Source organism: Clostridium felsineum DSM 794 (assembly GCF_002006355.2).
Lineage (GTDB): Bacteria > Bacillota > Clostridia > Clostridiales > Clostridiaceae > Clostridium_S > Clostridium_S felsineum.
Window position 1 is genome coordinate 4,440,703 of record NZ_CP096980.1, and the last position, 115,343, is coordinate 4,556,045.

Consider the following 115,343-nt stretch of genomic DNA (forward strand, 5'->3'; position numbering starts at 1 on the left):
TTCCTTATCTAAATTCCAGTCTGTATTACACAATATAATGCTATAGCCGTATTTCGCAGCTTCACTCTCTACAGATTTTATTATATCTGAAAAAAACGGATTTGATATATCCGTTATTATCACTCCTATAAGCAACGATTTATTCTTAACAAGACTTTGAGCAATGATATTAGGTTTATAATCAAGTTTTCTAACCCATTCCATAACTTTTCTTTTTATTTCAGGATTTACGGATACATTTCCACTTATTACTCTTGAAACTGTAGCCTGAGATACACCTGACTTTTTAGCTATATCTTTCATTGTAACCATTTGGGTTCCCCCTTAGCATTGAATACGTATTCACAATTCATGATTTTATTCTAGCATTGGCAATATTTTTTGTCAATAATATCCTACCATTATTTCATGACCTTAAAAAGAGTAACTAGCTTAAACTAAAATATATTTTTTTATTGACTCTGCTACTCCATCTTCATCATTACACAATGTTATTTCATCAGCACATTGTTTTACTTCGCTTGGAGCATTACCCATAGCAATTCCAATACCTGCAAATTCTATCATGCTAATATCATTATAGTTATCACCAATTGCAATTATTTCTGATCTTTCTATACCAAACTTTCTAGATAAAATTTCAATAGCAGAAGTTTTCGATGCATTTTGTGGCATTATTTCCAAATAGGTTGGTTTTGAATTATATACGTTTAATTCATTAAAATGATGTTCACTGATTTTTGTATACAATAATTTTAGTTCATTTGGTTCTGCCATACATAAAATTTTGTTTGGTCCTGAATCTTTTTGCTTCCAAGCATGAAACAGATTATGAAAGTCTATTATGCTAGGTGAAATATTCGTTATTTCACTTTCCTGTTTAGCCCATTTATCCATTTTTTCTATATACCATTCGTCATTTCTATATAAACTTACGTGTATGCCTATTTCTTTAGCAAATTTAAATACTGCCTCTACATCTATAATAGGAATAGTTACATTTGATATAATATTAGTTTTATCATCCATAACTAGAGCACCACTATAACAAATAATTGGCTGACTAACATTAAGTTCTTTAAGCAAAAATATTATTCCCTTTGGCATTCTAGCTGAAACTAATATTACTGGTATATTCTTTTCGTTTATGGCTATCCTAATTGCTTCTTTTGTATTCTGTGAAATTTTATGTTCTGAATTTAACAATGTGCCATCAATGTCTAAACATATCATTTTAAATTTATTCATTATTTACGTTTGATGGTTTTCTCTGCAAGTACAAACCATCAAACTTTTCACCTCATTTCATAAATTTTTTATATTAACGGTTTATTATACAAATTTAAATAGTAATTAAATCAATATCATATCTTTGTATAATATCAATATAAAAGTCAGGTGGAAGTCTATCCGTAATGATTGTATTAATTTGATCCCAATCTACTCCTTTATAATAAGCAGTTTTTCCATATTTTTGAAAATCAGCAAGAACAATTATTTTATCAGATTGTCTCACCACTGCCTGTTTAATAAGTGCATCTTCATAATCTGCAAAATAAATTCCATCTTCAGTTATGGCAGCAGCACCTATAAACGCAGCATCAAAATGAATGTCTGTAATTGAATTTTTATAATCTAAATTATAAAAAAAACGATTTTCTTTATTCAAACATCCTCCTATAGAATACACAGTTACATCTTTGTTTCCTGAAAGTATCTCTAAATTATCAAGTGAATGAGTAAATACTGTAACTTTCTTATTTAACTTCTTAGCAAGATGGCTAACAGTTGTGGAAACATCAAAAAAATAATGTTCATGTTCTTTTATAAACGTTAATGCCTTATCTGCAATCTCTTCTTTTTCTTGTGAATGTGATTCAAGTCTTTCTCTATAGGATTGAATTGTATCAATAAATCCAGTAAGAGTAATCCCTCCATGAGTACGAACTGCAGTACCTTCTTCTACAAGTTTCACTATATCTCTTCGCGCTGTATCACGCGATATGTTAAACATTTTACATATCTCATGAACAGATAAAGAGTGATTTGATTGATTTAAATATTCTAGTATTTTTAAAAGCCTTTCCTCTTGGTACACTTTACCACCCCTCAAATTAATTATAAGTATTTATAAGTAATTTGTCAATATGATAAGTATTTATAAGTAATAAAGCTATATATAATCATTGGCTGCTTTTCCTAAGAGTTTCCCTATTTGTTCCTCTAATTGTGAATTTTCAAATAAAAGTCTACTTACTTCATTTATATTTTCTTCATTTCTACCTTTTTTCATTATTTTTAAGGATTTATTGTAATTTTCACTTGCTTCTTTAAACAATTCAGATGCTTTTTTTAAATTACTATTATTTTCAAAAAACTGTTCAAGAAATTTGGCATTATCACTTCTTGAATATTTTAATGTTTCAAGTATCCATTCATTATTAAAAGTTTTTGTTTCTTTAATATATTCTGCAAACTCGCCTATTGCTTGTGCTCCTGTAGCCGTCTTATTTTTCTTTTCTCCAATAAGGCTGTTACCATTTCTTTTAATTACATCATTAATGTGTTCATTTTTTTCCACAACTGTAAATACACAAAAACCATATTTCCATGGCTTTTTAAATTTTTTATTCAATCTATTTGTAGCAGTAATAAGCTTTTCCATTTTAATGTATTTTTTTTCTTCATTTTGCTTTCCAATTGTTTCATAATAGAAAAATCCTTTTTTATCATAGCCTACAAAAAGTTCACTATGTGGATAAAAGCCTGCCTTATTCAAAAAACTACACATATCTAGTTGTACTAATACTGGATATCCTTTTGAAATGTAATATTTTACAGCATCTACAAATAACTTAACACTAAAAGTTGTATAATAATCCATCTTTAATCCTATAAATGGAGCGGAAATTCTTAATCCTTCAATTGGTTCTGAAAATGGAATAAAATTTTTATTTACTAAATTAAAACTAGTTCCATAAGTGTATCCCATAAGAAAATTAATATGTTCTATAGATAATTTTTCTTCTGGATAAACTACATCACTAATCATTTTTAAAGCTGAAGATTCCTGATATTGCTTGTCATTTGATACATTAGTTATACCCTTAATCATAAATTGTTCTGGATATTTTGAAATTTTACGAAATTTTATAATTTGGGGTTTATAAGCGTTTTCATAATACTTTTTTTGATAGAAATTAAAAATTTCAAAATAAGCAGATATACTTAGTACTATTACTACTACAACAATAATCATAATATTATTTATCACAGCTTACATCTCCTATACCTAATATATAAAGTTAAGGCTATCCCAAATTTAAGAGACAGCCCTACTTATTTAAAAAATCATTTAAGAATTATTTTAAGAATCCACATATATAACCAACTATACCTAAAGCGAACATTCCAAATATTATTACCATTGGATTAACTTTCTTCTTTAGTAGCTTCATGCAACCGAAAGTTATTAATAATGCAAGTAAGCCTGGAACGAATGAATCTAAAGTACTTTGAACAGTTGTAGTAATCATTTTACCAGTTTGGTCCTTATATTGTGCAATTACTAATGGAACATTAATACTAGTCCATTTGTTAACTAATACTCCCATTATAAACAATCCCACTATCGATGCACCTTCAGTTATTTTCTGTAGTGTATTTCCAGATGCTTCTGTTACCATTGATGTTCCTTTTTCATATCCTAATTTAAGTCCATACCATAATATCAATATTCTACAAATATTAAATGGTATAAAGAAAAGTAGTGGTCCCAAAATACTTCCACTAGCAGCAATTGAGGCACCAAGTGCAGCAAACATCGGTCTTAATGTTCCCCAAAATATAGGGTCACCCACACCAGCAAGTGGTCCTATAAGTCCAATTTTCACACCACTAATAGCTGCATCATCAATTTCTGCTCCATTAGCTTTTTGTTCTTCCATAGCAGCTGTAACACCCATAATAGGTGCAGCCATATATGGAGTAGTGTTAAAGAATTCCAAGTGCCTTTTTAATGCTGCTTTTTGATCTGCTTTATCCTTATAAAATCTCTTTATAGCTGGAATCATAGATACACAAAAACCCATACTTTGCATTCTTTCAAAGTTATATGAACCTAATATAAACCATGAACGCCAAAACATACTTCTTAAATCGCCTTTAGTTAACTTATTCTCACTCATATTATATCCTCCTTCTACAAATCATCTAATTCATCAGCTGCTTGAACTTTGGTGTATCTAGGATTCAATTGAATAAATAATAGTGCTGCGCATACACCAATTATACCGAAACCAACAAGAGTAAATGTTGTAAATGCAGCAACTACAAAACCAATAAAGAAGAATGGCATTAAGTATTTTGCTTCCATCATATTAATTACCATAGCATAACCAACACAAACTATCATTCCTCCAGCAATCTGTAATCCCCTTGTTACAGGTACAGGTATACTTGCCAACATTGAGTTAACTCCACTAGTACCAGCCACAGCTGCCACTAATGCCACTGGTATAGCTATACGAAGTCCTTGTAATATAAGTGCTCCAAAGTGAGCTATTTCTATCGCTCTAAAATTACCTTCTTCAGCATATTTATCCGAAAGATGTTGGAAAAATACTGCTATAGTTCTAACAAATATGGTTAAAACCTGTCCAGCTGCTGCAATTGGAATTGCAACTGCTATACCTGATGCTATCGGTTGATGAGCTGTAATTACCAATATAGCTGCAACAACACTAGCAAGTGCACTATCTGGTCCCATTGCTGCTCCAACATTCATCCAACCTAGAGCTAAAAGTTCCAATTCACCACCTAAAATAATTCCTGTTTTTAAATCCCCTAGTACTAGTCCTATTAAAGTACATGCAATAAGTGGTCTGTGTGTTTGCATACTGTCAAGTACACTTCCCATACCGGTTATCATAGCAACGACAATTACTAGAACAAATTGAATAGTTGACATGTGTAATCCCCCTCTATAAAATATATTATTTTTGTTCTCCTAACTTCAAAACCTTTACATTTTTATAAAATCACTTAAGTTATATTACAAAAGATTTTTTACATATACAAAATTCATTTGAATCTTGCATATTGTAAAATATCTTTTATAAGCAAACTTTCATTAGTAGATTATAAATCTTTTATTTTACTCATTACGTCAACTTTTGAATCACTGGCAATTTTTCTTAGTTCAAGTTCTATTCCAAGTTCATGCATCTTTTTTAAGGCTGCAACATCTTCTGGTCCAAGAGATACTGCGCTGCTAATTTGAGTTCTTCCTTGTTTATAGCACATTCCTCCAAGATTAATAGATTTTATATCCATACCGCCTTCAACTAGTCTTAAAGCATCTACTGGGTTTGTACATAATATTAATGCTTTAAAAGAATCGTATTTAGGATTTTTATAAACCTCAAGTGCTTTAGCAATAGGCAAAACATAGGCCTTTACTCCTGGAGGTGCTACCTGTAAAAGCAATGTTTTTCTTAACGTATCTTTAGCTACATCATCACTACAAACTAATATCTTATTACATTTTGTTTCTTTTACCCAAATACTTGCAACTTGACCATGAATCAATCTATCATCGATTCTTACAAAATTAATATTCATTTATAATTCCTCCATTTAACTTTTATTATAGTATTTCATTTTCTTCTTGTTGTGAAAAAACTTCTTTAAATGATTTTATTCCTTCATTTCCTGCTTTTTTACTTATACTCACTAGTTCTTCAACGTTCGAAAAATTTCTAGCTCCATATACCTCAAGTAACATTGGTAAATTAATACCAGTAACAATATCCATATTTTTGTTTTCTTCTTCTGTTACTATTCTACTTGCTGCATTAAATGGGCTACCTCCAAATAAATCTACTAGAAAAAGTACTCCATCTTTACAATCTAATTTTTCTAATTCTGTTTTATATTTTTCTACAAGATCATCAGGTCCCTCACCTGGATGAAAAGTAACTGATGAGACATTTTCTTGTTTTCCAAATATCATTTCAGATGATTTTAATATTTGTTCTGAAAAATCTCCATGAGTTCCAATAATAATAGCTACCATAATCTCACCTCCAATTTATAACACCATGTTGCCTATACATATATACAGCAAATATCATGCCAAAGAAGTATATTATAAATTGTATTTTATTCTAATACCATGAAATAGCAGTTTAATACATTAAAAAAAATACTGATTTAAAAGTAAATTATACACTTTTATAATTTTTAATACTTTTAATACTAAATTTCAGCTTAAATAATACTAATATGGTTTGGAATTATACACTATATAAAATTCATAACACTTTCATTGCTGATTATGTATTTTTAAATAATTGCAATAAAAAGAGGCTTTTTATAAGCCCCTTACTTTTCATATTAAAATATACAGTTTAAATTCAAATCATTTCTGATAAATAAAATATCTCATCTTCTGTTAATGATATATTTAAATTTTTTTTAAATATTTTGCTTGCATCTTTAATAATATTAACCTTGTTATTATCTAACTTTTCCTCATCCCCTTTATATTTTATCCCATCATTAATAACCATCCTTTCAAGAGCACATCCCAAGTGCACCATCACTCGTATTTTCGTTGAATTATTAAATTCAGAATTGAATTTTTCCTCTAATTCACTTACAAATTGATACAACATACTTGTTATTTTTGCTGGATTTAAATAAGTTAAAAATTGATTTAAACTATCTTCACATAAGTCCTTAGTAACTATACTTTCATGTTTCACTTCCACAGGAAAATCATGATTTTTTATTATGCTCATAAGTATATTTTCTCCATTACCACCAATCAATTTTTCAATGGAAATGAAGGGTGCTTCAATTTTAGGATTTATAATACCAACAGAAGCAATTATATTGTACTTCTTCATAATATTTTTTATATTATCATCTATATCTCTAACACTTACAGGAAAAACTTGAATTTTTTCTTCTGTAATATTTGAAACAATATTTTCTACCAATTCCTTTAATTTAATTGCTGTTCCTTCACCAGTAGAACATATTGTAATAATTACATTTTCCTTACCATCCTTACTGGTACTTACTTCCTCTTCAAAAGTATTGTAACCTCTGAAATCTTTTAAGGATCTGTATATACTTTCTAAATCCATATCTAAAATAGTTGCTTTTCTTATTGCTTCTAATACTAATGAGGTTGTAACCATATCCAGTGTCTTAACTTTTATATCAGTTTTTTCGGTTATTATAGGCTCAAAATTTGCAAGAGATCCCATATCAACAAGTAGTAAAACTCCTTTGCCCATATCTATTTCTTTAGTTTTTTCTATAATTTCATTTAAAGTCTGAGTAGGATTAACTTCCAAAGGCATATCTATTGCCTCAATTATGCTATCACCTAAAAGTTGTTTTGCCACATTAACCATACTACTTGCTGTACTACTACCGTGTGCTGCTACAATTATAGCAACATGCTGATTTGTTTGTTCCTCAGTAATTGAACTAATTAACAAGGTAAGATAAATAACCTCAATCTTTGGAACAACTACATTATATTTCTTTTCAATCATTCCTTTTAAATCTACAGCAATGTTGAATTCTGTACGTTTATCATTTATTAGTCCTTCTATATTTGTATACTTAAGGTTTTGATGATTACTTAATCTGTTTAAAAATGAACTTAGATGTAGACTAAGGGCATACAGAAATCTATCTGTTAGTTTTTTATTAAGCTTTCTTTCAACCATTTCTATTACTTCTTCTGTAAATTTAAGAATATCCTCATCTACTATCTTTAATATTTTATTTCTCCCATCCTCATCATTTTTTACCTTATTGTAAAAGGATTTAATATGTACATTAATGTCCGTTGTTATAAATTTATTTATATATTCCTCATCTACACCTCCGTCTTTTAAAATTGCAGCTTTATCTTCTATTATTTTATACAAATTAAATGGTGGATCATAAGGATCCCTTTCAATTAATACATCATGTCCTTCTGGCGTTATTATTAACTGTGAATCCAAGTAACTAGATATTGCTTCCATTTCTTTACGTTTACCACTTAAATAAAACAATCCGCTCTTAATATCTGATGGCAGAGATTTAAAATCTATCTCTATGAAATCTTTATTATTGATACTTTTCAAAAAACCATTAGCACATATAAGTTGAATATTTGATTTCATCTGACCAATATTCCCATAGGATGTGCTTCCAATAATAGCTTTTACAGCCTCATCTTCAATTTTTATTAACTTATTTACTCTATGGGCCTCATTAGAAAATAGAAATTTAATAAAGTCCACCTTATCTTTTGCTGTTCTTTTCTCAAAATTGGGGATATTTATAATTATGGGTATTCTTCTTACAAATGTTTTTAATAGTGATGAACTTGGATCTTCAGTAGTAGCCCCAATTATTAAAACACAGGCTTCTCTGTTCCTCTCTGTTTCACCTAATCTATTAAATTTTCCCGTATCCATAAAGTAAAACAACATTTCTTGACCTTCTGGTGGCAATCTGTGTATTTCATCTAAAAATAATATACCCGTATCTGCTTTATCAACAATCCCAGCTTTTTCAGTATCAGCACCTGTATATGCTCCTTTAACATGTCCAAACAAATGGGAAATTAAGAGTTGAGGATTGTTATAATAATCAGCACAGTTGAATACTATAAATGGAGCATCCTTCTGTAGCTTCTTCACATACTTTGCATGATTATACATCATATTAGCAAACAAGGTTTTACCTACTCCTGTTTGACCTACAATTAATGAGTGTAAACCATTAGGTGGATAAAGTATAGCTGCCTTTGCCTGTTCAATTTGATTTTTAAGACTAGTTCGTGCTCCAATAAGTTTATCAAAAGGAGATTGCTCCTGGTTTACCTGATTTTTTTCCAATAACAACTCATTTAATTCTTTTATTTCTATAGGGCCTGTTTTTAACTTTTTATCTAAAATTCTTTCAACACAAACTCTATCAACATATAAGACCGGTCTAGATTTTATTTTTATTATCTTGTCCTGTCTAAGTAATTCATTTAATTCCATGCTTACATTGTTTCTTAAGGCACCTAAACTTTCAGCTATCTCACCTGCACTAAAACCTATTTTCTCATTTAAAGTTTCAAAATTAAAATTTTCTGTTCTCTGAATAATATATTCATATATTTTTTCAATTCTCTTCAAATTCTTCAAGTTACCACCTCCTAAAACTAATACATTTACCATATCTAATTTTCTATTATTAGCTAGACAATTTTTTGTAATATAAAATTGTCAAGTTCTACATGTGCGTATATAGGATTATATAGCAATTACCATACCACAACAGTATATTAAAAATGATATTTCATTGTAGTACTGTGAAATACAAGTTCAATGGATGGGAAAAGTGTTAATTTAAAAATAAATTATACACTTTTATTTTTATTTATACACTTCTATCCTAAAGTTTGATATAAATAATACAAATCATGTGAAAAATTATACACTGTGTATCATGTATAAATTTATTTCTGAAGGTACTAAGAATATTAAAGAATTGATGAATACGTATTCATAAGCCATGGATTTATTCTAACATTTGTCATATCCATTGTCAATATTTTCACTAAATGATAACATAACATTACTTAAGAAGTAGCTTTTGAACTCATATTATATTCTTCAAAAGCTACTTCTTAAGTGATTAAATTTATTTAATATTGAAGTTAATTAATCTTTATGTTTCTAACATTTATATGTCCCCAGTTATCCCAATTGTAATCTACAACTTTCATATACAAAACCTTTCCTAAATATTTTGAAGCATCCCATTGAACTTTTTGAAATATTTCATTATTATTACCTGTTGCCTCAAATAATTCTCTATCAGTAGCACCATCACATAAAGCCACATACTCTCTATCAGATGCATTTCCTCCAGCAACTGATAAACTAATTTGTCCATTTCCACTAAGTTTAAAGTAGTTAGATTGTAGTACACCTGTATTAGTGTTACCGTTTTCACCACTGCTGATGAAATATTTATCATTTGGATCGCATGTTGATTCATCACTTGACACTGTAAATGTATTGACCCCACCTGAAGTTTGTGTCCAACCATTAAGCTTCCCTGACTCAAAATTACCGTTTAGAATATTTCTTGGAACAGTATTAGGATTGTAAGCCAAAGGTTTTATATAAGGAGTAAATTTTGCTGATTTTAAAGGATACACCACTAAAGAATCCAAGTGAGTTCCTCCACCTGTGCTATATAACTCCATACCCTTGCTTGAATCAGCGGAGAATATTTGATCTGTAATTGAAACCAGTCCATTATTTCCAAAAACCTCCACAGATCCTTTATCTACAAAAATCTGAATTTCCACATTACCATTTGAATCTGGTTTCAGTGGTGCTTGTTGTTTTAGTGGCATATACTCTGGATAATTAAAACTATCAGACTTGGAACGATCTAAAAACAATGTTGAAGTCTCTGGATTATATCCAATAGTTGTTTCCTGCTTGTCTGATTCTCTTACTTTAAATCCAAATTCCTTTGCAGTAGTTGAATTAACATTAAATTTTGATGTAATTTCATAGCTATCTTCTGATATACCAGAAAGCAAGTTACTTCCTGATTGAACCTTAGTATTAGTTAAAATTTTTGCTGGAGCTTTACGAAGACTTTTAAGGTTTTCTACAGGTTGCTGAAGAATCTTATATCCATCAGATGTATCTACTAATTTCTCTTCTCTTGGAATAGAATCAGAACCTCTCCAAGTTGATGTAGGAGTATTACCTGCATATTCCCAATTACTCATCCAACCTAATAAGATTCGTCTTCCATCTGGAACATGATTTCCATACTTAAACCTAGAAACATCATCTTGAAGTATAGTATCATTCCAAGTAACTCCTGCATAAAAATCTGGTCCATAATCAACCCAATTTATTGGATACAAATCTGTTGAACTTTGTACATGATTTTTTGTATTATATACATGGAAATCATCTACATTGATGTGTCCCCAACCACCAGTAGATTTATCTACCACTTTTATACGAAGCTTCTGACCTATATATGCTGATGCATCCCATACTACCCTTCTATATGATTCTGAATTTGTACCTGATGCCTTAAATTGATTTAATTCTTTACCGTCAGCAGTTTCTAACGTAACATATAAGTTTTTCATGTCATCGCCGCCGCCAACTAAAAAATTAATTTCTCCACTTCCACCTAAATTAAATTGAGAAGATTCTAATATACCTGTTCCCGCATCTCCAGAACCTCCTATTGCAGGATCAGCAAATCCCCAACAATGATACTTTCCAGATTGATTAAACACTCCTCCCCACCATGTAGTATTATCTGTTACATTCTTATTTGTCCATTCATTCCCTGTAGCTGCCCATCCAGATAAATTACCTGTTTCAAATCCTGGATTGAGAATATCCTTGCCTGATGCTGCTTGCGTGTTGGAAGTTGTTTCTGTATTTTCTCCAAGATAATGGATTTCTTGCCTACTTCCCGGTACTCCATTTCTCACTAGAGATATCCATACCTTTCCATCACCAGAACTTAATTTTTTATTTAATTGAATATTGACAGAAGATTTACCAGCTGGTACTGTGGCTTCTCCTAGTTCATTTCCACCAGTTCGTGAATGATAAACTTTAATGGTATCTCCTGGAAGTAAATAATATCCACTAATAGAATCATTGTTTCCAACGTTATTATTTGCTATATATTTAGGATCAGCCACAAATTTATTGCCATCAAAATCTCCAACAACATACATCATTCCTGAACCCTTTGCTGGTGGGGAATCAATAGTTGCAGATGCTCCCATATTTATAGATAATACCCATTTTGATTTACCATTTTCCCCAGATACGGGCATCTGATATAAATCTGGGCACTCCCAAACACCTGCATGCGATGCTTCTCCTTCAGCTCCAAATTCTCCTGTATAAGTCCATTCTTTTAAATTTGAAGATGAATAAAATTGTATCTTATTACCTGCTGCAACAGTCATAACCCATTTATTGTGTACATTATCCCAAGATACCTTTGGATCTCTAAAATCAGGTGTGTTTGCTGGTTGGGGTATTACTGGATTATTGCCATACTCTGTCCATGTTTTTCCCTCATCTGTACTATAAGCCATGCTCTCACATTGAGTAGCACCATTATTAGTAAAGAATGCAACCAATCCTGTGTGATCTGGCGTATTATTAAATAACCCACTCCTATTATTCCAATCTACAACTACACTGCCTGAAAAAATATCTCCATTCTTATCTGGTGCAAGCGCTATAGGCTCCTGTTTCCAATTTACCAAATCCTTACTAACTGCATGCCCCCAGTGCATAGGTCCCCATACTGTGGATTGGGGATTATATTGATAGAATAAATGATATTGTCCATGATAATACACCATACCATTTGGATCATTCATCCATCCGTTATCTGGAGTATAATGATATTGAGGACGTAACTCCTCTGTTCTATATGTTGTCGTACTTGATGATGTAGCATTTGCTTTTGTTATAGTCACATTCCCTAGAACAAAAAAAATACTAATACTAAGTGTTAATGCAATAAGTCTTTTAGATTTCATTGATTTTCCTCCTTATTTTTTACATTATAGTTTTACTTATACCTCCAAAATAATCATAGATTTACATGGAGTAAAAATAGTTAGTTAAACGTTTACTTGTTTGGTAAACATTCTTTCAGATAATTTGAATATTCGCTCTAAAATCCCCCTATGAGTTGCAATAATAATATCTACCATGTTCATCCATTGAATTATTTACTTTTATAAATAGCAATTATCGTGCCAATTTAGTGTATTTTTTATGTAAAATATGGCTTAAATCATAGAAAATATAATAATTCAAAAAAAGTGAATTATACAGTTTTATTCCTTTTTATACAGTTTTATTCCTTTTTATACACTTTTATCATTCTATTGCTAAATCTCAGTGTAAATAATACAGTATACCTTCAAAATCATACAGTATTTTTAATAGTCAGCTTATAATAATATTAAATTTTCAAAAAAATAAATCTCTCACTAAAAAAAGTGAAAGATTTATGCTAAATTAACATATGACCAAATAAGTTAATTCACATCAAAATTGTACTCTATTTTATAGCAATAACTTCTATTCATCAAGAAAAATAGAGCAGAACTTCTATAAAAATATAGATTTCATGTATCTTTTAGAGAGTTTTCTAGTAACTAATAATTCTAATATTTGAAGATTTTAAAGTCTTAAAATCCTCTTTATTTTAAAAATATTTATCTAAACATTCTCTATACTCTTTTTTATAAGCTTATCAACATTGTTTTCTATATCCCCATCTTTAAAAGCAGATGAACCAACAGCAAAAACATTTGCTCCCAACTTTGATATTTCTTCAATATTATTTATATCTATCCCACCATCTACTTCTATCAATAAATTTTCATTGCTTTTGTTAGCTAGTTTCTTTAACTCTTCAATCTTATTCTTACAATATGGAATAAACTTTTGACCACCAAAGCCTGGATTTACAGTCATAATTAAAACCATATCAACCTCTGATATTAAATTTTCTATCAAATTAACGGGAGTTCCTGGATTAAGGGCAATTGATGATTTTGCGCCAAGACTTCTGATTAAATTTATTGTTCTATCAATATGTACGTCTGCCTCATAATGCACTGTAACTATATCTGCTCCAGCTTCTATAAACTCTTTTACATATTTAGACGGATTTTCAATCATTAAATGAACATCTATTGTTAATGAAGTAAGACTTCTAATAGTCTTTACTATTGGAAAGCCAAAAGATATATTAGGTACAAAATGGCCATCCATAACATCTATATGAATATATTCAGCCTTTGATTTTTCAATTTGTTTTATTTGTTTTTTAAGCTTAGAAAAATCTGCGCTTAAAACTGAAGGGGCTATTTTAATCATAACTACTCTCCTTTATAAAAAAAGAAAATTGCTAAGCAATTTTCTTTTTACGTTTTTATTTTACATCTAAAGCTTCTTTTATTTTTTCTTCTATCTCAGCCTCTGATAATAGATTTTTTAACCCTATTACCTTTGTTTTTTGTGAAGAATTCTTAAAGTTTGGTGCTAATGCGTGTGATACAAATATCATGTCATAATTTCCTGCAACTGATTTTGCCTCTCCAACACTTAAATGATCTACTGACGCTTGCACATTTAATTTTTTAAAAACCTTAGTTATTTTCATCTTTATAAGTTGGCTTGAGCCCATTCCATTTCCACATGCTGCTAATACTTTCATTTTTCATTTCCCCTTTACATATAATTTTTATTTAAAACGATTACACACGAGCTATTATTTTATTCTTCTTCCATATGCGCAAAGTAATTTTCTTTATGTCTTCTATATTGAAGATGTGGTATTACTAGCATAAACACTAAACATAATACTATTCCTGGTATTGCTAAGTATTTCATCGCCATTCCCATTACTGGCCACAATGTATCAAAATCTATATTTCCATGCCAACCACCGAATTTGTATAAGCCAAACATTGATGCTGCGATAGCTCCGCCTAATACTTGAATAACACCTTGTGCGAAGGTTAAAATAGCTGCTGCTTTTACTCCACCTCTTTTATTTGCGAACACTGCTATTGTTGCATTATCAAAGAATAGTGGAACGAAGCCTGGTATTATCATTATTGGTGACTTAAATATTAATAATCCTGCTACTGCTATAAATTGTCCTATAGCTCCACATAAGAAACCAAAAGTTACTGCATTAGGTGATGTAAATCCATATGTAGCTGCACAATCAACTCCTGGCATAGCACCTGGAAGTAATTTATCAGAAATACCTCTAAAGGATTCTGTTAATTCAGCAACGAACATTCTAACACCTGTCATTAATACAACCATATATACTGAAAAAGATAATGCCTTAGAGAAAATATATGTTGGGAATGCTAACGTTAATGGGAAATTTACTTTATCTATCTTTCTTAAATATGGCTCACCAAGTACTACCATTATTATTCCAAAGAACACTAACATTAGTATACTTGTTGCAACCACGTTATCATTGAATATTGCAAGCCAACCTGGAAGCTTTTTATTTTCAACTGAATCTTCTGGTTTTCCTAACTTACCAGCTAATTTATCTGCTACCCATACTCCAATCATTTGTTGATGCCCTATTGCAAAACCAGCGTTTTCAGTTAAGTTTTGAGTAGCTTCAACAGTTAAGTTAGAGAACACTGCCCAATAAGTTCCTGAAAGTAAACCAATTATTATTGCACCAGTTGTATTTCTAAATTGAGGGAAAGCCATAAATACAATCCATGTTATTGTTGTTGCTTGTTGTACCATAATGTGACCAGTTACAAAAAGAGTTCTGATTTTTGTCTGTTTTCTGAATAATACTAAAACAATATTCCAAACAAATCCTATCAATAAAGAAATCATTGTAAATGAAACTGCAATATTAAGAGTTTTTAACCCTTCATTAACTGCATTAAGTCCAAAATAAGGATCAATAACCGCAGCGTTTAAGTGAAATCTATCATTAAGACCTGCAAGCAATGGTCTAAAAGTACTTACAAGACCTCCTGCTCCAACATTTAAAAGCATGTATCCTACGATCGCTTTTAAAAAACCACTAAGCGTTTCATGAAAAGGTTTTCTTAAAAGTAAGTAACCAATTAATACGATTAAACCAACGAAAAATTCTGGATGCGTTAATATGTTATTTGAAAAGATTGTAAAACCTTGCATAAAAACATTCATAATTTATCCCCCACGTTTAATTTATTTTTTTAAAATTCCACTTCGTATTCGTTTATTTCCTTTGCTAATTCCCCTGGATTTGTACAATTACGAATCCTATCCATTTTTCCATCTTCTGAAAGATAACAGCTTAATTTTTGAAGTAAATTCAAATGATCATCATCACTTGTAGATGCTAGGGTTAAAACAATATCTACTGGATCATTTTCACTATTAAAATTCAATGGTTCAGTTAGCGTTATTAAACTCAAGCCAGTTTTTAAAACGGTTTCATCAGGCCTATAGTGTGAAAGTGCAAGTCCTGGTGCTATTACAATATATGGTCCATTTTCCTCAACATTTTTAATTGTTAGATCAATGTAACCTTCTTTAATAAATCCTGAATTAACTAGTAATTTACCAGACTTTTTCATAGAATCAATCCAGTCTTTTGCTTCTACCTTAAGCTTAATATTTTCCTCCAAAATAACATTACTATTAATCTTAAACACCACCTTAATTTTATTATTTTATGATTCCCATTTCTTTATCTTCTATATGTATAGCATAACAATTTATTAATCATAAGTCAACATTTGCTTACGCTTTGCACATTTGTGCACGTGGGGTATTTGACTTACCATTTTTATCAATTCTGATTCCTTCTATTACATTAATTCTATTGTCCTCACACAGTTTAACTCCGTAACAATAAAAATTCCCTCTTTGTATATTAAAATGCGGTTTACAACTACAAATAAAATACAAAGGGAGAATCTTCCCTAAACGGTACAACTAGTTTATCACACAGTAAATAGTTTTGTAAATATTCTTTAGTATTTACAAAACTATAGTAGCTTGTTATTTTTAAAGCCTACTTTTGATTATCAATCTGTAGTACCTTTAAAGCAGCAGTATCATCAATAATTAAAGTATCAATATAGCCACCTCTAATAGCCCCTAAAATGGCGGCACCCTTTTCAGCTGATCCAGCTATACATATTACGTTAGGCACCTTCTGAAAGTCTTTTAAATCTATACCTATAATATTATCATCTAACTGTGCATCTACTTCTTTTCCTTCTATATCGTAGAAATGCCCTCCTATATGACCTACAGCGCCATTAGATTGAAGCGTATATTGTGTATAGCTACTTATATAGTTATTCCAAGCTTGATTTGAAATTGTTGAATCAACTGAACCTACACTTGTTAAAACTACCGTGGATTTTTTTGCTAAAGATAGCGTATCTGATATGTAAGGATCTTGTATTAAGCTATCTCTCATACTTTTATCCTTTACAAAAAGTGGGGCATATATATAGTGATATTTGCCTCCGTAAACGCTTGCAAAACGCTTAGCAAGATCTATACCATCTATTTCTGGCTTATCCTTTAATGCAGCACCCATTATCTGAACTACTGTAATAGGTATATTTTTATTAGTTTTCAGGCTATTAACCGTATGATAAATAGTATTTCCCCAGGACATTCCCAAGATAATATTTTTATTCATAACACCATCAATATAATATGCGGCAATTTCCCCAAGCTTTTTTAATGTTTCTATATAAGGAATCCCTCTTGTGTTTAACACTCTTATATCTTTCAATTTAAATCTAGTTAGAAATTCATTTTCTATTTCTAGCATCCTTTCCCAAGGCTCTTTTATAATTATCTCTACAATCTTCTTCTCTCTAGCTTCTTTTAATAGTCTTGAAATTTTAGATCGAGAGGTAAACAAACGTTCAGCAATTTCTGATTGAGTCATCTCTCTCTCATAATATAGTGTTGCTACACTGGCCAAAAGATTAATTTTCTCGTTTTCATTTAAACTATCATACTCATTCATAAATACTACCTCCATTTAATAATTTTACATAACCACAACCCATTTCCGATGCTTGAACATTTGTTTATGATATAATTATAATATCATCAAATTTGCTATTCAATACAATTATATTAACTGAACATTCGTGCAAAATTTTAATATTAGTCATTATCCCCTTGCACTATTAAAATATTCTGTTTTATAGATAGAAAAAAAGTGCCTAAAATTATAAAGACACTTTCTACTACATTTTAAAAAGACTTATTTAATGAGTAGATAATATTTAAACTCAAACTAGCCTTTTGTATTATTTTTTATCTCCAAAAGCCTTATCATAATCTTTCAAAAACTTCTCAATTCCTTGATCTGTTAAGGTATGCTTTGTCATTTGTATAATTACTCCGTATGGAATTGTTGCAATATGTGAACCTGCCATTGCTACATCTAAAACATGCATTGGATTTCTCACACTTGCAGATATTACTTCTGTTTTTATATTATGTATTTCAAATATATCTACAATTTGTCTTACTACTTCTATTCCTGGATTTCCTATATCATCTAGTCTTCCAAGAAAAGGACTTACAAAAGACGCACCAGCTCTTGCTGCTAGTAAAGCTTGAAGTGGTGAAAATATTAATGTTACGTTTGTCTTTATTCCTTCTTTGGATAAAACACTTACTGCTTCTAAACCATCTGCGCACATTGGAACCTTTATTACTATATTTTCATGCAGCTTAGCCAACTCTCTAGCTTCAGCAATCATTTTACAAGCTTCTAAGCTAATAACCTCAGCACTTATAGGTCCATTTACTATAGAACAGATTTCCTCTATAACTTCCTTCAAGTCTCTGCCTTCCTTAGCAATTAATGAAGGGTTTGTAGTTACACCTGATAACACACCTAGTTTGCTTGCCGCTTTTATTTCTTCTACATTAGCTGTATCTATAAATATTTTCATAAATAACTCTCTCCAATCTTAATCTAATAATTCATGAACCGTCTTAACAATATTATTCTCTGTCAATCCGTATTTCTCCATAAGCTCATTTGGAGTTCCTGATTGTCCAAACACGTCAGCTATTCCTATTTTTTTAACTTTAGTAGGACATTTTTCACAGACAACACTGGAAACCATAGCTCCAAGTCCACCTATAACAGAATGTTCTTCCACTGTAACAATTCCTTTTGTTTCCTTAGCTGCCCTTAAAATTATTTCTTCATCAATTGGTTTAATAGTTGAAATATTTATAACCCTTGCTTTGATATTTTCTTTTTCTAGGATTTCTGCTGCCTTTATTGCCCTTTGAACCATCATTCCTGTTGCTATTATTGCTACATCCTTACCTTCTTTTATTTGAACACCTTTTCCAATTTCAAACTTATAACTTTCATCAAAAATATCCTCTGTATTGCATCTTCCAAACCTTAAATAAACCGGTCCATTTACTTTAGCTGCTGCAAGTACCGCTTCTGTAGCTTCTCTATCATCTGCAGGTACAATTACAGTCATATTGGGAAGAGATGTCATGAGAGCTATATCTTCAATGGATTGATGAGAACCCCCATCTTCACCTACTGTTATTCCCGCATGGGTAGCCGCAATCTTAACATTCAATTTAGGATAACATATTGAATTTCTTATTATTTCAAAGGCTCTGCCTGATGCAAATACAGCAAAAGTGCTGGCAAAAGGTATTTTATTTACAGTGGCTAAGCCTGCTGCAACGCCCATCAAATTTTGTTCTGCTATTCCCATGTTAAAAAATCTATCTTTATACTCATTTTTAAAATCATTCGTTTTTGTTGACTTTGACAAATCTGCATCTAAAACGATTACATCTTTGTTTTCTTTCCCTAGCTTAACTAAGGCTTTACCATATGATTCTCTTGTTGCCTTTCCCATGATCTTCCTCCCCTAAACTAATTCAGACAATGCTTTTTCTTTTTGTTCTAAATTTGGCGCCTGACCGTGCCAACCAGCTTGATTTTCCATAAAGGATACTCCCTTTCCCTTTACAGTTTTGCATATTACCAGGGTTGGTTTTCCTTCAACTATATTTTCTTCATCAAAAGCCTCATGTAATGCAGCATAATCATGTCCGTCACATTCAATAACATTAAAACCAAAGCTTTGCCATTTTTCCTTTAGTGGATATATGTTCATAACCTCTTCATTCTTACCATCTATTTGCAAACCGTTATTATCAATGATGGCAATAAGATTATCTAATTTATAATGAGCAGCACACATACTAGCTTCCCAAACCAATCCTTCTTGCAATTCACCATCACCTAATAGAACATAAACCTTTCCTTTTCTACTATCCATTTTTAGTCCTAAAGCAACTCCTACTGCATTTGAGATTCCTTGTCCTAAAGATCCTGTAGAAACATCTACTCCAGGGATTTTCTTTGAATCAGGATGACCTTGAAGCATTGCTCCTAGCTTTCTTAATTTTAATAATTCTTCTTTATTAAAAAAGCCCTTTTCAGCCAAGGTTGAATATAGGGCTGGAGCTGCATGTCCCTTACTTAAAACAAAACGATCTCTATTAAAATCATCATAATTATCTTTAGTTATGTTCATCTTCTCAAAATATAAATAATTCATTATATCTATGCAAGATAAGGAGCCACCTGGATGTCCAGATTTTGATTCATATAGCATTTCAATTATATGTTTTCTCAAGGTTTTTGAATTCTGTATTAAAAATTGTTTATTCATGACTTCCTCCTAACCTTGTCCGTAATAGGCATTTTCACCATGTTTTCTTAAAAAATGCTTTGTGACTAACGCTTCATCTGCACCATTATCTTTAGGAGAAAGCATCTTTGCCCTAAATGCCATCTTTACAACCTCTTCCATTACTACTGCATTATGAACCGCTTCATTTGAATCTTTTCCCCAGTTAAAAGGACCATGATCATTTACAATTACTCCAGGAGTGTACATTGGATTTCTATCCTTAAAAGTCTCAATTATAACCAAACCTGTTTGTTTTTCGTATTCACCCATTATTTCTTCTTCTGACAATTTTCTAGTACATGGAATTTCTCCATAAAAATAATCTGCATGAGTAGTTCCCATTACTGGTATTGATTTTCCTGATTGTGCCCAGCTTGTTGCCCAAGATGAATGGGTGTGCACAATTCCCCCAATGTCAGGGTATTTTTTATATAATTCAATATGTGTTGGCGTATCCGAAGAAGGTCTTAATTTTCCCTCAACTACATTTCCTTGTAAATCCACTACTACCATATCTTCTGCTGTCATTTCATCGTAATCAACACCACTTGGTTTAATTACAATGAGCTTAGACTCTCTATCAATTTCACTTACGTTTCCCCACGTATAAGTTACTAAGTTTCTTTTTGGCAATTCAAGATTTGCTTTTAAAACTTTTTCTTTTAATTTTTCAAGCACTCCTGTCTCCCCTTTCTTCTATTATTTTATTTATTTTTTCACTCATAAACCTATTAGCAAATTTTATTTCTTCTCTCCAATTTTCACTGCCAACGTACCAGAATTCTGCAACGTATTTTCTTACTCCAAGTGACCATGCTGTTTCTATAATTTTTTCAAAATCTACATGACCTGTGCCAAAAGGAATTTCTCTAAACTTTCCAGGTACAGTTTCCTTTAAATGAAATGCAGCAATGTGTCCTTTACCACTTTTAATATCCTCCAAAACACTATTATTGTATGCTATTGCTGCATTGGTTAAATTTCCCGAATCCGGATATACGCCTAAATAAGGAGAATCAACGCTTTTTACATATTTCATAGCTTTTCCTACTGTGTTCATAAACTCTGTTTCCATTGTTTCAAACGCTAATATAATCCCTCTTTTCGCTGCATATTCCACTGCCTTTATAAGGTTTTTATTAAATAATTCTCTTGTTTCCTCAGTTGAATTTTCATAGTATACGTCATATCCTGCAAGTTGAATTATCCTTATTCCTAAATCCATAGCAAAATCTATTGCTTTTTTCATTATTTCCATGCCACTATTTCTAACATTTTCATCTAAGCTTCCCAAAGGATATTTTCGGTGTCCACTTAAACACATGGTACTTATAGGAATCCCTACTTCATAACTTGTTTTAAGTATCTCAATTCTTTCTTCTTTTGAACTGTCAAGTCTAGCAAGCTTTTCATCTGTTTCATCTATGCTTATTTCAACGAAATCATATCCTGCTTCTTTTGCACAGATCAATTTTTCACGCCAGCTTAGATCCTTTGGCATTGCTTTTTCATAGAGCCCTAAATCATACTTTTCCATGAATTCATCCCCTATTTTTTTCTAATCTGTAACAAAATAAAGAGCCGCTTCTCCAATTTCTCTATTAGCAGAAATAATAATGTCTCTATCCTTTTTATTTAATACTGCCACATTGCTTGGTCCAACTCCTGCTTCAATTACCTCTGTCTTGAACTTCAAAGGATTTGTGCTCTCACATTGTATATAGAACAATTCTTTTGCAACTCTTCTGTATCCACCAATAATGGTAGGAACTCCACGTAATTTTCCTCCCCATACTACGTGTCCAAAATCCATTTCCTTTGGATATTTATAAACCTGTTCATATTTATCGCCAATTTTTTTATTGATAACAAAGTCTCCACCGTGGAAAGGTTCTATAGTAACAATTTCATCTACACCGTCATTATCAATATCAACTAATGCAACATCACTAACTGGTCTATCAATAATTTTTTCAATGCTCCATTCTCCATTTATGCTGTCGGGTGGTGTAACAACAAAAACACCTTCTTCACAAGTTACAAAACCAACATTTTTACTTTTCCAAACACCACGACAATAACCATGATTTTTAGTAAGATTTTCTTTTATTACTTTTAATTCAATTGGCTGAGTTAAATCCTCTGGCAATATTCCTACATAAATTTTGCCTGGATTTGACCAATCTTCTTTAAATTCTTTTGTTGTACATAAGGTAGCACCTAAAAAATAATTAACTCCATTTACAGTTAAAATATCAAATCTATGAACATATGGTAATTTAAATAAGGCTTTAGTAGTCCAACTTCCATCCTTTTCAGGTTTAGACCATACTATTGTTGCATTTTCAGATTGAAAGGTAGGAAAAAAGTTTTGAACCGCTAAAAAGTCTCCGTTTTTTCCTGGTATAGGAATCATGGACATAGTTCCGCCTGGTCCATCCCAAACTGTTGATTGTTTTAAATCTTCCGAATATTCGAAACAACTACCTTCTCCTTCCGTTGCTAAAAGGATCTTTTGTTTCCCATCCACTACAGTACTGCTTGTAGCATAGCATCTAGTTAAGTTTGTCAAGAATTTCTTTTCAAATTTCATATTTAAAACGCCTCCTATAGCAATGATTTAAATGGTAGATCTGGTTCTATCTCAAATGCATCATGGAAACCTCTATCGTGATGATATTCCATTCTGTCTTTATCTTGAGGGTATACAAATTTTCCTCCAACTTCCCAAATAAATGGTTTGAATTTATATTGTAATCTATTTTTTCTCATATTCCATAAAACTAAAATTTCATTAGTATCTGCCATAAAATTAGTCCAGATATCGTGATGGAAGGGTATTATAACCTTTGTATTCAAGCATTCTGCCATTCTTAATATATCAATGGAGGTGATTTTATCTGTCATTCCTCTAGGGTTTTCTCCAAAAGATCCTAAAGCAACATCTATTTTGTAGTCGTTTCCATGTTTCGCAAAGTAGTTTGAATAATGTGAATCTCCACTATGATAAATATTGCCGCCTGGAGTTTTAATAACATAATTAACTGCTAATTTATCCATATCCTGTGGCATTTTATCTTTTAATATAACCCCTTTAGGTGCAGTAACGAGTTCCGTTCTATCAAAAGATTCAAGAGCAACAATTTCTGTATCCTTTACTTTTATTACATCTCCTGGTTTAACTACTACGCATCTTTCCTCTGGTACTCCCCAGCTAATCCAAAGATCAACACAAGCCTTAGGTCCGATAAATTTCACATCAGATGAACAATTCTGCATTACCGCTGCAGCTACATTTGGGTCTATGTGATCGCTATGATCATGAGTTGCCAAAATAGCATCTACTTCTTTTATTTTAAAAGGATCAATTACGCAAACTGAGTTTCTTAAGTTTGGCTGCATAGCAACGCATCCAATCATTCTTTGATGTTGATGCTGTTTTTTCATTAAAGGATTAGCTTTTGTCTTCTTTCCGCTGTTAACCCATAAATCAATGCACAAATTTGCATTTCCCTCAGATTTTACCCAAATACCCGTACATCCTAGCCACCACATTGCAAAAGTTTCAGGCTTTACTTCTTCTTGTTCTATTTCTTCATTTAACCATGTACCCCATTCTGGAAATGTGTTTAGTATCCATGATTCTCTTGTTATTTCTTGAATTTTGCTCATTTTAAATTCATCCTTTCTTTAATTGTTTATCAGGTAAATTTATTTCTTCTTTTGAATCCTTAACTTATATTATTATAATAACATCATAGGATTACAAAATCGACATTATTTCATACATTGCACATATGTGCACAATGTTTTTTTGACCAACGGCTTTTTAGAAAAACAAAGAACCGCTATAACAGCATTTTTTATGCTATTCAGCGGCTCTTTGTGTGTGTTTTATGTTAAAAAATCATGCAAAAGAAATGTATTACTCTAAATTACTATGATTTTTTATAGCTATATCATTATCTATTTTATCCTTATAGCTCAATTTTAAACATAGGGCATCCATAACTATATGAACACTTTGATCAAATAAAGAGCTTAAAAGTTGAATTGACTTTACATTTTGTGCCTTATCACTTTTTACTGCTCCAGGCACAATTATATTTTTAGAAGAATCCTTTGCAAGAGTTGAACCCTCTCTGCTTGTTATTCCGATTATATGCGCTCCCTTTGCCTTAGACTTTTGTAGTAAATTTAAAACCATGGAAGTTTCACCAGACCCTGATATTAAAAACACTACATCCTCAGCTTGAACCGAAGGAGTTATAGTTTCACCCACCACATAAACCGTATATCCAATATGCATGAGCCTCATTGCAAAGCATTTTCCTATTAGTCCAGAACGTCCTTGTCCGTATACAAAAAATCTCTTGTCCTTTGTAATAAATTCCACAACTTCATCCATTTTGCTTTCATCCACATTATTAATTACCTGTTGAACCTCTTTTAATATATCATCAAGCACCTTCATGGATATCATCTCCCACTTTGTAATTTTTCACAAATTCTTTTAGCTGTATACGCTGCATTCTTTGACTTTGTTATCAATGACCCCACAACAACTATTTCAGGATTAATAACCTCTATATCAGCAATAATCTTTTTATTAATGCCCCCACCTACAGCAAGTCTATTTATATCCTTATAAAGTTGTTTTTTACTTTGAAACATGTCTATTAAACTTTTATTTTCACTATCTTTAGGAAGATGAACAAATAAAATAGCATCTTCATATGTTTTTATTGTCTCAATTTTAGAATCATCCGTTTCCATCAAATCAATCATAATATGTTTTTTATACTTTTTTGAAACCTCATAACATATTTTTATTGTTTCAATAGGGGAATTTCCCATAACAGTTGCAATATCTGCCCCTGCCTCATATGCGGCTTTAAATTCATATTCACCTTCATCACAGGTTTTTATATCTGCTAATATCACTTTATCTTTAAATTCACTTCTTATAAATTGTATAGATTTTTTTCCATAGTCCTTTATAAGTGATGTCCCTACCTCGATTATGTCAATATAATCATGTACTTCTTCTACAATACTTTTAGCCTCACTTAAAGTCATCCTATCCAAAGCTAACTGTATTTTCAATTAAATCACCTCTCGAGGAATTTTTCTAACTCTTCGTGTGTAGGATAGCCGTCATTGTCCCCCTCGGACATTACTGCTAAAGCACCTACCGCATTTCCCCTTCTAACCGCATCTTTTATGCTTAAGCCTTCAAGAATTGCGCTTATAACTCCAACTGCAAATCCATCTCCTGCTCCGACTGTGTCAACCACATGTTCAACCTTGAAGCCATCAACTGTATAAGCTTCTCCGTCCTTTGTTTTTACATATGCACCTTTGGAACCAAGTTTTACGATTACGATTTTCACACCCTTGCTAAGATAAAAATCTGCAATTTCTTCTGGATTATCACTACCCATAAGCACTAAACCTTCATTTATTCCTGGAAGTAAAATATCACTTTTGAAAGCTATATCATTTATTGTACTAATCATGTCTTCCTTGCTGCTCCAAATTTGTGGTCTCAAATTAGTATCAAAAGTAGTTGTGATATTGTTTTCCTTTGCAAGCTCCAGTAATTTATAAGATGCTTCTTTTGTGCTTTCTGATAAGCCTGGGAAAATTCCTGTAAGATGAATGTGTTTAACACCATCTAAGTTTACTTTATTTAAATCCTCTACTGTAAAGTTAGCAGCAGCAGAATTTTTTCTAAAATAAAATATACTAGGATCTCCTTCACTCACCTTTGATTTTAATTGAAATCCAGTAAATTTTTCTTTAGTTGTTGTTACATAATCTGTACCTACATTTTCTTCATTAAGTCTTCTATTTATAAATTCACCAAATGGATCTTCTCCAAGCTTTGTTATATACTGAACTGAATGTCCTAATCTTGATACACCAACTGAAACATTAACTTCAGCTCCTGCTAAGAATTTTTTAAAGCGGTCAATCTCACTTATTTCTTTATCTATTTCACTTTCACCTTCAGCTGCAAATAGTGCCAAAGGTTCTCCAATTGTTATAAATTCACTCATTTTATCATTCTCCTAAAATCTTATTTTAAACAATTTACTTTTGTAACAATCGAAGGATCTTATGGGGATATTCAAGACCATCTTCAATACTTTTAAATTTAACTTGCTCAGTACTATTGTCTGCCTTTATGATATTTTAATGCACATAAGGCTTATGTCTATTTCCTTTGGATTGTCTTTAGTTTATTTTGCTACTTTGAAACTTTGTAAACCGGTTTCTAAAACCTGAATACTAGCTTTTTTTATCTTTAAGTGCATTTTTATGTTTATATTTACTGTAGGAAAATTACAATAAGTTAATTTTCCCACAGATAAATCTTACCTAATTATTTAATGGTATTGTTGAGCCTCTTATTTCAAGCTTTGAATTAAGCACTCTACTAACTGCATCCTTTGGTAATTTTTCTTCAATTCTATCTATTAATATTTTTGCTGCTTCAAATCCCATTTCATAGGATGGTTGTGATATTGTTGTGATGCCTGGTGGTATTAGTGATGCCCACCCCCAGTTATCATAGCCGCAAACTCCTAAGTCCTTTGGAACATTTATATTTAATTTATTAATTGCACTTAAAGTATTTAAGAGTACAACACCATTGACCGCAAATATAGCTTTTTTACCACTATAATTGTTTAAGAATTTGTATATATTTACTTCTATATTTCCGCCTTCATTATGATCTATAACTGAGATATTGTAATTTTCTTTTTTAAGTCTTTTACTGCAAACATCAAGAAAAGCTCTTTCTCTCTCTATTCTAGGTTTTACATTGTTAAGTCTTTCCGTAAAAAAGCACAAGCTGTTGAATCCTGCATCAATAAGATAATTTATAGTTTCAACTGTGATTTCATAGTTGTTACTTTTAACAGAATCAATTTTGTCTTCACAAAAGGTTCTATCTAGCATTGAAATTGGTATTCCTCTTTCTTTCATGCTAACTATAAGCTCCTCGTTGTGGCCTGTACTATTGACTATAATGCCCTCAACCCTTTGATCTAAAAGCGATTTTATATATTCCGCTTCTTCCTTTGCATCGTTATCTGAATTTGCGATGACCATGTTGTAGCCTCTAGCCTTGCACTCGTCTCCGATTCCTTTGATTATTATTGATGAAAAAGGATTTGTAAGATCTGCTATTACAACACCTATTAGCCTGCTTTTATTGGATTTTAGACTTCTCGCTATATTATTAGGTCTATAATTAAGTTCTTTTATGGCTTCTTTTATTCTGTCTTTAGTTTTTTCTGACATATATTCAAACTTACCATTTAGGTATCTTGATATAGTTGCCTTAGAAACCCCTGCTAATTTAGCTACGTCGTCTATTATTACCTTCTTCTTGTTATCCATTTTTCACCATCCTTTAGTAACCGGTTTCCTAAATACATCATACTACTAAGAAAGCTCAATTGCAATAAGGAAAATGAAATTTTTTGTTGGTTGATAGTTCAAGTATAGTACACAATACTATCCAGACTTAAATCAAATATATAATAAATTTTAAGTATACTTTTTTATTCATTATAATACAGTAAGTAATGTTTTTCAAACTTACAGCTGTAAATGTAATTTAAGTATGTTACACTTATTCTAATTTCCTCACTATATGTAATATTTTACAATATAATATGCTTAAATACAGCATTTTACATTTAATCCTTTTAATTGTATATCGTACTTGTATCAAAAATAAATTTTAGGAGGATTTAAAAATGAAAAGTTTAAAAATGAAAGCTTTATCTTTAGGAATTGTGTCTACTGTTTTACTTTCTTCAACTGCTTTTGCTGCTACTAATACTAAAATACAGGTAAATAAATCTACCAAGAATATAACTACCCAATCATCTGCTAACCCTTCAAGAAACTATAAGACTTATTATAATTCACGTGCAGACCAAGTAATAGCTGGAGGCGGACTTATAAAATTAGGTGATACCGGAGATGCTGTTAAAGATGTTCAAGCATGTTTAGTCAATGGTGGCTTTTTATCTGGTGGTCAAAGTAGTATTGATGGAATATTTGGACAAAGTACCTATAATGCAGTTGTGTACTTCCAAAATTACTATCACTATCAATATGGTTTAAGTGTAGATGGTATTGTTGGACCAGCTACTTGGAACTTATTACGTGGTGATCTTTAATAAAAAATCACCTATAAAAAGTAGAACCCTAGAATAAAGTTTATACTATTCTAAGGTTCTACTTTTTATAAGCAACTTTCTGTGTTTTATTTGATTTATTGCTTAAAAATCAAATTTTTTATAAATTCCTTCTCTTTTTTCATTAAATTTATTATTGGTTAGTTTTATCTAATTAAAATAATACAATTCTGTATTCAAAAATTCACATGATAATGTTGATTGTTTTAATTCTTTTTTTAATGTTTTCGCTATTCTAATTACAGCATTTTTCCATTCAATAATATCATTAATAAACTCGCTATTAGCCACTCCTGTTATTACAAATGTATACTCTCCACCTTTTGGGCATCCTAATTCTTCATTGTAAACAGTTTTGCTTTTCTTAATTACCGCTGATACATATATTCCACTAAACTTGAATTCTCTTTTGGCAATATCCTGCCATAATTCACTTATAAAATCAAACATAAAATCCTGCTGATTATTGTTAAAATATCCTTTATTTATTCCTGTAACCATCTCAAATCTCAAAGTATTTTCCATTATTATTCCCCCATTATCTCTCACTAAAAAAACTACACACACAAAAGAATTATTTCCACTAATTTCAACTGCTATTGCTATAAATTGCAGCTTTTTAATAATCTTCGTTTAATTTATTTTTATATAGCTTGTATTTATCAATAGAATAAGAGTATTAAAAACTTAACTTTCAATAACTGTTTATATTAATTCAAAATATTTCATATTATTCTTCTCGTTTGAAACTAAATTAACTTTATGTATATTATGCCATTATTATCTTTTATCACTTCATTAACAAAACCTATATTTTTAATAATATATTAGTATTTTTAACATTAGATTTCTATGTGGTTCAAGAGGAATTATATTAGTATGATGTTTTTTATGGGATAAGAATTTATTGGTGAAATTAATACATAAAAGGATTAATTGTTTTGGTTTATGTTATGGTGAGTTCTTTAAAACCTCTGATATTGCTTTTTATTTTGCTATTTGCTGATTTTTTACCTTTTAGAGATTGATTATTTAGGATTAGTAATTTCTTTCAGTTCATGATTCTAATGGGCTCCCCCCAAACCCCGTGTATGAGATTTTGCATTTTTCCTACTTTATATTATTTTTTGAGAAAGTGATTTTTCTGAGTTATAGAAGGATAATGGGCTCCGCCCAAACCCCGTGTATTAGATTTTGCCTTTTTCCTACTTTATATTATTTCTTGAGAAAATGATTTTTCTGAGTTATAGAAGGATAATGGGCTCCGCCCAAACCCCGTGTATTAGATTTTGCCTTTTTCCTACTTTATATTATTTCTTGAGAAAATGATTTTTCTGAGTTATAGAAGGATAATGGGCTCCGCCCAAACCCCGTGTATGATTACTTTCCATATACCAACTATTAAAGATAATGCATTTCTGCATCTAAAAATTCACATATCACTACAGATTGTTTTAGTTCTTCTTTTAACTTTTGAGCTAATCTTATCACCATGGCCTTCCATTCATCAATATCAATTACAACTTCCTTATTAGCTGCTCCTGTTATTACAAATGTGTTTTCTCCACCTTTTGGGCAACCTTTTTCTTCGCTGTACACGGCTTTGCTCTTCATAATTACGGCAGATACATATATTCCTGTGTGATCAAATTCTTTTTTTGCAATGTCCTGCCATAGTTCGCTTATAAAATCAAACATAAAATCTTGCTGATTATTATTTTCATATTCCTTATTCATTCCTGAAACTGAAACTATTTCAAATCTTAAAGTATTTTGCATTATTATTTCTCCTTTTTATCTCCCTCTACAAAAGCCAGCACCTACAACTGAATTTTTCTCTCCTAATCCAACTGCCATTGCTACAAATGCAGCTTTTTGAGCATTTTCATTGTCTTCAATTTCTAATGACACTTTATTTCCTAAGAGTTTTATTCCACCTTTGTAATTGAAGTACATAGGGAATCTATTTTTAAATTGAATCTTTTCTATAAATGTTCCGCTTAAATCTATATCATCGTTAAAAAGATTTTTGTATTTCTTTTCTAGGTTTGCCTCTATCCTAGTCATAAATATATTCAGCTTGTCACTTTGAAGCCAAGGTTCATCATTTACTGTGATTATTACAGGATTAATAGTATATAGTTCCTTTATTTTTTTCATTTGAACTTCATTAAAGGAAATTGATATAACTTCAAAGTCATAATTTATTAGATTAATCATGCAGTTTTGCAGCTTTTGCATAAGCCCTTGTTCAATGCCTCTTATTCTGAAAACATACAGCCTACCTTTTTTGTAAACTTTGTCTTTTTCCAGAGGATATAAATTGTCAAAGACATAATTTTTAAACTGGTTTTTAGGATGTATTTCCTTTAATTCTTCATCTAAAATCATAGACTTATCTATATTTCTACCAATAATATACCCACTGTCTGCATAAAATATATCTTTTTTCAGCATTACTGTTACTATTAGTTCAAAATATTTCATTATAAACTCCTTACTTGTAATTAAATGAATTTTATGTATATACTGCCGTTAACATTTTTATTATTTATTTTTTGTCATTTTGTATATAAAAATACCCATATCTTTTAAAAATATGGGTACTTTTAATATATTTCTTATTTATTATTCCAATGCTATCTTAAAATTTTCAATTAAATCCTCTAAATCTTCAAGTCCTACGGAGACTCTTATTAGGTTATCTCCTATTCCAAGCTTAATTCTTTCATTGTGTGGAATTTCTGCGTGGGACATTTTGGCTGGATATGAGATTATTGTTTCTACACCGCCAAGGCTTACTCCAACTGCAGCACATTTTATTTTTTTCATGAAGCTTTTAGCCTTTTCGGTGCTGCTGGCTTCAAAAGATAGTACAGCTCCTGCGCCTGAGGCTTGTGAAAAGTGTATTTCTCTTCCTATATGACTTGGCATTCCTGGATAATACACTCTATCTACAAATTTGTTTAGTAATAGCCATTTTGCTAGTTCTGTGGCGTTATTTTGCTGATAGTTAAGTCTAATCTTTAGGGTCTTTATTCCTCTTAATAATAGCCAGGAGTCCTGTGGGCTTAGTACTGCTCCAAATGCATTTTGAACGAAATATATTTTATCTGCTAGTTCTTTTGTTTTTGCAACAACTAATCCTGCTATTATATCACTGTGTCCATTTAAAAACTTTGTAGCGCTGTGAACTACTATGTCTACTCCAAGCTCTAGTGGTCGCTGAAGATATGGGGACATAAAGGTGTTGTCTGCAATTACTAAAAGGTTAAATTCTTTAGCAAGCTTTACGATTTCTCTTATGTCAGTTACCTTCATTAATGGGTTAGACGGTGTTTCTATATAAATAGCTTTTGTGTTGTCTTTTATTGAGTATCTTACTTCTTCTATGTTGGTTGTATCAACGAATTCACATTCTACTTCAAATTTCGAAAAAAATTCTGTTGTTATTCTATATGTTCCTCCATAAACATCCTTAGGTACAATTATGTGGTCATGAGCTGAAAAAATGCTTAATACAGAAGATATTGCAGCCATACCTGATGAAAATGCAAAGCCTTTATAGCCACCTTCTAATAGTGCTATAGTTTTTTCCAATGCTTCACGTGTTGGATTTCCTGATCTTGAATAGTCATAAACTATATTTCCATCTATGTTTTCTTGGTGAAAGGTAGAGGTTTGATATATAGGTGTTGTGATTGCTCCTGTTCTTTTATCTCCTTCAAATCCACTGTGTATAAGTTTAGTTCCGAATTTCATTTAAATTTCCCCCTTATTTTGTGCCGATAGCTCTTTTCAAATCTTTTATTAAATCCTGTGCGTTTTCAATTCCTACTGAAAGTCTTAAAAGTTTATCTGTTACTCCTAAGCGCTGTCTTATATCGTCTGGTATATCTGCATGGGTTTGTGTGTATGGATAGGTTATTAAACTCTCTACCCCTCCAAGGCTTTCAGCAAATATTATGACTTTTACTCTTTCAAGAATTTTTTCTACAGTTTCCTTACTGTCTACATAAAATGAGATCATACCTCCAAAACCAGATGCTTCATTTTTTAAAATGTCATGACCTTCATGCTCTTCTAGACCTGGATACAAAACCTTGATCACCTTTTCCTGCTTTTTTAAAAAATCTGCTATTTTGATGGCGTTTTCCTGCTGCCTATCAAGTCTTATATGAAGAGTTTTTATTCCTCTTAAAATTAGCCAACTGTCAAAGGGTGCTAGCACTGCTCCAATGGAATTTTGTATAAACCTCAATTTTTCAGTTAACTTCTCATCATTTAAAATAACAAAACCAGCTAGGGCATCATTATGTCCACAAAGATATTTAGTTCCACTATGAATAACTATGTCTGCTCCTAAGTTAAGAGGTTTTTGATAGTATGGTGTCATAAATGTATTGTCTACTATTAGTAGTGCATTGTGTTTTTTAGAAAGTTTGCTAACCTCTTTAATATCCGTAATTTTCATAAGTGGATTTGTTGGCGTTTCTAAATATATAGCTTTTGTGTTGTTTTTTATTTCTTTTTCTATGTTTGAAATATTCGTTGTATCTGTATATGTGACTTCAATACCATAATTTTTATAAATTTCTTCAAATATTCTATAGGTTCCACCGTACAAATCATCTGATACAATTATGTGATCTCCACTTGCAAATATAGTGAGTATACCTGATATTGCAGCCATTCCAGAAGAATATGCAAGACACGCTTTTCCGTTTTCAAGGTCTGCAACAGTTTTTTCAACTTCATCTCTAGTTGGATTTGCTGTTCTTGAGTAGTCATATCCTGTGCTTTTATTTAAGCCCTCATGTCTAAAGGTTGAGCTTTGGTATATTGGATAACTTATAGACCCAGTTCTAATCTCAAAACCACTTCTACCGTGAACAGCTTTTGTTTCAAATTTTGTACACTCTATATCTTCCATAATTTTTTTCCTCCCATTTTATAAAAAATAAAACTGCTCCTTATCCATAAAAAATAAGAAGCAGTTTTAAAAACATTCTCATCTCTCAGGATAAACCTGTAGGAATTAGCACATTTCCAAATACATGGATGTTGCCGGACTTCATAGGGCCTATCCCTCCGTCACTCTTGATAAGAAACAATTTATTTAGTTTTCGTATTTGTTTAGTATGATTATTATATACCTTATTTATAAGAATGTCTAGTATTTTTGTATTGTATAATTCTATAATTTAAAAATTGCTGTCTCAAAGGTCTTCCTTTGGCATTTTTTTTATGTATTTCCTCTTGACTCCTATATTTCTGCAAATTATAATATGTTTTATACATAAAATTTAATGTTGTTTATAATCTTTTTAAATAATGTTGGTGAAAATATGTATTTTTTTACAGTAGTTACAAAGGATGTGTGGTTACATTGAAGAAAAAGAAAAAGATATTAATCGCAGCTGCAACCTTGTTAGTTTTATTAACTACAGGATGTTCAAGTAAAAAACAAACTTCTGACAACACTTCAACCGTAAAAGCCGCTACCAAAGCCAAGCAAAAATGGGTTCTTAGCGATACTACCGCTGACCTAAAATCAAAATATAGTATATCCCAAACAGAATTTGTATCTAATGGTCAGGATATTATAAATATATTAAAAGATTTGTGCGATAAAGAAGGAATTACTTATACAACCAATTACAAGTATTCTAAGGGTCATTGGTTATCTTTCGATACTGGAAACATCAAATTAAAAAGTGAAAAGGGACATTCTTATACTATTTCATATACAGGAGATATTATAACTGCCTCCAACACTTCAAATGCTTTTAACAATGTTGAAATTGACGTCTCACAAAAAGATACGGGTAAACCCTTTGATGCTGACTCTTGCAAATTTCTAAAAAAAATCATAGTAAAATTAACTGATAATAACGATTATAATTTTAAAAGCTTTAATGATGCTGTTAAACAGGTGGATAAGGATTGTACTAAGAAAGTTTTATCAGACAGGTTAAAAACCAATTCAAAATCCTTTGAAACTGTACGAATTGTTAAATATAGCGAAAATAAAGATACTTTAGAATATAAATTTGTTACAGGAAAAATGAATTTAAAATAATTTAATAAGACACATTCTAACAAAATATTAGAACGTGTCTTTATATAAAAAACCTTAGATAGTATTGTATGGCCTATTTAAAAAACGCTTTTAAGTTTTTATGCTATCATTCTTTTTACAAATTCATTAACATCTTCAATTTTTAAAAGCTCTTTCTTTTGGAATGCTCTATCTGCTACTCCATTTGACATTTTTAATTTTATATTTAATGGTTGAGGTCCACCGTTTTTCTTTAAATCTTCATAAAATTGAGTATATCTTTCTTGTTCTGTTCCTTCATAAGTGCAATCATTGTAGTTAAAGTAATCTGTTGAAAAAGAATATTCAATTTTAAAATCCTCTGGACTCCCTGTTATTTTTATCTTAAATAATTTCATTTCTAATCCTCCTAATATACTATATTTACTATGTATAACTTGAATTTAATTGTAGGATTAGCCCAAAGAAAGCTTGAGCTAATCCACCAATTAATAATTAATTTTTTACTCTTCTGCCTCTCCAGATATTTCTTCCTGGAAGTATTCTTTGTCAAGTGCCTTAAAGAATGGGAAGTAAACTATAGCTGCTATTGCTATTATTACAAGCTGAAGAACTGCTCCTCGCCAACCTGCTACTATAAGTCCTGATAGTATAGGTGGTGTAGTCCATATCGCTTGAACAGCTGTAAAGCAAGGTACCAAACCAGTATATATTGCAAAGTAAGTTAATATTCCTGAAACAAGAGGGCAAACTAAAAATGGTATAAACATAAGTGGATTCAAAACTATTGGAAGACCGAAAAGAACTGGCTCGTTTATATTAAAACAACCTGGAACTAATGCAAGTCTACCTAACTGTTTAAGACGTTGTGATCTAGCAAATAAGAAACATGCTGCAACAAGTCCTAATGTTATTCCTGAACCTCCTAATGTTATAAAGTTATCTTGGAACTGCTGACATACTATGTGAGCATTTTTTCCAGCTCCTGAAGCTACTAATGCATGACCAGCTTTAAAAACATCCTGGTTTGCTAAAGTGTTTGCTTGGTATATTGATCCCATAACACCACCTATAAGAGTAGCACCATGAACACCAAAGAACCAGAAGAAAGATATAACAAATGGTATTGCTATTGCTCCACCTAATGAGTCCGTTATTCCTTGTAGTGGAATTTGTAATACTTTATAAATCCATTCAAGTGCAGTTTGACCTGTAACAACATTAAAGAATATGAATATACACATTGCACCTGTTATAATAACAGCACCTGGAATTAGTGCTGAGAAAGCATTTGCAACACCTGATGGTACACTTTCTGGAAGCTTAATTCTTATGTCACGTTTTAAGAACCATGAATAAATAAATCCTGTAAGTACTCCAATAATTATGGCAGCAATCATTCCTTTACCGCCAGTCCAGCCCTTAGGTATAACTGCTGAAACTTTATCTGCATGTTTCATTACAACTCCGCCAACTTTATCACCTATGTTAATTGGTGAATAACTTGGCATAACTATTAGAAATGCTACCGCACCCAAAAGTCCTGATGTTACAGGATCTTGGCCTTCATTTTTAGCATATTGAGCAGCTATTCCTATTACTGCTGCAATTGCCATAATATCGAAGGTTGAACCTGAAACTTGACTTAATGGCACTGCCCAGTTTGGCCCAAATATTCCTGTCATCCAGCCTCCCCATGACTTAATTGGGAAATTAGCTATCAACAAAAATATTGATCCAACTAGAGTAAGTGGCATCGTGATTATAACACCGTCTTTTATGGCAGTTATAATTTTTGAATTAGCAAATTTCATTATCGGTGGCAAAATCTTCTCTTGAATGGTATCTACTTTACTCATTATTATAATTCCTCCTCGTATTTTTATATGATATATAGATATTATTAAGTCCTATAAATTATATATTTTCACCTCTCTCTTCTATTACTTTTTTATACCAATAAAATGATAATTTCTTTTTTCTATCTAAGTTATGCTTCTGATCTATATATATAAAACCATACTGCTTTTTATATCCATTAAGCCAACTTAGAAGGTCAATTGCTGACCAAGCATAATATCCCTTAAGATTTATTCCCCTACTTATAGCTTCTTTTATTGCTTTTAAGTGTGCTTCTATAAACTTTATTCTAGGCATATCAAGGATCTCGTCCTCTATTATTGGGTCCTGATCTCCTAAACCGTTTTCAGTAATATAGATTTTTATATCACCATAATCTTTCTTTAATGCCTCAAGTCCAATGATTAGCGATTCAGGTGATATTTCCCATCCCCATTTAGTGTAAACTTTATCGTCCATCTTTACTGTCTTATAGAAGCCATCAAAAGATGCATTTCCAGGTGCCCCTGTTGAGTTTTCTCTTGTTCTTTCTACTTTTTCCCCTGTGTCATAATTTTTTATTACTCTTTGAGGTTGATAATAGTTAAGTCCTATAAAATCATTTAGTGGTGCTGCTTCTTTTAATATATTTAATTCTTCATCTGTCCAATCTGGTAAAAATCCATTTTTCTCTATATTTTTAATTACATACTCCGGATATTTACCCTTTAATATTGGATCGTAATACCATGTAATTTCATATTGATTTGCATGGTAAGCAGCTTTTTTGTTTTCTTCTTTGTCATCAACACTGAAGGCTGGTGAGAAAACATGAGTAATACCAATTTCCCCATATTGGTTTAATTTCTTATATTCAATGACAGATTTTGCATGAGCTGTAAACACATTATGTGTTGCCTGAAAATATTTTTTCACATCTCCTGATATACCAGGTGGATGAGCTCCTGTTAAGTATCCATTACTACAAAATACTATAGTTTCATTGAAGGTAATCCAATGCTTTACCCTATCTCCAAATGCCTCAAAACAAGCTTTTGCATATTTTACGAAAGCATCTACAGTTCTTTTATTAGTCCATCCTCCTACTTTCTCTAGTACCTCTGGCATATCCCAATGGTATAGGGTTACAAAAGGCACAATTCCATACTTTAAACATTCATCTATAAGATTATTATAAAATTCGATACCCTTTTCGTTTACTTCTCCATCTCCATCTGGTATTATCCTTGGCCATGAAACAGAAAACCTGTATGAATCAAGTCCCATCTCTGCCATTAATTTTATATCTTCTTTATATCTATGGTAATGATCTACTGCAACATCTCCATTTGTACCTTCAAAAGTCTTACCAGGTATCTTAGTGAATACATCCCAGTTAGATACTCCCTTTCCATCTTCATTCCAGGCACCTTCTACCTGATATGATGCAGAGGCGGCACCTAGAAAGAAATCTCTTGGAAACTTCATTTTCTACCTCCTAAAATTCGTTTTTTATTTTTCTAAAACTTTTAATACATGACTTAAAACCTTTTCGCCATTAAGCATTCCATAATCTGCTGAGTTTATTACTTCAACTGGAACTCCCTTTGGTTCAAATATGCCCTTTGCTTTTGGTAAAAGAAACTTAACTTGAGGTCCAAGAAGCGCTATATCTGCCTTATCTGCATAATCAGCCATTTGAGCTTGTGGATAAGCCTCTATAAATGCCTCTATATTTTTTGCTGCTGCCGCCTTCTTCATTTTTGTAACCAACATGCTAGTTGACATTCCTGCACTACAAAATAATAAAATTCTAACCATAATTACTCCTCCTAACGTTTACTTTCTATTTATTTGACAAAGCATTTATGGACTTTGTCATTTCAATCATTTCAGTTATAAGATTTTTTTCAGAAATTGTTGTCATTAATTGATCTTGCGCATGTACGAATAGTATTGAAACCTTTAATGCCTCACCCTCCGCTTCTTTTTGAAGCATTGAAGTCTGTATATTATGAGCTTCGCCTATGGCATTGTTTGCCTTACCTATTAATTCATCTATCTCATCATATTTTCCTTCTCTTGCTTTACCAAGTGCTTCATACATGTAACTTCTTGCATCACCGGAATAAATTATTATATTCATTATTATTTGCTCTATATCCATTCCTACCCCTCCAGACAAATACTTTTTTTCTCACTTATTCTTTATAGCAAATACCGTGCCAAACACTTTTTATTATCTATAACCCTTTATTTTAAAGCACTGTTTTTTAGTGTTTGAACCTTATATCTAGTGTTTATATGTAAACATTTTAGTGTTCAAACACTTTTTTGCTGCATGTAGTAATATGTAAATTTTTATTGTATAATCAATATTAAGTAATTTTATATGGGGGTTTTCCAACATGAACAGAAGAGAACAAATATACAATAAATTGTATGATATGCCGGAGAACACTAAAGTAACTGCACTGGAACTTTCCGAAATGCTCCATATGAGTAGAGCAAATGTAAGTCATGAGTTAAACAACTTATGTAAGGAAGGAAAAATATTCAAAACTTCAGGTAGACCTGTTCTTTTTTTTATATCAAACACTATAAACACTAAAATCAAAGAAAATAAATTAGATAAATTCGTAAAAAACAATTTAAGTTTAAAACAAGCCGTTGAACAATTAAAAGCAGCAATTCTTTATCCTCCGAAAGGAATGAATTGTTTGATTCTTGGAAACACTGGAGTAGGAAAATCAATGTTTGCTTCTTTAATGCACGAATATGCGGTTGAAATGGAGGTTAAGGAAAAAACTTCTCCTTTTATAACTTTCAACTGTGCAGATTATAGCAACAATCCTCAACTTTTAACCTCTCAGCTTTTTGGAATAAAAAAAGGAGCCTACACTGGAGCGGACAGTGATAGGGTTGGATTAATCGAAAAAGCAAATGGGGGAATACTTTTTTTAGATGAGGTTCACAGACTACCTCCCGAGGGACAAGAAGCGCTTTTTACTTTTTTGGATAAGGGAACCTTCAGAAGAATGGGGGATGATGAGGTAAGGCACTCCAATGTTTTAATAATATCTGCTACTACTGAAAACCCTAACTCTTCACTTTTAAAAACTTTCACTAGAAGAATTCCAATGCTCATAACAATACCTTCTCTTAATGAAAGAACCTTAGAGGAGAGACTATATCTTATAAAAAGTTTCTTCAAAAATGAAAGTAAAAAGCTTAATCGTGATATATCTGTTTCGCTTAATACTATGAGAGCATTTCTTTCTTACGATTGTCCAAACAATATTGGACAACTTAAAAGCGATGTTCAATTAGTGTGTGCTAGGGCTTACTCCGAATTTTTAACTGGTTCCATAAGAGATGTTAGAATAACTAGCCGTCTTATTCCTATTTATGTAAAGGAAGGACTTTATAAAGAAAAAGAGCATAGAATTCTTTGGAATAAACTTATGGGTGACGAAATAGAATACTTTAAATTTTCAAGTAAAGAGGTACGTGATTTAAATGAAGATTCAAAACGTGCAAGTAAAAGTGATATTTATGAATATATAGAACAAAAACTTGAAGCTTTAAAGGATAAAAGACTATCTAATATTGATATAGAAAATATTCTAGAAAAGGATATAACAAAATATTTCAATAAATATATAAGTGGAATTTCTGAAGAGTTAAATAAAAAAAATCTTATTACTATTTTAGGTGAAGATACACTAAATTTTGTAGATAAAATTATTTATCAAATTGTAACTGATCTTAGAAAAAATATTAATAATAATGTATACACTGCGCTTGCTCTTCACATAAACACTCTTATGACAAGAATAAACAGTAATAAAACTATAATTAACCCTGAACTTAAGAAAATCAAGAGTCTATATCCTGTGGAGTATGAAATTGCTTTAAAGGCAAAAAAACAAATTGAAAATTATATTAACCTTCCTATTCCTGATGATGAAGCAGGCTATATTGCTTTATTTATTGTAAATAATGAAGATAAATCTCCATCTAAAGTAATAGACACCGTAAAAATAATCATAATTGCACACGGAAAATCAACCGCTACTTCTATGGCTGAAGTTGCAAACACTTTACTTGAAGAGAATTTTGTAATAGGTATAAACTGCCCTTTAGATATGAAGCCATCTGTTGTACTAAGTGAACTTAAAAAAACTGTAAAAGCAAATTTGTCTACAAGCGGATATATTCTTCTAGTAGATATGGGCTCACTTACAACCTTTGGAGAAGTTATAAAAAAAGAATTTAGTATACCTGTGAAGGTTTTTCCTCTCGTATCAACGCTTCATGTAATAGAAGCTGCTAGAAAATCTATGCTTGGACTTTCAATTGATGAGATTTTTGACAGCATACTTACGATAAACTCTTATCAGCATATAACTCAACATTCAAGTGAGCTTACTGAAAAGCCTACACGAAAAAAAATAGCTATAGTAACAGCTTGCCTTACAGGAGAAGGCGGTTCTCTCGCAATAAAAAGTTTTCTTAATAGTAATCTAAAATATGATAAAGATTTATTTGAGATAATCTGCTTAAATTGTCTTGATAAAAATCACTTTAAAAAAGATCTTTTATCTATTATTGAACAAAAGGAAATTTTATTTTTAGTTTCTTCCTTCTCTGTGGATTTAAATATAAAACAATATAATATGCATGATGTTTTGAGTATGAATGTGCTAGATGAAATCCAGGAGTTAGTTGATAATAAAGCTGTAATACTAAAACTTTCATTAATTCTGAAGGAAAATATCGACAACTTTGATGGAAAACAATTATACGATGATATACAGAGCTTTATAAGAAGAATAGAATTAAAACTAAAAATAAAAATTTCTGATGAAGTTTTCATAGGTGTAGTACTGCATATTGCTTTTGCCATAAGTAGATTACAAAAAGGAAGCCACTCTGCTGAATATCCTGACAAAGACAAATTCATAAAAAATAATCTTGAAGTTTACTCTGTGATAAAAGAGAATTTTGTCTACTTATATAATAAGTATTTAGTGAATTTCTCTGATAGTGAACTATGCTACATCACAAACTTCTTTATAGATGAACATATATAAGACCTACATTATATTCCTATCTAAAAGATTCTAAAGTCTTTTAGGTAGGAATATTTTAGTTTATATACATCATTAAATATACTCACATTTTATTATTCATAAAACTAACCTTATATGGCTATAATTAATTATAAAGTAAATTTAATTTGTAATTGCATTTATTTTACATTAGTATTAAACTTATAATAGAAAATTTATATATCTTATGAAAAGAGGGTGAGATTTTATGGAAAATTCAAACGAAACTATTATGAATTTACTTAAGTTTATAGCATCTAATTTACCTAATATTTTTGACAACAATGCAGCTGCATATATAACTGACAAAGAAAAATATATAACTGCAGTAAGTATTCCTAATTTACATCTAAATATAAAAGAGGGTCAGCCAATAAGCGATAACCTTAAACAAATTATAGCTTCTGGAAATCCCTACTCTAACTTAATAGATGCAAGTTTATATGGCGAAGCTTTTAACGCTTATGTATTGCCTATAAAAAATGACAGCAATGAAGTAATTGGTTGCTTTATGATTGCTAAAAACACCAATATTAAAAGTTCTCTTTTAGATTTATCTAGCAATTTATCAGAATCAATATCAAATATATCAGCTGCCGTAGAAGAATCTACTGCCAATATTCAAACTTTAAGTGAAAATAATAAAAACATCTTAGTAAATGTACATAAGGCAATAGAAAATACTAAGAATACTAGCAGTGTCCTTAAATTTGTACAAAGTGTTGCAAAAGAAACCAATCTACTGGGTATAAATGCAGCTATTGAGGCTGCTAGAGCTGGTGAAGCCGGAAAAGGATTTAGCGTTGTAGCTCAGCATATTAGAAAATTATCAAACTCAACTAGCGATTCTATAAAAGAAATAAATAGCGTATTAAAAAATATAGATGAATCCGTTAATGAAATAGCTGCCAAAATTAAAGATTCCAATGAATCCTTTGATACTCAAGCAGCTGCATTAGAAGAAATCTCAGCCTCTGTTCAAGAGGTAAATAATAATGCTCGAACATTTGAGGATGTAGCAAGATCACTTTAAAAAACACACATCGAATTGCCTTCGATGTGCGTTTTTCTTTATATAAATAAATTTACATTTGAATCTTCTGCTTCTCCAAGATAATAGCCAACTCCACCAATCTTAACTCCATCTATTAATTCATCCTTTTTTATTCCCATTATATCCATGGACATTTGACAAGCTACTATCTCTATACCACTATCTATAGCTGCTTTTATAAGTTCTTCAAGTGATGAAACATTCTTATCCTTCATAACCTTCCTAATCATTTTACTTCCCATACCCATCATATTCATCTTTGATAGTTTAAGTTTTTTACTACCACGAGGAAGCATAAATCCAAACATTTTATCAAGAGTACTTTTTTTTACATTAACCTTCTCAGGTTTTCTTAAAATACTTAGTCCCCAAAAGGTAAAAAACATAGTAACCTTTTTTCCCATACTTGCAGCACCATTTGCTATAATAAATGATGCTATGGCCTTATCTAAATCCCCACTAAATACTACCATAGTTTTATTATCCTTTGAACTTTCATTTTTGCTTGAAGTTATAGACTCACCACTGCCCTTTTTAATAAAAGCAATTATATTTCCTACTTCCCTATTAAGCTCTAAAAGTTCATTATTTGTTCTTTTGCACCAAGCTTTTATATCCTCAAAAAAACCTGGATCAGAAGCTGTTACTTTAAGAATTTTTCCTACATTTAGTTCATCAATAGTAGCCTTTACCTGCATAAGTGGTCCTGGACAACATAAACCACATGCATCTAACTCTCTATCATAATTTTTTTTTACATCAACAGCAGTTTCTTTTAATGCCGTATTGTCTGTATCAGCTCTTCTACTATGAGGTTTAAAACTTAGACTGGATAAGGATTTATATCCACCTGTTACATTCTTAACTTTAAATCCTTTTTGTTTTAATATTCTTTGAGCTATATAGCCTCTTAAGCCAACTTGACAATACACAATTATATCTTTATTTTTATCTATTTCATTTATTCTTTCACGTATATCATCAACTGGAATATTAACAGCGCCCTCCACATGACCATTCTCATATTCAATTTCAGTTCTAACATCTACAACAAGGCTATCTTTTAAGTCTTCTTTTAAAAACTCATCTGGTGATATAACCTCTACTTTTTCTGTAAGTACATTCTCAGCTAAAAATCCTAGCATATTAACAGGATCTTTAGCTGACGAGAACGGTGGAGCATATGAAAGTTCAAGTTCTGCAAGATCGTATATAGTTCCTTTAAGTCTCATAACTGAAGCAATAACGTCAATTCTCTTATCTACTCCATCATATCCAACTGCTTGTGCTCCTAAAATTTTTCCTTCATCATTAAATATTAATTTCATAGATATAGTGTGTGAACCTGGATAATAAGTTGCATGTGAGGCTGGATGCACAAATACAACCTTATACGGTATATTTAATGCCCTAAGCGTTCTTTCATTATTTCCTGTACTTGCTGCTGTAAAATCAAATATTTTAATTACAGCTGTTCCTTGAGATCCTTTGTAGGTAGATTTTATGTTACAAATATTATCTGCTGCTATTCTTCCTTGCTTATTTGCAGGACCAGCTAGTGCTATTGCTGTTTTATTTTCATTTACAAAATCAACTACCTCTATTGCATCACCTACAGCAAAAATCCCCTTTATGTTAGTTTCCATGTTCTTATTAACAATTATATGGCCTTTTTTACCTAGTTCAATATTTGTATCTTTTAAAAATGAAGTTTCAGGCACAACCCCTATGGAGAGAATAACAAGTTCAGCAGCTATATTTTTTCCGCTCTGAAGAGCTACTTGAACTTTTTCTCCCTTGTCATGAAAAGCCTTAACTCCATCATTAAGTACTAATTCAATACCATTATCATAAAGTTCTTTTTCTGCTATAACTGACATATCCGAATCAAAAGGAGCCAATATATGTGGCGCAGCTTCAACTAATGTAACCTTTATTCCTCTTTCTTTTAAGTTTTCAGCCATCTCAACTCCCACATAGCCTCCACCTATTACCACTGCACTTTTTATGTTCCCACTATCAACTACTTTTTTTATATTATCTGTATCAGGTATGTTCCTAAGCGTCATGATTTTACTATTGTTTATTCCTTCTATATTGGGCTTTAAAGCTTTTGCACCTGGCGATAATACAAGATAATCGTAGCTTTCTTCATAGCTTCCCTTTTTTTCACTGTTTACTGTTACCTTTTTATTTTCTATATCAATTGAAACCACTTCACTATTAATTCTTACATCTATATTAAATCTCTTCCCCATACTTAAAGGTGTTTGTACTAAAAGTTTATCTCTTTCCTTTATTGTTTCACCTATATAATAAGGAAGACCACAATTGGCAAAGGATATATATTCTCCTTTTTCAAACATTATTATTTCTGCATCCTCATCAAGTCTTCTAAGTCTTGCAGCTGCAGATGCTCCTCCAGCTACTCCTCCAACTATAACTACTTTTTTCATACTCTCTCCTCCTATACAAAATTTTTTATTTAAAAAGAACTTTAATTAATTCAATGGCTTTTTTATTTGATACCTTATAATATATTTCAGAACCATTTCTTCTTCCTTCTATAATTCCTGACAATCTAAGCTTCTGTAAATGTTGTGACATAGTTGATTGAGGACAACTCATACATTCTGTCATATAGCTAACATTGCACTCACCCTTTTCTAATAGTCCTCTAACTATACAAAGCCTTGCCGGATGTGCAAGTACTTTTAAAAGCTCTGCTGCTTCATTGTAATCATAAATGTTATTATTCATTTTATTTACTCCTATTTACATATCGTTATATTTATATATTAGGATATTCTAATATATATGTCAATATAAATTTCAAAAAATAAAAAATCTGATTCCTCACTAAGAAATCAGATTTTTTTATCTATTTATTTTGAGATCTATAAATATCGTATCCAAACCACTTATTAGATAATTTAGACATTGTTCCATCCTTTTTAAGTTCATTAAATGCCTTTTGATATGCATCTTTAAGTGTTTTATCACTCTTTCTAAATGCTGCTCCAATTGGCTGTTTTCCTATATATTCTTTTACCTTTTTGAATTTACCAGGATTTTTAGAAGTGTAATAATCTCCTACCATTGGATCTGCAACTACCGCTTCTGTTCTATCATTCTGTAAATCTAAAAACGCATCTGTTGTTTGTTGATATTTTTTTGTTTCTTTTAATCCGTTGAAATTTTTAAGCGCTTCTTCCGCTGTAGTACCAGCTTGACAGCCTACTACTTTTCCTTTTAAATCGTTTGGAGCTTTTATTGATGTATTGGAATTTTTTACAAATACAGCATCTCCTCCATAAATATATGGATCTGAAAACAATAAAGTACTCTTTCTCTCATTAGTTACACTTACACAAGATTGAACCATATCGAATTTTTTTGCTTTAAGTGCAACAAATATTCCATCAAAGGAGTTAGTAACTATTTGAACCTTCACTCCCATTTTCTTTCCTATTGCATTTACCATATCTATGTCAAAACCAGCTTCTTTATTATTGCTATCCCTGAATTCCATTGGAGGATAGTCATCAGAAAGCCCTACCTTAAGAACTCCTGCCTTTTTAACATTGCTGAGAGACTGATCTTCACTTTTTCCTGTACTAGAACATCCCCCTAAAACACCTAATCCGATTGCAGCTGTAAGTACTACTGCCATTATTTTTTTTACAGATTTATTCATTAAATAAACACCTCTTTGAATTTTTATTCACGTCGTTATATATCATATACGTAATTATTTTCTTTCAATATAGTTGTATTATACAAAAAGTTCATAAAATATTCAAGTATTTTTATGCAAAATGCACGAATATTTATTCGTATTCGTGCTGAATTTTTCTATGTTATTTTAATATTTAAACTTTTTATCTTCATCTTTCCCTTTACAAGATATTTTATTCTGAATTATCTAAGCATTCTACTTGATACATTTGATATATGAAGCTTCATACTAGCTTCTGCTTTCTCATACTGTTTTTCCTTCAATTGAGAAATTATAATTTCATGTTCCTCAATGGCAATTTCTTTATATTTATTCAAGCTTCCAGATAAAATCAAATATCTTTGGACAATTGTATTTATATCCTTTATCATACCGTAAAGCCACTTATTTTTTGTAAATTCTCCTATACATACATGAAATTCATACTCCATTTTTATAAGATCTTCATAATTATTTTCCTTAGCCGCTTTCTTTTGGGTGTAAAGTATATCTTCTAGCTTTTTAATTTCATCTTGCTTCATATTATTTTCTAATTCCTTCACAGCTAATGGCTCTAGTACTTCTCTAACTACGGTTATTTCTTCTACATCCTTTTGTCCTATGTTTGATACAATTACATTCCTAGATGAATTTATTTCAACCAAATGGTCATATGCTAATTTCCTTAGGGCGGTTCTAAGTGGTGTCCTACTTATGGCAAGTTGTTCTGCTAGCTTTTCTTCTATTAATATTTCTCCTGGTTTAAAAACGTTTGTCATAATAGCATCTTTAATTATCTCATAAGCTTTATCTGTTAGCGAAATTTTTGTTCCTATCTCTGGTAACTTACTCATACTATTCCCCTCTGCTTTAAAATCGTATTTTTATGCAATAATACTTATAATCTCTATGCTATCATAATAAATTTAAAATTTAAAGAATTTTGTTTAAAAATGTCTGAGTCCTCTCCTCCTTAGGATTACTAAATATATCCTCAGGTTTTCCCTCTTCTACAATCTTTCCTCCATCCATAAATATAACCCTATCTGCCACTTCTCTTGCAAAACCCATCTCATGTGTTACAACCAACATTGTCATTCCGTCCTTTGCAAGTTCCTTCATTACACTTAAAACCTCTCCTACAAGCTCTGGATCTAGGGCTGAAGTTGGCTCATCAAAAAGCATTATATCTGGCTGCATGCAAAGTGCTCTAGCTATCGCTACTCTTTGCTTTTGTCCTCCCGAAAGCTTTGATGGATAAACATCACATTTATCTATAAGTCCTACTTTATCTATAAGCTTTTCAGCTCTCTTTTTTACTTCCTTTTTATTTTCTTTTTTCACTGTTATTGGTGCCTCCATAACATTCTGAAGCACTGTCATATGTGGAAAAAGATTAAAGCCTTGAAAAACCATGCCCATTTTTTCAATTATACCTTTGTAGGTTTTCTTATTTTTTGTATTTAGTTTTTCCCCCTCTATTACAACACTTCCTCCATCTGGAACCTCAAGATGATTTATGCATCTTAGAAAAGTACTCTTACCTGAACCTGATGGCCCTATTATAACTAGTACTTCTCCCTTTTCTACTTTTATACTTAAATCTTCAAATACTGTAAGCTTTCCAAACACCTTTGTTAAGCCACTAGCTTCTATCATTGACATTGGAATCGCCTCCTAATATATTGATAATTTTCTCTCAACTCGTGAGAATAAAAATGTAAATACTGTTGTAAGTATAAGATAAAATACCCCTGTCATAACATATGGTGTAACTGCATCACCAGAAGCTGAAACCAAAAGTTGTGCTTTTCTTAAAAGTTCTTCCATTGTTATTACTGAAACCAATGATGTATCCTTTATGAGGGCTATAAATTCATTTCCCATAGGCGGTATTATTACCCTTACAGCTTGAGGCAGTATAATTTTTCTCATTGTTTGACCATATGTGAAGCCAAGTGCCTTTGCTGCTTCGAATTGCCCTTTATCAATTGCAATTATTCCTCCTCTTATTATTTCAGCTATATAAGCTCCCGAATTCAAACTAAGTCCAAGTATCGCAGCTTGAGTTGCTGTTATATCAATATTAAGTGCAGGGAGTCCATAATAAAAAACATATAATTGTAATAAGAGCGGTGTTCCCCTAAATATCCAAGTGTAAAAGCCTCCTATAGCATTTAAAATTTTGTTTGATGAAACCTTAAGTATTGCTACTAAAAGTGCTATTAAACATCCAAATATTATTGCCATAAACGTAAGCTGTATTGTTACTATTGTACCCTGTAGCAGTACTGGTATTACTTTATTAAGTGTACCTAAATCCATATATCACCATTCCTTTACTTGAATTTTTTATTAAACCCTTACTATAGGAAATGTCATGCAGTGTATTCCTCCACCACCCTTTAAAAGTTCTTTTAGGTGTATATTTAGAACTTTTAAACCATATGCTTTAAGCCTTTCATTTACTTCTTTATTGTTGTAAAAAGATAGTACTCTGTTATTTCCCAAAGCTTCGATATTACAATGATGTTTAGCTATTCCTTCTTTAGGCACATCTATCAACTCAAACTTTTTATCTTTTAATATTCCTAAAAACTCATCTGATAGAACTTCTGTACATGCTACTGCTAGCCTTTCAGCCACAATATTAAAACACATATCTAAATGTAAATTTCCTCTTCTAGCTTTTGCCTCTATAACCTCGTAGCCAAACTTTCCTATTTGGTTCTTAATATCACAAATACCTTCTTTATTAGTCCTATCAACAGCTCCTATTGCTATTGTTTTATCATCTAAAAACCAGAAATCTCCTCCTTCAAACACTCCCTTTTTACACTTAGCTGCACAGGGGATTCCAAGTTCTTTAAGTTTAGCTTCATACTCAAGTGTTTCTTCTTTTCTTATACTTTCCTTAAAATTGCCTAATATATATCCCTCTTTTATAGTTGCTCCAAAATCCCTTGAAAATACCTGATTTTTTAATTTAGGATTTCCCTCCATTAGAACAACCTCTATTCCATTTTCCCTATATGCACTTGCTAATTCTTCATGTTCTTTTATACATTCTTCTGTATTTATCTCATACTCTTTTTCATACCATGCTTTTGATATTTCATCTATTGGTTCAATTTCAATATAATCCGGTTTACAAAGTAATACTTTTTTTAAAACTCCAGTAGAATTTGAAACAAATTTTTTTTCCATAATCAACACTCCCAATAATACTGTATTTGTATTTGTATACAATTGTGATTAATATTTATGCGTTCATTAATCAACATTTCTCTATTCTTATTTATTAATCATTCTTTATTATTAGCACACATTTTTTATTATTTTAATAATAATATATTGATAATTTTGATGATATGTTATCATTTTTTCTTTAGTTTTACAATACATTTTTCTAATTTATTTTATATTTTTTATTATTTTGTCCATAATTATTTATTTTACAATACTTTTTAATACATAAATGTATTTTTATTGAATAAAATTATTATATTTTATTTCTATTTCAGCAACATTGTTAAGCATTTATCAATTAACGTTTAATTTAAATATCTAATATTTAATGCAAATTCATTATGTATAAATATGTATACATTTTATTGATATTTTAATAAAAATATACGCACATATCTATTAATATATTATTTTTTCATGATTATATTTAGACATTTTTCTTGACTTCATTAATATATAAATGTAAAATTATTGTATACGAATTTGTATACAATAAAATCCATTTCTTATTCATTTAATTTTTTATATATAACAGCACATTTAAATAAATTTAAGGAGAGTTATACAAATGAGTTGTACTATTAATCCATTAGTAAAAAAAATAGAATTATCACCTATTCGTGAATTATCAGATGCCGCATTAAAATACTGTGATGCAGTTAATTTAACAGTTGGACAACCTGATTTTACTACGCCTGAACATATAAAGTTATATGCAAAAAAGGCTATTGATAATAATCATACCTCTTACACTAGTAATTCAGGTATTTTTAACCTTAGAGAAGCTGCTAGTAATTTTATAAATAAAAAATATAATCTTAGCTACAATGCTGATAAAGAAATTATAGTTACAAACGGTGCAACTGAAGCAATTGACATATCTCTTAGAACTATACTCGAAAAAAATGATGAAGTTCTTCTTCCTGCTCCAATTTACGTTGGGTACGAGCCTGTAATAACTTTCTGCGGTGCCAAACCAGTATACATGGATACCTCATCTAATAACTTTGTTTTAAATGCTGAAATAATAAAAAGACATTTAACTGAAAAAACTAAATGCTTAATCTTATGTTACCCTTGTAATCCTACCGGAAGTATAATGGATAAAAATGCTCTTGCTGAAATAGCCAAATTGTTAAAGGACAAAGATATATTTATAATATCTGATGAAATTTACAGTGAACTTACCTTTAATAATACTCATTATTCTATTGCAAACTTCAAGGACATGAGAGATAAAGTTATTTTATTAAATGGAGTGTCAAAGTCGCATTCTATGACAGGTTGGAGAATAGGCTTTATATTTGCTCCTGAATATCTTACTTCTCAAATATTTAAACTTCATCAATATGGCACTACTTGCTCTTGCTCCATAAGCCAATATGCTGCCTTAGAAGCACTTACAAACGGCTTTAATGATTCAGAATATATGAAAAAAGAATACATAAAAAGGCGAGATTTTATATACGAAGAGTTAATTTCTATGGGGCTTACAGTAGTAAAACCAGAAGGTGCCTTTTATATTTTTCCATCTATAAAAAAATTCAATGTATCTTCTTTAGATTTTTCAATTAAACTTCTAGAAAAAGAACATCTGGCAGTAGTACCTGGGAGTGCTTTTTCTCCTTTAGGTGAAGGCTATATAAGAATTTCCTACGCTGCATCTATGAATGAATTAAAAAGGGGTATGGAAAAATTAAGACACTTCATAAATTCACTTTAAATAGAAAACAAGCTGTTTATTATTACAGCTTGTTTTCTATTTAAAAATTTCTTCCTCATATTTTTTGTTTGCTATAAAATAACCTAGCATAAGAAATATAAAATATACTAAATAAATAAGCACTGTTTTGAATGAAAAAACAAATTCTAAATTTGAAATCACAATATATATAATGCTCATAAATAAACTCAATACAAAAGGTTTAAAAAAAGTTATTAAAAGCTTAAACTTAATGAACTTTTGGAACTCACCTTGGGTTATTCCTATTATAAATAGTTTATGATACAGCCTCTTTATTGCCCGAACATTTGAAGAAGTTTTATAAAAAATAATAATAGAAAAAATAATAAAACATAAAATCAAGGTAAATACATAAATAAAAGTTGTAAAATCTATTTTAAAAACATCAAGCATTCTTTTATACTTTATACTATAAACATAATTAATACGCACATAAGATATAATCATAAAACTAAAAAACGCCAATAAAAATGTAATTTTTTTATCCATATCCAATATAGTTCTAACACTTTTTATTTGAAGATATCTATTCTTTTTATTTTTCTTAATCATTTCACGTACAATAAAAGCAATTGGACTCGAAGCCGCATAAGCTATAATCATACTTACAAAAACATTAGTCACATAAAATTCTGTGCTTTTAATAAAGCTTTTGCACATATATTTATAGACTATACAAGCTACCATTATAAATGCAAATACTTTTATTTTGTTATTTTCATTTTTTATAAATATAGGTTTATTTCTGTATTTCAATATATCCTTTGCATCAAAAACTTTTGAAAGCCTATAGCTTTTTTCAACCATGGTTACAAGCATCCATAAGAAAAGTAGTATTACACTAAGATAATTTCTATAAGTTATTTCAAATGGAATATTTTTAAGTCCACATAATTTAAGTATTGAAAGAAAAAACAGCTTAGAAAAAATAATTCCAAAAAACGTTCCCACTATTAAAGCTGTAGTAAATAAAACAAAACTTTCTATTTTAACTAAAAGCCTTAATTCTGATTTAGTTACTCCTATTAAGATAAATGTTTTAAACTCCTCAGTTCTCCACTTTATATAATTGCTATAGGAATACACAATAAATAAGCATACACTCACAATTATACATAAAATTGAAAGCTTTACTACATGATTTATAAAACTACCTTCATTGTTTTGAGGTATATGAGTATTTAAAGTTACCGTGGAGTATATAAAGGTTATCATTACAGCAAAACTTGACGATAAAACAAAACCTACATAACTAAAAAAATTAATTCTTAAGTTCTTCTCTAAAATTTTTTTATACTTCATTTATTTCACCACCAATTACAGCAAGGCAGTCTAATATTCTATTAAAAAAATCTCTTTTACTCTCTTTTCTATAAATTTCAGTATAAATTCTACCATCCTTTATAAAAATAACTTTTTTGCAGAAGCTTGCGGCATATGAATCGTGAGTAACCATAACTATAGTGGTGTTTTTATTTTCATTTATCATCTGCATATACTTCATAAATTTAGTGGCTGCTTTTGAGTCTAAATTTCCCGTTGGCTCATCTGCCATTACTATTTTAGGGTTTGTAATAAGAGCTCTACAGGCCGCTGTTCTCTGCTGCTGACCTCCAGAAACATTATAAGGATACTTATTTCTCTCATCCCATATATTAAAAAATTTAAACAGTTCCCGAACTCTATCTTCTATATTTTGGCTCTTGTCATCCTTTATAAAAAGAGGGAGTATAGCATTTTCCTCTAAAGTTAAATCATCTAACAAATTAAAATCCTGAGATATTATGCCAAGATTTTCTCTCCTGAAAATAGCCATTTCATCCCTTGTAAATTTTGTTATATCCTTTTCCATTATTTTAATTTTTCCACGGGTAGCTTCATCTATTCCACTCAATATATTTAAAAGAGTTGTTTTTCCACTGCCTGAAGGTCCCATTATAGCAGTAAACTCACCCTCTTCAATATCTAAACTTATACCATTTAGAGCATTATTTGAATTAACCTCAAACCTTCCCCCGTAAACCTTGGTTACATTTTCTGCTTGAAGAAGATACAAAGTTTTCACACTCCTCACATAAAAATAATATTAACTTTATATATAAAATTATACAGAAGTTATTTAAGAGAAAAAAGGTTATTGTCTTAAAGTTCTCTTACACTTTTGTAATATAAGGTATAAACAATAAATTTCAAATATACTCTTATGTTATATTCTTCAAAAAACATACGAGTATATTATTGTGATAAAATTATAATAATAAAAGTCCTAAAGCTACTTTTTTCAGATAAATTGAATCATTCAGTTACTGATGGTTTCATGATTAATACGGTATATTAAAGGAGGATATGTTATGGCACATGTAAATGCAAATGGCATACAAATTGAATATGAAATTTTCGGAAAGAAGACAAATCCCACAATAGTACTTATTGCCGGGAATGGTGCTCAGCTAAATTTTTGGGAACCAGATTTTTGTGAAATGCTTGCAAAGAATAATTTACAAGTTATACGCTTTGATAACCGCGATGCAGGATTGTCTACAAAATTCAATGCAGCTGGCATTCCTGATATGGAAAAAATATATCAGGCAGCAAAAGAGGGAAAGCCAATTAATACAGCATATACATTGGAAGATATGGCTGATGATGTAGCTGGTTTGCTAGATGCGCTGGGAATAGCAAAGGCTCACATCTGTGGCGCTTCTATGGGAGGCACGATTGCTCAAGTTTTTGCCTATAGACATCCTTCACGTATATGTAGTTTAATTTCTATTATGTCATCTACAGGCAATCCAAATAATCCTCGAATATCACCAGAAACTTTAGCGATTGTTACAGCAACACCTCCAAATGAAAGAAATGCATATATTGATTATACTTTACGCATGTGGAAAAATATTTGGAGTAAGGGGTTTCCTTTTGAAGAAGAACGTGCAAGACGATATTGTGAAGAAAGCTATGATCGTTCTTATTATCCACAAGGAGCTGTACGCCAAAATGCAGCATTGGTTGCTAATGGAGATAGAAGAAAGAACCTTTCATTATTAACAATCCCAACTCTCGTAATTCACGGAACTGCAGATACATTGTTTCCTGTTGAAGCAGGAAAAGATACAGCACGCACAATACCTAATGCTAAATTACTTTTAATTGACGGAATGGGACATGATATGCCTAAAGGAACCTGGAGATGCATAGTTGAAGCTATTGTTAGTCAAGTAAATGAAACGTCTCATCTATGTTAATGTGGAAAATACAACTATATTTATAAGACAATTTTCACATAAATAATCTTTATTTAAAAAATTATTTATTCTCTCATTGTATATGTAATTTTAACCAAAGTTCCTTTTCCTACTTGAGACTCTACAGCTATTTCATGCCCTAAATTATCTGCTACTTTTTTGCATATGTATAGTCCTATACCTGTAGAGTTATCAACTTTTCTTCCATTTTCGCCTGTAAAAAACGGTTCAAATATTCTTTTAAGATCATACTTAGGTATTCCTATGCCCTCATCTCTTATATTTAAATATATTTTGTTATTATTATTTAATATATCAAAATATACATAACTCTTTTCATTTTTCTTAGAATATTTTATTGCATTTGATACTATTTGATCTATTATAAAAAAGCTCCATTTTTTATCCGTAAGAACTAATGCTTTTTCTCCCTTAAACTCAATTTTAGGAAATACCTTTCCATATATGAATTGATTTTTCCTTGAATTGATTACTTCCTTTATAAGTTCTGTTAAATTAACTACTTCAGGTTCATAATCCCTTGAAAACTCGTCTAATCTAAGTATGTTGAGCACTTGATCCATTCCATTTTTTATTTTATAATTTTCTTCTTCAATACTCTTTATAATATCCTCTTTGATATTTTCTTTTTCTCTCTGTACTATTAAATTTATTACTGAAACTGGAGTTTTCATGTTATGAACCCATTGGGAAATAAAATACTTCATATCAGAATTTTTGTAATCCATATCACTTATTTTTGACGAGTAATTTTTATGTATTTTTAATATAGCTTCTTGTGCCATTTTCTGTTCTTCAGTTACGGCCTCAAGATTATAGTACTCTCTTTCTATTCCTCTTTTTAAGTTCACGTTAAATCTATAGTATTTAAACCACTCAACTACTATAAATATGACATATATTGAGAACATCATCATTATAGGGTAAACTATATCTGTTATATTCTTAGAAACATAAAAATATAAAAGTATTATTCCTGAACTCAAAAAAAAACTTATACTATAAAAAAGTTTTTCCTTTAAAAAATTCTTAAAAATTTCTCTATACATAACAAACCCCTTTAATCTTGAAATTCTAAATAATATCCTATTCCTCTTTTGTTTTTAACTGCATTTTTAACTCCAACCTCACTTAATTTATTTTTTATTCTTGTTACATTTACAGTTAGAGTATTGTCATCTACAAAGGAGGATTCATCCCATAATTCTTCTAATAATTCTTCTCTTGTTACAACTTTATTTATGCTTTTTAAGAGCTTACTTATAAGCTTAAGTTCATTTTTAGTAAGTTCAACATTTTTATCCTTATAGCTCATTTTAAAAGTATTTTTATCTATAGTTATACCTTCAACTGTAAACGCATCAGCACTGTCTTCAGAATACTCTCCATAGGTTCTTCTAATAGCTGCCTGCACTTTTGCTAATAGTAGTTCAAAGCTAAAAGGTTTTGTTATATAATCATCTGCACCCATTTCAAGTCCTCTTATCTGTTCAATTTCGCTGCTTCTAGCTGACATAAATATTATTGGTGCCTTTGATTTTCTTCTAAAAATTCTACATAAATTAAAACCATCATAATATGGCAAATTCACATCAAGTAACACAATATCTGGATTTATATTTTCAAATTCATCTTCTACATTTTTAAAATTAATTATTTCAAAAACCTCATAGTTATATCTTTTAAGATATTCTCTAGTATATTCACAGAGTTTTTTATCATCCTCTATAACCAAAATTTTATACATAGCTTCCTCCAACTTTAATTGACCATCTAAACTTTTTCATTATATCTATTTAATTTATATTATATACTCAATCAAAATTTTAAGATATATTACTATAAAAAAAATAGAGGATATTATATAAATCCTCTACTTTTCAATAAATTATATATGCTTAATCTCTTTCAAGAATACTGTACATTACAGGAACTATTATAAGTGTAAGTATTGTTGATATTACAAGACCTCCTATAACAACTATACCTAAGCCTTGAGAAATTACTGATCCTTCTGAAAAACCTGCGGCTAGTGGAATAAGTGCCATTACTGTTGCTATTGCTGTCATAAATATAGGTCTCATTCTTATAGAACCAGCTTCAATTAAAGCTTCATGTACAAGCATACCTTTTTTTCTATTACTCTGAACCCTATCTAAAAGCACTATAGCATTGGTTACAACTATTCCTATAAGCATTAACATTCCTATAAGCCCAGGAATCCCTAAAGGCTGTCTTGTTACAAATAGTGCTAATACTGCTCCTATTGCAGCAAATGGCAGTGAGAATAATATTGCAAATGGTGCTTTAGGCTCTCCGAATGCAAGTACCATAACTATATAAACCATAAATACAGCTACAACCATTGCCATTGCCATTTGCGTGAAACTATCACTTATACTTTTAGCACTTCCATTTTGAGTAAAAGTAACTCCGTTTGGTATTCCTTTAATTGATTTTATTTTTTTCATAGCATTATCAGATGCTGCTTGTGTATCCTTTGTTTTTATGTCCGCTGTAATAGATGCATATTGATTTCCATCAAGTTCATTTATGCTCACAGGACCATCAGCTATACTAACATTTGCTATATCACTTAAATTAAAGCTTCCTGATGCTCCTTGAAGTTGAATTGCCTTTACTTTATCTAATGAATTAATGTCTTTAGTATCATAGCCTAAATATACATTTATATCATTTTTTCCAGATTGTACAGTAGTGACATTGTTATAGTTCATAATACCTTGAACCATACCTGCCGCCATTATTGGTGAAAGTCCTTGATTTGCAGCTTTAGCACTATCTATTTCTACTGATATTTCTGGCTTTTTACTTGATAATGTATTTGTAACATTACTAAGTTCCTTTACTCCTTTTAGTTCTTCTGTAGCCTTATTTGCTGCTGCTGTTATATCCTTTATATTATTTCCATTAACTACTATTTCAACATTATCCTTAATACCCTCTATAAAGCTTTGGACTGAAACTGTTATTTTGGTATTCTTATTTGACATTTCCGATGCCTTTTTTATAATTTCATCTGCTGCCTTGTCATTGTTACTTCCATCTTTTAGAACAATTGTTACAGCTCCTGAATTACTTCCTTGAAGGGACATTGCTGAAGATGAACTAGAACTATTATCTCCAACAGAACTAACTACTGTTTTTACATCGCTTCTATCTGCAAGATACTTTTCAAATTTCAAAGCTTCTTCGCTAGTCTTCTGAGCTGATGTTCCTGGTGCTGTAGTTATTTTTGCATTTAATACATTTGAAGAACTAGAAGGTAAAAATTGTATTCCAACACCCTTAATTAAAAAGAGTGATACTACGAATAATGCTATTGAAGCTAATAAAACCGCAACTCTATGGCTAAGTGCATAATTAAGCACCTTCTTATAAAATCCTATTACTGCACCTTCTCCTTTTTCAGGCTTTGGCTTTTCATTTAATATCATAAGTCTACTCATTACTGGAACAACTGTTACTGCAACTAAAAGTGATGCTAAAATACATACTACGACTGTTACTGCAAAAGGTACAAACACCTTTCCAACTATTCCACTTATCATTGCCAAAGGTAAAAATACTGCTACTGTAGTTACTGTAGATGAGGTAATTGCAGAAGAAACTTCGTCAGCAGCTACCTGAATTACCTCTCCCTTCGGCACATCATCCTTTAAAATTCTCCTGTGAATATTTTCAATTACAACAATAGAATCATCAACTATACGCCCAACGGCTACTGCCATTCCTGAAAGTGACATTATATTCAAGGTTATTCCAAACCTAGGAATAAGTATAAGTGTTATAAGTATTGAAAGCGGTATAGAAACTACTGCTATTATAGTAGCCTTTATATTTCTTAAAAACAAAGCTATAACTATTATGGCAAAAAGTGCTCCTAAAACACCTTCTCTAACCATTCCATTTACAGAGCTCTTAACATATTTTGAAGAATCGTTTATTAAATTGAATTTTAAATCACTATTATACTTTTGTAATTCACTAACTGCACTAGCTATATTTTTTGCAACATTTACAGTGTTTCCGTCATCTGTTTTATACACATTAAGTACAATACTATTTTTGGTATTTGATCTTACAAAATAAGCCTTATCTGAATTTCCTCTTGTTACTGTTGCTACATCCTTTAAGTATATAACTTTAATTTGTGCATCAGTTGAAACACTTGAAGAACTACCTGCACCAGAAGAATTACTTGGTTTACTTACTGACGCATTTGAAGTAGAAGTTTTTCCGGATGTATTGGCTAATGCCTTGCTGCTTTCTATTTGAGCTGACATTACTTTATCAAGCTGATCTTGAGCCTGCTTTAACATACCTTGTGCTGCTGCTATTGTAGCTTGAGCTTTAGCTTTGTCTTGTGGTGAAGAAGCTTGATTGCTTAAAGTAGCCTCCTCTGATATTATCTGAGCTTGAGCTTTTTGCATTTGACTTAAAATTGCAATGGCTTGTGTATTTCCTCCAAGCATTTGTCCCATTTGACCCATACCTTGACCCATTTGTCCAACTGCCTGACCAATTTGTCCTACGCTTTGCCCTAATTGTCCTACTGCTTGACCTAGCTGATTCATTCCACCTTGAACCTGTTGAAATGCATTTCCTATAACCTTAGTTTGGTTAGGAAGAACAGCTATAGGCATAGCCTCTATATCTGCAGTAGTATAAAGTTTTTTAGTCATTTTTATAGGAAGAGTACTATCCCCTACGTTTACACTTCCTGCTGGTATTGATATATTATTGCCTTGAATCGCAGTTTTTACATCAGATAGTGTAAGTCCATTATCCTTTAGTTTATTATTATCCACCTTTACATATATATCGTCATTAGAGGTTCCTTGTACATCTACACTTGAAACTCCCGAAATTCCACCAAGCTTTGGTTGAACTTTGTCATTAATAATTTTAGTTAACTCATCTATATTTTTACTACTATCTATAGAGTATGTCATTACTGGAGCGCTTCCCATACTTATTCTTGAAACAGTTGTTTTATTAGCTGTTTGAGGAAGTTTGACCTTATTAATTGCATCTTCGATATTTTTTTGTGCCTTATCCATATCTGTAGAATAACTGAATTGAGCTATTACAATAGATACATTTTCATTTGACGTGGTTTTTACATTATCTATACCCTGTATGCCAGAAATTGATTTTTGTATTGGCCTTGATATATCACTTGCCACCTGCTCTGGTGATGCCCCTGGATAAACAGTTATAGCCGTTACAACTGGTATATTTATATTAGGCATGGATTCCATATTTATACCTTTTGCGGAATACAACCCTCCAACCGTAATTAAAATTATTATAAGAAATACTACAAATGCATTCTTCAGCGAAAATTTGGTTAATCTATTCAATTTTTGGTATCCTCCATTCATATAAAACTATACTTTAAGAATATTTTCATACTATACATACAATTTTATATACTTAAGCTACATTATAAAATTTATTATACTTAAAAAAGGCTTACAAATCTGTAAGTCTTCTAAAATATAATTCTATGCTAAATTTTTAAATCCTTATTCCTGTAAAACTTTATTGATATATTTATTGATATATATATGATAAAAATACTAACTAAAAACACAAAAACACCAATAATCAATTTAGAACCATTATTTATATAATTTACAATTCTATGAGTAGTACTGGTTCCTATAAATTTAAAAATCAATACAGGAATTATTGAAAAAATTATGCTTACAATAGTAAAAATGATTCTTACTTTTAAAAAATCAAATTTAAAATAAATAGGAAAATAAATTGCTACAAAAAATATTGTGCTTAACAAACATATAAAAATAGATGCTTCAAAACTAATAATATTATTGAATTGACTCAAATTCATCCATTTATTTATGCTAACAAATGCTCCTACACCTTTTCCAGCTACATTAAAACTTCTAAATATCATTGTAAATATTGCCGTTACTACTATGCCTAATAAAAAAAATAAGGCTGAACTTAAATATTTTGATAAAACAACCTCTTTTCTATTTACAGGCAAGCTATTAAACATAATTTCAGAATTATATCTATAATCGTAATAAGACAAATTACTAATATAATCGTACATAAGAATTGTAGGAACGACAATATAAATAAAGATTGGAGTTTTTATAAAAAATAAATTACCAGTTAAACAAGCCAATAATATAGGAATTAAATTTCTTTTTCCAATAGTTATGTCTTTAAAAATAAAGCCCAGCATGTTAAATCCTCCTACTTTTTATATTCGTCTTTGAATTTTTTGTATATAGAAATAGCTGAAAAAATAGCTAAAATTAGAAATATAAATGATATTTTTTTATTCATTATATAATTTATAATATTTTGCATTTTCTCCTCCTAAACAAAAGGTATTTTAAAATTCTCTATTAATATAAATCTTTAAAGAAATAGCTATGGAAATTATTAAGAGAAAAATAGTACACAGTTCCCAAGGAATAAAAAATGATATTTTAAAGCTTGATTTATATCTACTAATTAACATAACTGCAATAATTAAAACAACAAATATTATAAAGTAGAGAATAGAATTAATACGCTGAGATTTGATATACCCAATTTTGAAATATATTGGTAAATACATAAAAATATATAATATGCTAAACATAAACGATATTATTATGTCTTGTATATTAATAAAACTAGTAATATTTCCAGATGGCAAAATTTTAACTATACTTGCAAATATAATAACAAAAATCACACCTATTAAAAAAAATATAAATGATGAAATATATTTACTTAATACTACTGTTTTTCTATTCACAGGCAAGCTATTAATCATTATATCTACATCGTATTTTTCACCTAATCCACAACTTGATAAACTATATGAAGTTGAAATAAAGAATGGAAAAATTATATAAACACTTGAATTCCCGAAAAACTGAAGAATTACAACAATAAAAAAATTAATCACTATAGATTGTGCTATGCTTATCCATCCTTTGTTATGAATAAGTATATCTTTTAATACCAAACTAAACATTTTTAAACCCTTTCACAGTATAAACCATAATATCCTCTAGATTAGCCTTTTCAAAAATGACTTTTTCCCCAAAAGTTCTTTTAATACTCTCTTCATCATCTGTTAGGGCTTGAAATCCAAATTCATTCTCTCTTATTCCTATAAAATTATTTCTATTACTTTTATTAAGTACTTCTTTATCTCCTTTTGCTATTTTATATTTTTCCATTATACTGTCTTTATCCTCTGAAAAAATTATTTTTCCGTCATTTATAAATGTTATATAATCTGCTATTTTCTCTAAATCAGTAGTTATATGTGTTGAAAATAGTATAGACTTATTCTCATCTTGGATTATATCCTGCATAATATCTAATAGTTCATTTCTAAATACAGGATCTAATCCAGAAGTTGGTTCGTCCATTATTATTAATTCTGCCTCATGGGATAATGCTATGGCAAGAGAGTATTTTATTTTCATTCCCTTTGATAATTCTTTTATTTTTTTATCTCTTGGCAAACTAAAACTAGTAATATAATTATTAAAAGTATCATTGCTCCACTTTTTATAAAAACGAGCTATTATATTTTTCATTTGAATTAAGTTCAGATCTTCATAAGCATAGGTCTCATCGTATACAAATCCTATTTTTTCTTTAATTTCCTTCTCGTTTTTTACATTATCAAATCCAAAAACTTTTATTTCTCCTGAATTTTTTTTAACAAGGTTCATTATGAGCTTTATTGTCGTACTTTTTCCTGCTCCATTTGAACCAATAAACCCCATTATATATCCTTTTTCAAGAGTAAAATTCATATTATTTAATGAAAAGCCCTTATAATTTTTAGTAACATTTTTAACTTCCAAAATATTTTCCATATTACACACCTACTTTATTTACTATTTCCATATAATACTTCAAGCATTTCTTTTAAATCTTCAAGTGATAGATTTATAAACTTACTTTCTTCAATAATCTCACTCATTTTTTCCTCAATAAGCTTTATCTTTTTTTCTGTCAAAAGCTCTTTATTCTGTGCTGCTACATACGTTCCCTTTCCTTGAACAGTTTCAGTAAACCCTTCCTTTTCAAGTTCTTCATAAGCTCTTTTAGTAGTAATAACACTAATACCAATTTCTTTAGCTAGATTTCTTATCGAAGGTAATATATCTCCCTCCTTTAATTGTCCGTTGAGAATATAATTTTTTATCTGCTTTGTTATCTGTTCATATATTGGTTCCTGTGATGAATTTAAAATGATTATTTTCATTATTACTCCTCTTATAGTGTATATATAGTGTATATATTGTATATATACACTATATACTCGCTTTCTGTTTTTGTCAATAAAAAATAAGGTTAAGTAACTGCAACTTAATCCTTATGTGCATTATTGTATTAATTTTTTAAAGGTAATTACAAAAGTACTTCCTTCTCCTAGAGAACTGCTCACTGTAATAGTTCCCTTATGAGCTTCCACAATATTTTTTACAATTGTTAATCCAATACCTGATCCACCAGTGTTTTTATCTCGCGATTCATCTGTTCTATAAAATCTTTCAAAAATAAACGGCAAATCCTTTTTAGAAATACCAATACCGTTATCCTTAACCTCTATAATGATGTTAGCTTCTAAAGATTTAAGCGTTACTAAAACCTCTCCATTTTCTTTAGAATATTTAAGTGCGTTTGAAAGCAAATTGTACATCACTTGATTAAACTTATCTTTATCCAATGATATTTCTATATTAGGAGCTATTCTAGAATATATATTTAAACCTACATTTTTATATAGAGGTTCAAAAGAATTTATTATCTTTTCTAACTCTTGGGATATGTTGAATTTTGATTTATTTAAAATAACCTTTGCCTGTTCTAATTTAGCCATGTTATTAAGTCCATTAACTAATTTTATTAACCTTTCTATTTCTTCATGAAAACCTTCTAACACTTCATCTGTTGGTTCCCAAACCTTATCCAGCAGTGCTTCTATATGAGATTTTAAATTTGTCAAAGGGGTTCTGAGTTCATGTGCAATATCTGAAGTCATACGTTTCCTTAAAAGTTCTTGTTTTTGAAGTGTATCTGCTAAATAATTTATAGAAGTAGCTAAATCGCTTATTTCCTTTGTTTTAGAGTTAACCTGTGCTCTACACTCAAGTTCACCAGCTCTCATCTTATTAGATGTTTGTGTTATTTTTATTAATGGGGCTGATATTTGCTTTGAAAAAAATATACTTATTATCAATGAGAATGCTAATGCCACAAGAAAAGATATCATAAATGAATGATTAAGTGTCATTATAAAGCTTTGTGCTGAACTATTAAAATAAGATGAATTATAATATCCAAAAGTTATTATCCCAAGCTTTTTATTATTTTTTTTAAGTAAATATTTGTCCTCAGTATATTCTCCATTATTTTCTGAATATCTCTTCATCATTCCACCCATCATAGAATGCATCATGGCACTTTTAGTTGTTGGTAGATTATTAGCTGTAAGTAGAACTTTACCACTATTATCTTTAATCTGAATATATAACTTTTCAGCTGAAGCGTATCTTACTATTTCCTCTTCATCTATACTTATAAATCCACCTTTTTCTTTATACAAACTATTTATCATAGCAGCAATTTTATCTTCCTTAGACTTCTGTTGACTTATTAAATAGCTATTAAATTTTTTGTCAATCATGTAATTTGAAATTAAGCCTGCTGCAATAATAGCTACAATTGCCGTAAGTAAAAACGCTAGTGATAACTTTCTCATTAAAGATATCTTCATAAAATCCCTCCCTTCTCAGTAAGTTCTAAATTTATATCCTAGTCCATATACTGATACAATATACTTAGGATTTCTATGATCATCTTCTATTTTGCGTCTTATATTTTTAATATGAGTATCAATAGTTCTATCAAAACCATCATAATCAATTCCAAAAGCTTTATTAACTAATTCTTCTCTTGAAAAAACTTTGCCAGGCTTACTTAGAAGCACAATTAAAATTTTAAATTCATTTGAGGTTAAATTAACATTTTCCCCTCTCTTTTTTACAATAAATTTTTCCACATCTATTTCTAAATCACCATTATTTATAATTAATAACTCTGCAAGCGGTGTATTATCCCTATATGTTCTTCTAATAAGTGCCTTAACCCTACTTACCAATTCTCTATTGCTGAAGGGTTTAGTTACATAATCATCAGCTCCCATAGAAAGTCCTTCTATTTTATTGTCCTCTTCTATTTTAGCTGTAAGCATAATAATTGGCACTGATGACACTGATCTAATTTTAGCACATACCTTTTCACCAGAAATTTTAGGTAGCATTAAATCTAATATAATTAAATGAATATGTTCTTTTTCAAATATATTTATAGCTTCTTCTCCATCCTTAGCTGTTAAAACTTCAAAACCTTCTTTTTCTAAGTAAGCTTTGATTACACTTAAAATTTTTTCTTCATCATCAACCACTAAAATTTTAAATTCTTTATTCGTTGTGACCACTCCCTATATTCCTTTAATTATATATAAAAATTGCGATGCTACTTTTTTATTATGAGTAGCATCGCATTTATATATTATTTTTTAAGTGCAGCTTTCATCTTATTATACTCTTCTTCATTAATTTCGCCCTTTGCAAATCTTTCACGTAATATATTTAATGCTGAATTATCATCGTTATAGAAAAAAGCATTATTGTTTTGCTTTGACAATTTAAAAATAATAAATACTATGGCTAAAAATATTATCATGCCAAATCCCATCATAAAAATCATTCCTCCTACATTATGATATCCATAACCTCCATTAAATAAAGCTTCTCGACATGGCATATAGCTCACTCTCCTTTAATATTTTCTACTATATCTTAATTATAGATTAGAATTGTGGAGGAAAAATGAAGAATTTAAAATGTACATACTGTATAATTAAAGTACGTAAGGAGGTGATTTTTAGTGGGAGTTTAGACCAATTTTTAACTCTTACTAAGCATAAATATGAATAAAATATTATTAGCATCAAATAGAATTACTTTAACACCATTGTCTTTGCCTGAATTACAAAACATTGAAAAAGACAATATCAATCTTCTTGAAAATACAATTAACAAGGATGCAATATTTGACTTTACCAAAGCTGCAATATCAAAAAAAATAAATAAAATGCTTAAAGTATCTACAGCTGTACATAATTGGTATACATATTGGTTAATCATTGATAACATAACTAAAATGGGAATAGGTTTTATTGGTTTTAAGGGTACACCTAATGATAGTGGCTATGTAGAAGTGGGCTATAATATAGCTTGTACTTATAGAAAGCAAGGTATTATGACAGAAGCTCTATCCTTATTATCAAATTGGGCCTTAAAAAATCCAAACCTAAAAGGCATAACTGCTTGTAAGGTTTTAAAAACAAATACTGGCTCTAACAGAGTTCTTAAAAACTGCAATTTCAAATTAACTAATTCTACAGAAGAATTCAATTATTATTTGCTAAAATTATAGGGAGAAACTCCAAAGGTTCTCCCTAATTATTTATCTATTCAAATACTCTATAATTCCTTTTTCAACAATATCTATGGCCGTATCTAACTCTTCCTTTACTACTGTAAGTGGTGCTATAAATCTAAGCACATTGTGCTCTGTTCCACAGCCTAAAAGTATTAGATTATTATCCTCTGCATATTTTCTTACGAAGGTTAACATATCTGAATCCGGCTCATTATTTTCTTTACAAAATTCCATTCCCACCATAAGTCCAATTCCTCTAACATCACCAATGCATTTATACTTCTTTTTAAGCTTTAAAAGTTCCTCTTTTAGATAATTACCCATATTTTTTGCATTATCTAAAACGCCGTTTTCAAGTTCTTTTATAGTGGCAAGTGACGCAGCACAGGCTACAGGATTTCCACCAAAGGTTCCACCATGTGCACCTGCCGGCCATTTTTCCATAATCTCTTTTTTACCTATAACCGCACTTAAGGGAAAGCCTGATGCTATAGCTTTTGCACAAGTAAAAATATCTGGCTCTACACCAAAATTTTCATGTGCAAAAAGTTTTCCCGTTCTTCCAAAGCCACATTGAACTTCGTCAAAAATGAGACATATTCCATGTTTATCACAAATATTTCTAAGCTCCTTTAAAAACTTTTTAGGTGGAACAATATAGCCACCTTCTCCTTGAACTGGCTCAACTATAATTGCTGCAACACTTTCAGGTGTAATAAGCTTTTTAAACATATCGTCAAATTGAGCTGTGCACTCCATCATGCAGTTTTCTTTATTTTGTTTATATGGACATCTAAAACAATAAGGATACTCTGCAAAATATACGCTTGGAAGAAGTCCCTCATAATTTTCCCTGTATTTAGAGCTTGAACCTGTTATAGACGTAGTTGCTAGAGTTCTCCCATGAAAAGAACCTTTAAAAGATATTACAGCTTGTCTTTTGGTTACGTATTTAGCTAATTTTATAGCTCCTTCGTTAGCCTCTGCACCACTATTGCTGAAATACACCATTGTTTTATTTCCCGTACACGAAACTATTTTTTCTGCAAGTTTAACATAGCTTTCATAATAAACAACATTGTGTCCACCATGTATAAGTTTGTCTATCTGATCCTTTGCTGCTTCTACAACTACCGGATTATTATGACCTAAATTACATACCGCAACACCGCTAGCAAAATCTAAAACTTTTCTGCCATCTTCAGTATAAAGATAAGCTCCTGCTCCTTTTATTACTCCAAGCTTTGTAGCTCTCCCTGCCACAGGTGGAATAACCTTAAGACTTCTTTCATATAAACTGCTCATTTTTATTCTCTCCTATCTATGTATATATAGAGGAAACCAAATTACATGGTTCCCTTTTTTATCTATAAAAATTTTTCTATTGTAGTAATTATTAATTTCGGCAAAACTTCAAAAGAGTATGGTTTATACACTCTTTCCGTCCATTTATGAGCGTCCTTACCATAACACCCGTAGTTTACTGCTGGTATATTAAGCTTTTTTATTTTATTAACTGGAACCTTATAAACCTTATCCCAACCTGGAAAATTAGAGGTAAGGCTTTCTATTCCTTCATCATCATCATCTATTCTTAGATAACTGCTATCTGATAAGCTAGGAAAGAATTGCATAACCTTAAACTCTTCATTTATTCCCTGCTTTTTTATTTCCTCTGCACTTTCTTTTATTTTATCTATGATTTCATTTTCCTTTTCGTTATCATCATTTAAAGTATTGTGCGGACAATATGGTGGTGCAAAAAACATTACTATACAAGGTTTCTTTTCTCCATATATATTAAAAACTTTATCCACAACCTTAAGCGATATTTCTCTTATATCCACATGGTTATCCACAAGCTTTTGTTCATAACTTTCAAGCTCTTTATCTAAATCCCCATGAAATCTAGCTTTAGCCATTGTGTACAGTTGTGTATAAGTTATAACCTTTGCTTCAAAATTTAGCGATTCATACTTTTGATTTGTCATTTCACAATATTTTTTATATCTATCATCATTTCTTTTAATTACTCTTTCAAAAGCTCTTTCTGCAGCCTTTTTAAGCTTTTCAGCAGCTTCTTTGGGTGATTCCCCATGAACTGTATAATTAAAATAAGCATAAGAAGAAAACGGTGTTTGAACGTTATAGCTTTCTTTCAAATCTTTAAACTTTAAAACTGAAGGTGGAAGCGTATATTCACCCTTGTATTCATCACAAAGTTCTATATTTAAATCAATTTCTCTTATTACCTCTGAGGCAATAGCATCTGCATTAATTCCCTCAAAGCATTGTCCTACATGTGTTTCTTTTCCGACAAAATAAAATGCAGGAAGAAGTTTTCCAACTGTGCCTGTATATAAATATCTTGTGTTATCTCCCTTGTACATTGGACATATATAATCATTGTTTATTGCTAGCGTGTATTCAAGATTATATTTTCTTTTTAATTCCTCTAAAACATCAAGAGATTCAATTATCCCATTATGCTCATTTTCCTCTACTGGTGTTGACATAAATAAAATATTTCCAGAAATCTCTTTTACCCTTTTAGATAATTCTTTTAAAACAACAAGATGTACTGCATCACCACTTTTCATGTCTGATGCTCCTCTGCCAAACATCCAATCTCCGCTTTCAAGATCCCTTCTCACATCTTCATCTAAATCAATTTCTTTAAGCTTTTCCTTAAGAATTTTAGGATCAAAAGCATATTCCTTTAAAGCCCCATAATCCTCTACTGCTACAGTATCCATATGTCCATGCAAAATTATTGTCTTGTTAGATTGTCCTGCTTCTCCTCTTAATAAAGCAAATATATTCCCCCTTGAAAGCTTGTCATTTTTAAGTGGAACTCTAAATGCATATCCTTCGTGCTCTTTAAAATAGTCAATCTCCTTTAGGTAACTTAACATCTTATTTCCTATATGTCCTTCGCCTTCTGTCCCATTTACACTTGGTACTTTTACCAGCTCTATTGTTAAGTTTTCTATTTCTTCACTGATTTTACTCATTTAACTCATCTCCAAACAAAATTCTATATTCCTAAAAATAAAGTAATAATGGGTATAGTTATCATTGACACAATTGTTGTTACTAGAACTATTTTTGAAGCATATTTAAAATTTCTATTATAGTTCTTAGCAAGTATGGGGCAAAGTGTTCCTCCTGGCATAGCTTCACAAATAATAATTACCCCTATAACAATCTTATTAATCAAAAATGGTTTAAGTGCAAAATAAATTATCATTGGTATTAAAACCAATCTTAAAGCTGATATATAATATAAAGACCAATCCTTAAAAATATCATTAAATTCTACTGTCGTTAATATAGAACCTATTACAATCATTGATAAAGGTGCTGTCATTGATCCCACTAAATTAAAGGCTGAATTTATAACATAGGGTATTTTTATGGACGAAAGCATAAGCACCATTCCAAGTATAACCGCCAATATATTATGATTAAGTAATATTTTTTTATAGTTTATTTTTTCTTTCCTTCCATTCATGATCACTATTCCAAATGTCCAAATAAACACGTTATATACCAAGTTAAATATTGATGTGTAAAGTACACCTTTATCCCCATATATAACCTTAAGCACTGGAAAGCCTATAAAACCACAATTTGAAAAAATGCTCATAAACATCAATATATCTTTTCTATCACAATTAAATTTAAAGGAGATAACTTTTCCTATTATCATTGAAATAAAAAAAGCTATAATTGAAAATATAAGAAGCTGACTTATAATAACAATTGTGTTTACAGAATATTTAACGTTAAAGGATGTTAATATCATTAATGGAAGTGTAATTGTAACTATAAAATTTGATATATGACTCGTACTTTCTTCATTAATTATCTTTGCTCTTGCCGCATAATACCCGATCCCCATAACTAAAAATAAAATCATAATTTGCTTAAATACATATATAGTTTTCATACCAAATTACTTTCTTCTATATCCTTTCAATCTATGTACGCAATTTTTGTATTTGTATTTGTATACAATTCTTCTTAAATTATATTAGTACCCTTTTTCTAAATCAACTATATTTTTTAACTCTTTTCCCTCTTTATATCTCTTCATATTTTCGTAGACTAATTTATATTTCCTCTTAGCCATGTTTTGTGAAACCCATGAATTATGTGGTGTTATTATAACATTATCCATTTCCCAAAGTGGACTATCCTTCTTTAAAGGCTCCTGTTCAACTACATCTAAAGCAGCTGATCGTATTTTACCATTCTTAAGAAATTTAATTAACTTCTCTTCACAGACTATCTGCCCCCTGGATGCATTTACAAAAATTGTTCCCGCTTTCATCATTGAAAAAATCTTTTCATCTATAAAATGGTATGTCTTATCTGTGATAGGTAATAGACTTATAACAACATCACATTCTTTAAGCATAGCTTCTAGTTCATCACTAGAGTAACATTTATTAAAGTTTTCCACCTGATGACCTGTAGTATTAAGGCCTAATACATTAACAGAAAACGCCTGAAGTCTTTTGGCTGTTTCTATTGCTATATTTCCAGTTCCTAGTATTCCTACTGTTTCCCCAAAAATTTCTCTAACAGAAGTTCTTAGTTTCCATCTCTTTTCTTCTTTATTTTTGAAAAAACCATTTGCTTCCTTATACATAGATAAAATACTCCAAATTATCCATTCCGAAATAGGTACACTATACCCTTCTTTATTATTAGTTACTATAATTCCATTGTTTTTTACATACTCTTTAGGAACTTGATCAAACCCATCACTTTCAAGCTGAATCCACCTTAATTTCTTAAGATTGCCTATATCAAAATGAGAAAATGGATTATAGGTAAACATGAACTCTACATCTTTAAGTTCATCTGTATATTTAAGGTTTCTTTCGCTTTTGGATATAATTTCAAAGCCAAGCTCTTCTAAACTTTTTATTTGCTCCTCAGAAAAATGGAAAGTGATTAATGCTTTAGTGTTCAATATCTCATCTCCTCCCTTTATGTTTTATCATATTGTTAAAATATAGCTGATTATTTTACTAATATGGTATCATATTTACTTGTATTTTACAACCTTTTATAATTCATTAATATATCATATATTTTACCACCCTTACTTAATAAAAAAACGTACTAGATTTAATCTCACAAAACCTAATACGCTAAAAATTATCTTTTCATCTAATTTATCAATGGATACAAAGCTTCATCTTCCTTATTAAGTCTATTTACAAGTAATTTAATAACAGCTTCAGTATCATTTTTAAAGTTCAAAATGTTTTCACACACTTTAATCCTAGTATTATATTTATTTTTATATTCTTCAAACTTCTTACCTATATCACCCATATCATCTATATATTCTTTTGCAATATTTCTTATACTCTCATCTTCACTTTTTATTAACTCCGGATATAAATATCTGTCCTCTGATTGAAGATGAATCTTTAAAATTCCGGATAGTACACTAACAGTTTTAGCTACCTCTATGTAATCCCCTTCACTTATTTTTTTATCTATAAATCCATTTAATATTTTTATACTATTATGTATTTCTGTATGTTGTCTTTTAAGATTATTCATATACATTTTTACAACCTCTCCTAACCATTTATAAATTCTATATTTTTATTATAAATAATTAAATTTAAGAGTTCTGTATCTTATGTTACAAATAAAAATAAAATTACCCATAAAAAACTAATAGCTTTTCATGGGCAAACACTCTATATTATTTATTAAATTGTAAATCTTATCTAACTAACCAGCCACCATCAACAGCTAAAACATGACCATTTATATAGTCAGAAGCTTTTGATGCTAAGAATACTACAGTTCCCATTAAATCAAATGGATCTCCCCATTTTGCTGCTGGTATTCTTGATAGTATTTCATTATTCCTTTTTTCGTCATTCCTTATAGGCTCAGTGTTTTTAGTGGCAATATACCCTGGAGCTATTGCATTTATTTGAATATTTTTATCAGCCAATTCATTTGCAAACGCTTTTGTTAATCCTGCAACTCCATGCTTTGAAGCAGTATATGGAGGCACAAACTTTCCCCCCTGGAATGAAAGCATAGATGCAATATTTATTATTTTACCAGCACCTTGTTTTACCATAACCCTTGCTGCTCTTTGACTTAAATAGTAAACAGAATTTAGATTTGTATTTATTATGTATTCCCAGTCCTCATCCTTATATTCTGTAAGAGGTGCTCTTCTTATAGTACCTGCATTATTAACAAGTATGTCAAGTCTTCCGTAAACTTCTACACACTTATCAACTATTCCTGATATGTTTTCTTTCTTAGATAAATCCGCTTGATAAAACTCAACTCTTTTTCCTGTACTCTCTATAAGCTTCCTAGTCTCATCCCAGTTAGTACCGTGTGTAACTATGAATAGATCAGCTCCTGCCTTAGCAAGTGCAAGGGCATATCCTTGTCCAAGACCTGTATTTCCACCTGTAACTATTGCAACTTTTCCGTCTAGTGAAAAAAAGTCCATTGAAAAATCTTTTACTGAAAAGCTCATATTATTATAACATCCCTTCTTACTCTAACTCTATAATAACTATTTCATCTTTAATCATAATGTCTTTTCATACTTAAAGTGCCTAATGTACTAACTTTAATAAAGCTCAACAAAATTTAAATATATAATTTATAAATCAAACATTTACTTATTACGTAATTTCCGTTAACGTTAACGTAACATATTTAAATTATACATCTTATTTTTTTTTCAGTCAATATCCATCATTTTTCATTCTCTGCAAGATTTTCTTACTACAAGAATTGGCTCTAAAATTACTTTTTCGACTTTTTTTGACTTATTGTCAATAGAATTTATAAGCATTTTAGCTGCTATAGTACCAACTTCTTTGCTATTTTGGTCAACTGTTGTAAGTGGAATAGATAGCATAGCTGATTGTTCTATATTATCGTATCCAGCAATTCCAAGATCCATTGGTAGCTTTATTTTGTTTTCATAGCAATATTTCATGACTCCCATTGCAACGGTATCATTTATAGCAAAAATACTGTCCACACCTTTTTTTATAAGTGTACTTGCTATATTAAACCCATCTTCAAAGGTAGAATTGCTATTTATTATTATTTCATCATTGTATCTTATTTTATTATCTAGAAGCGCCCTTTTGTAACCCTCAAGCCTTTCGCCAGATGCAGTAGATCTTTCATCTCCTAGTATAACTCCAATTTTTTTATATCCTTTGCTTATCATATGAGTAATAATTTTAAATGCTCCTGTATAATTATCAATTCCTACAAAATTCACTTCAAGACCTTCTGCAAAGTTATCCGCCATAACCATAGGAATTTGATTTAAAATATCCTCATAATCTTTTTTCATAGGTTTCACTGGTAGAATTATCATTCCATCTACTCTACCTTCACTTAAAAAATCTAAATATTTAACCTCATTAATTTTCTTTCTATTGCTATTACATAGTATTAATCCATATCCATGTTTTTCAATATACTCCCCTACACCTTTACTAATATTCGCATAATATTGATTAGCAATATCAGGTATAATGAGTCCAATCATATTAGTTTTTTTAGTTATAAGACTTTTTGCTGCTGAATTAGGCTTATATTTTAATTCCTCACAAGCCTTTAGTATTTTTTCTCTTGTAGTGACTTTAATATCCGAACTATTATTGAGTGCTCTAGAAACAGTCATTGCTGAAACTCCACAATATTTTGCTATATCCTTAATACTAACCATAAAAATCCGACTTACAAAATTTGAAAATCGGCATTTCACCTACCTATTCTATTTCTTATATTTCGTCCTTTGCTTCGTTTAAACTTTGAATATAAAAATTATATCATATGATTATTATTTTTCACATATAGAAGCTTAATTAGTCAACGTTTTCAATTTTTATTATTTTTCACTATAAAAATTACCAAGTAAGTTATTGACAAGCATACTTTATAATGTTACTATAATTTTGTTAACGTTAACGTAACAATTTATTTAATAATTATAATTTGTTATGTTATTCAATATTTTTGTAATATTTTGCTACGATTATAGTGTAGTTAAATATTGCATCGTTATATTTACTATTTATTTTGATAACGTGAACATAATAATTCAAACGATTACATTTTACTATAAGAAAAGTATTATAAGGAGTGTTATTATGCAAAAATATTCTAAATTAATGGCAGATTCTATTATAGCAAAAAACATAAACTTAACTGATCACTGGGGTTATGAATATGGTTTAACTCTAGATGGTATTGCTAAGGTTTATGAATGGACAAAGGACCAAAAGTACCTAGACTTTATAATAAAAACAATGGACACTTTTATAAATGAAGATGGAACAATCAACGGATATAAATTAAATGAATATAACATAGATCACCTTAACAACGGAAAAATTTTAATAACTTTATTTAAAGAAACAGGAAAAGAAAAATACAGAAAAGCTTTGAGTAATCTAAGAAAACAAATAGACACTCATCCAAGAACTAAAGAAAACGTTTTTTGGCATAAAAACATCTATCCTCACCAAATATGGTTAGATGGATTGTACATGGGTGCTACTTTCTACGCTAAGTATGTAAAACAATTCGGTGATGAAAAAGAGTTTGACGATATAGCTCATCAATTCATCGTAACTGAAAAAAATTTAAAGGATGAAAAAACAGGACTCCTTTATCATGCTTATGACGAATCAAAAGCTGAACTTTGGGCAAACAACGAAACTGGTTTATCACCTCATTTTTGGGGAAGATCTATGGGTTGGTACGTTATGGCTTTAGCTGATACAATCGAAGTATTACCTGAAAATCATAAGGATAGAGCTACTTTAATAGAAATATTAAACAATTGCATACAAGCTCTACTTAAGGTTCAAGATCCTGAAAGCAAGGTATGGTATCAAGTTCTAGATGAAGCTGATAGAAAAGGTAACTATTTAGAAGCATCTGGTTCTTCCATGATAGTCTATGCACTACTTAAAGGTGTAAAAAATGGTTACTTACCTGGAGAACTTAAAAACACTGCAAAAGAAGCCTATGAAGGACTTGTAAATGAATTCGTTTTAGAGACAAAAGATGGACTTATTAACTTAAATAAAATTTGTTATGTAGCAGGTCTTGGTGGAGAAGATAATAGAGACGGAAGCTTTGCTTACTATATAAGCGAACCAATCGTAAGTAATGAACCAAAAGGCTTAGGACCATTCTTAATGGCTTCTTATGAATACGAAACCATTTAAAAATTATTAAGGAGATTTTTAAAATGAATAAAATTTTTAAATGTTTCCCCGATGGAAAATTCAAAGTTTTAACTATGAGCTATGATGATGGAAAGTTATCTGATAGAAAGCTTGTAAGCATTTTTAATAAATATGGAATTAAAGGCACCTTTCATATAAATTCTGGGCTTATCGGAGATGAAAATCGTTTAAAGCGCGATGAAATTAAAACCTTATATGCTAAGCATGAAGTTTCAGCTCATACTTTAACACATCCCACAATAACAAGGTGTCCTATGGAACAAGTAGCAAAAGAGATATTAATGGATAGAGAAAATTTAGAAGAAATTGTAGGTTACCCTGTACGTGGTTTGTCTTACCCAAATGGTTCCTACAATGATTCAATAAAAAAACTCCTTAAACCACTTGGTATTGAATATTCAAGAATAGTTGGTAACTCTGATTCTTTCGATCTTCCTTCTGACTTTACGGAATGGAAAGCTACATGCCATCATAACCATAACCTTATGGAACATGCTAAAGAATTTGTTTCACTATACAAAAAACAATATCTATATATGATGTATGTATGGGGTCATAGCTATGAATTTGAAAAAGATAATAATTGGGACCTTATAGAAGATTTTTGCAGATATGTAGGAAATAAGGAAGATATATGGTATGCAACAAATATTGAAATAGTATATTATATTAATATATTAGATAATTTGAAATTTTCAGCTAAGGGTGATTTAGTCTACAATCCATCAGCAAAATCTGCTTGGATTAGTGTAAACGATAAAGTTATGGAGATAAAAGGCGGAACGCAAGTAATATTATTTTAATTTATAAATGTATTTCTAATGATTAAGGGGTGTACGTTATGGAAAAAAGAATCAAATTAAGAAATATACTTGGTTACTCAAGTATAAACTTCCTCGGAAGCGGAGCTCAAGGATTAATGTCTGCATGGCTATTATTCTTTTATAGTAGTGTCTGTGGTATTAACTCAGTAAAAGCAGCCTCAATATTTGCAATTGCAAGACTTATAGATGCTGTTGGTAACCCAGTACTCGGTTTTATAAGCGATGGTTTTGGTAAGACAAAGCTTGGTAAAAAATTTGGTAGAAGAAAACCTTTTATCGCTGTTGGAATAATTGGAATAGCTATTATCTTTCCTTTATTATGGGTATCTGGAAAATCATTTGTGTATTACTTTGCAGTTAACATGATTTATGAAATATCTTACACATTAGTTTTTGTACCTGGAACAACTCTTCCAGCAGAAATGACACAAGATGCTGGTGAAAAAGCAAAACTTATTGGTGGAAAACAATATTTTGGTACTATATCAAATACTATCACTGGATTCTTAACTGGTTTCATATTTGGTACTTTCGGAAAAACATCTACTAAGTCTTTCTGGTATATAGGTCTTAGTTGGGGAATTATAACTACTATTGCTTTATTGTTCTTCATATTTAACGTATATGAAAGAGATCAAAAAACAGCTGTATATGAAGACGACGCTGGTTCACTTGTAGAAGTATTTAAAAAACTCGGAATAGATTTAGTTTCTTGTATGAGAAACAAAGCCTTCAGGCTTCATAGTGTTATGTGGTTCTTAGGTAGTGTTTACAAACAACTTGCACAAGGTGTACTTACCTTCTTTGCAGTATATGTATTAAGTTTAACAACAGTTGCAGTATCAGCCGTAAATGGTGTATCATCCTTAGTTTCATGTGTTGGATTATTAGGATATATAGTACTTTCATATAAGATCGGTGCTCCAAAAACCTTTAAACTTGGAGTTGTAGTAATCTTTTTATCACTTTTAGGATATATATACCTTGTATTCACAGGTCATAATTCACTAACTTTAACTTTATTTGTAATATTCTCAATAATCAACATTGTAGGTAAAACTGCTATTGATTATATACCAACTTACCAAATGGGTTTTATTGCTGATATAGATGAAGCAATAACTCTAAAAAGAAGAGAAGGTGTATATAACGGTATAAACGGTTTATTTGGAAAGCTTGCAACATCAATAGAATCAATGGTACTTGGTATTGGTTTAGGAGCTTTTGGTTTCATAAGCACAAGCGCAAAGGCAAAACACATGCCTCACCAACCACATAGTGCAATAATCGGAATATCGGTAGTTACAATTGTATTCCCTCTTGTACTTCTTACAATAACTTGGATTGCAGCTTCAAAATTTAAGCTTACAAAAGAAAATCACAAATTATTAATAGATGAAGTAGACAGAATTAAAGCTGGTGGTTCAATGAGTGAAGCAACTCCTGAAGCTAGAACAGCTGTTGAAGCATTAACTGGTTGGGAATATGAAAAATGTTTTGGAAATAACAATGTCGCATATAAAAATTCATCAAATGATCTTAATTTTCAATAATAGTAACTATTATGAATCAAATTGACACGTAATTACATATATACCTTTAAGTTGACAAGTTCAATAATAAAAAATTTTCTTTTAAAAAGTCGGCTTCACGGATTTAATTAAAATATACCCTATAGAATAGATAATAAAAGCAGTCTACTCTATAGGGTGTTTTCAATATATAAGCATGATAATTGGAGCTAATGTTTTTTAAGAATCGTTCTTAAGCATTTTAAAAATAATCCTTTATAAAAGCTATGTGAAACTTTACAAAAATCAAGCAATATAGAATTTATAGGTATCAATGTAACTAAAAAAAGATGACCCCTTATAAATACAGAAATCATCTTCTTAATTATTCTTAGATTTTTTTATACCTAATATCAATTGAAGTTACACTCAAAAATTTCTTTTGCTATCTCTTCTTCATAATTAGCAATATCATATATCTTAATTGGTGCCTTATTTTTAACCAATGTATAATCAGATAAAAACACTTCTTTTCCAAATAATACTTTAAGTGCATCCCACTTTTTTCCCATTAAATTAATACTATTACTATATTTCTTTAATAAATTCTTGTTACATGAATAATTTTCAGATAAAAAAACAAGTAACTCACTAAACTGTTTTCTTCCTTGTCCAATTCTTTGTATTGTATTATAAATAGGAACTGTAAAATAATCTTGATATCCTTTCATCTCATTTTTTGCATTATAATACAATTTTATATCATCTGCAAACTTGCGCATATTATCAAATGAATTTTCTGAATTTCTTTTTCTTAACAATTCACTCACTGCGCTATTTATTATAGAATTTACATCAGAATATCTCATTTCATCACTCACAATATTAAAGGAAATGTACTTCCTACTTGAACTTAAATTAAAATCTTCAATTGATAACTTTAATTTTTTCCTTTTAAAGTAAGGATCCATACATATAATATTCGATTCATTATCTACATCTATTGCTATAATGGTATGCCCACCATGAGATTTTTTATAATGAGGTGTCCAATATAGCCAAAACATATCCATACTGGTCAAAGCAATTGGTATATTATTATTAAGTTTTATTTTTATATCTTTCAATCCTTTATCCAACTCTTCATATTTATGATTAATCATTTCAATTCCACTATATTTACACAACAAGCTTCGACGTTTTGAATTATTATATTTAAGGTATTTTCCTAAATTAAATGTATTTGACGTTTCCAATCTTTCATATTCAAACGCCCATGAATATTCATATATACATTCATATCTTCGTTGAAACCAATTACAAATTGTAACTATAACATCTTCATAACAATTTCGATTATCCTTATGTAAAGGCTCAATATTTTTTATCATATATTTCCCTTATTTAAGAGTTCTCCCCCCATCAATAATAAAATTTTGACCAGTTATCCAAGAAGCTGCTGGCGAAAGTAAGAACTTCACCATATTACTTACATCTTCTGGTTTTCCTAATTTTAATGGGTATCTTGAAAATTCTGTTTCCTTACTTTCTTCTGACATTTTATCTAATGTTTCCAAAAACATACCTGATTGGGTGTTAACAGTTCCTGGTGATACACAATTAATGCGAATCTTGGGTGATATTTCCAAAGCAACTGCTCTAGTATACCCAATTAACGCTGCTTTTGATGCTGAATAGTTACTTAAACCAACGCTAGTTGTACTACATCCAGAAATTGAGGATAATAAAACAATACTACTTCCTTCATTAAATCTTTTCTTTCTTATTAGTTTATTTATCAAAGTAACTGGTCCTAAAAAGTTAACTTTCATACTATAAAGCACTTTATTATAATCACTAAGTTTCGCAGGTATATTCATACATATTCCTACTGTACTTATTAATCCATCTAATTTATAATCCGATATATCAAAATTTTCAAAACTACTTTGTTCTCCAAAATCAACAAATTTTATAACAATATTTTTCTCATCATACTTTGTTTTAAGTACTTCAAGTTTTTTTAAATTTCTTCCTGTAGCTATTACTGTAGCCCCTTCTTGTAATAAAGAATTTGCTATATCATAACCAATACCAGATGTGCCTCCTAATAATAAGAATTTTTTTCCCTTAAAATAATTTTTCATTTCATTCATCATTTTAACTTTACCACAACATCTAGTATTTTTGAAATTGTATTCAATTTTTCCCATTCAAGATAATCATCTGGTATTTCTATATCAAATTCTTCCTCTAAGGATGCCACTAACATAACTAATTGAATCGATTGAAAATTAATTTCTTCATTTTCATCTTCAATATAATGTACTTTACATTCATTAAGTATTCTTTTTATTATTTTTATTTTATCCATTTTTTATCTCCTTAAAAAGTTATTAATTGTTTTCTTTTTCTATTTAAGCATTTATTTATAATCATATTCAATAATTGGAAATATGGTTGTATTATTAAAATTAGTAATACATGTACCTAAACTTAAACCAACTCCAAACCCAGTCATAACTATCCTTTTATCTCTTAAAATTTTTCCTCCAAATGCTTTTGATATTACTTGTGGAATACTACAACAACTGGAATTTCCATATTGTTTTACTACCTCCAACGGTGCCTTTGTTTGATCTATTTGTAACTTACTAATAATTCCATTATTAATAATTCCATTTGCTTGATGGAATGCAAAAAAATCAATATCCTTTATATTTAGTTTTGAAAATTCTAATACTTCATTAACTAAGTCAGGAACATTCTGAAGTGCAAAATTAAATACTTTTAATCCATTCATATATAACTGTTCATCTGTACGAATATTACCTTCATCATCTTTTTTTTCAATTCTTGTATATTTAGAAGACATATTTCTAAATCCACCTGCTTTGATTATTATTGAATTTGACATATCCCCCTGACTTTTCAAAATAAAGCTAGAATGTATCAATTCATCAGAATATTCAATAATAGTTGCAGAACCAGCATCACCATGAATAATTGCTAATGACTTATCTTTTTTATTAATTACCTTTGAAAGAGTATCTCCAACCAAAAGCAGTATTTTTTTACAAACTCCTGATTCCACTAATGAAAATGCATTTAATAATCCATAGATATATCCTGAACACCCATGGTTAATATCATAGCACAAGCACTCTTTACTTAATCCTAACTTACCATGAACTATAGATGCACAATTAGGTATCCTATAATCTGGTGTTTGTGTTACAAATATAATAGCATCAATTTTGCTTTTATCAATATTCATTTCACCCATTATTTTTTTTGCAGCACAACAGCATAAATCAATAGATGTAGTCTTTGTATCTGCGATTCTCCGTTTGTCTAATCCAGTAATCCGTTTTATTTTATCAATATTCTTTTTATTCTCCAATAACTCTATTTCATCATCAAGTGCTCTTTCATATATTGGAACTGCCGTGGCTATACTACTAATAGAAACGTGTTTAAAAATACCTTTTGCCATTTTACCTCCTATAATTATACATTTAAAAAATCTTTTATTACAATTTCAGAAATATCACATTCATGTTTTTTAAAATTTTCTTTGCTTATTTCATAAATAGCCACCTCATCTTGCGTTCTTAAATATTCAAAACCCATTTTCAAATACAATTCATCAACATAACTTTTTTCTTTTATATTTTTACATTTACCTATGATTTTTCTTATTCCTTTTTCTTTTGCTAACTGACATAAATAATTTAAAACTGCATTTTCAATATTTTTATTAAACACTCTACATGACATAACCCATGTATCAATGCTTAAAATATTTTGATCTATATTTAAAATTACAACACTTATAATCCCATAATTTTCGTATTTATCTCCTAATGATATTTGAATTCCAAATTGATTGGACGATTTAGTTACTTTCTCAATGTCAAAATGTTTTACTCTTGTACACATTAAATTAAATTGATTTGTTTTATTAATTAATTGTACTACTCTATTTAAATCATTATCTTGAAAAGGTTGTATAATTAACTTCATATTAGTAGACTTTAAATAGCTAGCATAATCAGAAAAGTTATTTTGTATTTCAATACTTTTTATTCGATTTATATAACTATTTGTTCGATTTAAGTCTTCCTTAGTTAAATTATAATAATCAAAATAGCCACTATTGGATAGTATAATTGGATAATTGGATGGATTATTTCCGATTTCTGGTGTTGTAACTTGTGGTAACTTTTCCCTTACCAAATTTCTTTCATGTATATTATCATCTATAAAAACAATTGAATCTAATCTAACATTTAATGTATCTGCAATAGCTCTTATATTAGATACCTTATCTTTCCAATTTACTTGAAGCATAGCAAAATGCTCTTTATTCAGAATCATTTCCGAACAATTTTCCAATACATCCAAAACATTTTCTAAATTATTTTTTGAAACTACCGTCAGCACTACTCCTGTCTCATACATTTCTTTTACTAAATATTCTTGAAATACCTTAAATGCTTCCCCTTCACTAGTGCCATTTCCAATAATAATATTATCAATTTTATCATCACCAAGAATTCCACCCCATAATACTCCATCCAAATCTAAAACTATTACTTTTTTTCTTATGCCTAAATATGCACAAATTAGTCTTGTAAAATAATCCGAAAAAATATCTGAATTTTCATATGCAAAAGGTATCTTGCTTCTATAATAATCAATGGGTTTTATCCATTTCTGTAAACCAACAATACTGGAAATCTTATCTATATTAAGCATTAATGTAGCTTTATCATTTTTAATTATTTCTTCACAAATATTATTGTAACTTTCAACAAGATCTTCAAAATCATTTTTGTTTAATATATTTATATTTGATGTGCTTTCATAAAATCTTTTATTACTATTGGTCAAAATAATTGTTGTAGAATATATTTTCTTAATTTTTTCAATTAACGAAATCATCTCACTTTTTACATTGCTAATAGTCATATTTGTTGAATAAAACTTTTTTGGTGACATATACATGAACAAAAAATCCATTTTACCTTTAAATGGATGTATTTCTCCCAATGCTATTGGATATATACTATCAAAAGGTGCAAATTGTATATTTAAAAGTATTCCTCTTCTAAATGCAGATGCAATTAAATTATATTTCAAATGATTTAAAGTATAATTACCCATTATTCCTATATTAATTTTTCGATATTCGTTACATTTCCCAATTAAATAAGAAAGCTTTTCTACTTGTTTCCCTAATTTAACACTTTCCAATAAAGTAAGTTTATATTTAGATAGTTTAATTAAATTTTTAAGTTTATCATAATCACTTACATTGGAATCATATAATCTTTTTTTTTCGCTTTCGTCTAGCAAAGGAAGATAATCAAAGTACTCCATATATATCATCTCCAATAACCAATTTTAAAATATTTGCAACTGAATTAATTGATGCTACTTCTTCATCTGATAAATGTTTATTAAATTCATTTTCAATTGCCATAATAATTTGAGCACTAGCTAAACTATCCCATTGATCTATATCTTCTTTAACTAAGTCTTCTGTTATTTCACCTTCATATTCATCAAAAATGGTATTCAGTATTTCTATAATTTTTTTTTTATAATCGTTCAAAATTTTCACTTCCCTTAGCTTTTAGTTTTGATTTTGAAGTTTGTATTATATTTAGACAATTTATAACAATATCTTTTTTTGTTTGTTCACCATTAACAACAGTAAAATTATAATTTTTAATATTATTGTCATAATACTTAGCTGCTGCTATTATTTCATGTAATTCTTCACCATCACCAGGTTTTCTTAATGATATTATTCTTTTATAACAAATATTGGGATTTACTTTCAAATATATATATATATCTGGTTTTTGAAACTTTTCTATAATTTTGTTAAGTATCCTCTTGTCCACTTTATAATTTTTCACAATAAAATCTATGGTCTCTATATATCTATCCATAATAACAATATCATTTTTTTGTATTTCCTGAGTTAATTTAGGAAAAGATTTTTCTTGTAATTCAAACATCAGATATGCAATTACAAGATTATAATGTGTATTTTCAATTTTATTTTTTTTTAAAAAAATAGCAGCTTTTTTTTGTAATTTCGAAAAAACTACAGTATCGTATAACCTTAATTGACTGCATTTGCATTTTTTTGACATCTGTTCTTGTAAGCTTGCAACTAACGTAGATTTTCCAGAGCCATCTGTTCCTGCAATACATACTAACATTTTATATCACCTTCTTACTTTATAAAGTTAATCACAATTTTCCTATATCTTCTAAAACTTTTTCAACTATATTGTTAGCTCCATCCTTTATTAATATTTGTTTATACTCTTCTTTAATGCGCATACTTTCTTTATCTGATAACATAGTTTTTATAAGTGAAATTAAATTTTCTTTATTTCTTAATATTCTTCCAACTTTTGCATTTTCTAAAAAATCAACTACACCACGCTCCTGATATATAAATCCATTTACTGCATCAATAATCATTGGAACTTTCGTAACTAAAGCTTCATAAAATGAATTTGCCCCTGCTTTGGTTATATAAATGTCTGCTACTGCTAATAGCTTTTCAACATGATCATAAAATGGCAAAATAGTAACGTTATCCCTTTGTGCTCTCTTTAATTCTATTTTAGCTAATTTGTATAAAACTTTATTAACCCCACATAGCATTATAAAGTTTTCATGTAAATTAGAATTTAAATATTTAATTAGAAAGTCTAAATTTGATATATTTCCTTGAGAACCACAATTCAAAACAATTACTTTTTTATCTTTATTTATATTTAAATCCGTATATATTTCTTCATTTTTAAATAAATTATCACAAAAAAATCGTTTTGATATTGGATATCCTGATATGATAACGTTTTTTTCTGGTACTCCACTTTTTACCAAAATTTTTCTTACTATTGAATTAGGGCAAAAGTATCTTGTTGCACCAATTGCATCAAATCCTGGCGCTATTGGATTATAGGGATCAGTAACAACTACATAAAATGGAATTTTATTAAGTATTCTTTCTTCTTTCATTGCTCTAATCATGTTATAATTAATTGATGTAGCTGTGGAAATAATTGCGTCTATACCCTTAATACGAAATAATTTCGTATACTTATGTTTTGTTAATTTATATATATATTCATTTTTTTCAGGCCTAGTTATACTATTGAATTCTACATATTTATCACATAGAGCAGTTGAACTGCTAAGTAAAAAATTATAAAAATCACTAAGTATTTTATTACTAGGTAAAATAGATTCATAAAAGTCTGGAATACATATGCAATCTTTATATTTCTTATCTAAAAAAGCTTCATTTATAGCATTCATAACGGACATATGGCCATGTCCAGTTTGAGCAGCTAAAATCAATATCGACATATAACTTGTTTGCTTTCTAAACAATCATTTGGTTCAAAATATAGTGAAGGTATTTGACCTTCTGTTTCGTGTGTGCATTTACTACATATAGGCATTTTACCTACCTTTTGCTTTACTTGATAAGCTCTTTCACTATTCCATAATTTCATAAAATCCATATCATAATTTTTCAAATTACCAATTAACAAGTTTTCACCTGATGTCTTAACATCTGGAAATACTTCACATACACTAACATTTCCATTATAATCAATCCATCCTCCATGTTTTCCAGCATAACAATAGAAATTTCTTTTTCCTGTTTTTGTCGTTTCTAATGTATTACAGCTCATTTGATGTGTAAAGTGTGTTTCTGGTTTATTTACATCTCCAAATTTTCCTTCACTTATATATTGTCCTAAGTTTTTTATTGCCTTTTCATATAATTTATCATCTATATCACATAATGACTTTCCAGCTCTTGGTGTTTGTCTTATTTTTAATAATGTTACTTTATCAGGTTCAAAATTTTTTATATACCAATTTAAAAATTCTGAATATCTTTCCTGATTTATCGAATTAAATGTGGAACACAAATTTAATTCGAGATTCTTATAATATTTCTTTAGTTTTTTACATTCTTGTAACGTCTCTAATGATTTCTTAAATGTTCCTTTACCTCTTATGGCATCATTATCTTCTTCAAACCCTTCAATGGAAAAACTTAACGAATATATTTTATTAGAATCTTGTTTACATATAAGTTCTGTTTGTTTTAAAATTGATTCAGTTAACTGACCATTAGTTGCAGAATCACACCATGGCATATTATTATTTGTTCTAAATATATGTATAATTTCATGAAGATCATTCCTCATAAAAGGTTCTCCTCCAGTAAAAATACCTATATTAAACCATTGCATACTATTTGATATTTTTTCATATTGATCAATTGTGAGTTCTTTTTCTTGATTGCTTTTATTATGATTATCAAGAGTTTCATGATAAAAGCAATGCTTACATCTCAAACAACACTTATTTGTTGTTAAAAATGATAATACTAACGGAGTTCCATCTTCAAAAAAATGTCTTTTGTTGTAATACTTCAACACTTTTTTCATTTTTGAATAATTTAGATCATACTCTTCCTTATTAAAATTTTTTATCATATTATTCCCACTCTCTTTTATTTAATATACCAATAAATTTTTTTATAAAAATTATTGTTTTTTCAAATGTCAGTTTATAATTATCTAAAAATTGTGAAACTTGATTTTCTCTTTTACTTATAGTTAATTTAATAGCTTTATTAGTTATAATATTCCACTTCATTTTTAAATCTTTCACTTCATTTAAAATATCATATTTATTTGATATTTCTATATGTTCTATAAACTCTATCAAATAACTTATCATAGGCATAAATGTTCCATAGAAAACACTATTTGCAGCATAATAACAACTTGCTAACTTATCTTCTACATTATTATCTGTTAATATTGATTCCAAATAAGAAATATGATATTTTACTGCACTTATTCCAAAATACTCATTTGATTCAATCTCATTGGTATTTTTTATATATTTCTTCATATTTTTTATAATTATTTCTCTATAATTATATTTAATTGCTTTTTTAGAATCTGAATATATAATAAGAAATTCTTTTGCTTTACTTATCATATAATCAATCGGAATAGTAAACTCTATAACTTCCTTTTCGTGATTTTCATTAAGATGAAGTACATCATACACATAGAAAAAATCCTTTTCTAAATCAACTCCATATATTATAAATGATCTCAAAAAACCATATTCTTTTTTAAGTCTCTCATCGAAATTAAGAAAGTTACTATTAATCAATACAATTACAGGATTTTGTTTCATTATTGAATTAATAACGATTTCTTTTGAGTTAATAGTGTTTTTATCCATCCATTTTACTTCAAGCTTTCCATCTACTTTTAAATTTTCACTTATTCTTCTTAATGTATTTAACGCTACATATCCTTCATAAAATGATGTATCAAAACCATTTACTAAAATATATGTCTCGTATTCAGTTATTGGTATTTTGTTGAAGGCAAGCAGGTTGTGTATAGCGGAAATCGCACAACTATTTTCTCCTTCTTTGGTCTGCATTTTTATTATATTACTCATATTTAACACCTACATTTATAATAATTTAAATTTCTATTACTGGAAGTACTACCTTAGGATCTAAATCTATAATTACACCTGCCCAAGAGTACCCAACTCCAAAACCTAATAACACAGAATGTATTATTTTATCTACCTTATTATTTTCAATAAAATCACATATTGTAATAGGAATTGATGCTCCACTAGTATTTCCATACTTATTCAATGATATAGGCACTTTTTTTATATCAATATTTAACTTTTGGCATAAATGTTTTATTATAAACGCATTAGCCTGATGAAAGAAAAAATAATCTAATTCTTCTAATTTGTAATTACTTATAGATAACAAATTTTTAATCATATCAGGTACTACATCTATACTAAAGTTAAACACTTCAGCACCATCCATATAAACATAGCTTGGAAATTTCACCTTATTCTCTGCATTATAACTATTATGTTTTTTATATTCTTCCTCATTTCTGTAACGACATCCTCCTACATAAGTAATTAAATTTTTAGCTCCATATCCATTTGTACCATAATCAATAGCCTGAATTTGATTCTTCTTATGATGTGATGATATAATAGTTGCTGAATATGCATCTCCAAATAATGGGTATGATGAGCTATCTTCTTTACATGCAGTTGATTGTGTTAAATCTCCTACAATCAGTAAAATGCGTTTAAATAATTTACTTTCTATAAATGCATTTGCTGTAATAAGTCCATATACATATCCAGAGCATCCAAGGTTTATATCATAAGCAAGTACGTTTTTATTAATACCAAGCCTATGTTGAACAATACATGCCGTAGATGGGAACTTATACTCAGGAGTTTGTGTAATTACAAATATTGCATCAAAATTTCTATCTCCACCAGCCTTATTTATTGCAGTTTCTGCTGCTTTCAAAATCAACTCCAATGCTCTCATATCCCCTGTAACTACATGTCTTTCCTTGATTCCAGTTATCATAGATACTCTTTTAGCCTGCTTTATTCCAAATCTCTTTTCTAGTTCAGCTTGTCCTAATTTATTTTTAGGAACTACTGTTACTAATGCATCTACCTTCATTTTTTCTCCTTTATTAATAAATTAAATTAATAATGTCTTTAATTTTTTTACACTCTATTAAATCTTGCACTTTTACCCTTTTAGATGAATAAGTATCTATTACTGCAAGTATACCTAACTTAGTAATTGAATCCATATTAACATTTTCTAAATTTGTTTCCTCCTCTAACTTTTTATTTTCATCTTTCATTTCTATTAATTCTTCTAATTCCTCTAAAATTTTTTCTCTTTCAATCATATTTTTTCTCCTTATATTTTATTTTTTTATATTTTATTTTTTTATATTAAATATTCAAATTATTATAAGAGCTAATTATATTATTAATAAATTCTGCCCAAAATTTTGATTTTCTTCTCAATTTACAACTAACTGCATAAATTGAAGGCTTAAACAAATTTAAAGTTGTAAATAACTTATAATCTTTTAGACATTCATCCCAAGTATATTTATATCCTAACTCCTTCAATTTATCATAATAGATTTTTAATATTTCTAATTCCTTATTTTTGTACCTCTTGGGTAAATATAAATTTAACAAATGTGCAATGTCATACGTTCCAACTCCAAAATTCCACCATTGCCAATCTATAATAGCCATATTCTCTTGAGGATTTTTTTTGTTGAATAAACAATTTTTAAGATGAAAATCTCCATGAACTATAGTGGATTTTTTGTAATAAAGATACCTATTAATTTTTCTCAAGTTAATTTCTAACTTATAAGTAATATCATTAAATATACTTTCCATTTCATCTGTATAGTTTTCGCCTAATAAATGAATCATTTTTTTATGGTTATATAAAAGAAATTTTAAATTTACACATTTGTAATCCATTGGATTATACTTTTCATAATTCACATTATCTAATTTTAATTTTCTAAATTTATTATGATATTCAGCAATATTTCGTACAGCAATCTTATAAAGTTCTATATCAGCATCATATTCACTTTCCATATAAGTATCAGCTATATTTTCAAGTATCAAATATGAAAATTGATCATTATAATTTGCATCTATAATTTTAGGTTTCCAATCTATTTTACAATTTTCAATTAGTCTGTAGAAGTTTATTTCATTCCTGGTTAAATTTTTATAATGTTGATTACTATGTATTTTATCTAATTTAATAAAAATAGCTTTAGGCAATGTTTCTTCATTTTTTAAATATTTTAATGTAGATGAAAATGCTAATGACCCCTCACTATTTTTAAAATCTTTTGTCATGGATATTATATAATTATCCTTACTTATTATATTTTTTTTTATAAATAACTCTGTTAAATATTTTTCATTAATTTCATCTTCACTTAACATCATAATCAACCTTCTATTCATTTTTATAATAATCAACTGTTGATTCTTTATCAAAAAAGAACTTTTCTTCCATATCCTCTATTATTCCAATTTTATTAGACTTTGGATAAAAAATAACATCTGGATAATCCGAAACATCAAATTCTAAATATTCCAACGATTCTTTATCAGATATGTTTTCTATTAAATGTCCTCCCTTTTTCATAGGTGGGCATAAAATTATATCTCCCTTTTTTATTTTTATTTTTGAATTATATGTTGTTAAACACCCTTTTCCATTAATAACGTAAAACCCCTCTTCGTTTTTTAAATGATAATGATATGGATAATTAGATTTATATGGTGGTATCTCATAAATTGAAACTCGCATTTTACTGTTATAAAATGATTTTTCCAATTCATATTTAAAATATTCATATGGTTGATGTTCACATTTATGATAAGGTTTCAAATCATTTTTGTTAACTATAACAATATCGTCTTCCAAAATTATCTCATCTCCATTTATATTTTAATATAAAATCTCAAACATACTTTTTTTACTTTGTGTAATTAAATGGTTTTAATTAAAATATGTATTTTTTGTTCTTTGTTATTCGCTATAATCTAATTAATGATATATTTATATAGAAGCAAAGAGTATTGTATCTCCCCATGCACTACTATTCTGAACTAAATAAATTTTATAATCATCTACTATCTTTTTTACAAATAGAGGTATTTCGATTATATCATTAGCATTATGGTATAAGGATATTGCAAGTTTAGGTTTAAATTTAGTTATAGTATTAATCGCACCTTCTAATGTTTTTAATTCTCCTCCTTCTATATCCAATTTTATAAAATTTACCACATCTATTTTTTTATCATTAACAAAATCATCTATTGAAATAACATCTACACTATAATCACCAGCATCTTCATTTAAGAAACTACCTGGTGAGTTATTACCCATATCTGTATAATATATTTTGTCTGTTTTATTCCATAAACCTTTATTGACAACTGATATGATACTATTCAGATTATTTTTATCTATATTGTTTTGTACAACCTTACAATTATCTTTAGAAGGTTCAAATGAATACACTTTTCCCTTATTACCAACCTTGTCAGCAAACCAAACTGCAGTTTCTCCTAAAAAAGCGCCTCCACTTATTACCACATCATTTTCACTTGGTTCACATTTTCCTTTCAATAAATACATTTCTTCAACCCAAGTTTCTATCATAGAATGTTTTTTAGATTCTATAGAAAAATTTTTAACCTTATAATCTTTACCCTGTTTTGTTATCTTATTGTTCGACTTTTTGTCCACTAATTTAACCATTTCCTTACTAAAAGGATATATTTTTTTCGCTAAATTTCCAACTAAAGCATATGAAATTCTATACGAAATTAACCAGTCAAAGAATTCTTTGGATTCTTTATCTGCTAACATATTATATATTTTGTCTAGTTCCTCTCTTTTATCAATGATATGATACAAATTTCCTATTGTTCTCCATTTATTATGTATGCTAAATTCAAATTTATTAACTGTTGGAGCATTAACTATTAAGCAACCTGCTTTTTTTAATACTTTATCATTTATTTTATTAATGAATTTCCATGAATCGGTTGATTCTTTTTTAAAAGATTCCTTATATTTATTAACATGACCTTCTTCATAAAGTGCCTTTTGTACTTCAAATAATATTTTTTGTAATAAATACGCTGAATGTGAATTTTCTCCTCTTATTTTATAATCATTTATACTAGATAATTTAAAATTTGACATAATATAACCACCTTTTGTACTTTTTTATATATGATACTTATATTGAAATTCACAATAATATTTTAAACTACATACCATTGAGATTGAACATGATACATTTCACTATATAAGCCATTTAATCTAATAAGTTCATTATGTGTACCTTCTTCTGCAACTTCACCATCTTTAAATACTAAAATTCTATCAGCTAAACGTGTCGCTCCAAGCCTATGTGATATTAATAGTACTGTTTTATCACCTGTTAATTTATTAAAATCAGAATATAATTGTGATTCAGACATTGGATCAAGAGCTGCTGTAGGTTCATCTAATATCAATATTTTAGAATTTTTCTTAATAAGTACTCTTGCCATGGCTAACTTTTGCCATTGCCCTCCTGATATTTCTGTACCACCAAACCTTTGAAATCCCAAAGGTGTATTTATTTCTTCATTAAGCTTACTAACAAATCCATAAGCATCTGTTAATTTTAAAACATTTCGTATTTCATCATCATTATACTCATTTTCTAAATCACCAATCCTTATATTATCTGCAATTGACATTTCATAGTGTCCAAAATCTTGAAAGGCACAAGATATATATTGTCTAAGTAATCCTATATTACTTTTAACTTCTATTCCTCCAATATATATATGTCCTTTATCTGGTTTATATAAACCACATATAAGTGCTATAAATGTACTTTTTCCACAACCATTTTCCCCTACTATTGATATTTTTTCTCCGCTTTTTATTTTTAAAGATATATTATTCAATATTACCCTACTAGTTCCAGGATATTTAAATGTTACATTTTTAAATTCAATATCAAAGTTTAAATTATCTTTATTTTTATATGCTAATTCTAAACTTTCCTTATCTCCAATATCTTCTTCTTTATATTTCATTATATCCGCATAATCTTCTATAAATCTTCCATCATTTGCAATGGTTATTAAATTCAAAAATATTCCTTCAAATGATGCTTGCATATTTTTAGAGGAGGAATATACTAACATAAATGATCCTATACTAACTTTTCTCATATATATGTCGTAAGATACCATAACAAGCCCTATTCCTAATGCTATATAGCTTACTAATCTTGCTGCTCCTGTTATAAAAGTATATTTTTTTATGATATATTTTCTTTTTTCATCTAACTTTGTTACTGATTTTTCAAATTTATCTCTTATATAATTATACAAATTTCCAAATCGCATTTCTTTCATATATGGACGTTTAAACATTACCCATGAAACGTATGTTTGATAACGTAATTCATGAGAATTATTCTGTTCATTTTTATAGTTTTCTTCTGTTTGCATTGCACTTAGTACTATTGATGGTATACATCCTACTAATAATATTATAGCTATTAAATAATTATTTGATATTATTACAAGTGCTGCAACTATGAATTGAATTACAAATGAGATTAATCCAAAACTTGAAGTAACAATAAGTGATATTTTTTCACTCAATTCATCTTTAACCCAATTAAATTTATTATGAGTTTCTATATCATCAAAATAAGATAATTCAATGCGTGAAACTTTTTCCATCAAACTATATTGTATGAAATGATTCATTGCTTCAGTAATACGTATTTTAGAATGTGTTGATATAAAATTTATTATAGTAACTATTATCATAATGAATGCCCATATACAAAGCCATTTAATACCCATATCAAAATTTTTTTTCGAAGGATTTTTTATAAGTTGTGCTGCAGCATTATAAAAGTTTTTTTCAAAAATTGCTACTATTGATACTAATCCTCCTGATATAAGCCAAATGTTTGCCATAGATATTTCTTTAATATTTGTACCTTTTACAACAAGCTTAAGACAAGTTAAAATAGTCTCTCCTATTTTCGCTTTCTTTCTTTCATTCTTTTCACTCATCTACAGTACCTCCTCTTTGGAATACCATTTTGCTTGATCTATAAACATCTTGTAATAGCTACCTTTTAACGATATAAGTTCATCATGATCTCCGAATTCAACAAGTTTACCATCTTGAAGAACTGCTATTTTATCTGCAAGTCTTGCAAAACCTATTCTATGAGAAATTAATATAGCTGTTTTTCCTCGAGATACTGATTTTATATTGTTGAATTGTTTCATTTCGGCAATGGGATCTAAAGCTGATGCTGGCTCATCCATTATAAGTATATCTCTGTCACTTATATATGCACGTGAAGCTGCTATTCTCTGCCATTCTCCCCCTGAAAAGTTTGTCCCCTTACTTTCGTACCATTTTCCTATATGTGCATCTAAATTTCCATTCATTCTGCTTAAAATTTTATTAATTCCACCTTTTTTACATGCCTCTAATATAACATTATCATGCTTAATTTTAGACAAATCTCCAAATGCTATATTTTCTCTAAGTGTAAATTCAAATTTTGCATAATCTTGAAACGTTACTCCAATCTTATTTACAAGTTTTTTCAAATCTATTTCATCATAATTTTTACCTTCAAATAAAATTTCCCCACTAGTAGGTTTATAAAATCCTAATAATATCTTTATCAAAGTAGATTTACCTGCACCATTGTTTCCTACTAATGCAATAGTTTCACCTTTATGTATTTTCAATGATACATTTTTTAATACTTCTTTATCACTATTATCATATGAATAACTTACATTTTTCATTTCAAATTCTATTGATTCTTGATTTTTATAATCCTTAGCTACCTTTTCAATATTATTTTTAGGTAAATACTCCTTACTAAAATCTAAGCTAATCAAATCTTTTTGAAAGCCTAAATCTTCGAGATATCCGTACGCATCCATAAATTCCCTACCTACTTTTATAGAGCCATTTGATAACTGGTCAAATACAGAAATAAACAGTACAATCTCTCCAATAGTTAATGATTTATTTTTCACCATAATAAAGGCAACAAAAATACTACTAAATTTAAATATCATGTTGATTAAAGCAAGCATATTCCATCTAAATTCATTGTTGTTTTGCAACTTCATATTTTTTAAATTCATAGGGACTACAATACTATTCCATTTTTTTTTGATAATTTTATTTAAATTCAATGTCCTGTATTCTCTTGCTAATGCATAATCAAAAACCAATCCATAATAATAATCTGATATCCTTTGATCATTTCCATCATCACGCCATAATCTGTATGTACATTTAGCATTATAAAACCCTATTGGTAATGCTATACATGTAAGGATTATCCCTACAATAAAAAGAAGCAGCGAATTATTTAACGCAAGTATTATAATTCCTATTATTCCAATAATAAGACTTAAGAAGCTTATCCCATTTTGCATAAAAAATCCAAGTCTTTTTATAGTTGGCATAGTCATGTTTATTTTAGTAACCATATCAGGATTATCAAATAACCTAATAGGCAGAGTTTCTACCCATTCTCCCATTTTTTTTTGCATCCCTACTGAATATTTAGAGTGCATAGTGAACTTTAGTATATCCGGAAAAATTTCATACAATGCCGATAAAAATAAAAATATCATTAGTACTGCTATCCATATTATTATAATTGAAAATCCACTCTGCTTTTCTATACTCACATTTATAATATCAATTATCTTTTTAGTTACTGTTAGAAAAAACACAGGTATAAGTGCTCCCATTATTCCAACAATCATCCATAAAATCATAGTCTTTTTATCTATTTCCCAGGCCATTTTTAATGCCCATTTAAGTGTTGAATTTTCCTCAGCAAATTGACTTTTTTTATTCTTTTTCATATACTCACTTCCCCATATTTACACTAAGATTATCTCCTCTGATTCTTGTGCATTAGGAAATACTTTAGAACTATTTTTATTTGACCATTTCATATAAAATACATTATTCTTATCGTTTTCTTTAAATGCAATTGCAATTTCAAATCCTAATTTTCTTCCTATATAAGGGTTTATTTTAATCACATTCCATGGAATAAGCATATTAATATAGAACTCTTTTTTTTCAGATTTTATTTGAACTGCACTTCTATCTATATTTACATAATCTTTATAGTTCCAATTATCTCTTATTAATCTTAAATTTTCCTCATCTTCATATACTGTTGGTAAAAATATTACAAATCGTTCTGTAAAACCTCCGTAATTTTTACTTTTCCCTGTATCTAAGTTAAAACTTATAGTTTCTATATTCTTTTCTACATCATCACACTTTTCACTTTTACTAATCACATGTAAGCATAAATTAAAGGTTTCATTATTCCAAGATATTTGAGCAAATCCATAATAATTTTTCATAAATTCTTGTTCTCTTTTTGTTAATAGTTCAACTGCTATTCTTCTAAAATTTTTTTTATAAAATATATTTCTTAGTTGAAAACTATTATTTTCTACACATTGGGTTTGTTCTGAATATCTACATCCTATTTTCAATGTATCCTTTCTTAAATGTTGTATTAGTTTATGAACAAATATAAAAGGATCTTCAAATACCCAATTTTTTATATTTTTTATTATAAATTTACATACTATAACTTCAATATCATCTGCATTAACAATCGGATCATTAATAATATTAATTAATTTTTCTGATTTATCTTCCGAAATTCTTCCAGGATATATTTCTTTTAATAATGCTATTGAAAGCGCAACCCCTTCACATTGATTCATTATCTTGGCTCTTTCACTTAAAATATTCCAATTTATCTGATCTATATATTTATCAATTAATATAACCATTTCATGAAATATCCTTAATCTAATAAATGCAACTTGATTTTTAGTCTTATTTAACTGATTGTGAATATCTTCAACAATATGCCTTTCAAAATGTCCCATTAAATGCAATAATCGATCATGTATCTCTAATACCCAAACTTGATAGAAGTCCTTCTTTTGGTATACAGCTCTATATATTACACTTTTAGGATCGTTTTTTTTATAGTTCGGCATGTGATACAACGGATTAATATGTAAATCCACACTAATTAAAGTTTTTTTATTAGTAATCTTAGATTCTACTTTTTTTAACATTGGATGGATATGTGTATAATGATTTATATCATATATTTTTCTAATTGGAGTACCTACCAATTTTCTTTTAAATGAATATGTATACCCCACTTCCTCAAATATTTTCAAAGCATCATTAATATCATCATAATCCACTAAAATATCCATATCATTACTCTCTCGCATTTCTGGTGGATTAAAGATATCTTCACTTAAACAATATCCTTTTAAAAAGACAAGTTTTATACCACGTTCTTGTGCAATTTTACTAATTTCTTTGATTTCTTGTAAAAAAAGCTCATTTAATTCTTTTTGCTTTTGTATTTTTAATAATGCTCTAGTATATTCTTCTTGATCTATATCTTTAAGTTCTTCAATATATATTGCTGATAGTGAATATCTTTTAACTTGTTGTAATAAATTGCCTTTCTTTTTCAAATAATTACTCAAATCTTGTTTTGCATCACTCATAAAATTCATCCCCTTCTATTAATCCATTTAAATAATAAATTTTTTTATTATTATCACTATAAAATCGTTTACTTTTTATATTATTTAACATTTAATCAAATTTCTTATATAATATATAATACAATACTTTTTTACATATATCAACCTAATTATTACTAGTATTTCATTTTTTGTATTTTATATTCAAATATAAATACCCTGTTTCCTAATATCGCTTTTATAAATATTTGATATATTGACAATACTTCTGTAGAATGGTACCATAGCATTGTTAACGTTAACAAGATGAAATTTATAGGTTTTATCTTGTTACAATTCTTTGTATTTTTAATCCTATGTACACTAATTCTTTATTCAATATATAAATTATTCACATTAATAAAACTTTGGAGGTAATTCTTAATGGATGAAATGAAAAAGTGGAAAAATCTATGTAAAGCAAAAAAAATAACCGAAACTCTTAATAAAAGACATTTTAAGGCTTCTTATGTAGAAACTCTCGAAGAAGCTAAAGAAAAGCTTATTTCAATGATTGAAGAAGGTTCAAGTGTTGCTATTGGTGGTTCTACTACTTTAAGCGATATGGGAATGGTTGATGTTTTAAGAAATGGAAACTATAAATTCTTTGACAGATATCAAAAACTTCCTTTTGATCCTGATATAGTAGAGATTCATCGTAAATCTTTAACTGCCGACTATTTAATTACTGGAACTAATGCAATAACCGAAAATGGTGAATTAGTAAACACAGATTGTACTGGTAATAGAGTGGCTCCTATGATTTTTGGACCCAAAAATGTTATAATAGTTGCTGGTGTAAACAAAATTGTTGAAAATATAGATGCTGCTTTCAAAAGAATTCGTGAAATTGCACCTATGAACTCAAAAAGAATAAAACATGAAACACCTTGCGTCGAAACAGGTTTTTGTGTTGATTGTGATTGCAAAAAAAGAATTTGTAACTTCACTACAATCATTCATAATGGAATAAAATTTGAAGGAAGAATAAAAATAATAATAATAGCTGATGAGCTTGGATACTAATGATAATTTTAATTTAAGAATGGAGGCTTTACAACAATGAATTTTAATTCAGTCGCAACAACTTCAACATCTGCTTCATTTGAAATAGAAAATAATGAGTGCTTTTATTTAGAAAACAAAGCAGATGTATACCTAAATAATAAAAAAGTTTTAACATCAGAAAAGAATGTATTTACACTAAACAATTTAAAACCAAGTACAGAATACAATATATTTATAGAAGATACTGTTACTAAATCTAAAAGCCCTGTTATAAGTATAAAAACAAAATCTGAATCCTCAGTTATTAACATATTAGACTTTGGAGCTATCGGTAATGGAACACATGTAAATACCTCTTTCATACAAGCTGCTATAAATGTATGCCCTGCTTTTGGACGAGTTGTTGTTCCAAAGGGAACTTTTTTAACAGGACCTTTATTTCTTAAAAGCCATATAACTCTTGAATTAGAAAAAGGTGCTGTACTTTTGGGTTTAAAGGAAAGAGAAAGCTACCCTATTCTAAAAGCAAACATTCCTATGGGTAATAACGATTTTTATCTTGGTTCTTGGGAAGGAAATGAAGCCGACTCATTTGCAAGTATAATTACAGCTATAGGTGCTGAAAATGTAAATATAATAGGTGAAGGTACTATAGATGGTAATGCTGATTTTGATACTTGGTGGTTTAAAGCTAAAGAAAAGAGAGTTGCTTGGAGACCTAGAACCTTGTTTATCAATGCATGTAAAAACGTATTAGTTGAAGGAGTAACTGTTAAAAACTCCCCATCTTGGACTATTCATCCCTTAATGAGTAATCATTTAAGCTTTATAAACTTAAGTATTCAAAATCCATTTGATGCACCAAACACTGATGCCTTAGATCCTGAGTCCTGTAAAGATGTTTTAATACTTGGTGATACTTTTTCAGTTGGAGATGACTGTATAGCAATAAAATCAGGAAAAATAGACATAAGTGTAAAAAATCCTGTTGCTTCTGAAAACATAACTATACGAAACTGCAATATGCATTCTGGTCATGGTGCTGTTGTTTTAGGAAGTGAGATGTCTTCTGGAATAAAATCTATATTCATTGAAAAATGTATCTTTAATGAAACTGATAGAGGCCTTAGAGTTAAAACAAGACGTGGTAGAGGTTCAAAAGGTATTATAGATAACATTCATATGAAAAATATAAAAATGGACAAAGTTCTAACACCTTTTGCTATTAACTCCTTCTATTTCTGCGATGATGATGGAAAAACAGAATATGTTTGGAGTAAAGAAAAACTACCTGTTGATGATAGAACTCCTTACATTGGAAGTATTAATGTTGAAAATGTAACTTGTACTAATGCTAAAGTATGTGCTGCATTTATGTACGGTCTTCCAGAACAAAAAATAGGTAAGGTTCATATGAAAAATGTATCAGTAAGCTTCGATGAAAGCGCAGAGGAAGGCTTTGCTGATATGATGAGCTTCCTAGAGCCAATGAAGAGAAACGGTATGTACTTTAACAATATTAAAGAATTAGTCCTTGAAGATGTTATTGTAGAAAAAGCCTTAAATGAAGAAATAACACAAATAAATATTGGTTAAATATAAAATTATTATTATAAAAAACTGTGTTGATAAGTTTAGTTATCAACACAGTTTTTTTATTTTCACATATATTTCACATAATAATTTGATATTAAAACAACATTTTATGTATATACTACCAATATACGAAAGTTTATTACTTAGAAAGATATATTAACCCCCAAGTATAATATGTCCTTCTACATATATAAACTTTCATATAAACAGTACCCATAATAGGAGAAACTAACATATTAATTTATACAACTTTTATTTTTTTAAACCTCTATATGTATAAATTCAATTTTAGTTTCTCTTAACATTTAAGGAGGGATTTTATTGGAGGCTTTAAAGAAAAATAAAACTAAATTTATTTTATCATTTATTATAGCTATATTGGTAATTATATGTGTTTACTCTTTATGTACTTATAAAAGCAATGACAAAAACACTGGTTTTCCTAAAATTGGAGCTGGTTTTAAAAATCATATGACTAATTCAGCAAATTCAAAAAATACACCTTCTTCCAATAGCAAAAAAGTAACTACTAATAATATAAAGAAAGATTCAAGGACAAATTCTCAAAATCATTCTAGAGCTGATATAGGTGGTCCTCCAGACTCTCAAGATAGTTCTGGTTCTAAATCTACTATGCAAGGTCCTCCTGGATCTCAAGGCAGCCCTAATTTTAAAAATAATATAAAACGCTCACATGGAGGGCCTCCAGGGATGATGGGCGGTTTTTCTAACTCAGATAACAAATATTCACCTTATGTAATAGCTTACGCTTTAGCTTTCTTTGTTTTATCAATTTTAGGCTATCTAGCTATAGTTAAAAAGAAAATTAAAATAAGCACTGAAAATGGCGGTTTTATTCTTGCTAGTTTTCTAATAATAGGTTTTTTATTTAGAATTATTGTTGGACTTTTAATAACAGGTTACTCTTCTGACATCGGACTATACAAACAATGGGCTTCTTCTGCTGCTAAAAATTTTGCTTCTGTGTATAAAAGCACCGGTTCTATAGATTATCCACCTGTATATATTTATGTGCTATTTATTATTGGGAAAATAGCTTCTACTTCTTTAGGCAGCTACTATACACTACTTATTAAACTTCCATCTATAATTGCAGATATCGCTTCAGCGTACTTTGTATACAAACTTTCTAAAAAGTATTTCTCTTTTGAAAAAAGTTTTGTACTTACCCTATTTTTCCTATTTAACCCTGCTATACTTATAAACTCAGCTTTATGGGGTCAGGCAGATTCCTTCTTTACTTTACTTATTATATTTGCAGTTTATTTTATGTCAGAAAATAAAATAATTCCATCATCTATTTTCTTTGCACTCTCTGTACTAATGAAGCCTCAAGGAATAATATTCTTGCCTTTAGTTTTATTCTGGTACATACGCAATAGAGATTTAAAGGCTATACTAAAATCAATAGCTTCAGGAATAATAACTGCTATAATTGTAATTTTACCCTTCTCTATAGTAAACGGAAATATAACTTGGATTTTTAAGCTTTATACTAGAGAAGTTTCTGAATACCCTTATGCATCAAACAATGCGTATAACCTTTATAATTTAATTGGCGCTAATAATGTAAAAGATTCAAATACAATGTTTATATTTAGCTACCACACCTGGGGAATGATTTTTATAGTTTTAATAACAGTTTTCTCAGGAATACTTTTCTTAAAGAGTAAAAGTAAACGTGTCGCAGCTTTAGCCGCTTTAATTCAAGTAGTTGGTGTTTTTAACTTATCTGTTGGAATGCATGAAAGATATATGTTTGCAGCCGTTTTAATATCAATTTTAGCCTATATATACTTTAAAAATAATAAAATTTTAATAATTTCACTTTTGCTAAGCTTTATAAATTATGCTAATATGCATTCTGTTTTATTCAATCAAATGAGCATGAGAAATAATTCTTCTACCCCTATATGGACAGTATTTATATCCATGTTAAATATAATAACCTTTGCTTACTTAATAAAAGTTTCCTTTGATTTATGTATCAAAAAAAACACTACAACTTAAGATTTTAGTCCATAAAATTTAAAGAGCCTATATAGATTATATTTTAGTCTATATAGGCTCTTTTCTAATATATTACCTTCATTTATATGCAACAACTTACAATTTAATGGAATTAATAACTTTTTTATATTTTATTCAATATTTTTTCTTATATTAATAAAATTTAACATAAATTTAATTAACTTTATTAATTTTGTGGTAAAATTAATATAAAACTACCAAATGGAGGGATATAATTTGTCTAAACAAAAAAAACTTAACCTACTAACCTCAAGACTAGTCTTAATATTTTTTGTCATTTTCACTTTACTAGGAAACCTACCAATAAAATCCTTTGCAGCTTCTAATGACAAAACTTTTGATCTAGTTGAAATCAATGATTTCCATGGTGCCCTTGAAGACACCAGCAATCCAGCAAATCCTGTTGCTTCAGTTCTTGGAAACAGAGTAAAAAGCATTGAAGCTTCCAATCCGGACACTATTGTCTTCGGTGGTGGAGATCTTTATCAAGGTTCTGCCATGTCAAACATTCTAAAAGGTGTACCTGTTCAGAAAGTTATGAACAATATAGGAATGAATTTCACAACTCTAGGAAACCATGAATTCGATTGGGGACTAGATACCCTAAACAAAGTAACTATGAGTGGTGCTAACTATAACATAATTTGCTCAAATTTATACCAGAAAAACTCTGATGGTTCAAAGGGTGATAGGGTTTTTGATCCGTATAAAATAGTAACAAAAGATGGCGTAAGAATAGCCTTCATTGGTGGAATAACAAATGAAACACCTAATATTGTTACACCTGCTTATGTATCTGATAAGATTTTTACAGATTTAGCAACTGAAATTAATGGTGTGGCTAAAGATATCAAAGATAATAATAAGGCAGATGTAATAATAGCTGTAGTACATGAAGGTGAAGCTAACTTAGACAATGTAGTAAACAAGCTTTCAAATGTAGATGCTGTTTTTGGAGGCCATACTCACACAATTGAACAAAAAATAGTTAACGGCATACCTGTTATAAATGCAAATCACAACGGTATGGGATTTGCAGATTTAAAAATGACTATATCTGACGGAAATAAAATAAGCTTTTCAAATACAACCTCAAGTTATGTAGCTTTAAATAATGCATCTGGCTATATGGCTTCAAATCCAACTACAGATCCTGAAATTACACAAATAGTAAATGATGCTAAATCACAAGTTGGTCCAACTCTTAATAAAGTCTTAGGTACTATACCATCTGATATAACTAGAAAACAAGATATTAGTCCATATGGTGAATCCGCCCTAGGTAACTGGGTAAGTGATGTTATAAAAAATTATGGAAACGCTGACATAGGTATATCTAATAATGGAGGCTTAAGAACAGACTTAAGCAGTGGAGATGTTACCTATGGTCAAATATACGCTTTAATGCCTTTTGATAATGATATAGATACAGTTACTGTGAATAAAGCTCAATTAAAAGATATTTTAGAACAAGCTGTTGGACAATTTAGTGATCCAAGCAGCAGCGTAGCTCTTGGTGGAAAAGGACTTCAAGTTTCGGGAATAAAATTCACCTATGATCCTTCAAAAACTTACGGAAATAAAATAGTTTCTATAACTAGAGAAAATGGAAGTCAAATTTCTGATTCAGAGATTCTTAAACTTGCAGGTCCTGATTTTGTACTTACAGGTGGCGATGGATTCTTAAGATTTAATAAAGATGATATAAAATCAAGCTTAATGGACACTCATACGCTTGTTCGTGATGCTTTAATAGATGATGTTACAAAGAATAAGACTGTTAAATATACAATGGATAATAGACTTAGCACTGGTTCAGAAGTACCATCAACTATTTCTGTTTTAGAAACTGCTGACGTTCACGGACACATACTTGATTATGATTATGCCACTGGAACTGTACCTAAAAGTTCTGTTGGTTTAGCAAAAGTATCAACTTATGTTAATAACGTGCGTGCTTCAAACCCTAATGTGATGCTTGTAGATTCTGGTGATACTATTCAAGGAACTCCTCTTTCTTACTATTATGATAAAATAGACACAACTTCTGAATACCCTCTTATGAAAGCTATGGGTGCAATGAAGTATGACACTTGGACTCTTGGAAATCACGAATTCAATTATGGATTGCCAACACTAAATAGAGTTATAAGTGATGCAAAAAAAGAAAACATAAAAGTATTATCTGCAAATACTTATAAGGATGATAACTCAAATTTTGTTGATCCTTATTATATAAAAGACTTTAACATAAACGGAAAAACAGTAAAAGTTGGAATCTTAGGTCTTACTACTAAATGCATACCTAATTGGGAAGACCCTTCTCACTATGCAGGACTTCATTTTAACGATTTAGTTGATGAGGCAAAGCTTTGGGTTCCAAAAATGAAAGCTCAAGGAGCAAATATAATCCTTGTAGCAGCTCATACTGGAGAAGAGAGTGCTTCTGATACTATTCCAGAAAATGAAGCTAAAGCTATCGCTGCAAATGTTTCAGGAGTTGATGCTGTACTTGCTGCACATGTTCATAACACTGTTAATGATACAAGTGTAAAAAACCCTGATGGTAAAATTGTACCTATTGTTGAGCCAAATAAATGGGGCTCATATGTATCACAGGTAGATATAACTTTAGACGCTAATGGAAATGCTGCAAGCATAAATACTAAAAATGTACAAATGGATGATTCAATATCCGAAGATCCTAACATAGTTAATCTAGCACAACCCTATCAGGCTGCAACTTTAAATTATATATCAACAAAGCTTGGAACTTCTACTGGTGAATTTACAGGTAGTAATCAAACAACTGCGCCTACTGCTATAATGGAATTGATAAACAAAGTTCAACAGGATGCAGCTAAAACTCAACTTTCAATATCTGCTCCTTTAAGTTCATCTGCTTATATTCCAAAAGGTGATGTAACTATAAAAGACATTATGTCAGTTTATGTGTACGAAAACTATTTATACGGTGTAAAAATGACAGGCAAACAAATAAAAGATTGGCTTGAATATTCAGTACGCTATTACAAACAAGTTTCAAATCCAAGTGATCAAATTACAAAAGATGCATCTTTAAACGTTCCAGATTATAATCTTGATCAGTTATATGGTGCAACCTATGATGTAGACTTGACTGAGCCTGCTTGTACTACTGATCCTACTACTGGAAGAGTTGCTTCTGGAAATAGAATTAAAAATCTTAAAATAAATGGTACTCCTATTAAAGATTCTGATGTTTATACTGTTGCAATAAATGATTATCGTTACAATGGTGGTGGAGGTTTTATGAAAGCTGCTGGCATAAGTAATACCGACCCAAGTCTTGTAACCTATAGTTCAGCTAAAGCTCTTGGAGATGACGGTCAAGTTAGAAGTTTAATGCAAAGTTACATTAAAAACAATCAAACTATATCTCCTACTAACTCAAATAATTGGAAACTATCAACTTCACCTGTTACAGAATCAAACAATGATAATCCTGTAGGACCTTTACCTGTGAATCCTGTACCCGTAAATCCTTTGACCAATGGATCTACAAGTCAAAACACAGCACAACCAGGATCAACATCAAATTCAGCTACTACTAATACTGATGGACAATTATCAAATAACACACCTGCTAAAATTAATAATGATGCTGTACTTCCAAAAACAGGTTCTATGATAGATAGTACTGTTCTTATTATAATAGGTTTGCTTCTTCTAGTTTTAGGATTAGTTATACTGCTTAGAGATAAATTCAAAAGAAATCAAAAATCTATTTAAAATTCTTAGCTGCTTTAAAATTTTAAAGCAGCTATTTTAAAGTATATTTGACGACATAATTCTTTATATTTTTTATATTTATTTTATAATTAATTTATGCTTATTTTATTTTATTTAAAATTTGAAGAAATATATTGTAAATTCTTAAGAAATGTATTAAAATTTATATTAAGATAATAATTTCGTCAAAAAAAGTGTTTAGTTTATATTAATTTTTTAAATATTAATATAATCGATATCATTTTTAATAGGAATGAGTATTATATAAAATTTTTAATCAAATACAAATTTCTATTAAAAAAATAAGGAAATACTATTGTAAACGTTTAAATAAAATGTTATTATATACTTACAGTTACATATTGACTACTAATGATCTTTTTATTTATAAATATACCACAACGCTATAAAATTAACGTTCTGGTATATGTGCAAATAAAATGAATATGACGTCTATATTTATAATAATAAATTTGATTACATAAATTTTCTCACAGCACAAACTATTTATTATTTAAATCGGGAGGGTGACTAACATGACAGTAAAGAATTTCAAGAAATTATTTTTATCTATTTTTGCAGTACTATACATAATATCTGCAGCAAATCCAACTAAGGTTTCCGCATTTTCTTCAACATGCAAGACTGGTGTTTTTCTTGGATGGGATAGAAATATTGACACATCAATAGCCTATACTAATGGCTATGCCAATCGATTGGACATAGTATCCTATGATCTTTGCAATTGGAATGGTAATAACGATTCATCTTCCATAAGTTGGGACAGCGCCTCAACTATAAGAGATCTCGAGAAACCAAATCCATCATTATTAAAGCAATATACTGGACCTTATCCACATTTAATAAAAACTGCTATTATATCAGCTCACATGCCTTGTCCTACAGGCGGAACTAGTAATGGTTATATATCTGATCAGGATTTCGCTACCCTATCTAGTGCGAAAATTCAAAATATTAATTCATCTAGTCCTGCTTTTCTTCAAAAGTACAAAGCAATTGTATCTAAAATAGCTGATGGCCTTGAATATTACGGACATACAGGAACTATTTATTTTCGTCCATTCCATGAAGTTAACGGAAACTGGTTTTGGTGGGGTGACAAAGATGTAAACCAATACAAACAACTCTGGATAAACTTACACGACTATTTAGTTAGTACTGATTCGGGATGTAGAGGACTTACTTGGTTAAAATTTTGCTATGCACCTAACAGTGGAAAGAATGCAGCGTTATATTATCCTGGAGACGACTATGTAGATACCGTAGGAATGGATGCCTATAGTGATACTCCTGCTACAGACTCATATGTAAAAAGAGCTTATGCTGAACTTACAGGTGGAACTTATAATGGTATAACTTATCCTGGAATAAATAAACCTTTCGGCTTTCCAGAACTTGGTCCAAATGTTGGTGGACAATATATAGATAATAGAAATCACTCTATACAAAAATTTGACTACCAAAGATGGGCTGATGCTATTAAATTAAATTACCCTAAGGCAAGCTACTTTGTAATTTGGAATGGTGACTATGAACCAAGAAAAAACATTAATGGACCTTCCATGTTTAATATGAGCTACTAATTTCCTTTAAATTTTCTCATTACTTTTAATATTCAAAAAATTGTAAATATATCTAAACAGAAGGATAAGTATGAAAATTTATCCTTCTTTATATATAAATAATTATTTTTTTCTAATCTTTTTAATGGCTAAAACTACAGGTACAGTTATTAGTACTGAAACTATAGCTTCACAAGTACCACTAGTTGCTGCAACTCCATAAATAGTAGCAGCGGTAGCTTTGACACTTATATGTTTTGCAGTTGCATATCTAGCTGCATATAAAACATAAATCATTGTAAGAACACCTAAAGTATTAGTTAAAGTTCCAACCACAGCGCTAACAGCTATTTTTATAGATTGATTTTTAACCTTAACTAATCTATAAGAATAATATGCAGTTACCCCTATTAAAACTCTAGGTAAAACTGAAACCAAAGGATTCATATAGGCAAAAGATAGTAAACTAGGCGACATTATATTTTGAACTATACTAAATAATCCAAATATAAGTCCTATTACAGCTCCCACTATCGGTCCTTCAAGAATAGCTCCTATAATTACAGGAACATGCATGATAGTTGCTTTGGTTATAGGAAGTGGAATAAACCCATAACCTGTTAGTCCTAAAACAATAGAAATAGCTGACAGTAATCCTATTACAGTTAACTGCCTTGTTTTTAGTTTATTATTCATTTTTTCCTCCGTTCTTATTCCTCTATGGATATAAGTCGATTTTTTTCTTTAAAATTTCAACTTAAATACAGTTTCAATGGAATACTGTTTTTCCGGAGATATTATAACATAATTTTTTTTTATTTAAAACTAAAATTACAAACTAATTTGGAATTTTAATAGAAAACTTGCATCCACCTACTGGTAAGTTTTCAACATGAATTTCTCCTTTATACTTATTAACTATTATATCGTAGCATGCACTTAAACCAAGACCTAAACCCTTTCCAATTTCCTTCGTTGTAAAAAAAGGTTCAAACACCTTATCCTTCATATTCTCATCTATCCCTGGTCCATTATCAGATATACTAAAATAAGACCATTTTTCATCTTTACAGCTTTCAACTAATATTTTTACCTTTTCGTCTGACTTATTAAAAAAATCTATAGCATTCATAATTATATTAAATATGACCTGTTCAATATCAAATCTATTGCACTTTATATAACTTTCCTCTTCTATTTCATAATCAATAGTAGCAATATCTTTAAATTTATTATATTCAAGCTCTGAATCTATTAGTATAATTGTTTCCTCAACAATTTCTTTGAGATAATTTAATTGAAAACTATCATACATTTTTTTATTAGTAAATCGTATTAGATTTTTTATTATGTAGCTAATTTTATTTAATCCTTCATTACTTTCCTTAATCAAAGTATCAAAGTCTTTAAATATGAATTCTATTTTATTTTTATTTTCATAAAGTTCTTCTAGATATTTTGTATCTTTAATATTATTATAATTATTTTGTATTATAGCATTTATCCGTTCATAATTTTCTTTTAAAATAGAGAAATACTTATTTATAGAATACAAATTTGAAATACTGTAGCCAAGTGGTGTATTTATTTCATGAGCTATACCCGCAGAGAATCTTCCAATAGTAGATAACTTTTCTCTATTAATAAGTTCAATCTGAGTTATCTGTAATTTTGCATTAGATTCTTTTAATTCCACATTGATATTTTTAATATTATCATAGGACTCTATCAATTCACACTGGTATTCTCTCAATTTTATTGCTGATTTAAGTCTTGATATGAATTCAATAGGTTCAATTGGCTTATTAATGTAATCATTTGCTCCCAAGTCAAAGCTTTCCTTGAGGTACTTTTTATCTGTTAAAGAGGTAAACATTATAATAACTATATTTTTATGCTTATCTCTAACCATTTTAAGTACATCTATTCCAGATAGATTAGGCATTACTATATCTAATAAAATAATATCGATTTTCTCTGATTCTATCTTTTTAAGACCTTCCTCTGGCGAATTTACTAATATTAAATTACATTCTATTTTATATTCTGCTACTATATTTTGAACAGCTAATAAATTAAGTTTAGCATCATCTATAACTAGAATATTCATATCAACACTCCTGTTCATGTATTTCAATACTAGTATTAAATTTCACTAGAAATCTTTCATTATCAACAGCTAGCTTTCCACCAAAGAAATTACAAATATCGTTTAAGACATTAAAAACAAGCTTAAATTGTGAACCAGTAAATATTCCCTTAGCATCCTCTTTATTAATCAATAGAAAATTCACTGCAAACTTATTAACTACTGTTAAGTTAACAATAATATTTTCCCATGTTGTGTTCCTAGCAAATACCTTAAGAATACTTTCTATGATAACCAGCAAAACTTTTTTATTTCCAAAAAACTTAACTTTTTCAATTTCCCCATCAAAGACCGTTCTTATTTTTCCCTCTCCTATTTGAATAAGATCTTCTTTTAGCACATCTACCTTGAATTCTTCCTTAACACTTGGAAGTGTATCTAAATATTTAAAATAAACTTCATCAATGCCACTTAAAAATGAATCAAAAGCCTCTGTATTTATTACTTTACTCTTATAATATTCTAAAAGTTTATATTTTAAGTTAAATATTCTCTTTGATACTTCCTTAATTGCTTCTACATCTAGCTTAGCATTTTGGGTAATTTTATTGTTAGCATCTAATATTTTGGTATATGCCTTATTTTTCTGTTCTAACCTAGTTTTGAATATTTCATTTTGCTTTATCAAATCATAATATTCTAAACCTTGGTATATAGCTGGTAAAAACTCCTCTTCATTATTCCAAGGTTTAGTTATATATTTAAATACGCCTACTCTATTCACTGTTGCAATTACTTGCGATATTTGGGCATATCCTGAAAGCACAATTCTAATAGTATCAGGCGATATCTCCTTTACTTTTTCCAATAATTCTAACCCATTCATTTTAGGCATTTTCATATCTGTAACTATAACTGCTATCTCTTTTTCACTAAATTCTATTAACGCTTCTTCTCCGCTTATAGCCGTTAAAGTATTAAATTTCTCACTTATAGTTATTCTATTTATAGAGTTGAGGATATTAATCTCATCATCCACAAAAAGCACATTATATTTCGCCATAATTGTTCTCCTTTCTTATTACTTCATTTATTACATCTTTGCACTGCTGCTTTGATATATTTAAATAATTAAAAACCTCATCATCTAACTTTGCACTTACCGTGTCACCTATTAAACTCCAAGAATAATAATCTGCTATATGTGATATTGCTACAAGTTCTCTATTTACAACATTAGAATTCATAGGTCTATGATGATACAAGGCTGTTTCAACTATAGGGTATGGCAAATTCCACCACTGGAGCATATATCCACCCACTTCATCATGGCTTACATTAAAGTATTTCTTTTCCACACTGCATATATCATTATTCTCATCTTCATAAATCAATCTATATACCTCATCATATTCCTCACTATAATTTTTCAAAAGAATAACTTTTCCTATATCATGTAGCAGTCCTGCGGTATAGTAGTATTCCGGAATCTTTTTATTAATTATGGCTTTATATAGTATAATTATTAATTTATTTGTAAGGTTTGCATGCTGCCAAAGCTTTTCTTTTTTAACGAATCTATTTTCGAAATCAAAAACCTCAGATGTTAAAATTATAGTTTTCAAATTAATTAAGCCCAAATTAAGTACTGCGCTTTTAACCGAAGAAACCTTTAATCCATAAAAGGCAGAATTCACTATTTTTAATATTTGCCCACTTAGAACCATATCTTTTTCTACATATTTTATAATAACATCGATGTCATAATTATCCTCTTCTATTAATCTACTTATTTTTTCATAAATGAAATTTATAGTCGGCAACTTTTCAATATTTCTTATACTCATTAATACTTTTTCGTTTTTTAACAATTCTTCTGTCTTAAATACACCATCTATCATTTTTTTAAATTCATCATTTTTCCATGGCTTACTTAGATATAATTTTGCAAGATTATTATATATGGATTTAAAAACTACTTTCTCATCTGTATACCCACTTAATATTATTCTTATTGTTAATGGATATTTCACTTTTATGACTTTTAATAATTCATATCCTCCCATACCAGGCATTATCATATCAATTACTATCATATCTACTGAAATTTTAGATAATAATTCTAAGGCTTCTTCTCCACTTTCTGCAAAAAAGAGGTCATATTCTGAATCAAATAATTCACGCCTTATAGCTTTTAGTATTGCTCTCTCATCATCTACGAACAGAATTTTTTTATTCATAACTTTCCTTTCTTTTATCCTGATGGATAGGAATTTTTATGGTGAAAGTTGTACCTACTCCAATATCACTTTCTACCTTTATCTGTCCATTATGCTTATTTTTTATAATCTCATATGTTATACTAAGTCCAAGTCCGGTACCCTTTCCAACTCCCTTTGTCGTAAAAAGTGGCTTGAATATTTTTTCAAAATTCTCCTTTGGTATTCCTACTCCAGTATCTTCTATTGAGCAGCATACAAATTCATTTTCATTATATGTTTTTATTGTTATGGTTCCCATTTCTTTTATATTATTTTTTTCACGCTTTTCCTTAATTGCATGAGATGCATTTATAATTAAATTTAAAAGTGATTGGTTTATCTCACTTGATTTTGCTTGAATTTTAGGTATGTTCTGTAGATTCTTTTCAATATTACAATCATATTTTAATTCATTTCTAGCAATTATAAGAGTATTATTAATGGATTCGTTTAAATCGATAAAATCAAACTCCTCATTTAAATCAACATGTGAAAAGCTTCTAACTGCTCCAATTATTTTTCTAACCCTTTCTATACCATTTTCGGTATCCTTAAAAAGTTCATCCATATCATTAAGTATAAAATCCAAACCATACTTTTTTTCTAAATCAATAACAGTATTAAGTGAATCCTTAAAGTAATCCATATTATTTGGATAGTTAGAACCGCATTTTTCATATAAATCAATAACAGTTTTTATTTTCTCAATATATTTTTTTAAAGTTTGAAAATTACTTATTATAAAACCCAGAGGATTATTTATCTCATGTATAATCCCAGCCAACAATTCTCCTACGCTAACCATTTTATCTATTTTCATTATGTTATCTTTAATTTTTTGAAATTCGGCCTTTGTATCCTGCAGTTCTTTTTCTTTAGCTGCCAATTTACTTACTAAATTGCTCTTTTCCTTTATCTCCCTACACACAATTATAAAAACTTCGGATTTTTTCTTGTCATCTTTTATATTATAGAAATTCACATCTAAATAATTGTCTCCACTATCTATAGCAAAAACTTTAGATTTTCCATTTTCTTCCCTACTTATATTATCAGTATTAATATGTTCCATAATATCTTCTTGAAATAAATTTCCTATGTTTTTATTGATTAAATCTTCTCTTGAACACTTCCACATGTTTTCAGTAGATTTGTTAAAATCAATAATCCTACCTGATTTATCCAAAATTATTATAGCAGTATTTATATCCAATTCCCGCATTATAATATCATATAGTTTACAATTTATTATAGTATTATCATCCATATAAATTTCCGATTTCTAAACGCTCAAACCCATCCAAAAATCAGGACTATTCACCAACCTTTCTCTTTTAATGCCTTACCCATATATGCTCATTAGTCTTTGGCAACTATACCATAGCTAGTAATATTTCCATACCTTACTCTTGGTTAATTATTTTTATGTAATATTGGACAATATAAAATCCTATTTTGCTTGTTTTTATTATTTGCTTTTTCATTTGTTCTTATGAGTTAAATTTAAAATCAAAAAAAAATTAGAGAAGCAATTCTACCTTGCTCCTCTAATTTTTATAATACTAAGCTTTTTTACTTTTTAAATACGAACCCAAAATATACACAATAGAAATAACTACTCCTAAAATACTAACCAGTTGTGCCACTCTTATAGGTCCGAGCATCAAACTATCTGTTCTCATTCCCTCAATAAAAAATCTTCCAAGAGAATACAAGCCAATATATGCAAAGAACACTACTCCCTTACTCTTGCACTTTCTAATTATAATCATTAAGCTTAAGAATATGACTAAATCCCATGTAGATTCATATAAAAAAGTGGGATTATAATAAACTCCATCTATTGTCATACCTTTTTGAATAAATTGAGGAAACTTCTGTATAAAAGTATAACTAACAGGTCCTCCATGTGCTTCGCCATTAAAAAAGTTTCCCCACCTGCCCATAGCTTGAGCTAAAATTATAGATGGCGCTCCGATATCCATTACCTTAAGAAAACTAAGCTTCTTATATCTTGACACTAAATAAGCCGCTATCACTCCAAATATCAGACCTCCATGAATTGCGAGTCCTCCATTTCTTATGTTTATCATATCCATAATGTTACCATTATAACTTTTAAATTGAAAAATAACATAATACAGTCTTGCACCTATTATGCCTATTGGAAGAGAAATCAAAACAATATCCAATACAGAATCATAGTCAACTTCTCGTAATTTACTGTTTAAATATGCCATAAGGAGTCCTAAAATCACTCCTGTGGCTATAAAAATTCCATACCATCTTATTTCAAGTCCAAATAATGTAAATGCCACTGGATTCAAAGTATCACTTCCTTTTTTTTCATAAATAGAATAATACTATTTTAACACAAAGCCCTATTATTTTTAAGCAATTTATTTTAAAAATTAAATATGATATAATTTAAAGTATATTTTAATCGTTTCATAAAACGAAGGGAGCGCCTCAAGTGAAAAAAAAACGTACTAAACCAAAGCTAATTTTAGGCAAAAAACTTTTTGTAGTTTTTGTTATTTTTTTTGTAGTATTTTCTGCTCTTATTTTTAGACTTTTTTCTATAATGTTTTTAAATTCTAGTTTCTATAACAAAAAAGTAACACAGCAAAGAGTAAATCAAATCACCATTTATCCCAAACGTGGAAATATACTTGATAGAAACGGCAATGTACTTGCAACGAGTATAAGCGACTACAGGATAGATGTTGACATGAATACTCTTCGTGAATCTCTAAAAACTAACAAAATGACCTTACAAACCTTATCTTCTAAATTGTCTAAAATTTTAGGTATATCTTCTGACAGAATATATTCTGCTCTTTCTGCAAAATCTTCATCAGGAGTACCTCTAAGATTTGTCACTTTAGCTAGGCAAATTAGTAAAGAACAGGTGGATAAAATAAAAGATTTAAATTTGGTAGGTTTTGTTTCCTCAGATGATTCTATTCGTAAGTATCCAAACAACAACTTTCTTTCAAGTGTTCTCGGATATACGAAATCAGACGGCAGTGGTGCTTCTGGTGTTGAATTATCTTATGATAAAATTCTTGCTGGAACACCAGGTTATAAAATCGTTGAGACTGATGTTACAAGAAAACAACTTCCTTATGGAACTTATAAATATAAAGCTCCAAAGGATGGAAAGAATGTAGTATTAACTATAGATAAAAATATTCAATTAATTGCAGAACAAGCTGCTCAGAAGGCATTGAACGATAATAAAGCAAAAGCTGTAGATATAACTGTAATGGATCCAAAAACCGGTGAAATCCTAGCAATGGTTAATAAACCTGATTATAACCCTAATACACCTTACGCAAAGCAAGCTGGAATAGATAACTCTACCGGAAGTCTTTTTCAAGCTAACGCTGTTCAGCAAACCTTTGAACCCGGTTCTATTTTTAAAGTATTTACTGCTTATACGGGACTTGCCACAGGAACTGTAAAAGATCCAAATGCTACAGACTTTAACTGTAATGGAAGTTTAAATGTAAATGGTACTATAATTCACTGTTGGCAATTATCTGGACATGGTCCTGAAAATTTCATTGATATTTTAAAACATTCTTGTAATGTTGGTTTTATGCAATTAGGTCAAAGAATCGGTAAGGATAATCTTTTAAAATACATAAGTTTATTTGGATTTGGTCAAAAAACAGGTATTGATTTACCTGGAGAAGCTACAGGAATTGTTAGAGACAGTGATAAAGTAAACTTAGTTGATTTATCAAATATATCCTTTGGACAAGGTATATCTGTTACTTCTGTTCAGTACATGGCAGCCTTTAATGCTGTAGCAAATGGCGGCACTTGGATTAGACCTCATGTAATGAAGGATATAACTGAAAACAAGAACGGTTCAACTGTTAATGTAAGCAGTTATTCAAATTACGGAAAAAGAAATATTTTAGATCCAAATATAACTACCATGTTAAGAGGCTATCTTGAAAGAGTAGTTAGTGACCCTGATGGTGTTGGTAAAAACGCTGAGATTCCAGGATATCATATTGCAGGTAAAACAGGTACA

Annotated in this window: 102 protein-coding genes and 1 riboswitch (2 of these 103 only partly in view); of the genes, 16 read left to right on the forward strand and 86 right to left on the reverse strand. The window is 29.5% G+C overall.

The genetic code is table 11. The annotated features are described in order from the left end of the window. The 26 genes from CLFE_RS20590 to CLFE_RS20715 form a co-directional block, all read right to left on the reverse strand. Positions 1-312: the 5' end (the start) of a LacI family DNA-binding transcriptional regulator gene (locus tag CLFE_RS20590; protein WP_077893587.1), read on the reverse strand. The gene continues 675 nt to the left of window position 1, outside the view; only the first 312 of its 987 coding nucleotides appear in the window; its start codon is at positions 310-312; its stop codon lies beyond the left edge, outside the window. Positions 313-432: 120 nt separating this feature from the next. Further along, on the reverse strand, positions 433-1,248 hold the full coding sequence (locus CLFE_RS20595) for a Cof-type HAD-IIB family hydrolase (protein ID WP_077893588.1): 816 nt from the start codon (positions 1,246-1,248) through the stop codon (positions 433-435). A 94-nt stretch (positions 1,249-1,342) separates the two neighbouring features. Continuing rightward, entirely contained in the window at positions 1,343-2,098 is a 756-nt protein-coding gene (locus CLFE_RS20600; protein ID WP_077893589.1) for a DeoR/GlpR family DNA-binding transcription regulator, read from the reverse strand. A 75-nt stretch (positions 2,099-2,173) separates the two neighbouring features. After that, positions 2,174-3,274, reverse strand: a complete 1,101-nt coding sequence (locus CLFE_RS20605; protein ID WP_077893590.1) for a cysteine peptidase family C39 domain-containing protein — start codon at positions 3,272-3,274, stop codon at positions 2,174-2,176. An 88-nt stretch (positions 3,275-3,362) separates the two neighbouring features. Beyond that, a complete protein-coding gene (manZ, locus tag CLFE_RS20610) occupies positions 3,363-4,187 on the reverse strand; it encodes a PTS mannose transporter subunit IID (RefSeq protein ID WP_077833122.1) in 825 nt (274 codons plus the stop codon). A 14-nt stretch (positions 4,188-4,201) separates the two neighbouring features. After that, complete coding sequence (locus CLFE_RS20615; RefSeq protein ID WP_077833123.1) at positions 4,202-4,969, reverse strand: PTS mannose/fructose/sorbose transporter subunit IIC; 768 nt, start codon at positions 4,967-4,969, stop codon at positions 4,202-4,204. Between the two features lie 170 nt (positions 4,970-5,139). Then, positions 5,140-5,622: a mannose/fructose/sorbose PTS transporter subunit IIB gene (locus tag CLFE_RS20620; protein WP_077833124.1), complete on the reverse strand. Its 483-nt coding sequence runs from the start codon at positions 5,620-5,622 to the stop codon at positions 5,140-5,142. Between the two features lie 25 nt (positions 5,623-5,647). Next, a complete protein-coding gene (locus tag CLFE_RS20625) occupies positions 5,648-6,076 on the reverse strand; it encodes a mannose/fructose/sorbose PTS transporter subunit IIA (protein WP_077833125.1) in 429 nt (142 codons plus the stop codon). Between the two features lie 340 nt (positions 6,077-6,416). Then, complete coding sequence (locus tag CLFE_RS20630; protein WP_077893684.1) at positions 6,417-9,200, reverse strand: sigma-54-dependent transcriptional regulator; 2,784 nt, start codon at positions 9,198-9,200, stop codon at positions 6,417-6,419. Positions 9,201-9,724: 524 nt separating this feature from the next. Continuing rightward, positions 9,725-12,622, reverse strand: a complete 2,898-nt coding sequence (locus tag CLFE_RS20635) for a glycoside hydrolase family 32 protein (protein ID WP_077893591.1) — start codon at positions 12,620-12,622, stop codon at positions 9,725-9,727. Positions 12,623-13,313: 691 nt separating this feature from the next. After that, positions 13,314-13,976 carry a ribulose-phosphate 3-epimerase gene (rpe, locus tag CLFE_RS20640; protein ID WP_077893592.1) on the reverse strand — a complete coding sequence of 221 codons (663 nt, stop codon included), beginning with the start codon at positions 13,974-13,976 and terminating at the stop codon, positions 13,314-13,316. Positions 13,977-14,031: 55 nt separating this feature from the next. Next, positions 14,032-14,316, reverse strand: a complete 285-nt coding sequence (locus CLFE_RS20645) for a PTS sugar transporter subunit IIB (protein ID WP_077893593.1) — start codon at positions 14,314-14,316, stop codon at positions 14,032-14,034. Between the two features lie 59 nt (positions 14,317-14,375). Continuing rightward, positions 14,376-15,803 (reverse strand): PTS ascorbate transporter subunit IIC, encoded by a 1,428-nt coding sequence (gene ulaA / locus CLFE_RS20650; protein WP_077893594.1) that lies wholly within the window; start codon positions 15,801-15,803, stop codon positions 14,376-14,378. A gap of 29 nt (positions 15,804-15,832) precedes the next feature. After that, positions 15,833-16,267: a PTS sugar transporter subunit IIA gene (locus CLFE_RS20655; protein WP_242951629.1), complete on the reverse strand. Its 435-nt coding sequence runs from the start codon at positions 16,265-16,267 to the stop codon at positions 15,833-15,835. A gap of 389 nt (positions 16,268-16,656) precedes the next feature. After that, entirely contained in the window at positions 16,657-17,634 is a 978-nt protein-coding gene (locus CLFE_RS20660) for a sugar-binding transcriptional regulator (protein ID WP_077833130.1), read from the reverse strand. A 289-nt stretch (positions 17,635-17,923) separates the two neighbouring features. Then, a complete protein-coding gene (gene fsa, locus CLFE_RS20665) occupies positions 17,924-18,577 on the reverse strand; it encodes a fructose-6-phosphate aldolase (protein ID WP_077893595.1) in 654 nt (217 codons plus the stop codon). Between the two features lie 18 nt (positions 18,578-18,595). Beyond that, positions 18,596-19,522: a transketolase family protein gene (locus tag CLFE_RS20670; RefSeq protein WP_077893596.1), complete on the reverse strand. Its 927-nt coding sequence runs from the start codon at positions 19,520-19,522 to the stop codon at positions 18,596-18,598. Positions 19,523-19,534: 12 nt separating this feature from the next. After that, positions 19,535-20,344: a transketolase gene (locus CLFE_RS20675; protein WP_077893597.1), complete on the reverse strand. Its 810-nt coding sequence runs from the start codon at positions 20,342-20,344 to the stop codon at positions 19,535-19,537. A 9-nt stretch (positions 20,345-20,353) separates the two neighbouring features. Next, positions 20,354-21,043: an L-ribulose-5-phosphate 4-epimerase gene (araD, locus tag CLFE_RS20680; protein ID WP_077893598.1), complete on the reverse strand. Its 690-nt coding sequence runs from the start codon at positions 21,041-21,043 to the stop codon at positions 20,354-20,356. Then, positions 21,036-21,902 carry an L-ribulose-5-phosphate 3-epimerase gene (locus tag CLFE_RS20685; protein ID WP_077893599.1) on the reverse strand — a complete coding sequence of 289 codons (867 nt, stop codon included), beginning with the start codon at positions 21,900-21,902 and terminating at the stop codon, positions 21,036-21,038. The genes araD and CLFE_RS20685 overlap by 8 nt, the downstream gene beginning before the upstream one ends. Positions 21,903-21,923: 21 nt before the next feature. Further along, positions 21,924-22,958 (reverse strand): hypothetical protein, encoded by a 1,035-nt coding sequence (locus CLFE_RS20690; protein WP_077893600.1) that lies wholly within the window; start codon positions 22,956-22,958, stop codon positions 21,924-21,926. A 14-nt stretch (positions 22,959-22,972) separates the two neighbouring features. Next, positions 22,973-24,037 carry an L-ascorbate 6-phosphate lactonase gene (ulaG, locus tag CLFE_RS20695; RefSeq protein ID WP_077893601.1) on the reverse strand — a complete coding sequence of 355 codons (1,065 nt, stop codon included), beginning with the start codon at positions 24,035-24,037 and terminating at the stop codon, positions 22,973-22,975. Between the two features lie 253 nt (positions 24,038-24,290). Continuing rightward, positions 24,291-24,839 (reverse strand): 6-phospho-3-hexuloisomerase, encoded by a 549-nt coding sequence (hxlB, locus tag CLFE_RS20700; protein WP_077893602.1) that lies wholly within the window; start codon positions 24,837-24,839, stop codon positions 24,291-24,293. Positions 24,840-24,844: 5 nt separating this feature from the next. After that, complete coding sequence (locus CLFE_RS20705) at positions 24,845-25,471, reverse strand: orotidine 5'-phosphate decarboxylase / HUMPS family protein (protein ID WP_077893603.1); 627 nt, start codon at positions 25,469-25,471, stop codon at positions 24,845-24,847. A gap of 5 nt (positions 25,472-25,476) precedes the next feature. After that, complete coding sequence (locus tag CLFE_RS20710; protein WP_077893604.1) at positions 25,477-26,427, reverse strand: sugar kinase; 951 nt, start codon at positions 26,425-26,427, stop codon at positions 25,477-25,479. Positions 26,428-26,749: 322 nt separating this feature from the next. Next, a complete protein-coding gene (locus CLFE_RS20715) occupies positions 26,750-27,778 on the reverse strand; it encodes a LacI family DNA-binding transcriptional regulator (protein ID WP_077833141.1) in 1,029 nt (342 codons plus the stop codon). Between the two features lie 362 nt (positions 27,779-28,140). On the opposite strand from CLFE_RS20715, the gene CLFE_RS20720 reads away from it, so the two are divergent. Further along, positions 28,141-28,569 (forward strand): peptidoglycan-binding domain-containing protein, encoded by a 429-nt coding sequence (locus CLFE_RS20720; RefSeq protein WP_077893605.1) that lies wholly within the window; start codon positions 28,141-28,143, stop codon positions 28,567-28,569. A gap of 168 nt (positions 28,570-28,737) precedes the next feature. Here the strand turns inward: CLFE_RS20720 and CLFE_RS20725 are convergent, their stop codons facing one another. From CLFE_RS20725 to CLFE_RS20745, 5 genes are all read right to left on the reverse strand, one after another. Next, complete coding sequence (locus CLFE_RS20725; protein ID WP_077893606.1) at positions 28,738-29,112, reverse strand: hypothetical protein; 375 nt, start codon at positions 29,110-29,112, stop codon at positions 28,738-28,740. Positions 29,113-29,988: 876 nt separating this feature from the next. Beyond that, entirely contained in the window at positions 29,989-30,366 is a 378-nt protein-coding gene (locus CLFE_RS20730) for a hypothetical protein (protein ID WP_077852605.1), read from the reverse strand. Positions 30,367-30,381: 15 nt separating this feature from the next. After that, the gene (cas6, locus tag CLFE_RS20735; protein ID WP_077893607.1) at positions 30,382-31,074 is read right to left on the reverse strand and encodes a CRISPR-associated endoribonuclease Cas6; all 693 of its coding nucleotides are present in this window, start codon (positions 31,072-31,074) and stop codon (positions 30,382-30,384) included. A 141-nt stretch (positions 31,075-31,215) separates the two neighbouring features. Then, positions 31,216-32,349, reverse strand: a complete 1,134-nt coding sequence (locus tag CLFE_RS20740) for a trans-sulfuration enzyme family protein (RefSeq protein WP_077893608.1) — start codon at positions 32,347-32,349, stop codon at positions 31,216-31,218. A 13-nt stretch (positions 32,350-32,362) separates the two neighbouring features. Further along, positions 32,363-33,520 (reverse strand): trans-sulfuration enzyme family protein, encoded by a 1,158-nt coding sequence (locus CLFE_RS20745; RefSeq protein WP_077893609.1) that lies wholly within the window; start codon positions 33,518-33,520, stop codon positions 32,363-32,365. Positions 33,521-33,595: 75 nt separating this feature from the next. Next, positions 33,596-33,697, reverse strand: a riboswitch (SAM riboswitch). Between the two features lie 270 nt (positions 33,698-33,967). Here CLFE_RS20745 and CLFE_RS20750 point away from each other — a divergent pair. After that, positions 33,968-34,669: a hypothetical protein gene (locus CLFE_RS20750; RefSeq protein ID WP_242951630.1), complete on the forward strand. Its 702-nt coding sequence runs from the start codon at positions 33,968-33,970 to the stop codon at positions 34,667-34,669. Positions 34,670-34,767: 98 nt separating this feature from the next. Here CLFE_RS20750 and CLFE_RS20755 read toward each other — a convergent pair whose 3' ends face one another. The 5 genes from CLFE_RS20755 to CLFE_RS20775 form a co-directional block, all read right to left on the reverse strand. Beyond that, positions 34,768-35,046 (reverse strand): hypothetical protein, encoded by a 279-nt coding sequence (locus CLFE_RS20755; protein ID WP_077893610.1) that lies wholly within the window; start codon positions 35,044-35,046, stop codon positions 34,768-34,770. Between the two features lie 105 nt (positions 35,047-35,151). Next, the gene (locus CLFE_RS20760; protein ID WP_077833466.1) at positions 35,152-36,507 is read right to left on the reverse strand and encodes a PTS sugar transporter subunit IIC; all 1,356 of its coding nucleotides are present in this window, start codon (positions 36,505-36,507) and stop codon (positions 35,152-35,154) included. A 58-nt stretch (positions 36,508-36,565) separates the two neighbouring features. Then, positions 36,566-37,975, reverse strand: a complete 1,410-nt coding sequence (locus tag CLFE_RS20765) for a glycoside hydrolase family 1 protein (RefSeq protein WP_077833467.1) — start codon at positions 37,973-37,975, stop codon at positions 36,566-36,568. 24 nt (positions 37,976-37,999) lie between these two features. Beyond that, positions 38,000-38,308 (reverse strand): PTS sugar transporter subunit IIB, encoded by a 309-nt coding sequence (locus tag CLFE_RS20770; protein ID WP_077833468.1) that lies wholly within the window; start codon positions 38,306-38,308, stop codon positions 38,000-38,002. Positions 38,309-38,333: 25 nt separating this feature from the next. After that, positions 38,334-38,654: a PTS lactose/cellobiose transporter subunit IIA gene (locus CLFE_RS20775; protein WP_077833469.1), complete on the reverse strand. Its 321-nt coding sequence runs from the start codon at positions 38,652-38,654 to the stop codon at positions 38,334-38,336. A 241-nt stretch (positions 38,655-38,895) separates the two neighbouring features. On the opposite strand from CLFE_RS20775, the gene CLFE_RS20780 reads away from it, so the two are divergent. Together CLFE_RS20780 and CLFE_RS20785 are read left to right on the forward strand one after the other, a co-directional pair. Next, positions 38,896-41,583 (forward strand): sigma-54-dependent transcriptional regulator, encoded by a 2,688-nt coding sequence (locus CLFE_RS20780; RefSeq protein WP_077893611.1) that lies wholly within the window; start codon positions 38,896-38,898, stop codon positions 41,581-41,583. A 226-nt stretch (positions 41,584-41,809) separates the two neighbouring features. Next, complete coding sequence (locus tag CLFE_RS20785) at positions 41,810-42,634, forward strand: methyl-accepting chemotaxis protein (protein WP_077893612.1); 825 nt, start codon at positions 41,810-41,812, stop codon at positions 42,632-42,634. Positions 42,635-42,672: 38 nt separating this feature from the next. Here CLFE_RS20785 and CLFE_RS20790 read toward each other — a convergent pair whose 3' ends face one another. The 7 genes from CLFE_RS20790 to CLFE_RS20820 all read right to left on the reverse strand — a co-directional run bounded on the left by CLFE_RS20790 (position 42,673) and on the right by CLFE_RS20820 (position 49,580). Further along, positions 42,673-45,111, reverse strand: coding sequence for a CoA-disulfide reductase (locus CLFE_RS20790; RefSeq protein ID WP_077893613.1), 2,439 nt, complete (start codon positions 45,109-45,111; stop codon positions 42,673-42,675). A gap of 25 nt (positions 45,112-45,136) precedes the next feature. After that, positions 45,137-45,415 (reverse strand): ArsR/SmtB family transcription factor, encoded by a 279-nt coding sequence (locus CLFE_RS20795; protein ID WP_077833473.1) that lies wholly within the window; start codon positions 45,413-45,415, stop codon positions 45,137-45,139. A 121-nt stretch (positions 45,416-45,536) separates the two neighbouring features. After that, the gene (locus CLFE_RS20800) at positions 45,537-46,352 is read right to left on the reverse strand and encodes an ABC transporter substrate-binding protein (RefSeq protein ID WP_077893614.1); all 816 of its coding nucleotides are present in this window, start codon (positions 46,350-46,352) and stop codon (positions 45,537-45,539) included. Between the two features lie 224 nt (positions 46,353-46,576). Continuing rightward, positions 46,577-47,227 carry a GntR family transcriptional regulator gene (locus CLFE_RS20805; protein ID WP_077852596.1) on the reverse strand — a complete coding sequence of 217 codons (651 nt, stop codon included), beginning with the start codon at positions 47,225-47,227 and terminating at the stop codon, positions 46,577-46,579. A gap of 79 nt (positions 47,228-47,306) precedes the next feature. Continuing rightward, a complete protein-coding gene (locus CLFE_RS20810; RefSeq protein ID WP_077893615.1) occupies positions 47,307-48,038 on the reverse strand; it encodes an amino acid ABC transporter ATP-binding protein in 732 nt (243 codons plus the stop codon). Between the two features lie 12 nt (positions 48,039-48,050). Next, entirely contained in the window at positions 48,051-48,698 is a 648-nt protein-coding gene (locus CLFE_RS20815) for an amino acid ABC transporter permease (RefSeq protein WP_077852594.1), read from the reverse strand. A gap of 30 nt (positions 48,699-48,728) precedes the next feature. Beyond that, on the reverse strand, positions 48,729-49,580 hold the full coding sequence (locus CLFE_RS20820; RefSeq protein WP_077893616.1) for a dimethylarginine dimethylaminohydrolase family protein: 852 nt from the start codon (positions 49,578-49,580) through the stop codon (positions 48,729-48,731). 610 nt (positions 49,581-50,190) lie between these two features. Between CLFE_RS20820 and CLFE_RS20825 the strand changes: the two genes are divergently transcribed. Continuing rightward, entirely contained in the window at positions 50,191-51,345 is a 1,155-nt protein-coding gene (locus CLFE_RS20825) for an aminotransferase A (RefSeq protein WP_077833479.1), read from the forward strand. A 36-nt stretch (positions 51,346-51,381) separates the two neighbouring features. Here CLFE_RS20825 and CLFE_RS20830 read toward each other — a convergent pair whose 3' ends face one another. Both CLFE_RS20830 and CLFE_RS20835 read right to left on the reverse strand, forming a co-directional pair. Then, a complete protein-coding gene (locus tag CLFE_RS20830; RefSeq protein WP_077893617.1) occupies positions 51,382-52,668 on the reverse strand; it encodes an FtsX-like permease family protein in 1,287 nt (428 codons plus the stop codon). Next, complete coding sequence (locus CLFE_RS20835) at positions 52,658-53,422, reverse strand: ABC transporter ATP-binding protein (protein ID WP_077833481.1); 765 nt, start codon at positions 53,420-53,422, stop codon at positions 52,658-52,660. Before CLFE_RS20835 ends, CLFE_RS20830 begins: the two co-directional genes overlap by 11 nt. A 295-nt stretch (positions 53,423-53,717) precedes the next feature. Here CLFE_RS20835 and CLFE_RS20840 point away from each other — a divergent pair, with 295 nt between their 5' ends. Then, on the forward strand, positions 53,718-54,611 hold the full coding sequence (locus CLFE_RS20840) for an alpha/beta fold hydrolase (protein ID WP_077893618.1): 894 nt from the start codon (positions 53,718-53,720) through the stop codon (positions 54,609-54,611). A gap of 65 nt (positions 54,612-54,676) precedes the next feature. On the opposite strand, the gene CLFE_RS20845 is transcribed toward CLFE_RS20840, so the two are convergent. From CLFE_RS20845 to CLFE_RS20890, 10 genes are all read right to left on the reverse strand, one after another. Further along, positions 54,677-55,681 (reverse strand): sensor histidine kinase, encoded by a 1,005-nt coding sequence (locus CLFE_RS20845; protein WP_077893619.1) that lies wholly within the window; start codon positions 55,679-55,681, stop codon positions 54,677-54,679. Positions 55,682-55,692: 11 nt separating this feature from the next. Continuing rightward, positions 55,693-56,379, reverse strand: coding sequence for a response regulator transcription factor (locus tag CLFE_RS20850; protein ID WP_077833485.1), 687 nt, complete (start codon positions 56,377-56,379; stop codon positions 55,693-55,695). A 151-nt stretch (positions 56,380-56,530) separates the two neighbouring features. Beyond that, positions 56,531-60,019 carry an efflux RND transporter permease subunit gene (locus CLFE_RS20855; protein ID WP_077893620.1) on the reverse strand — a complete coding sequence of 1,163 codons (3,489 nt, stop codon included), beginning with the start codon at positions 60,017-60,019 and terminating at the stop codon, positions 56,531-56,533. 149 nt (positions 60,020-60,168) lie between these two features. Next, entirely contained in the window at positions 60,169-60,876 is a 708-nt protein-coding gene (locus CLFE_RS20860) for an ABC-2 transporter permease (protein ID WP_077893621.1), read from the reverse strand. 153 nt (positions 60,877-61,029) lie between these two features. After that, on the reverse strand, positions 61,030-61,662 hold the full coding sequence (locus CLFE_RS24500) for an ABC-2 transporter permease (protein ID WP_077893622.1): 633 nt from the start codon (positions 61,660-61,662) through the stop codon (positions 61,030-61,032). Next, positions 61,655-62,521 (reverse strand): ABC transporter ATP-binding protein, encoded by an 867-nt coding sequence (locus CLFE_RS20870; protein ID WP_077893623.1) that lies wholly within the window; start codon positions 62,519-62,521, stop codon positions 61,655-61,657. The genes CLFE_RS24500 and CLFE_RS20870 overlap by 8 nt, the downstream gene beginning before the upstream one ends. 14 nt (positions 62,522-62,535) lie before the next feature. Then, positions 62,536-62,913: a GntR family transcriptional regulator gene (locus CLFE_RS20875; protein ID WP_077853104.1), complete on the reverse strand. Its 378-nt coding sequence runs from the start codon at positions 62,911-62,913 to the stop codon at positions 62,536-62,538. 120 nt (positions 62,914-63,033) lie between these two features. Further along, positions 63,034-64,428: a sensor histidine kinase gene (locus CLFE_RS20880; RefSeq protein WP_077893624.1), complete on the reverse strand. Its 1,395-nt coding sequence runs from the start codon at positions 64,426-64,428 to the stop codon at positions 63,034-63,036. 15 nt (positions 64,429-64,443) lie between these two features. After that, a complete protein-coding gene (locus CLFE_RS20885; protein ID WP_077893625.1) occupies positions 64,444-65,151 on the reverse strand; it encodes a response regulator transcription factor in 708 nt (235 codons plus the stop codon). 74 nt (positions 65,152-65,225) lie between these two features. After that, positions 65,226-65,480 (reverse strand): SHOCT domain-containing protein, encoded by a 255-nt coding sequence (locus tag CLFE_RS20890; protein WP_077893626.1) that lies wholly within the window; start codon positions 65,478-65,480, stop codon positions 65,226-65,228. Positions 65,481-65,645: 165 nt separating this feature from the next. Here CLFE_RS20890 and CLFE_RS20895 point away from each other — a divergent pair, with 165 nt between their 5' ends. Next, a complete protein-coding gene (locus CLFE_RS20895; protein WP_077893627.1) occupies positions 65,646-66,155 on the forward strand; it encodes a GNAT family N-acetyltransferase in 510 nt (169 codons plus the stop codon). A gap of 30 nt (positions 66,156-66,185) precedes the next feature. On the opposite strand, the gene CLFE_RS20900 is transcribed toward CLFE_RS20895, so the two are convergent. From CLFE_RS20900 to CLFE_RS20930, 7 genes are all read right to left on the reverse strand, one after another. Then, positions 66,186-67,466, reverse strand: coding sequence for an aspartate aminotransferase family protein (locus CLFE_RS20900; protein WP_207651383.1), 1,281 nt, complete (start codon positions 67,464-67,466; stop codon positions 66,186-66,188). 62 nt (positions 67,467-67,528) lie between these two features. Further along, complete coding sequence (locus CLFE_RS20905; protein WP_077893629.1) at positions 67,529-69,175, reverse strand: M20/M25/M40 family metallo-hydrolase; 1,647 nt, start codon at positions 69,173-69,175, stop codon at positions 67,529-67,531. 23 nt (positions 69,176-69,198) lie between these two features. Next, positions 69,199-70,113, reverse strand: coding sequence for an AEC family transporter (locus CLFE_RS20910; RefSeq protein WP_176091567.1), 915 nt, complete (start codon positions 70,111-70,113; stop codon positions 69,199-69,201). Positions 70,114-70,197: 84 nt separating this feature from the next. Further along, a complete protein-coding gene (locus CLFE_RS20915; RefSeq protein ID WP_077893630.1) occupies positions 70,198-71,145 on the reverse strand; it encodes a phosphoglycerate dehydrogenase in 948 nt (315 codons plus the stop codon). A gap of 200 nt (positions 71,146-71,345) precedes the next feature. Then, on the reverse strand, positions 71,346-71,753 hold the full coding sequence (locus CLFE_RS20920; protein ID WP_077893631.1) for a hemerythrin domain-containing protein: 408 nt from the start codon (positions 71,751-71,753) through the stop codon (positions 71,346-71,348). Positions 71,754-71,916: 163 nt separating this feature from the next. Beyond that, positions 71,917-72,699 (reverse strand): 2-dehydro-3-deoxy-D-gluconate 5-dehydrogenase KduD, encoded by a 783-nt coding sequence (kduD, locus tag CLFE_RS20925; RefSeq protein ID WP_077852718.1) that lies wholly within the window; start codon positions 72,697-72,699, stop codon positions 71,917-71,919. Between the two features lie 231 nt (positions 72,700-72,930). Beyond that, positions 72,931-73,917 carry a LacI family DNA-binding transcriptional regulator gene (locus CLFE_RS20930; RefSeq protein ID WP_077833500.1) on the reverse strand — a complete coding sequence of 329 codons (987 nt, stop codon included), beginning with the start codon at positions 73,915-73,917 and terminating at the stop codon, positions 72,931-72,933. Positions 73,918-74,341: 424 nt separating this feature from the next. On the opposite strand from CLFE_RS20930, the gene CLFE_RS20935 reads away from it, so the two are divergent. The 3 genes from CLFE_RS20935 to CLFE_RS20945 are packed head-to-tail and all read left to right on the forward strand — an operon-like array spanning position 74,342 to position 77,825. Continuing rightward, a complete protein-coding gene (locus tag CLFE_RS20935; protein ID WP_077893632.1) occupies positions 74,342-75,427 on the forward strand; it encodes a glycoside hydrolase family 88/105 protein in 1,086 nt (361 codons plus the stop codon). A 23-nt stretch (positions 75,428-75,450) separates the two neighbouring features. After that, positions 75,451-76,251 (forward strand): polysaccharide deacetylase family protein, encoded by an 801-nt coding sequence (locus tag CLFE_RS20940; RefSeq protein ID WP_077893633.1) that lies wholly within the window; start codon positions 75,451-75,453, stop codon positions 76,249-76,251. A gap of 38 nt (positions 76,252-76,289) precedes the next feature. Next, positions 76,290-77,825, forward strand: coding sequence for an MFS transporter (locus tag CLFE_RS20945; protein ID WP_077893634.1), 1,536 nt, complete (start codon positions 76,290-76,292; stop codon positions 77,823-77,825). Between the two features lie 371 nt (positions 77,826-78,196). Here CLFE_RS20945 and CLFE_RS20950 read toward each other — a convergent pair whose 3' ends face one another. From CLFE_RS20950 to CLFE_RS21035, 18 genes are all read right to left on the reverse strand, one after another. Next, positions 78,197-79,174 (reverse strand): BtrH N-terminal domain-containing protein, encoded by a 978-nt coding sequence (locus tag CLFE_RS20950; RefSeq protein ID WP_077893635.1) that lies wholly within the window; start codon positions 79,172-79,174, stop codon positions 78,197-78,199. Positions 79,175-79,183: 9 nt separating this feature from the next. Then, a complete protein-coding gene (locus CLFE_RS20955; protein ID WP_077893636.1) occupies positions 79,184-79,996 on the reverse strand; it encodes an SDR family NAD(P)-dependent oxidoreductase in 813 nt (270 codons plus the stop codon). After that, positions 79,939-80,157: a phosphopantetheine-binding protein gene (locus tag CLFE_RS20960; protein ID WP_077893637.1), complete on the reverse strand. Its 219-nt coding sequence runs from the start codon at positions 80,155-80,157 to the stop codon at positions 79,939-79,941. The genes CLFE_RS20955 and CLFE_RS20960 overlap by 58 nt, the downstream gene beginning before the upstream one ends. Positions 80,158-80,208: 51 nt before the next feature. After that, complete coding sequence (locus CLFE_RS20965; RefSeq protein WP_077893638.1) at positions 80,209-81,279, reverse strand: 3-oxoacyl-ACP synthase III family protein; 1,071 nt, start codon at positions 81,277-81,279, stop codon at positions 80,209-80,211. A 14-nt stretch (positions 81,280-81,293) separates the two neighbouring features. Then, positions 81,294-83,168, reverse strand: a complete 1,875-nt coding sequence (locus CLFE_RS20970) for an HAD-IIIC family phosphatase (protein WP_169850945.1) — start codon at positions 83,166-83,168, stop codon at positions 81,294-81,296. After that, positions 83,155-83,403 carry an acyl carrier protein gene (locus CLFE_RS20975; RefSeq protein WP_077893640.1) on the reverse strand — a complete coding sequence of 83 codons (249 nt, stop codon included), beginning with the start codon at positions 83,401-83,403 and terminating at the stop codon, positions 83,155-83,157. Before CLFE_RS20975 ends, CLFE_RS20970 begins: the two co-directional genes overlap by 14 nt. Then, positions 83,390-84,022: a deoxynucleoside kinase gene (locus tag CLFE_RS20980; protein ID WP_077893641.1), complete on the reverse strand. Its 633-nt coding sequence runs from the start codon at positions 84,020-84,022 to the stop codon at positions 83,390-83,392. The genes CLFE_RS20975 and CLFE_RS20980 overlap by 14 nt, the downstream gene beginning before the upstream one ends. Before the next feature lie 31 nt (positions 84,023-84,053). After that, positions 84,054-85,187: an MGDG synthase family glycosyltransferase gene (locus CLFE_RS20985; RefSeq protein ID WP_169850946.1), complete on the reverse strand. Its 1,134-nt coding sequence runs from the start codon at positions 85,185-85,187 to the stop codon at positions 84,054-84,056. Further along, positions 85,175-86,335: a radical SAM protein gene (locus CLFE_RS20990; protein WP_077893643.1), complete on the reverse strand. Its 1,161-nt coding sequence runs from the start codon at positions 86,333-86,335 to the stop codon at positions 85,175-85,177. Before CLFE_RS20990 ends, CLFE_RS20985 begins: the two co-directional genes overlap by 13 nt. Position 86,336: 1 nt before the next feature. Further along, a complete protein-coding gene (locus tag CLFE_RS20995; protein ID WP_077893644.1) occupies positions 86,337-87,326 on the reverse strand; it encodes a hypothetical protein in 990 nt (329 codons plus the stop codon). 25 nt (positions 87,327-87,351) lie between these two features. Next, positions 87,352-88,389: a ketoacyl-ACP synthase III gene (locus CLFE_RS21000; RefSeq protein ID WP_077893645.1), complete on the reverse strand. Its 1,038-nt coding sequence runs from the start codon at positions 88,387-88,389 to the stop codon at positions 87,352-87,354. A 13-nt stretch (positions 88,390-88,402) separates the two neighbouring features. Further along, positions 88,403-88,627 carry a phosphopantetheine-binding protein gene (locus CLFE_RS21005; protein ID WP_077893646.1) on the reverse strand — a complete coding sequence of 75 codons (225 nt, stop codon included), beginning with the start codon at positions 88,625-88,627 and terminating at the stop codon, positions 88,403-88,405. A gap of 46 nt (positions 88,628-88,673) precedes the next feature. After that, positions 88,674-89,711 carry a phosphotransferase gene (locus CLFE_RS21010; RefSeq protein ID WP_169850947.1) on the reverse strand — a complete coding sequence of 346 codons (1,038 nt, stop codon included), beginning with the start codon at positions 89,709-89,711 and terminating at the stop codon, positions 88,674-88,676. 10 nt (positions 89,712-89,721) lie between these two features. Beyond that, on the reverse strand, positions 89,722-90,195 hold the full coding sequence (locus CLFE_RS21015; RefSeq protein WP_242951632.1) for a cupin domain-containing protein: 474 nt from the start codon (positions 90,193-90,195) through the stop codon (positions 89,722-89,724). 135 nt (positions 90,196-90,330) lie between these two features. Then, positions 90,331-91,488, reverse strand: coding sequence for an FkbM family methyltransferase (locus tag CLFE_RS21020; RefSeq protein ID WP_077893649.1), 1,158 nt, complete (start codon positions 91,486-91,488; stop codon positions 90,331-90,333). Between the two features lie 62 nt (positions 91,489-91,550). After that, on the reverse strand, positions 91,551-93,377 hold the full coding sequence (locus tag CLFE_RS21025) for an ABC transporter ATP-binding protein (RefSeq protein WP_077893650.1): 1,827 nt from the start codon (positions 93,375-93,377) through the stop codon (positions 91,551-91,553). Then, a complete protein-coding gene (locus CLFE_RS21030; RefSeq protein ID WP_077893651.1) occupies positions 93,378-95,216 on the reverse strand; it encodes an ABC transporter ATP-binding protein in 1,839 nt (612 codons plus the stop codon). 18 nt (positions 95,217-95,234) lie between these two features. Beyond that, positions 95,235-96,917 (reverse strand): nucleotidyltransferase family protein, encoded by a 1,683-nt coding sequence (locus tag CLFE_RS21035; RefSeq protein ID WP_169850948.1) that lies wholly within the window; start codon positions 96,915-96,917, stop codon positions 95,235-95,237. Between the two features lie 402 nt (positions 96,918-97,319). On the opposite strand from CLFE_RS21035, the gene CLFE_RS21040 reads away from it, so the two are divergent. The 5 genes from CLFE_RS21040 to CLFE_RS21060 all read left to right on the forward strand — a co-directional run bounded on the left by CLFE_RS21040 (position 97,320) and on the right by CLFE_RS21060 (position 106,966). Beyond that, complete coding sequence (locus CLFE_RS21040; RefSeq protein WP_077893653.1) at positions 97,320-97,961, forward strand: lactate utilization protein; 642 nt, start codon at positions 97,320-97,322, stop codon at positions 97,959-97,961. A 36-nt stretch (positions 97,962-97,997) separates the two neighbouring features. Next, the gene (locus tag CLFE_RS21045) at positions 97,998-99,539 is read left to right on the forward strand and encodes a glycoside hydrolase family 28 protein (RefSeq protein ID WP_077893654.1); all 1,542 of its coding nucleotides are present in this window, start codon (positions 97,998-98,000) and stop codon (positions 99,537-99,539) included. A 321-nt stretch (positions 99,540-99,860) separates the two neighbouring features. Beyond that, positions 99,861-101,570 (forward strand): glycosyltransferase 87 family protein, encoded by a 1,710-nt coding sequence (locus CLFE_RS21050; RefSeq protein WP_077893655.1) that lies wholly within the window; start codon positions 99,861-99,863, stop codon positions 101,568-101,570. Between the two features lie 237 nt (positions 101,571-101,807). Next, positions 101,808-105,362, forward strand: coding sequence for a bifunctional metallophosphatase/5'-nucleotidase (locus tag CLFE_RS21055; protein ID WP_077893656.1), 3,555 nt, complete (start codon positions 101,808-101,810; stop codon positions 105,360-105,362). A 536-nt stretch (positions 105,363-105,898) separates the two neighbouring features. After that, a complete protein-coding gene (locus tag CLFE_RS21060) occupies positions 105,899-106,966 on the forward strand; it encodes a glycoside hydrolase family 26 protein (protein WP_077833508.1) in 1,068 nt (355 codons plus the stop codon). A gap of 102 nt (positions 106,967-107,068) precedes the next feature. Here CLFE_RS21060 and CLFE_RS21065 read toward each other — a convergent pair whose 3' ends face one another. From CLFE_RS21065 to lgt, 6 genes are all read right to left on the reverse strand, one after another. After that, the gene (locus tag CLFE_RS21065) at positions 107,069-107,641 is read right to left on the reverse strand and encodes an ECF transporter S component (protein WP_077893657.1); all 573 of its coding nucleotides are present in this window, start codon (positions 107,639-107,641) and stop codon (positions 107,069-107,071) included. 142 nt (positions 107,642-107,783) lie between these two features. After that, entirely contained in the window at positions 107,784-109,055 is a 1,272-nt protein-coding gene (locus CLFE_RS21070; protein ID WP_077833510.1) for a hybrid sensor histidine kinase/response regulator, read from the reverse strand. Position 109,056: 1 nt separating this feature from the next. Then, positions 109,057-110,097 carry a response regulator gene (locus CLFE_RS21075; protein ID WP_077833511.1) on the reverse strand — a complete coding sequence of 347 codons (1,041 nt, stop codon included), beginning with the start codon at positions 110,095-110,097 and terminating at the stop codon, positions 109,057-109,059. Next, positions 110,084-111,274 carry a response regulator gene (locus CLFE_RS21080; RefSeq protein WP_077893658.1) on the reverse strand — a complete coding sequence of 397 codons (1,191 nt, stop codon included), beginning with the start codon at positions 111,272-111,274 and terminating at the stop codon, positions 110,084-110,086. Before CLFE_RS21080 ends, CLFE_RS21075 begins: the two co-directional genes overlap by 14 nt. Further along, positions 111,267-112,562, reverse strand: a complete 1,296-nt coding sequence (locus tag CLFE_RS21085; protein WP_077893659.1) for an ATP-binding protein — start codon at positions 112,560-112,562, stop codon at positions 111,267-111,269. Before CLFE_RS21085 ends, CLFE_RS21080 begins: the two co-directional genes overlap by 8 nt. A 295-nt stretch (positions 112,563-112,857) precedes the next feature. After that, positions 112,858-113,622, reverse strand: a complete 765-nt coding sequence (gene lgt / locus CLFE_RS21090) for a prolipoprotein diacylglyceryl transferase (protein WP_077833514.1) — start codon at positions 113,620-113,622, stop codon at positions 112,858-112,860. A gap of 146 nt (positions 113,623-113,768) precedes the next feature. Here lgt and CLFE_RS21095 point away from each other — a divergent pair, with 146 nt between their 5' ends. Then, positions 113,769-115,343, forward strand: partial view of a penicillin-binding transpeptidase domain-containing protein gene (locus CLFE_RS21095; protein WP_077833515.1) — the 5' portion only. Its footprint extends 252 nt past the window's final position; 1,575 of the gene's 1,827 nt are visible here — the first part of the coding sequence; the start codon lies at positions 113,769-113,771; its stop codon lies off the right edge, out of view.

Bases quoted from the DNA above. Each gene is read 5' to 3' on its own strand.
- CLFE_RS20595 (WP_077893588.1), bottom strand. From the start codon at position 1,248: ATGAATAAATTTAAAATGATATGTTTAGACATTGATGGCACATTGTTA.
- manZ (WP_077833122.1), bottom strand. From the start codon at position 4,187: ATGAGTGAGAATAAGTTAACTAAAGGCGATTTAAGAAGTATGTTTTGG.
- CLFE_RS20615 (WP_077833123.1), bottom strand. From the start codon at position 4,969: ATGTCAACTATTCAATTTGTTCTAGTAATTGTCGTTGCTATGATAACC.
- CLFE_RS20620 (WP_077833124.1), bottom strand. From the start codon at position 5,622: ATGAATATTAATTTTGTAAGAATCGATGATAGATTGATTCATGGTCAA.
- CLFE_RS20625 (WP_077833125.1), bottom strand. From the start codon at position 6,076: ATGGTAGCTATTATTATTGGAACTCATGGAGATTTTTCAGAACAAATA.
- CLFE_RS20635 (WP_077893591.1), bottom strand. From the start codon at position 12,622: ATGAAATCTAAAAGACTTATTGCATTAACACTTAGTATTAGTATTTTT.
- rpe (WP_077893592.1), bottom strand. From the start codon at position 13,976: ATGATTAAAATAGCCCCTTCAGTTTTAAGCGCAGATTTTTCTAAGCTT.
- CLFE_RS20645 (WP_077893593.1), bottom strand. From the start codon at position 14,316: ATGAAAGTATTAGCAGCATGTGGAAATGGAATGGGCTCAAGCCAACTT.
- ulaA (WP_077893594.1), bottom strand. From the start codon at position 15,803: ATGAATGTTTTTATGCAAGGTTTTACAATCTTTTCAAATAACATATTA.
- CLFE_RS20660 (WP_077833130.1), bottom strand. From the start codon at position 17,634: ATGAATGAGTATGATAGTTTAAATGAAAACGAGAAAATTAATCTTTTG.
- fsa (WP_077893595.1), bottom strand. From the start codon at position 18,577: ATGAAAATATTTATAGATACAGCTAATGTAGAAGAAATAAAAGCGGCA.
- CLFE_RS20670 (WP_077893596.1), bottom strand. From the start codon at position 19,522: ATGGGAAAGGCAACAAGAGAATCATATGGTAAAGCCTTAGTTAAGCTA.
- CLFE_RS20675 (WP_077893597.1), bottom strand. From the start codon at position 20,344: ATGAATAAACAATTTTTAATACAGAATTCAAAAACCTTGAGAAAACAT.
- CLFE_RS20685 (WP_077893599.1), bottom strand. From the start codon at position 21,902: ATGGAAAAGTATGATTTAGGGCTCTATGAAAAAGCAATGCCAAAGGAT.
- CLFE_RS20690 (WP_077893600.1), bottom strand. From the start codon at position 22,958: ATGAAATTTGAAAAGAAATTCTTGACAAACTTAACTAGATGCTATGCT.
- ulaG (WP_077893601.1), bottom strand. From the start codon at position 24,037: ATGAGCAAAATTCAAGAAATAACAAGAGAATCATGGATACTAAACACA.
- hxlB (WP_077893602.1), bottom strand. From the start codon at position 24,839: ATGAAGGTGCTTGATGATATATTAAAAGAGGTTCAACAGGTAATTAAT.
- CLFE_RS20710 (WP_077893604.1), bottom strand. From the start codon at position 26,427: ATGAGTGAATTTATAACAATTGGAGAACCTTTGGCACTATTTGCAGCT.
- CLFE_RS20715 (WP_077833141.1), bottom strand. From the start codon at position 27,778: ATGGATAACAAGAAGAAGGTAATAATAGACGACGTAGCTAAATTAGCA.
- CLFE_RS20720 (WP_077893605.1), top strand. From the start codon at position 28,141: ATGAAAAGTTTAAAAATGAAAGCTTTATCTTTAGGAATTGTGTCTACT.
- CLFE_RS20725 (WP_077893606.1), bottom strand. From the start codon at position 29,112: ATGGAAAATACTTTGAGATTTGAGATGGTTACAGGAATAAATAAAGGA.
- CLFE_RS20730 (WP_077852605.1), bottom strand. From the start codon at position 30,366: ATGCAAAATACTTTAAGATTTGAAATAGTTTCAGTTTCAGGAATGAAT.
- cas6 (WP_077893607.1), bottom strand. From the start codon at position 31,074: ATGAAATATTTTGAACTAATAGTAACAGTAATGCTGAAAAAAGATATA.
- CLFE_RS20740 (WP_077893608.1), bottom strand. From the start codon at position 32,349: ATGAAATTCGGAACTAAACTTATACACAGTGGATTTGAAGGAGATAAA.
- CLFE_RS20745 (WP_077893609.1), bottom strand. From the start codon at position 33,520: ATGGAAGATATAGAGTGTACAAAATTTGAAACAAAAGCTGTTCACGGT.
- CLFE_RS20755 (WP_077893610.1), bottom strand. From the start codon at position 35,046: ATGAAATTATTTAAGATAAAAATAACAGGGAGTCCAGAGGATTTTAAA.
- CLFE_RS20760 (WP_077833466.1), bottom strand. From the start codon at position 36,507: ATGAGTAAAGTAGATACCATTCAAGAGAAGATTTTGCCACCGATAATG.
- CLFE_RS20765 (WP_077833467.1), bottom strand. From the start codon at position 37,975: ATGAAGTTTCCAAGAGATTTCTTTCTAGGTGCCGCCTCTGCATCATAT.
- CLFE_RS20770 (WP_077833468.1), bottom strand. From the start codon at position 38,308: ATGGTTAGAATTTTATTATTTTGTAGTGCAGGAATGTCAACTAGCATG.
- CLFE_RS20775 (WP_077833469.1), bottom strand. From the start codon at position 38,654: ATGGATATAGAGCAAATAATAATGAATATAATAATTTATTCCGGTGAT.
- CLFE_RS20780 (WP_077893611.1), top strand. From the start codon at position 38,896: ATGAACAGAAGAGAACAAATATACAATAAATTGTATGATATGCCGGAG.
- CLFE_RS20785 (WP_077893612.1), top strand. From the start codon at position 41,810: ATGGAAAATTCAAACGAAACTATTATGAATTTACTTAAGTTTATAGCA.
- CLFE_RS20790 (WP_077893613.1), bottom strand. From the start codon at position 45,111: ATGAAAAAAGTAGTTATAGTTGGAGGAGTAGCTGGAGGAGCATCTGCA.
- CLFE_RS20795 (WP_077833473.1), bottom strand. From the start codon at position 45,415: ATGAATAATAACATTTATGATTACAATGAAGCAGCAGAGCTTTTAAAA.
- CLFE_RS20800 (WP_077893614.1), bottom strand. From the start codon at position 46,352: ATGAATAAATCTGTAAAAAAAATAATGGCAGTAGTACTTACAGCTGCA.
- CLFE_RS20805 (WP_077852596.1), bottom strand. From the start codon at position 47,227: ATGAGTAAGTTACCAGAGATAGGAACAAAAATTTCGCTAACAGATAAA.
- CLFE_RS20810 (WP_077893615.1), bottom strand. From the start codon at position 48,038: ATGTCAATGATAGAAGCTAGTGGCTTAACAAAGGTGTTTGGAAAGCTT.
- CLFE_RS20815 (WP_077852594.1), bottom strand. From the start codon at position 48,698: ATGGATTTAGGTACACTTAATAAAGTAATACCAGTACTGCTACAGGGT.
- CLFE_RS20820 (WP_077893616.1), bottom strand. From the start codon at position 49,580: ATGGAAAAAAAATTTGTTTCAAATTCTACTGGAGTTTTAAAAAAAGTA.
- CLFE_RS20825 (WP_077833479.1), top strand. From the start codon at position 50,191: ATGAGTTGTACTATTAATCCATTAGTAAAAAAAATAGAATTATCACCT.
- CLFE_RS20830 (WP_077893617.1), bottom strand. From the start codon at position 52,668: ATGAAGTATAAAAAAATTTTAGAGAAGAACTTAAGAATTAATTTTTTT.
- CLFE_RS20840 (WP_077893618.1), top strand. From the start codon at position 53,718: ATGGCACATGTAAATGCAAATGGCATACAAATTGAATATGAAATTTTC.
- CLFE_RS20845 (WP_077893619.1), bottom strand. From the start codon at position 55,681: ATGTATAGAGAAATTTTTAAGAATTTTTTAAAGGAAAAACTTTTTTAT.
- CLFE_RS20850 (WP_077833485.1), bottom strand. From the start codon at position 56,379: ATGTATAAAATTTTGGTTATAGAGGATGATAAAAAACTCTGTGAATAT.
- CLFE_RS20860 (WP_077893621.1), bottom strand. From the start codon at position 60,876: ATGCTGGGCTTTATTTTTAAAGACATAACTATTGGAAAAAGAAATTTA.
- CLFE_RS24500 (WP_077893622.1), bottom strand. From the start codon at position 61,662: ATGTTTAGTTTGGTATTAAAAGATATACTTATTCATAACAAAGGATGG.
- CLFE_RS20870 (WP_077893623.1), bottom strand. From the start codon at position 62,521: ATGGAAAATATTTTGGAAGTTAAAAATGTTACTAAAAATTATAAGGGC.
- CLFE_RS20875 (WP_077853104.1), bottom strand. From the start codon at position 62,913: ATGAAAATAATCATTTTAAATTCATCACAGGAACCAATATATGAACAG.
- CLFE_RS20880 (WP_077893624.1), bottom strand. From the start codon at position 64,428: ATGAAGATATCTTTAATGAGAAAGTTATCACTAGCGTTTTTACTTACG.
- CLFE_RS20890 (WP_077893626.1), bottom strand. From the start codon at position 65,480: ATGCCATGTCGAGAAGCTTTATTTAATGGAGGTTATGGATATCATAAT.
- CLFE_RS20895 (WP_077893627.1), top strand. From the start codon at position 65,646: ATGAATAAAATATTATTAGCATCAAATAGAATTACTTTAACACCATTG.
- CLFE_RS20900 (WP_207651383.1), bottom strand. From the start codon at position 67,466: ATGAGCAGTTTATATGAAAGAAGTCTTAAGGTTATTCCACCTGTGGCA.
- CLFE_RS20905 (WP_077893629.1), bottom strand. From the start codon at position 69,175: ATGAGTAAAATCAGTGAAGAAATAGAAAACTTAACAATAGAGCTGGTA.
- CLFE_RS20910 (WP_176091567.1), bottom strand. From the start codon at position 70,113: ATGAAAACTATATATGTATTTAAGCAAATTATGATTTTATTTTTAGTT.
- CLFE_RS20920 (WP_077893631.1), bottom strand. From the start codon at position 71,753: ATGTATATGAATAATCTTAAAAGACAACATACAGAAATACATAATAGT.
- kduD (WP_077852718.1), bottom strand. From the start codon at position 72,699: ATGAGCTTTTCAGTAAAAGATTTTTCAATGGACTTTTTTTCACTAGAC.
- CLFE_RS20930 (WP_077833500.1), bottom strand. From the start codon at position 73,917: ATGGTTAGTATTAAGGATATAGCAAAATATTGTGGAGTTTCAGCAATG.
- CLFE_RS20935 (WP_077893632.1), top strand. From the start codon at position 74,342: ATGCAAAAATATTCTAAATTAATGGCAGATTCTATTATAGCAAAAAAC.
- CLFE_RS20940 (WP_077893633.1), top strand. From the start codon at position 75,451: ATGAATAAAATTTTTAAATGTTTCCCCGATGGAAAATTCAAAGTTTTA.
- CLFE_RS20945 (WP_077893634.1), top strand. From the start codon at position 76,290: ATGGAAAAAAGAATCAAATTAAGAAATATACTTGGTTACTCAAGTATA.
- CLFE_RS20950 (WP_077893635.1), bottom strand. From the start codon at position 79,174: ATGATAAAAAATATTGAGCCTTTACATAAGGATAATCGAAATTGTTAT.
- CLFE_RS20955 (WP_077893636.1), bottom strand. From the start codon at position 79,996: ATGGGAAAAATTGAATACAATTTCAAAAATACTAGATGTTGTGGTAAA.
- CLFE_RS20960 (WP_077893637.1), bottom strand. From the start codon at position 80,157: ATGGATAAAATAAAAATAATAAAAAGAATACTTAATGAATGTAAAGTA.
- CLFE_RS20965 (WP_077893638.1), bottom strand. From the start codon at position 81,279: ATGGCAAAAGGTATTTTTAAACACGTTTCTATTAGTAGTATAGCCACG.
- CLFE_RS20970 (WP_169850945.1), bottom strand. From the start codon at position 83,168: ATGGAGTACTTTGATTATCTTCCTTTGCTAGACGAAAGCGAAAAAAAA.
- CLFE_RS20980 (WP_077893641.1), bottom strand. From the start codon at position 84,022: ATGTTAGTATGTATTGCAGGAACAGATGGCTCTGGAAAATCTACGTTA.
- CLFE_RS20985 (WP_169850946.1), bottom strand. From the start codon at position 85,187: ATGTCGATATTGATTTTAGCTGCTCAAACTGGACATGGCCATATGTCC.
- CLFE_RS20990 (WP_077893643.1), bottom strand. From the start codon at position 86,335: ATGATAAAAAATTTTAATAAGGAAGAGTATGATCTAAATTATTCAAAA.
- CLFE_RS20995 (WP_077893644.1), bottom strand. From the start codon at position 87,326: ATGAGTAATATAATAAAAATGCAGACCAAAGAAGGAGAAAATAGTTGT.
- CLFE_RS21000 (WP_077893645.1), bottom strand. From the start codon at position 88,389: ATGAAGGTAGATGCATTAGTAACAGTAGTTCCTAAAAATAAATTAGGA.
- CLFE_RS21005 (WP_077893646.1), bottom strand. From the start codon at position 88,627: ATGATTGAAAGAGAAAAAATTTTAGAGGAATTAGAAGAATTAATAGAA.
- CLFE_RS21010 (WP_169850947.1), bottom strand. From the start codon at position 89,711: ATGATGTTAAGTGAAGATGAAATTAATGAAAAATATTTAACAGAGTTA.
- CLFE_RS21020 (WP_077893649.1), bottom strand. From the start codon at position 91,488: ATGTCAAATTTTAAATTATCTAGTATAAATGATTATAAAATAAGAGGA.
- CLFE_RS21025 (WP_077893650.1), bottom strand. From the start codon at position 93,377: ATGAGTGAAAAGAATGAAAGAAAGAAAGCGAAAATAGGAGAGACTATT.
- CLFE_RS21030 (WP_077893651.1), bottom strand. From the start codon at position 95,216: ATGAAAAAGAATAAAAAAAGTCAATTTGCTGAGGAAAATTCAACACTT.
- CLFE_RS21035 (WP_169850948.1), bottom strand. From the start codon at position 96,917: ATGAGTGATGCAAAACAAGATTTGAGTAATTATTTGAAAAAGAAAGGC.
- CLFE_RS21040 (WP_077893653.1), top strand. From the start codon at position 97,320: ATGGATGAAATGAAAAAGTGGAAAAATCTATGTAAAGCAAAAAAAATA.
- CLFE_RS21045 (WP_077893654.1), top strand. From the start codon at position 97,998: ATGAATTTTAATTCAGTCGCAACAACTTCAACATCTGCTTCATTTGAA.
- CLFE_RS21060 (WP_077833508.1), top strand. From the start codon at position 105,899: ATGACAGTAAAGAATTTCAAGAAATTATTTTTATCTATTTTTGCAGTA.
- CLFE_RS21065 (WP_077893657.1), bottom strand. From the start codon at position 107,641: ATGAATAATAAACTAAAAACAAGGCAGTTAACTGTAATAGGATTACTG.
- CLFE_RS21070 (WP_077833510.1), bottom strand. From the start codon at position 109,055: ATGAATATTCTAGTTATAGATGATGCTAAACTTAATTTATTAGCTGTT.
- CLFE_RS21075 (WP_077833511.1), bottom strand. From the start codon at position 110,097: ATGGCGAAATATAATGTGCTTTTTGTGGATGATGAGATTAATATCCTC.
- CLFE_RS21080 (WP_077893658.1), bottom strand. From the start codon at position 111,274: ATGAATAAAAAAATTCTGTTCGTAGATGATGAGAGAGCAATACTAAAA.
- CLFE_RS21085 (WP_077893659.1), bottom strand. From the start codon at position 112,562: ATGGATGATAATACTATAATAAATTGTAAACTATATGATATTATAATG.